A 115,343-nucleotide genomic window follows, 5' to 3' on the forward strand; every position below is an offset into this window, starting at 1 on the left:
TCGAAAGCAACAGGTTTCCCAATCGCGAAAGTAGCAGCGAAACTTGCGGTAGGTTACACGCTAGATGAATTAGCAAATGACATTACAGGTGGTTTAACGCCGGCCTCTTTCGAGCCGTCTATCGACTACGTAGTGACTAAGATCCCACGCTTTAACTTTGAGAAGTTTGCCGGTGCTAACGACCGACTGACTACCCAAATGAAGTCTGTAGGTGAAGTGATGGCCATTGGCCGTAACCAGCAAGAATCACTACAAAAAGCCCTTCGCGGTCTTGAAGTAGGTGCGACAGGCCTTAATCCAATGGTTGACCTTGAAGACCCTGAATCACGCAATAAAGTGGTTTATGAACTTCGTCAACCTGGTGCAGAGCGTATTTGGTACATCGGTGATGCATTCCGTATGGGCATGACGGTTGAAGAGGTGTTTAACCTTACTAATATCGACCGCTGGTACCTTGTACAGCTTGAGGACCTTATTCTTCTTGAAGCAAAAGTAGCTGAGCTTGGTTTACCAGGTATTGATGCTGACTTCATGCGCGCACTTAAGCGTAAAGGTTTCTCTGATGCGCGTCTTGCTGAGCTAACCAAAGTGGCAGAAAGCGATATTCGTGAGACTCGTCGCGGTTTTGGTATTTCTCCTGTCTACAAGCGTGTAGACACTTGTGCAGCAGAATTCTCTACTAGCACAGCTTACATGTACTCAACGTATGACGAAGAGTGCGAAGCAGCGCCAACTGACAAAGACAAGATCATGGTATTGGGCGGCGGTCCAAACCGCATTGGTCAAGGTATTGAGTTCGACTACTGCTGTGTTCACGCGGCGCTTTCAATGCGTGAAGACGGTTACGAGACTATAATGGTTAACTGTAACCCTGAGACAGTATCTACCGATTACGACACGTCAGACCGTCTGTACTTCGAGCCAGTAACGTTGGAAGATGTACTTGAAATCGTTGCTAAAGAGCAGCCAAAAGGCGTTATCGTGCAATATGGTGGCCAAACGCCACTTAAACTTGCCCGTGCACTAGAGGCAGCCGGTGTACCGGTTATTGGTACGTCGCCAGAAGCGATTGACCGTGCTGAAGACCGTGAGCGCTTCCAGCAAATGGTGAACAAGCTTAACCTTAAGCAGCCTGCAAATGCCACCGTAACAAACGTTGAGCAAGCGCTAACTATGGCTGAAGAGATTGGCTTCCCACTGGTTGTTCGCCCAAGCTACGTGCTAGGTGGTCGTGCGATGGAAATCGTGTATGACATCAAAGACCTTAAGCGTTACCTAAACGAAGCGGTTAAAGTGTCTAACGACGCGCCAGTATTGCTAGACCGTTTCTTAGATGATGCTATTGAAGTTGATATCGACGCTATTTGCGACGGTAAAGACGTAGTGATTGGCGGCATCATGGAACACATTGAACAAGCGGGTGTTCACTCTGGTGACTCTGCGTGTTCATTACCTCCACACTCGCTTTCAAAAGAGATTCAAGATGTCATGCGCGAGCAAGTTAAAGCCATGGCGCTTGAACTTGGCGTAGTCGGTCTGATGAACACACAGTTTGCGATTAAAGATGGTGAAGTATACCTAATCGAGGTTAACCCTCGTGCAGCTCGTACCGTTCCATTCGTATCTAAGGCTACGGGTGTCCCTCTTGCTAAAGTTGCCGCACGTGTAATGGCTGGCGTGAGCCTAGCCGAGCAGGGCGTAACAGAAGAAGTGATCCCACCTTTCTACTCTGTGAAAGAAGTGGTGCTTCCATTTGCTAAGTTCCAAGGTGTTGACCCACTGCTAGGCCCAGAGATGCGCTCTACGGGTGAAGTAATGGGCGTTGGCGATACCTTTGAAGAAGCCTATGCTAAAGCTAACTTAGGTGCCGGTGCGCCACTACCTAAGCAAGGTAAAGCGCTTATTTCAGTACGTGATACCGACAAGCCTCGTATGATTGCTCTGGCAAAAGCGTTAGTAGAAGCAGGCTTTAGCATTGAAGCTACCCGCGGTACAGCTACCGAGCTTTACGATGCAGGCATCATGAGCACTGTGGTTAATAAGATGTCTGAAGGCCGCCCTAACATTGTTGATGCAATCAAAAACGGCGAATACGCGTATTTGATTAATACAACAGAAGGTCGCCAAGCCATCACCGACTCAGTGTACATTCGTCGTGAAGCTTTGGTAAACAAGGTGACCTACACCACGACAATGAACGCTGCGTTTGCAACTATTCGTGCTAAGTCTGCTGATGACCGCAATAAAGTGGCGTCAGTTCAAGAACTACACGCTAGGCTGAAACACTAATGACATACGCTAGGATACGAGGTATCCTAGCAATATTACATTTGTGTGAACGAATAAAAAGTGCGCCTTCGCGGCGCACTTTTCTGTTTAAATTACTAGCTAAGCGAGACGGTATTCATGAGTCAGTATCCAATGACAGCGCGCGGCGCTCAAATGCTGCGTGACGAATTAAATGAACTAAAAACAAAAACACGCCCACGTATTATCGAGTCAATTGCCGAAGCACGTGAGCATGGTGACTTAAAAGAAAATGCTGAATATCACGCAGCCCGTGAGCAGCAAAGCTTCTGTGAAGGCCGCATTCAAGATATTGAAGGCAAGCTTTCAAATGCACAGATTATCGACGTTACCAAAATGGAAAATACGGGTAAGGTTATTTTCGGTACTACCGTAACCATTCTAAACGTCGATACCGATGAAGAAACCACCTACCGTATTGTTGGTGATGACGAAGCTGATATTAAGAACAACTTGATTTCGGTAAATTCACCTATCGCTCGTGGCCTAATAGGCAAAGAGCTTGATGACATGGTAACTATTCAAACGCCAGCCGGCGCAGTTGAAGTTGAAATCATCGAAGTCGAGTACATTTAATCTCGAGGGGCTAGCGGTGCAATACCGCTGGCCTTTATTGAATCTAAACATTCCTCTCAGTTGATCCTATATAACTAACCTTTACTCCTTTGATTTTCACCTTGTTTTGTATTTTTTAGTTTTGGTAATAGTGGTCCTAAATTAGACTAATTTATTAGAACAAAAAGCCTCAATTTCCTCGTTACTGCCTATACTTCAAAAGTGTTTTGAATTTTATTGACAGAATACTTCGACAATTCACGCTTCGCTAAAGCAATTTCCAAGTATTAGGTTCGGTATTTAAGCGCCCGGAATGGAGGCCAAAACCTTGACTATTTTTAGTAGACTATCCGTTGTACAACTTACGTTGATTGGAACAGGGACACTTTTTCTTTCCATTGCATTTTTAGCATATAAAGACATCAGTCAACTCGTAAAGGATATGTCATCCGCTGAACAAGATAAGCGTTTGGTGATGTTAGTCAGCGCAGTAGAAAGAGTTGCCCATCACCATGCGGTTGAGCGTGGGCTAACAGCCGGATATTTAGGAAACCCGAATTCAGATTCTAAGCAAAAGGTTGTTAATCAGCGCGAAAATGCAGATCAAGCCTTTCAAAGCCTTAAATCAATTTACAACGAAAGCTGGTCTGAAGATCTTGGTATAGACGTTATATTACAGCCCCTTTTTAAGGTGGAGGCAAACAAAGGGGAAATAAGGAGAGCCGTCGATTCGTTAAGTGGTACTGAAGCGTTTGGCTATTATAGTGAATTAAACAAGCGCGCTCTGAATGCGGCTAATGCGTTTACTATTTTGCTTAGTGATCAAAAATCTAAACAGCATTTGCTGCAGGGGCTTAATCTTGCTCGCTTGAAAGAAAGGCTTGGACAGCGCAGGGGGAAAATAAACGCTGTGTTAGCAAAGCAAAGTATTAACCCCAATACAAAAACTGAAATTAACAGTTATACCGACGATATCAGTTACCTAGCGGAAAAGCTGACACTCGGATTAACCGGTGAGTTCAAATCCGAATTTGCTAGTTCAATATCTTCGTCTACATCAACGCAGGTTGAATCAATTGCTGCCAATGTTGTAGCAAGTGATGTAAATTTCGCTTCCTTGCCAAACAATAATGAGTGGTTTACGTTGGCAACGGCTCAGATTGGCCAAATTGCAAAGATCCTTGGCGGCGTTTTAGAAACAGCAAAACAAGATTCTAATAGTAATGTCGCTGCCGCAACGTCATCGCTAACCGCGATTGCTGTAATTATTGTTGTAGTGACACTATTCATCGCACTTATCTACCGCGTATTGATAGGTATTATCACCCAGCAACTCAGCATCTTGGTTTCAAACCTCGACAAAATCGCTCAAAAAGGCGACCTGACTATCGATGTATCAATGAGTACAAGTAATGAGTTGGGAGAAATTTCACGCTCGGTAAATACTACTATTCTAGCGCTACGTGACCTTATCAGAGGGCTAGGGCAATCAATTGGTACTAGCACAAGACTTTCTGGAAAATTAGAGTCGGCATGTGCAGAAATGTTGAGTGATGCTGGAAATACACAGCAACTCACTGCGAACATCGCTTCCGCGATAGAAGAAGTCGCCGTAACAAGTCGTGAAATCGCCAGTTCTTCCCTAGATACGTAAAACGCAAGTAAGAGGCTAGATAAGCTAGCCGATCAATCGCTAGCAGCCAACGACAATATCCGAAATAGTATGACAGTGTTGTCAGAGGATATTCGTGGGGTTCAAACCAACGCGGCACAGATGGAATTAAAAGTAACGGAAATAAGCACTATTCTAGAGACTATTAACACGCTTTCTGATCAGACTAACCTGTTGGCACTGAACGCTGCCATTGAGGCTGCGAGAGCGGGTGATCACGGTAGAGGGTTTGCTGTAGTAGCTGACGAAGTAAGAAAATTAGCACAAAGCAGCCGGGAGTCGTCGGACAAAATTTCCACACTACTTGTTAGTTTAAAAGAGGCAAGCGTTATCGTTGTCAATGACATCAATAAGAATGTCAGTTCAATCTCTACGTCTATGGACACCACGTTAGAAGGGCGGTCCACCGCTGAGAAAGTAAAGGAAGCTGCAAGTGAGCTAGAAAACATGGCGAACAACATGTCTTCTGCTGCTGAACAGCAATCTGTCACCACCGAAGAGGTGGCTAAAGATGTTGTTTCTGTAGAAGAAGCTGCCCGACATGAGCTCTATATTGCTGAGCAGTTGTCAGAACTCTCAAATGAAATGCAGCAAAATAATGACTTACTACAGCGCACCATTGATGGGTTTAAAGCAGATTAAGTTGTCACGCCTATTCTGAACTTGCAAAGGACTGTTTTCTATTGAGTGAGAGACAATACGAATTTATTGCTCAATCTTCTTACAGTAAGTATGCTTTTTCCTTTTGTTTTTGAAAGGATGCATCATGGCTTATGATTTTGGTTCTCAGACGTTAGGAATAAAGAACCCATTTAAGACAGAGGGGACGCTTAGAACATTGGGTGGTGTTTTAACGCTGCTATTAGCGGTTTACGTTGTTTTCTCGGTGCCAGCCATATTTGAAGCTAACAAGGTAAAAGGGTATACCCTGTTAGCGGTAAGCTTTATTTTAGTCGTATCGGGAATACGACATACGGCAGTTGGTATCCTTCAACTGATGCGCTTTTTTGTTGGAAGAACAGTTCCTACATCTCTGGCGTATAATTTCTCAAAATCTGAACAAGACGCTGCCCAGGCAGAGAAAAAATCCCTGCTTTATTCAAAAGAGTCGCTGCACTCTATGCTTATGGGTAGAAGAAACACTACCTTTGAGGAGCCAAAGGGCTGGCTCGCTCGTTTAGTCCACAGCATTTTTCCCAAACTTGTTTTCTTACCCTACCCGTTACGCCATCTTGCCCAAGAAATTCTCGCTATGGGCGCGACACTTATCGTAGGCTTGGTCACCTACGCAATCGTTTATTTTCTTGTTAGTAATGGCTTTGCTGGGGAAGTAGCAAAAATTGTCGTTATGCCCATTCTTTCATTGCTACTGCTTATCTATTTTGTCGCCAATTGGACATCCACTGCGAAAGGGATCCACAACGAAGGAAACTCCCAACTTGCTAAAGCTGGTGGGTTATCGATTGGCGTAATCATTGGTCTAGCTCTGGTTGTTCCTCTAGGAGCGGGTGTGTTCCTTGACGGTGTAGTGGGGAGCAACATCGATGAGCTTAAAACTTGGTCAGAAGAACATGCCTTTTTTAGCGCTTGGCTAAATTTCATCTATCTGTTCATCAGTATTGGGGTCGTAATAGGTTTGGTCTTTCCATTACTTAAAAAGCGCATGGATTTAGTAACACCTCAAACCGAAGTCAGTGAATTTAGAGCAAACATGCAAGAGTCTGTTCATCCCAATGAGATTTTTATCAATATAGAAAACATCGTGCTTGCCAACCGTCGTTACAAGGAAGTCCCGAACAGAATATACGCCGATTTTGTTCCTAAGCTTAAAGAGCAGGCTGAAGGGAAGGGTAGTTTCGAAGGGGAATTACTGATAGAAACTCAGCCAACCCTAAGTGAAGGGTTGGCGTTGCCCAAAAGTGCGAAAGTCGCGTTAAGTGCTATAGCGCAAGTTGCCGTTGTTGCTGCCGCGGTATTGTTTTATGCATCGGGAGTGCAGCTAGCCGAGCTACTTCATTTAATTATCAATATTGGTGTAGATAACAGTGCACTACTTAATAATGCTTTTAGTATGGTGAACACCTTGCTCATGCTGATTTTTGCGTGGCTTACTTTCAGAGCGGCAGGCAGTATTTTGAATAACGCCTCTCACATGTTTTGGGGCGAGCTGAACTTTAACTCTTTGCTTATGTACATGAAAACTGAAGGGACTTATACGGAATCGAGAGTTTCAACAGGGATGGCTATCCATGATTCTACTCGTTCTGAAAACGTTGTAGTAAGAAGCAGTATTACACCTTGGATCATAACTAGCCGAATCAACACATCGATATTTGCCACTAGCGGTATGAATAATTTGGAGGCTCCGCGTTTTGTTATGGGAATGAACAAAAACGACGGCGAACTGACCGAAATTGTTGATGAAATAAAAGCGTTCTTGCGCGGTAGAGAAACCATCGCTTCAATCACGAACGAATCGGACTTAGCGAATGCGAGTACTATCCACCAAGTTAATCAACAAACCAGGGCGTTCAATAAAAACTCTGACGAGCGCTTATCGCTTAAAGAAAACGAAGAAAGTGCAGGTTTTCTTAGAAACGAAAAAGACGGCGAATGAGGACAAGAGTATGCCTGAAATTACAACGCTAGACTCAAAAGTGGTGTACCAAAACAAATGGCTTCGCGTTAGAGAAGATAAAATTCGTCGAAGCAGTGGAAACGAAGGTATTTATGGCGTAGTAGAAAAGCCTGACTTTGCCATTATTTTGCCTATTGAGGGTGATACTGTGTACATGGTCGAGCAATATCGCTATACCATTAAAGAGCGACAGCTAGAGCTCCCTCAGGGAGCATGGGAGAGTAACCCCGATGCAGACCCAGTTCAACTCGCAAAAGGTGAGCTTAAAGAAGAAACGGGTTTAACCGCTAGTTCTATGGAATATGTGGGCTTTCAATATTTAGCATACGGCTTTTGTAATCAGGGATACCACATTTATGTGGCTAAAGGTCTTACCCAAGGTACACAAAAGCTAGATGCTGAAGAGGAAGACCTACGCGTAGTTTCACTTTCTTTGAACGAATTAAAAGAGAAAATTAAAACAGGCGAAATTAAGGACGCGAGTACCTGTAATGCTGTGGGTTTAGCCATGCTTAAAGGGTTTATTTAAACGCGCTGTTACATTTCTCAGGCTGTCTTTTTCTGCACAAGAGGTTAGTGTAGGTAAAATGACTATAACGCTAATAATATAAAAGGGATATTCATGACAATCGAAGGAAGCTTCTCCATTACACAATGGGATGAAGACACACTTAGTGAAAAAGCTGAAGGGATCAAGCTGTCACACGCAAGCATCAAGCAGGTGTACTCCGGTGAAATGAGCGGAGAGTCGAGTGTTGAGTTTTTGATGTCGTATCAATCTTTGATGTCAGCTAAATTTACCGGGTTCGAAACCTTTGTTGGTGTGATAAACGGTGCACGCGGTACGGTGACTTTCCAACATAATGGTAAGTTCGAAAATGGTGTTGCCACTAGTGATTTCGTATCTATTGAAGGTACCGCAACGGGAGAACTAGCAGGGAAAAGTTTTCAAGGCAGCTTCAAGTCCGGTGAGTCAGGTAAAGCAGACTACATCATTGAATCAGAAAGTTAATGTGTATGCAGCAAGCATTCTGTATTTTCGATAGTTGTGCAAAATAAAAAAACGGCGCCGTGAGGCGCCGCTAAAAGTTGGGAAACAAACCAAGAAACTAATTGTTAATTTTCTAATAGGCGAGAACCTATTTCTATTTGACGAGGCTTCTTGGCTTCAGGAATGACTCGCTCCATATCGATATGTAGTAGGCCATTTTCCATATCTGCAGCTAACACTTTTACGTGGTCGCCAAGTTGGAATTTACGCTCAAAGTTACGTTCTGAAATGCCTTTATGTAAGAACTTACGCTCTTTACTTTCTTTGCTTTCCGCTTCCGTTTTCTTCGTGCCAGTAATTGTTAACGTATTTTCTTCTACTTGAATAGAAACGTCATCTTTACTAAAGCCTGCAATAGCCATGGTTACACGATACTTGTCGTCGCCAAGTAACTCGATGTTGTATGGCGGATAGGTGCTTTGCTTCTCTGCACGAGATGCGGCATCAATTAAAGACGCTAGATGGTCAGAACCAATGAATGAACGGTAAAGTGGAGATAGATCGATAGTACGCATAGTCATATCCTCAAAATTAAGCAATATGTTTAAAAATAAAGTGCCCCGATTTTTCGGCGGCGGTTTTGTCGACCTGACTGTTCAGCGCCGACAAATCATATATAGGAATGGCCCAAATGCTTTTCAAGAAAGAAAGTTGATTTTTTTTCAAAAAAATAGCGGCAATCACTTAAATGCATGAAATTAAAAAGATATTTTTTAAGTAAAATTTTAAAAATATGTCTTTGTTGTCGTGAATTCACGAAAGCTTGCTATAAAACCCTATATAAAATAGGTGTATGCGATAATTTTTATAAAACATTTAGCATTTGTTTAACCCCTCTAATTGTTTAGAAATGCTACAATTGGTTAAACAGAATGTCTTACCACTTTAATTGAAATTAAAAAAATGAAAAAAGAAGTTATTGTTTTAAACTGTGGCAGCTCTTCAGTAAAGTTTGCCATTATCGACGCAGATACTGGTGAAGCAGGTCTTTCTGGTATAGCAGAAGCATTAGGCAATAGTGATGCGAGTTTATCGTTTAAACTAAACGGCAAAAAAGAGAAGCAGGCATTGCCGGAAAAAGCAGGGCATACCGAAGCGTTAAACGCCATCTCTGAAATTATCGCAAACACAGGTGTTCAGCCTATTGCAATCGGACACCGTGTTGTACATGGTGGCGAAAAGTTTAAAGGCGCAGCCTTAGTTGATGATAGCGTACTAGAAGCAATCGAAGATTATGCGAGCATGGCGCCGTTGCATAACATGGCTAATCTAAAAGGCATCGTTACTGCTCAAGCTGCATATCCAGACCTACCTCATGTTGTAGTGTTCGACACTTCTTTTTTCCAAACCCTTCCCCAAAAAGCTTTCATTTATGCGCTGCCTATGGCGCTTTACCGTGAGCATGGCATTAGACGTTATGGTTTCCACGGAACCAGCCACAAGTTCATCCTTGATAGCATGGCAAAAATTCTTGAAAAGCCAGTTTCAGATACCAGCATTATTAGCGCGCACTTAGGCAATGGCTGCAGTGTGTCGGCTATAGAAAAGGGTGTGGCGGTAGATACAAGCCTTGGCTTTATTCCTCTTGAAGGCTTAGTTATGGGCACCCGCTGCGGTGATTTGGATCCAAGTCTGCCAGGCACATTGCAGAAAAAACTGGGTAAAACCGCAGACGAAATTAGCGATTTATTAAACAAGCAGTCTGGTTTACTCGGTATTTCAGAGCTAAGCAACGACTGTAGAACCCTCGAAGATGCAGCACTTGAAGGTCATGAAGGCGCTTTGCTTGCAATCGAAATCTTCTGTTATCGTCTAGCCAAATACATTGCCGGTTATATGGTTGCAGTGCCAACCTTGGATGCTATCGTCTTCACTGGTGGTATCGGAGAAAACTCATCGCTTATTCGGGAAACCACGATGGGATATTTTGCTCATTTCGGAATTAGCCTTGATGAGCAAAGAAATACCGACGCGCGATTTGGTCAAGGTGGCAAGATAACGACCGATTCAGCATCAACCGCCGTTTATGTCGTCCCGACTAACGAAGAATGGGTTATTGCAGCAGAAGCAGCAACCTTCGCGTAAATTCAATTAGCAATGCCAATGCGTAGGTGTTGGCAATAGCAGGAGTAACTATGTCTCGCAAAATTATGTTGATCCCCGTGGGTACCAGTGTGGGCCTAACTACGGTCAGCATGGGTCTTGTTCGTGCTATCGAAGAACAAGGCATAAAGCTCAACTTCTTTAAACCAGTGGCGCAACCGCGCAAAGGTGATAATGGCGAAGAGCGTTCTACAGCAATAATCGCCCACCATGCCAGCGTTTCACCAATCGAACCATTCGAGCTTGAATACGTTGAGCGGATGATAAGTAGCGACAACACCGATGAGCTTCTAGAAGAGATCATTGAACGTTTTGAAGAAAAAAGTGTTCAAGACGCGGTGACTGTCATTGAAGGGCTTGTAACAACCCGCCATCATCCTTACGCTGAGCGCTTGAACTTAGAGATTAGCCGAGCACTTGATGCCGATATCGTTTTCGTGACTGTGCCTGGTAATGAGTCGACCACTGATATAAATCACCGTCTTGAAATTGTGGTAGACACCTATGGCGGTCATAAAAGTCAGAAAGTGGTAGGCTGCATATTTAATAAGGTTAATGCGCCGTTTGACGAGCATGGTCGACTTCGCGCTGATATTGGTGCGATTGAGGCACCTGAGCACGATGAAGAGCGAACCCAAGCACTGCGAGACTTACCTATTTTCAAAAAAGGGTTGAGCCTGCTTGGCACCATCGATTGGAGTGCTGACTTAGTATCTCCTCGCGCTACAGATGTAGCAAAGCACCTGAACGCTAGCTTGTTAAATGAAGGTGAATTGGCAGAACGACGTTTAAGCAGCGTCACGTTTTGTGCCCGAGAAATTCACAACATGACGCATACCCTAAAGCCGGGTGCGCTACTTGTAATGTCGGGCGATCGGGGTGATGTGTTTGTATCGTGCTGTTTGGCAGCGTTAAACGGTACTAAGCTAGGCGCGCTCTTGCTTACAGGTGGCTACCAGCCAGATGAAAATATTATGGCGTTGTGCAGCCAGGCCATGGAAACAGGTCTGCCTGTTATGCTTGTAAATTCTAATACATGGCAAACTGCCCAAGCACTTCACGCATTCAACCAAGAAGTACCGGTTGATGACAGCCAGCGTATTGAGAAAGTGATGGTGCATACGGCGGAAAGTTTAGATGCGAGTTGGGTGAATTCACTAACGCAAAAAGTCTCCCGCCAGAAGAAGCTTTCCCCGTCAGCGTTCCGCTTCTATCTCACGAACAGAGCAAGACAAGTAAACAAACGCATTGTGCTACCTGAAGGTAACGAACCAAGAACCGTAGTAGCGGCATCTATCTGCGCAAAGCGCGGCCTTGCTCGACCCGTATTGTTAGGTGATGAAACCGAAATTAGACGGGTAGCAGAACAGCAGGGCGTTGTGCTCAGTGAAGGCGTCGAAATTCTATCTCCTTCAGCTATTAAAAAAGACTATGTTGAAGGCTTAGTTGCACTGCGCGGCCATAAAGGTGTGACTGAAGTAGTTGCTCAGGAGTTACTGGAAGATAATGTGACTCTAGGTACGATGATGCTTCAGCAGGATGACGTAGACGGGTTAGTATCCGGTGCAGTAAATACCACTGCGAACACTATTCGCCCAGCGCTTCAGTTAATTAAAACAGCTGAAAACGCCTCGTTAGTATCGTCAGTATTTTTCATGCTACTACCTGACCAAGTTTTGGTTTACGGTGATTGCGCGATTAACCCTGATCCTAACGCACAGCAGCTAGCCGATATCGCAATTCAGTCTGCTGAATCGGCGCAGATGTTTGGGATTGAACCAAGGGTTGCAATGATAAGCTACAGTACTGGCTCTTCAGGTGCAGGTAGCGATGTAGAGAAAGTGCGTGAGGCAACTAAAATTGCGCAAGAGCTGCGCCCCGATTTACTTATCGACGGCCCGCTTCAGTATGACGCTGCGGCCATTGAAAGTGTGGGTAAGAGCAAAGCGCCCAATAGCCCGGTAGCGGGTAAAGCAAACGTATTTGTTTTCCCAGACCTAAACACAGGTAACACCACTTATAAAGCGGTACAGCGTAGCTTTGACCTAGTGTGTATTGGCCCTATGCTGCAAGGCATGAGAAAGCCAGTCAACGATTTAAGCCGCGGTGCGCTGGTTGATGATATTGTATTTACCATTGCACTTACTGCTATTCAGGCGGCAGGTAACGTTTAACGTTCTATTTAACAACTACCTATCTGTTGTAAGGTAGTTGCTGCTAACAAAAACGGTGCTACTTCAAATGAAGTTAGCGCCGTTTTTTGCGCTTTTGGTTGTATTTTACTCACCCATCAGCTTGTCATTTTTGAGGGGGATACTGTTATTATTTGTATCTCTGGCATTTATGATTACAAAAGCCTCATTGATAAAATCTAAAGTAATCTTGATCCTTCCGTTTTGATTTCCATTTTTTAGTGCTTCTGGAGATGTGTAAAAGATTGCGTTTAAGTCCAGGTCTAAATCTTTACCATTTGGTAATTCAACGGCTTGTAGAGATGAGTCCAAAATCGCTAAAACATCCTTTTTCGCTCCACCAATAAACCAGTCATATACATCGTTTCGTTGGTAGCTAGCTGACAAAAATTCGTAGGGAGAACCTTTGACCAAAATGACGCCCTTAGAGACATAGCCAGATTTATTGTCGAAAGTATTAAGAGAATATTGCGGGTGAGTCGGAGATATTATGTGTGTTTTACTATCTAAAGATGAGTCGTATAGCTGGTAAGAAAAGTTAGCGATATAGGCACCGAGTGCATCTCTGAAGCGAAAGTAGAGATCTATGTCGCGTTGTTCATTAGTTGAAAAATTAACAGGGGTGGAGTTTGTAACTGGTTCTCCATCGCCATCAATTTCTAAACTAGTGCGAAATTTATGTGCGGTCGCATTCCTGAAGTTTACAACGGCTATATTGCTTGAGCCGACTCTTTTCTGGCTCAGTTCTGCTGTCCGTTTCATATCGTCATAGGTACACCCATTACATGGGGTAAGTTTAATAGTAGCACTGGCTTCATAGCTGACGAGTGTAGCCGCAATAACTACAATTACTGTAAATAATATAGCCTTAAGATTCATAGCGTCTCCTTCAATTCCTTGGATAGACGAATTCTTTGAGGTTAAAACGATTCTTTCGCGAAATTAGTATCGCAAGCTCGCTCCTACTGGTTTTTTAAGTAATACAAGTTGGATAGTTCCTACATTGGCATAGCACAAACATTGTTACAACCCGCTGCTATTGAGCAATCAGCGCTGCCTGCGTTTAATTAAGACCGCGCAAACAAACAGCAGACTAACAATAAACCAAACGCCTAGCTCTTGAAGATGGTAATACGGTGTAAACCCTCTGGTTGCGACAACTGGCGCCGAAATATTACCTGCCATGAATTGAGGTAGCCGAGCAGTTATTTCGCCTCTGTGGTCTATAAAAGCCGTAATACCGTTATTTGTTGCCCTAACCACAGGGCGCCCCAACTCAAGAGCACGCATTTGCGCTATTTGCAGATGCTGAGCAGGGCCGTGAGAATGTCCAAACCACGCATCGTTGCTCACGGTAATGATCATGTCTGTATCTTCATATACATTTGCCATCACTTGATGAGGAAACGCAATTTCAAAACATATAGCGGGGGCTAGGTGAATGCCGTTAGCTTCAAGGTTTGCCTGTTGATAGTCACCTCGAGAGAATGATGACATAGGTAAATCGAATAGGGGGGCGAGGGGGCGAAGCCAGTCTTCAAAAGGTACAAATTCGCCTACAGGCAAAAGATGATGTTTCGAAAATCGGTTGTTGTGGAAATATTGATAGTCGGGATAAGCGGCATCTGGCGTGCGTTTACCTAGCACAATGAGGTTATTCCACGCTTCATCAGTTTCCCAGTTATAATTAACAATACCCGTAATAAGTGCCGTGTTCTCTTGAAAGGCTCTTTCATTAACCTTAGCAAGATAAGGTTGTGCCAAAGGCTCAAGCTTAGGGACAGCCGCTTCAGGCCAAATAATGAGGTCGTTATCCCACAAGCTCTCGGTTAATTTCCAATACGTGTCCATGGTTGGGCCATCTTGCTCTGGCACCCATCGCAAGCTTTGCGCAATATTGCCCTGGGCCATGCCTACCGAATAGGTTTTGTTTGGGGTGACCCAAGTATGTTGTTTAAGCAGGTAGCCACTGGTAAATAAGCACAGCGCCACTAGCACTGCGTTGGCAAAGGTTCGTTTATTATGAATTAACGCAAATAGGGTAGCGCTAATAACGATAAGCGCGCTTATTCCTGTTTCACCAATAACCGGGGCAAAGCCAGACAGCGGACTTTCCAGCTGACTATAACCCAAAGATAACCATGGAAAGCCACTTAACATCCAGCTTCGCAGCCACTCTGTTATTACCCAGAAAAAGGGCAGTGTCATAGGCCATAACTGTGGCGAAAAATATTTAGCTGTAAATTTTGTGGCAAGCGCTGGGTACAATGCTAAATAACCGCAAAGTAACGCCATGAGTGCGATAGAGGCAATAAGCGGGAGGCCGCCAAAATCGGCAATGCTCACATGAACCCAGCTTATCCCAGCCCCAAACCAGCCTGCGCCAAATAACCATCCGGCTAAAAACGGGCGATGATTAAGCTTTATGACTTGACGTATAGCCAGTGCCAGCGCAGGAATAGTTAAAAGCCACATGTTAAAAGGAGCGAAAGCAAGAGTTAAGCTTGCGCCACTCAACAAAAGAAGAAGGTGGGGAGTGAACCGTTTCAGCATAGGAGTCATCTGATCGTGGTTGATAGGGTTGTTATATCAACATAGGGTAAGCATGCATAAAATCACGCTGCCCTATGCTGAAACAGAAGTTGTTTGAATTACTTTGCTATTCTAGCGAAGGCACTGAAACCTTAAGTTGTATAAGTCGGCGCTTGTCTGAGTTTGTCACCTTAAACTGAATATCGCCAATGGTGATTTCATCATTGGTTTCAGGCATATGACCAAACGCCTTCAGCACAATACCGCCTATAGTGTCGGCTTCTTCTTCGCTAAACTTGGTTTCAAAAAACTCGTTAAAATCGTCAACCGGCGTTAACGCTTTTACAGAGTAAGTCGATTTATTTAACGGACGAATATCATCGGTACCATCTTCTTCTGTATCGTATTCGTCTTCAATTTCACCCACAATAATTTCAAGGATATCTTCAATTGTGACTAGACCAGACACACCGCCGTATTCATCTACAACAATGGCCATGTGGTAGCGTTGCTGACGGAACTCTTTAAGCAGCACGTCCACGCGTTTACTTTCTGGAACAATAACCGCAGGGCGAAGAATATCGCGAAGGTTGAACTCTTTTTCCGTGTTAAACGCAAATGCTAAGAGGTCTTTTGCTAATAAAATACCTTCAATGTGGTCTTTATCTTCGCTAATAACGGGAAAACGGGAGTGGGCAGATTCAAGCATTACAGGTAAAAACTCTTCTACCTTTTGCTCTACATCAATGGTGGTCATTTGAGCGCGAGGGATCATGATATCCCTTACTCGCATTTCATTTACGCCAATAACCCCTTCAATCATTTCACGGGTTTGTGGGTCTATGATTTCGTTCTGTTCAGCATCGGTAATAACCGATACCAACTCTTCTTTACTTCTCGGCTCGCCAGAAATTGAATTTTTTAGTTTATCTAACCAACTCTTGCCTGATGAGCCGTTGGTAGAGTGAGGATTATCGTCGCTCATAATGTCCGTTTAATTGTTAGTTCAACGCCAACGTTAAAATGGTTCTTGCTGGTCGTCAATGTTTTATTGTTATTAAGTGTTAAAGTGCTTAAATAACAATTGTTTATGTTGATTTGTTATTCAGTGGCTTCGTAAGGGTTAGCAATGCCAAGGCGCGCAAGAATATCTATTTCCTTGCTTTCCATTTCTTCAGCTTCCGCATCATCAATATGGTCGTAACCCATCAAATGCAATAGCCCGTGAACCGTCATGTGGGCATAGTGATCGCCAACTTTTTTCTGCTGTTCGTAGGCTTCGCGGCTTATCACCGGCGCACAGATAACGAGATCGCCTAATAAGTTTATTTCAATACCGGGGGGGGCCTCAAACGGAAAAGACAGCACATTGGTTGGCTTATCTTTCCCTCTGTATTCATGGTTAAGGCTTTGGCTTTCAGCTTCATCAGTAAAGCGAATGGTCACTTCTTGCTCTGATAACCCTTCGTACTCAAGTACGGCATTAGCCCAAAGCTCAAGCTCTGAAGGTGAGGGTATAGCTGATAAAATAGCCTCGTCACCTTCAAATGCTTGCTGTACATCGATAATGGCGGTCACGATGCGTTGTCGTCTTTCGTTTGCGTGGTGCTGTCGTCTTGAGAAGCCTGTTCACGCTGAAGGCGCAATGCTTCTTCTTTACGTGCTTTGCGCAGTCGCTCTTGTTCAGCGTCGTGCGCTTCGTAGGCTCTTACAATACGTGCCACTACAGGGTGACGAACCACGTCTTCAGCGTTAAAGAAGTTGAAAGAAATGTCATCTACTTCGCTTAACACTTCAATAGCGTGGCGTAGACCTGATTTTGCACCGCGAGGTAAGTCTACCTGCGTGATGTCACCCGTTATCACCGCTTTCGAATTGAAGCCAATACGGGTTAAGAACATTTTCATTTGCTCTACCGTCGTGTTTTGGCTCTCATCTAAAATGATAAAGGCGTCGTTCAGTGTTCGACCACGCATATAGGCAAGCGGCGCAACCTCAATCACGTTGCGCTCCATAAGCTTTTCTACTTTTTCAAAGCCCAACATTTCAAACAGGGCGTCGTAAAGCGGACGAAGGTATGGGTCAACTTTCTGTGAAAGGTCGCCGGGCAAGAAGCCGAGTTTTTCACCAGCTTCTACCGCAGGGCGGGTAAGCAAGATACGGCGAATTTCTTGTCGCTCTAGTGCATCCACAGCAGCGGCAACGGCTAGGTAAGTTTTACCCGTTCCGGCAGGTCCAATACCAAAAGTAATATCGTGGTTTACTATGTTCGCCACATATTGCGCTTGGTTAGGATTGCGCGGCTTAATAACACCGCGCTTGGTTTTAATATTCACTTCTTTGCCGTAGCCGCCGGTTGCGTCTTTTTCAATAACGCGGGCTTCTTGAATGGCAAGGTGAACTTGTTCTGCTTCTAGCTCGGGAATACGGCCCTTAATAGGCTGAGTTTCTATATAAAGAAGCTTAAGTAATTCGCTAGCACTTTTTATTTGCTGCGGTTCACCCAACACCTTGAATGCGTTATTGCGGTAGGTAATCTCTACGCCTAACCTGCGCTCAATTTGTTTAATGTTGTCATCAAAGGGGCCACATAAACTCGACAAACGTTTGCTATCTGCCGGTTCTAATTCAAATTCGTTACTAACCAATGTACTCAAGCTACTTTTTTCCTCGCTATAAAATGTGTTTAGGCTGGGTTAAATTGTCCCACGCCAAGCTCATCGGGCAAATCTGCCTGATGCTTTGCCATGATAGATTGGGGCGAAACGGCAACACGCAAGCCCATTTCGCTCTCTCTGCGCACAACTTCACCACGTAGTGAGTTGGTGAACACATCTGTAATGTTCACATCAACGAATTCGCCAATCATGTCAGGCGTACCTTCAAAGTTCACGACACGGTTATTTTCAGTACGTCCAGAAAGCTCCATTGGGTTCTTCTTAGACGGACCTTCAACCAAAATTCGCTGCTCTGTGCCAACCATGTGACGAGCAATACGTAGGGCTTGCTGCGTAATACGCTGCTGAAGAAGGTGAAGGCGTTGCTTCTTAGTTTCTTCACTTACATCATCTACTGCGTCGGCAGCAGGCGTACCCGGGCGAGCACTGTAAATAAAGCTGAAGCTAAGGTCGTAATCGACTGCCTGAATCAAATCCATGGTGGCTTCAAAGTCTGCATCAGTTTCACCTGGGAAACCAATAATGAAGTCGCTCGACAAGCTAATGTTCGGGCGAATTTTCTTCAGCTTACGCATTTTAGACTTGTATTCGATTGCTGTATGGCCACGCTTCATCAAGTTCAATATACGGTCAGAGCCGCTTTGGACAGGCAAATGTAAGTGGTCTACTAATTCAGGAATAGACGCGTATGCTTCTATAATGTCATCAGTAAATTCAACCGGGTGTGAGGTGGTGTAACGAATTCTGTCAATACCGTCTATGGCCGCTACTAATTCAAGCAACTCAGAGAAACGACAAATTGTACCGTCGTAATTTTCACCGCGATACGCGTTAACGTTTTGACCTAGAAGATTGACTTCACGCACGCCTTGACCTGCAAGCTGAGCGATTTCAAGCAATACGTCGTCAACAGGGCGACTTACTTCTTCACCACGGGTGTAAGGCACAACACAGAACGTGCAGTATTTTGAACAGCCTTCCATAATTGAAACGAACGCCGTTGGACCTTCAGCACGTGGTTCAGGTAAACGGTCAAATTTTTCAATTTCCGGGAAGCTAACGTCAATGACTGACTTTGCGCCGCCCTGAAGCTGATTGATCATTTCAGGCAAGCGGTGCAGTGTTTGTGGACCAAAAACTAAGTCTACGAACGGCGCGCGCTGACGAATAGTATCGCCTTCTTGAGAGGCTACACAGCCGCCCACACCGATAATAAGTTCAGGTTTATCTTGCTTAAGTGTTTTCCAACGTCCCAGCTGGTGGAACACCTTTTCCTGTGCTTTTTCACGAATAGAGCAGGTGTTAAGCAAGATAACATCGGCTTCTTCAGCACTTTCAGCAGCACTGTAGCCATGCGTTGAGTCTAGTAAGTCTGCCATTTTCTCCGAGTCGTACTCGTTCATTTGGCAGCCCCAGGTTTTGATATACAGCTTTTTAGTCATAACAACTATTCGATAACCTGTTAGTGTTCCTGTAAGTGAAAGCAGTTTCACCCTTTTTAAGCAAAGGTCGCTGCCAGAATGTTGTTTTACGAGCGGCGCTTAAATCGCTACGCAAAAAACAGTGATAGTGTCAGTTACAGGAAGATGTTCAAAATAGCCGCATATTTTACCTGTTATGTAAGCATATTCCCAGTATCTTGAGACGATTCGTTAAGAATTGATCTAGGGCAAGCCAGTTCTACGTTTTACTTCACAGCGCTTTGTGTTTTAAGACATAATGCAAGTGCGTGTTTTAAGGAGAGTAAATGGTCGATTTTTGTATAAATGGCGGCGGTATGGTCGGCGCTGCGCTCGCGTTGGGACTTGCTAAGCAGCAGTTTAAGGTAGCAGTGATAGAGCCGTATCTACCGGCACCTTTTAACCCCGAGGATGGGCCAGATTTAAGGGTTTCAGCTATCAGCGAAGCATCGGTGACTCTACTAAAAGCCCTTGGCGCTTGGGAGCACATAGCCGCCATGCGCGTAAAACCATACACTGGTCTTAGCGTATGGGACGACCCAGCCCATCGAACAGACTTTACCGCGCAAAGTATCGACATGCCCCAATTGGGCTTTTTTGTGGAAAACCGATTGTTGCAGCTAGGATGCCACCAAGCATTAAAGCAGTGTGACAATGTTGAGCTTATCACTGGTCAAATGGTTCAAGATATTCAGTTAGCGAATACGGCAAAGGTCAACCTCTCAAACGGCGAAACCATTGAAGCCAAGTGGCTTGTTGGCGCAGATGGCGCAAACTCACAGGTAAGAAAGGCGGCCGGCATAGGCACCACAGGTTGGCAATATGCGCAGCAGGCAATGGGGATCACCGTTAAGATGGAGAACGCCGTTGAACCTGTAACCTGGCAGCAGTTTACATCAAGCGGCCCCAAAGCCTTTTTGCCCATGTTTGATAACTACGCCTCGCTAGTTTGGTATGACTCGCCTGACGAACTCAAACGGATTAAAAGTTTAAAAGCGAGCCAGCTTGAAAGTGAAATTCTTAAAACGTTTCCCGATGAATTGACCGAAAATGGCAATCGCTTTTCGGTTATTGATAAAGCGATTTTTCCGCTTACCCGTTCCCATGCTAATCAATACGTTAAAGGCAGATGTGTGTTAGTTGGTGATGCAGCACACACCATTAATCCACTTGCGGGGCAGGGCGTTAATTTGGGCTTTAAAGACGTAGAAACGTTTCTATCTGTAAGTTCAGAGTTTAAACCTAATAACAACGAAAGCTCATTATCGATAGACGCTCAGGCATTTTCGCAAAGGCTTATCAGCAACTATGAAAGGCCACGTAAACGAGATAACTTGGTGATGATGACGGCAATGGATGGGTTTTATACCTTGTTTAGCAATGACGTTGCCCCCATAAAATGGATAAGAAATCAGCTTCTTTCTGTGGCGCAGCGTATAGAGCCTGCTAAACAAGAAGTACTCAAGTATGCGATAGGGTTGCGATAATGGAAGTGTTAATTTTACTGGCGGTATTGTTTGGTGCACTGGCATTGATTATACCGCTTATAGAGCGTTCTAAAATGCGAATCAGTAACGAGGATGCAGCAAAATGGGCTAAGTGGATTTGGCCTTTAATGGGAATTTTGCTGATTGCTCAGTTATTGCGGTTGCTGTTCTCTTAGTCGCTTATGCTTGCGTTTAGAAAGCCATAAAGTCTAGGCACTTGCTAAAGTTAATTCGCTTGATTTTTAAAAAGGTTCAAAGGAATGACCGTACAATTCTCGCAAGGGTTCTCTAATCAATGTCCACAAGTCAATTTAAAGGGTTATAGCCTTTATTATATTTGGCAAGGGCATCCAGCAGACAAAGGTGAAAAACACTTTTATCAGTTGAAAAGTAAACCTGATCCCGAAAAGGTAGAGGTGATGTCTGCATGCTGGGATGGCTACGCAGGCAGTTACCAGCTAACTGCAGAAGGAAGGCTCATTCTCACTCGGTTTCATTACTTCCTTCCCGACGGTTTGGGCGAGTCTGATGACTTACTTGAGGAACTGCACGGCGACTTTTACTTAGAGTTTAGAACCCACTTTGAGGGTGATCAGCTGTACGTACCTTTCGCTGAGGGTAAAGTGGCTATTGACCAGAAACAGTGGGTGGAGATAAAGCGAACCTATATCAATCCGAAATCGAACAACACTGTTTTTTTCGCTTGGTTTAAACGGCTCATACCGAACCGCTTATTTAAATAAACCATTGCCTAATCAATTGATTTCATAGCACTTGTTGTGAAATGTGCTGCTTCATTTTTTGTAAGCCTTCATCTACATTAATGGGTTTGTTGCGGCCATTGCCCTTTTAAATCGACCATAACCTTGTCGATCATCTGGGTGGTTGCTAGATTTTCATCTTGCATAAGCGCAAACGCGCGTAAGCCCACAAATTGATTTTGAAGCCACTCCGCAGCCAGTTTTGCTGGTGTCTGTTCAGGCAGTTCACCTTTTTCGATACAGGCTTCAATAATATCTCTAAAACCAGCCTTGAGGGTTTGCATGCTCTCAAGTACTGCTTTTTTGGCTATATCACCGATGATATCTAATTCAGCAATAGACTTTACCAGTAAGCATTGGCGCATGTAGCGTTGTTCGTCGGGGCCAGTTAACGCTGTTTCAAAAAAATGATAAAGCGCGCCAAGCGGCGACTCAGCTTCTGCTACCTGCTTCAAGCGTTTTTCGCTGTTCTGTGCGTATTGTTCTATGACAAGCTTAAACAAGCCTTCTTTGCTTTGAAAGCGAGCATAGATACTACCCGGGCGCATATCCAATGCCTGCTGAATATCACGCATACCTGCCGCCTGAAAGCCTCGCTGCCAAAAAAGCGTAGTGGCTTTTTCTATAATTTCATCGTGGTCATATTTCATCGCTGCATACCTTATACGTGAATATTTTGAACATGTGTTCAATTATCGCTTGAACGATCGTTCAAGTAAACCTATTATTATCACCATAACGAATTGTGAGGAGCGTAACGCGCCACTCACGTTTTTGTTCACATCAATAGGAGAGTGACATGAGCGATTTTACTTTACACACAAAAGAAACTGCACCAGAAGCAGCAAAGCCACTAATCGATAATTCTGTAAGCGCATTTGGTATGCTGCCGAACCTTCACGCGGTAATGGCAGAAGCGCCAACGCTACTTGAAGGTTATCAGGTGCTACATAAGCTGGCGCAAGAGACTTCGTTCAACGCAGAAGAGCTAACAGTGGTTTGGCAGGCAATTAACGTTGAACATGCTTGCCATTACTGTGTTCCAGCGCACACAGGCATTGCTAAGAGCATGAAAGTACGCGATGACTTAATTGAAGAGTTACGTAACGACGAAGCTCTGTCTGACAGCAAACTGAATACGCTGAAAGACACTGTGCTTGCCGTTACTCGTGGTCGAGGCAATGTTGACAGCGCGCAGCTAGATGCATTCTATACTGCTGGCTACAAACATCAGCAGCTACTAGAAATTATTCTTATTTTGGCTCAAAAAGTAATGAGTAACTATACAAACCACTTGGCCGAAACACCGGTTGATGAGCCGTTCAAACAATTTGAATGGTCACCTAAGTAAAATTCGGTAAAGCTTATAAAAACGGAAGCACAGCTTCCGTTTTTTGTTTTAGCCTATCTTACTTACAAAGTGAGAAACGCTGGATAAAAGTGCACGTACTGGCGCAGCTATAATAAGCACAGTTAGTGTGTTTTGAACTGTCGAAGGTAATATTTAGGAAGCCAAAGGTAGTTGAGGACTCAGCTCTTCTACGGTTTCAATTGCAACTAGCTCTTCATAACCTTTCTGCTGCAGTAAGGTTTTCAAATCATCGCAGCTACTACATTTGTTTCTTTTGGCGATAGCCACCGCTTCAATAAAGCACGAGAGATGAGTTATAGATTGTGCCTGTGTCATGGTCTACTTTACTTCTTTTTTACTTAAATTCGTAATTGATACTTTCAAAACAAGACTATGGCTCAACCTGAAGTCAGTCATGTGACAACGCTATGACGCTTTTATGAAAAAAATAGGAGATAAAATAAATTCTTCTTGAAGTGTATATACGTATGCTATACATTTTTAGCTCGAATGAAGTAGGCTGATCTTATTAAAGAGTTAAAATGTCTGAGAAAAACAATAAAAAGAAGAAAAAGAATAGTCAGATGATTATTCGCATTAACGACGAAGAGCGAGCGCAATTTATAGCCTTGTGTGAAGAGTTGGATACATCTGCCGCTCGTGAGGTAAGACGCTTTATTCGAGAATATATCGCTAAACATGGCGACCAATAATCGCGTTGCTAAATCATTCTTAGTAAAAGCGACACTACAAACAATGATAAGGACTTAAATCATGGCTAAGAAAAAAGAGCTTAAAAAAGAAATAAAAGTTACAAAAGCTAAAATTGCTAAGCAAGAAGGGAAGCTTAAAAAGCTTAAGAAGAAGCTAAAAAAAGCGTAAGTGGTAAGTAGAACGAAATAGTGTAAAAGGCGTTCCTAATAGAGCGCTTTTTTTATGTCTACTGTCCCAACTATATTCATTATCGAGAGTTATAGTCTCTAGCAAATAGCTCTGTTAACTCTGCAATAGATAATTCCGTCACTTCATCTTTAAAATTCTACCCGTCGTCGATATTAAGGAATTATTACAACTTTAGTATTGTGCGAGCGAATCTATTTGTGATTTACTCAGCCCGAAAGCACACGGTGCTTTTCATCTCTAATAATAATAAGTCTGATCAGACAATCTGGCGTTTAGCAGTACCCCACAACAGAATGAAGAATTTGTATTTGAACGTGTACTCATGTTTTCAAGTACAAGCAGTCTCACTTCAATAAATAGAAATTTATAAGAATTCAGGAACAACACAATGCAACAGGCAAAATTTAACGCTTCTGCTTTTAAGCTTTCCCTTATTGCTTCTGCGATAGCTGGAATGCCTTTTTCAACGTCAGTTCTTGCACAAGACCAAGCAACTATTGATGAACAAGATGTTGAGCAAATTCAAATTGTAGGTTCACGACGGGTTGGTCGCACCGTCAATGATTCTCCAGTGCCTATTGATATTATTGATGCATCTTCTATTGAGGCGACGGGCCTAACTGAAACCAACATGATTTTAAATCAGTTACTGCCTAGCTTTAACTTTCCTCAACCCTCTATTACCGACGGCACGGACCATGTGCGTCCAGCACAGCTTCGAGGCTTAGCGCCAGATCACACCTTGGTATTGGTAAATGGTAAGCGTCGTCATACATCGGCACTACTAAACCTAAACGGCTCTGTGGGACGTGGTTCTTCAGCTGTGGATTTAAATGCCATTCCAGCAAATGCGATTAAACGTATTGAGGTGTTACGAGACGGTGCTGCGGCACAATACGGTTCAGACGCTATCGCAGGTGTGATCAATATTGTATTAAAAGACGCGGCCGAAGGCGGTGAAGTATCGGCCACTTACGGTGCTAATGTAACAACGATGGACGGTGTACCAAACCTTGAAGGGGTAAGTATTGGTGCTGATGGTAACTTAGCATTTGAAGAAGGCAGTGATCGTGAAGTAACCGACGGTCAAACCTTCACTCTTCGAGGTAATGTGGGCTTCGAATGGGGTGACGATGGCTTTGTTAATGTGTCTGGTGAGTACCGCGACCGAGGCCAAGCGAATCGCTCAGACTACGATCAGCGAGAAAACTATGCACGGGATGCTGACGGTAATTTAGATCCCCGTGAACTTACTGTTAATCGCTACAATCATGTTTACGGAAATGGTGAAGTTGAAGACTACGCGTTGTTTGTCAATGCGGGCAAAGCGTTAACTGACAGCGTTGAGTTTTATACCACAGCTGGATACAGCACCCGTGACTCGGTAGGCGGTGGGTTTTATCGCCGTGCACAAGATTCTCGAAATATAGTCGAGATTTATGAAGACGGTTTTCTACCTTCTATTCAAACAGACATTACGGATATGTCACTACTAGCAGGTATTAAAGGCTACGGCGATGTATGGAATTACGACTTATCTGTCACTCACGGTGGTAATGAACTTGAGTACGGCGTAATCAACACATTAAATACGTCTTTAGGTCCAACTAGCCCAACTGAGTTTGACGCAGGAACGCTTGAGTACAACACCACAATTATTAACGCAGATGCGTCACGATTGGTTGATACCGGGTTATTTTTCAGTGAAATGAATTTTGCGATGGGTGCAGAGTACCGTCACGAAAGCTATGAAATTACGGCGGGTGAAGAAGGGTCTTATATTCAAGGCACATTTGGTCCTGGCGGTGTTGTAACTGATCCTGTTGAAGGCCCGTTTGGTGCCGCAGGCTCGCAAGTATTCCCTGGCTTTACGCCAGAATCTGCCGGTGAGAATAGCCGTCATAACTATAGCTTTTATGTAGATGTAGAAGCTGATGTTGTAGAAAATTGGAACGTGGCGGTAGCAGGGCGCTATGAAGATTATTCTGATTTTGGCAGCACGTTTAACTGGAAAATGTCGCACCGTGTAACACTCAGCGAGGCATTTGCCCTTCGCGCGTCGGTATCAACAGGCTTCAGAGCACCATCATTGCAGCAGCAGTTCTTCACGTCTATCGCAACCGTATTTGTTGATGGTGAGCCCACCGAAACAGGCACGTTTGCACCATCGAGCGATGTTGCACAAGCGCTGGGTAGCCCTGGTCTTGATGCGGAAGAGTCGAATAACTACAGTGCAGGCTTTACTTACTCGCCAACCGCTGATTTCAACTTAACCGTAGACTTCTATCGCATAGACATTGACGATCGTATTGTGTTGTCGAACAACTTATCTGGCGAAGGAATTGAAGCACTACTTGAGGGTACTGGCGCTAATCAGGCTCGTTTCTTCTTAAATGCGATAGATTCGCGCACGCAGGGTGTGGATATAGTTTCTACGTACACACTAAATACGGCCGACTATGGTGCATTTAATTTTAACGCAGGCGCTAACTTTAATGACAACGAAGTAACCAGTGTTATCGATGCGCCGGAAGTATTGCAAAACGCAGGTTTTGACCAAGACAACCTGTTTGATGACGTGGAGCTTCGTCGTTTTGAAACGGCTTCACCTGACAGCAAATTGAATTTGGGTGTTACGTGGAACTACGACCGCTATTCAACTACATTACGCACTACTCGTTACGGTGAGGTGGAAGACCCATCGTCGGTTGAAGCGCGCAATGAAATCATTCCATCAGAATGGATCACAGACTTAGACGTTCGCGTTGCGCTTACAGAGGGACTTACTGTTTCTGTTGGTGCCAACAATATTTTTGATGTGTACCCAGAAACCACCCGTGAATTGGTAGATGAAGTTACTACATTCTCGCGCTTGTTCCCGTATTCAGGCTTCTCGCCTTATGGTTTTACAGGCCGCTTTGTTTACGGAAAAGTGTCGTATAGCTTCTAATTATGCGCTTACTGCATAAGTAAGAGTAATTAATTAGCGGTTTCAAAAGCCCCCAATGCTTGGTTATTCCAAATGTTGGGGGCTTTTTTGTTTACTGGATAACACTTAATAATGCCCAGAGCAGGGCGCTGTCAAAGCTTAATACTCTAGGCGACACCGTTTTAAGTGCTTTCTCTTTAATCTTCTACATTTCGCTTAGCTGGCACTTCATCTCGTTCAAAGGTAACTGTGCACCTATGCGCATCGAGAAGGGCAAAGTCTTCCTTTGGAATAAATGCGTCGTAGTCACGTTGAAGTTTAACTTGTGCTTCTTTTCGGATTTTACTGCGGCGGATAGCCGTTACAAAATTACGCATTTCATAATGCGTAGACAACTCAAGCTCTGGAACGGCAACGGGTTTACCGTTGTCATCTTTCGCCACCATGGTGAAAAAGCTGTTGTTAGTATGCTTAACTTCGTTCGTTTTAATGTTTTCGGTGGTGACTTTTATTCCCACAACTAAGGACGTGTTTCCCACATAATGGACGGTAGCATCAAGGTGAAGCAAATCACCCACTTCAACGGGCTGTAAAAACTCAACGCCATCAACGGTAACGGTTACACAATAAGCCCCAGCGTGTTTGCTTGCGCAGGCATAGGCAACCTTATCCATTAACGATAAGATTACGCCCCCATGTACTTTTCCGCCAAAATTAGCAAAAGATGGCACCATTAATTCAGTGAGTCTTGTTCGTGAAAAAGCAACACTACGTGCAGTCATAAACACCCTTATTTTTATTAGTCTTGAAAACGGTAGGTAGCGTAGCTATATCAACGCTAGATTTTACATTAACACACTTTTAAGGAATGGCTTTGTCACAAACGCATTTTTACCAGCCAAAAGAAGGTCATGGCCTTGCTCACGACCCATTTAACGCGATTATCGCGCCACGTCCTATCGGATGGATTTCTACAAGGTCTAAAGCGGGAGTGTTAAACCTTGCCCCGTATAGCTTTTTCAATGCCTTAAACTATACGCCACCTATTATTGGTTTCTCTGTAGTAGGCAGCAAAAAAGATTCTTTGATAAATGTGCAGGAGACCGGGGAGTTCTGTTGGAATCTGGTATCGGAAGATTTGGTTGATGCAATGAACACAACAAGCAAACCTCTAGCACCCGAAGAAAGCGAGTTCGACCATGCAGGGCTGCAAACTATCGACAGTGAAATAGTGCAGGTTCCCCGTGTAAAAGCGAGTAAAGTCAGCATGGAGTGCAAGCTTACCGATGTGGTACAGCTAAAGTCAGCCTCAGGTGATGAAGTAAATAGCTGGTTTATCATGGGCGAAGTGGTGGGCGTACACATTGATAAGTCGCTTATAGAAAACGGTGTTTACAGCACGCTTAAAAGCGCGCCAGTGAGTCGTGGCGGCGGACGAGGCGACTATTACACGCTATCTGAAGACAACTTTTTCGAGCTGCTAAGGCCTGAGTAATGGTCGTTCAAAAACCTCGACATCGCTTCAATATCGAACGGTGATATATATGTTAAATATGAACTTTGATGAACGCCTAGCGATTAATACGCAATTGCAAGAGTGGCAGGCGTCACCGTCGTCCACGGTATGGCGTAAACCCTTAGAGCGTGAAGCAAAAGAGTCGGGTCATACAACCAGCGTGGTGAAATATGAACCCAGCGCAAGTTTTAAGCAGCATAGTCATCCGTATGGTGAAGAAATGTTGGTGCTTGAAGGCGTGTTTTCCGATGAGCATGGAGATTACCCTGCAGGTACTTACCTTCGTAATCCTCCTGGTAGCAAACATAGCCCGTTTAGCAACGAAGGCTGCGTGATTTTAGTGAAGCTGAATCAGTTTGATAAACGGGATCTGGCTAAGGTTAGAGTGAACACTAATACGGCAGAGTGGCTACAAGGGCAGGGCGGTTTACAAGTGATGCCTCTCCACAATTTTGAGCATGAACACGTGGCGCTGGTTAAGTGGCCTGTGGGCGAGGTATTTAAGCCTCATAAGCACTTTGGCGGTGAAGAAATTTTCGTACTGTCGGGTACATTCAAAGACGAACACGGCGAATACCCCAAAGGTACATGGATAAGAAGCCCGCACATGAGTCAGCATCATCCTTACGTTGATGAGGAAACAGTTATTTGGGTGAAGACAGGGCACTTGCCAGTAGCCTTGTAGGCTGCCATTTCATTTGTCGCAGGTAAATCAAAACCAGTGTTTTACATGCGGTCAATTGCTACAAACGAAAAAGGCTAACCCGAGGTTAGCCTTTCTTTTGTTTAATCTCACTAGGTCAAAGTTAGCCTGGTAACATCTAACTCTAAAACACTAACCTAGTAAAAGCCGGACTTAATCCCAAATACCCTCTTCTGACTTACCCTGTATTTCACAGTCGCCCGCTTTGTATTCCATGTTTGCGCCACTATCTTTTTTCTTAAAGTAGTCTTTGCTGATAGACACAATGGTAGGGGTCATCCATACAATAGCGATGATGTTAATCACCGTCATTAGGCCCAACGCCATATCGGCCATGGCCCATACCTGAGGTAGTGCCGCCTGTGCGCCCCAGTAAATCATGCCTAAATAACCAATGGTGTACACTGCACGGCCTATTTTGTTATCTAGCTTGAACATATGCAGATTACTCTCGCCATAGGCATAGTTTGCCACTACAGACGTGAATGCAAATAAGCTGATGGCAGCTGCCACAAAGTCAGTACCGCCTTCGCCTAAATGACTGCTCATGGCGTCTTGCGTTAAGCGTATGCCTTCCATTTGATCAGAGCTTGAACCGCCAGCAAGCAGAATGATAAAAGCAGTAGACGTACACAGAACCAGTGTATCTAAGAAAACACCTAGCATCTGAATATAGCCTTGCGATACAGGATGATTAGGGTTTGGCACGGCACTCGCCGCGGCGTGCGGTACAGAGCCGCTACCTGCTTCGTTTGAATAAAGGCCACGTTGAATACCATTTTTAATAGCCGCACCGAGTGCGCCAGCGCCTGCTTCCTGCAAACCAAATGCTGATTTAACGATATCAAGCAGCATGGCTGGCAGTTCGGAAATATTAAGAAAGGTAATGACAAGTGCCACAAGCACATAGCCTATTCCCATAAATGGCACCACAAACTCGGCAAAGCGGGCAATGCTTTTAAGGCCTCCTACTACAATTAAGGCTGCCAGAGCAATAATGGCTAGGCCAACATATTCAGTAGGGAAAGAGTACGCATTGTTTAATGCATCGGTAATAGTATTGGCTTGAACGGCACTGAAAACAAAACCGTAGCCAAAGAATAAACACAGCGAGAAAGCGACAGCTAGCCAGGTTTTATTCAAACCTTGCTTGATATAGTACGCAGGGCCGCCACGGAACTCGCCGTTTTCGTCGCGCACCTTGTATAGCTGCCCTAATACACTTTCAGCAAAGCCGGTAGCCATACCTAGAAGGGCAATCATCCACATCCAAAAAATAGCACCCGCGCCACCTAGTGATATAGCAACCGCTACGCCAGCTAAGTTACCCGTGCCTACACGAGCCGATAAGCTGGTACACAAAGCTTGGAATGAACTGATCCCGTCTTTAGTCGAGGTGTTACTGCCTTTAAGCAGGCTGAACATATGGCCGAAGTGCCTAAGCTGTACACCACCAAGTTTTACGGTAAACCAAATACCACATGCAAGCAGCATAATGATAAGTACCTGGCCGTCTCCCCAAAGAATATTGTTAACTAATGAAACGAATTCGTTTATCACGCACTTTCCTTCGTTATTGTTTTAATTGCTGCTCGGCGTGTAAAGATGAACTGAACATGACAGGAGCGTTGTCAGAACAAACGCTTCGGCATAAGCAAACACATATTTGCTAAACCTTGGAATAAGCCGAGCTATATCGATAAAGAACCAATACTAGCACGACAGTTAAATGATTGGACAATGAAAACGTACTGAAATTATGACGTTTTATGCTCGCATATAGCAAATTTATTCATTTAGAAGGGAAGGGCGTAGGTTTTTTAACTAGAATCTACCAGCACTTTTTAGAAAGGGTAAACACAAACAAAAAAGCCACTCAAAAGAGCGGCTTTTTCAAGAATATGGCTGGGGTAACAGGACTCGAACCTATGAATGGCGGGATCAAAACCCGCTGCCTTACCAACTTGGCTATACCCCAATATTGGTGCGGAAGGAGAGACTTGAACTCTCACGCCGTGAAGCACTGGAACCTAAATCCAGCGTGTCTACCAATTCCACCACTTCCGCAATGTAGACTTCCAATTAAGGAATGTAAAAGTTGGTGGCTACGGCGAGATTCGAACTTGCGACCCCATCATTATGAGTGATGTGCTCTAACCAACTGAGCTACGTAGCCTAAACTTTTATCTTCAATAAAAAGCCGCTCGATGAGCGGCTTCTCAAGAATTTGGCTGGGGTAACAGGACTCGAACCTATGAATGGCGGGATCAAAACCCGCTGCCTTACCAACTTGGCTATACCCCAAATGGTGCGGAAGGAGAGACTTGAACTCTCACGCCGTGAAGCACTGGAACCTAAATCCAGCGTGTCTACCAATTCCACCACTTCCGCGTAGACGCTAGCTATAATAGTCATTCAAAAAAGAATGGCTGGGGTAACAGGACTCGAACCTATGAATGGCGGGATCAAAACCCGCTGCCTTACCAACTTGGCTATACCCCAGTCGTGGTGCGGAAGGAGAGACTTGAACTCTCACGCCGTGAAGCACTGGAACCTAAATCCAGCGTGTCTACCAATTCCACCACTTCCGCGCAGCTAGACTTTCCTAAAAGAGATAAATGAGAATTGGTGGCTACGGCGAGATTCGAACTTGCGACCCCATCATTATGAGTGATGTGCTCTAACCAACTGAGCTACGTAGCCTTGCTATTCTCTTCCCTCTCAGGAAGTGGCGCGTATTATGCGTATATGACTGGCAACCGTCAACCCCTTTTTTACTAACTTTTTTTAAATGCTCATTAAGTGTGCGCATTAGGGCGAAATACGCGCAAAAAGCCGTGAAATTGAACAACTTGCACGAAAAAAGTTAGCTATTTACCACGCTTTGTTACTGGTTTTTGTTTGGTAATAACATACGTCAATAGGGCGCGGGCCATACGTAATGTCATGAAAAAACGGGTTATCTAAGGTTTTTCCTGTATTCACTCGTTTTTTGTATTCTTCATGGTGCGGCGTTTGTAAGAAATAGGGTGTAGCATTGCTTGTATGTATAAAAGCCTGCTTAATTTTGCTTTCTTGCGTTAGATCATCTAAAACGCCACCTCTGTCCAAGTTCCCTCGCGGTAATTTTTGAAGTATATCCATACCTTGGACTACACGACCCACGACCGACATATTTCTGTCTAAGTGTCGTGGTGCTTGGCCAATCACAATATAAAACTCCGTACTGGCCGTATCTTTCTCGCTATTACGAGCAAAAGCCACAACACCTGGGCAGTGAAGCCCCCACATTTCTTTACGGCTTTTATCAATGCCTATTGGAAAGCCATCTAAAAATCCGGTGTTAGGCGCAAACATATCTTTGCTCTCAACTACGTTGACATTGCTATTGAGCGGTTGGGTAAATTCAGCGTTGATTGGCTTAAGCAGTTTCGGCGGAAATTTTGAGGCATCGTGAGTATCGTTACTGCCTGCTTGTGCCACAAACCCGTCTACTACACGATAAAATGCTTGTTCGTTATAAAAGCCTGCGTCTATTAAACTTTTAAATCTGGCCACATGTTTCGGCGCAAGGGCAGGGTGAAGCGCAATCACCACATCACCATATGCAGTTTTAAACGTCACAGTATTACTCTGAGGAACTTGATACCAACTGGCGGTGTTACTCGCTATTGCGGGTGTCTTTTCAACAGTGTCGCTACTGATTTGTGAATTCACAGGGTTAGTTTGAGGTTCACTGGCAAAAGAAAAATTAGCCAGGCTTAACAAGCATAACGCTTTAATTGAGGTTTTTATTACTGAAAATCGTTTGGCGTGCTGTGATTTGCTGCAAGCTAAAGGGTTCGAAGCGCTAAGCTGATTAATAGTCATTACAAAAGCCGTTAGTTTTTTATTAGTTATATCAGGCTCATGTACGCTTCACAAATATTCGCTAGAAATAAAAAAGCCACCTTGCGGCGGCTTTAGTAAACAGTGCTAATTTCTACGTTAGAAATTACACGTTAAAGCGGAAGTGAATTACGTCACCATCTTTAACAATATAGTCCTTACCTTCTAAACGCCATTTACCAGCGTCTTTCGCACCTTGCTCGCCGTTGAACTCAACAAAGTGTTCGTAGCCTACGATTTCAGCGCGAATAAAGCCTTTTTCGAAGTCGGTGTGAATTTTACCTGCCGCTTGTGGTGCAGTTGAGCCTTCAGGGAAGGTCCACGCACGCACTTCTTTTACGCCTGCAGTAAAGTAGGTTTGTAGCGTAAGAAGGCTGTAACCCGCACGAATTACGCGGTTAAGACCTGGTTCTTCTAAACCCATGTCTTGCATAAACTCTTCGCGTTCGTCGTCTTCAAGCTCAGCAATATCAGACTCGATTGCCGCGCACACTGCAACTACAGTGGCATTTTCGCCTGCTGCAATTTCTTTAACCTGATCAAGATACGGGTTGTTTTCAAAACCGTCTTCATTCACGTTTGCAATGTACATGGTTGGCTTAAGGGTAAGCATGTTCATGTAGCTGATTGCCGCAAGCTCTTCTTTAGTCAGCTCAAGTGAACGTAGTAACAAGCCTTCGTCTAGGTGCGGCTTAATCTTCTCAAGCACTTTCATTTCGTACTTGGCATCAGCATCGCCACCTTTTGCGCGCTTAGCAACACGGTGAAGTGCTTTTTCTGTTGTTTCTAAGTCAGCAAGTGCAAGCTCGGTGTTGATAACATCGATATCGTCTTTAGGGCTAACGCGACCTGCAACGTGAACAATGTTCTCATCATCAAAACAGCGTACTACGTGACCAATAGCGTCAGTCTCACGGATGTTAGCAAGGAATTTGTTTCCTAAACCTTCACCTTTAGAAGCACCTTCAACCAAGCCAGCAATATCTACGAATTCCATGGTAGTAGGAATAACGCGCTGAGGTTTTACGATTTCAGCCAACTTGTCCAAACGAAGATCTGGCACAGGAACAACACCTGTGTTTGGCTCGATAGTACAAAACGGGAAGTTTGCCGCTTCAATACCTGCTTTAGTTAATGCATTGAAAAGTGTTGATTTACCTACGTTTGGTAGGCCAACAATACCGCATTTAAAACCCATGGTATGGATCCTTAGTTTGGAAAAGTGATAACTGGCTAGGTTTACCCTTTGTGCGAGTGTAACCTGTTTTGTGCTTGCTTAAGGTCTTCTTTCAGCAAAATTTCTGTACAGCGTACCGCTTCATCGATGGCACTTTCAATGGCTGCTTTTTCTTCTGCTGGTGGTTTTCCAAGAACATGGCCGGTAACGCGGCTTTTATGACCTGGATGACCAATACCTATGCGCAAACGCAAAAAATTCTTGTTGTTACCCATTTTAGCCACAATGTCACGTACGCCATTTTGACTAGAGCTTCCGCCCACTTTGTATTTTGCAACACCTGGGGGTAAATCTAATTCGTCAAACGCTACTAATATTTGTTCTGGTTCTATGCGGTAAAAGTTAGCCAGTGCTGCTACGGCTTGTCCACTTTTATTCATAAAGGTAGTGGGGTAGAGCAAACGGATATCTTTGCCTGCAATGGTAATGCGAGCAGTTTTACCGAAGAATTTGGTTTCTGGTTTTAGCGGGGCGTTGTAGGTGTCGGCTAGTTGGTTGAGAAACCATTCACCGGCATTGTGTCGGGTATTTTCATATTCGGGGCCTGGATTACCCAGACCCACGATAAGGCGGATATCAGCCAAGAGGATTATTCCTCAGAAGCTGCTTCTTCGCCGTCTTCTTCTGCGTCAGCCGCTTTAGGAGCAGGCTTAACAGTTACAACCGCTAGGTCGTGAGCTTCGTCGTTCTTCGCAAGTTCAACTGAAGAAACGCCAGCTGGAAGAGTTAGGTCAGAAAGGTGTAGCGTTTGACCCATTTCAACACCAGCCATGTCTACTTCGATGAACTCAGGAAGGTTCTTAGGTAGACAAGTAACTTCGATTTCAGTTACGTGGTGCTCAGCAATACCGCCAGCTTTAACAGCAGCAGATTTCTCTTCATTTACGAAGTGAAGTGGTACGTTAGTGTGAACGTCTTGACCAGCGATTACACGTTGGAAGTCAATGTGCGTGATCTTTGGCTTGAACGGGTGACGTTGCATATCTTTAACTAGAACTTCAACAACTTTACCGTCAAGGTTAATCTCAAGAACGTGAGAATAAAACGCTTCAAAGTCAGCAGAGTTGTTTACTTTGTTATGATCTAGTGTGATAGAAACTGGTGCTTCTTCACCACCGTAGATGATACCAGGAAGCTTATCTTCGCGACGTAGGCGGCGGCTCGCACCTTTCCCTAGGTCTGTACGAACAGAAGCGTCTAGTTTGAAATTTGCTTCAGACATTGTCTGTCTCCAAAAATATAAGTCTAATAATGTGGATTTTTGCGACCAAAACCCACGGTAAAATGATGTGAATTACGTTAAAAAGTAATTTTCTATGCGCAATAAAACACCAGCCCAAAATTCAAGGGCGGCGAATTCTAACACCACCTACCAAAACATACAATTACAAAGGCAGATAAAATATCCAACTAAGCAAATGTAAGTATTCGCGTTGCTCACAATAAAAGAAGCGCACCTTGGCGCGCTTCTATCATATTTATAGAAAAAAGCATTTTGTGAAGACTAACTTGACCGCTAATTGTCTTTTTCCCAAGGCTTGATAAGGTCAACAAGCCTTAGGAACATATCAACTTTTTACACAAGCGTTTACTTCGTCAGCACCACTCTGTAATGGGCTTTACCTTCTCTTAATCGCGCAATAGCCTCATTTACGTCATCAAACTTGAAGGTTTCGGTCACAGGTTCAATATTGTGGTGTGCAGCGAAATCTAGCATGGTTTTAATGGTCGCGGGGCTTCCCACTGGCGAACCTGACACACTTTTCTGACCACCAATTAAGTTAAACGCACCAATATCTAGAGGTTCAAGGGTGGCACCTACAAAGTGAAGTCGGCCTTTCGGTGCCAATGTAGATAGGTACAAATTCCAGTCTAGCTTCACATTTACGGTTGAAATAATTAAGTCAAACCGACCGCGTGCTTTTTTAATCTCATCTTCATCACGGCTATTAATTGTATCTGACGCGCCTAGCTCTAATGCTTCTTTCTTTTTAGATTCACTTGAAGTGAAAGCGACCACTTTGCATCCCCATGCATTTAAAAACTGCAGGGCAAGATGACCCAGGCCGCCAATACCAACTACACCCACTTCACTGGTAGGACTAATACCAAACTGGACTAATGGATTGAAGACGGTAATACCTCCGCAAAAAAGAGGGCCTGCCTTTGTACTATCGATAGCATCGGGAAGGGGAATAACGGCACGTGCTTGGGCGCGCACTTTATCTGCAAATCCACCGTGACGACCACCTATGGTCATCGTAGCATCGGCACACAGGTTATGATCGCCTTCTTCGCAGGTCCTACAACTATTGCAGTAGCCTGAATGCCAGCCTAATCCGACACGCTGTCCCACCTTAAGTGACGTTACATGTTCACCTATTTGGCTAATTGTGCCGACAACCTCGTGACCAGGCACAAAGGGATATTCTGTCATGCCCCATTCATTATCGAGCATGCTTAGGTCGCTGTGGCATATACCACAGCTTTCAACGTCTATTTCAACGTCATGTGAGCCAAGCTTACCGGGGTCGTATTGAAACTTTTCTAGTTTTCCACCCGCTTCTTTAGCGGCATATGCATTTATCATCAATAACCGTCCTTTTAATTGTTGCAGTGCAACATTCACGCGTAAGCAAAAATTCTATAATTGCTAAATCGCTAGCTTAATTACCTTTATAAGTAATTTGCTACACGCAAAGCTATATTCACGATCATTGTGTTTGCAGGTTATCAATGACTTTACTGGTATCGAGTACTTTAACGCTTGATACTTGAAGTACAGTACCGAATTGCGTAAAGGTCATCATGTCGGGTTTAGGCGTACCTTTAACTTCAACAATAAGGCCGTTCTTTTGATAGGTTTCATCTAAGCCATGTAGCGTATAACGATCGCCGTTTTCAGCAATAAAAGCATAAAAACCGCCTTCGAGATCTTTATAAATAATACTGCCTTTCATGGTGACTTCACCTTTTGCATTATCTTCTACGGCTTCAGCCTGAGTAACTGGTTCGGTTACCAGTTCCTTGGGCATAGACGCCTTATCGTTAGCTTGAACTGTGGAAGATTTGTCTTTCATTTCAGTTCCTTGTTTCTCAAGATCTGCTTGTTTCACTGAGTCGTCATCTCCAGAGCAGCCCGCTGTATTTAAAAAGGCAGCAATTACTGCAACAAGGCATAGTGTTTTTGTTTTCATTTTATGTCCTTAATATTAGTTTTAACGCACAACAATTCTTAACGTTAAACCTAAAATTGATGAAAAGAAAGTCACATTAACGAGTCGGAAAACGGCAATAAAGTATATTTAAGGCGTAAACGGGATGTGTTTGGCTTGATGTACTGTTCTTATTTTTAAGGTGATGTTCGCTTTCAAAGAAAAAAGAAAGGTAAAAAAAGAGCCGGCGCCACTTACATGGGCCAGCTCTTTTGTAGGAGTAACAATATTTAAATTTTAGTATTCAAACATTGCTGAAATAGACTCTTCGTTGCTGATACGACGAATAGTTTCTGCAAGCATCTCAGATAAAGTAAGCTGTTTTACTTTTCCAATTTGCTTCATCTCTGCACTTAATGGGATAGAGTCGGTAACGATAATTTCGTCAATAACAGACTCTTTAAGATTATTTGCAGCATTGCCTGAAAAGATTGCGTGAGTCGCGTAAGCATAAACACGGCGCGCGCCATGTGCTTTAAGTGCTTCGGCTGCTTTTGCAAGCGTACCGCCTGTATCAATCATGTCATCGACAATGATGCAGTCTCTGTCTTTTACGTCACCAATGATGTTCATTACCTGAGCCACGTTCGCTTTAGGGCGACGCTTATCGATAATGGCAAGGTCGGTGTCGTTAAGTAGTTTCGCAGTAGCACGTGCACGTACAACACCGCCAATGTCAGGAGAAACGACTACAGGGTCGGCAAAATCACGTCTTACCATGTCAGCAAGAAGGATAGGAGTACCGAATGCGTTATCCACCGGAACATCAAAGAAACCTTGAATCTGTTCGGCGTGTAGGTCGATAGTAAGTACGCGGTCAACACCAACGTTAGACAGGAAGTCAGCCACTACTTTCGCAGTAATTGGCACCCTAGCTGAACGAACACGACGGTCTTGGCGTGCATAACCAAAGTAAGGAATTACTGCTGTAATACGACCAGCTGATGCGCGACGTAGTGCGTCGATCATCACAATAAGTTCCATAAGGTTATCGTTAGTAGGCGCACACGTAGACTGGATAATAAAAACGTCCGAGCCACGGACGTTTTCATGAATTTCTACGCTGATTTCACCGTCACTGAAACGGCCAACTTTGGCATTTCCAAGTTTGGTGTAGAGGCGATCGGCAACTTTCTGGGCAAGTTCTGGTACGGCATTACCTGCAAAGAGCTTCATATCTGGCACAAGTGGTTCCTCAGTGCGTTGATAAAAGAGGTTTGGCTGGGGTAGCAGGACTCGAACCTACGAATGGCGGGATCAAAACCCGCTGCCTTACCAACTTGGCTATACCCCAATTTTTAAGTTCTTGTCCGATGTGGCGTACACACTATTTTTGTTGTTCTAATTTGTCTAATAGTGGTGAGCGATTCACACCTTTTGCGACAAAACTCTGCCAAGCTTCAGGCATTTGAGCCCTAACTTGTTCGGCTAAAGTGTAGTCAGAAAAAGTGGCAAATACGCATGCACCTGTGCCCGTCATTCGCGACGGTGCGTAGTGTACCAACCACTGTAATAATTTTGCAACTTCAGGATAGCGATTCGCGACTAATTGCTGACAATCATTCCAAGTTTTTTCAAATTTATAGTCTTCCCAACGCATCGCTGGTGTATTTCTGGGCAAATCCGGCGAGGTAAAAACTTCGGCTGTGCTGACATGCACGTTAGGATTAGCCACTAAAAAATACTGTTCTTGTTGCGGAGCTGGCGTTATCTCTTCTCCTACGCCTCCTGCAAATGCCGTTAGACCTCGCACAAAAATAGGTACATCAGCGCCTAAAGCTAACCCAAGCTCAGCCAGTTCATCTTCACTTAGCCCTGTGTTCCAAAGGTAATTAAGCGCCACTAACGTGGTTGCGGCATTCGATGAACCCCCGCCAATACCGCCCCCCATAGGAAGGCGCTTGTTTAACGAAATAACGGCACCTTTATCACATTTTGTTTTTGTTGCCAGCAGTCGCGCTGCTTTTACAATTAAATTGTCATCGTCTGGCACACCATCAAGAGGTGTTTCCATGCGAATGGTTGTGTCGTCTGTACTTATGTCAAAGGCGAGCGCATCGCCGTAATCCAACATTTGAAATAGGCTTTGAAGCTGGTGGTAGCCGTTGTCGTAGCGGCCAAGAATATGTAAAAAAAGATTTAGTTTGGCGGGAGAAGGCCACCAATCTTTTTGTTCTGAAACAGGTTCGTTCACTAAAGAGTCCACTGATAAATTTTAATCTTAAGCTGAGTTTTAGGCATGTCCGACGTTTCGTTTTGGGTAAGCGTTATGCTGTGAGGCAACCATACAGATGTTCCATCATCTAGCTCAACACTTCCATAATTGCCGTAAGCAACTTGCCAATTGCGGCAACCTTGGCAATAGCTTTCCAAGGTATTAACCAATCCTAATTCGGTAAGGGTGAATTTATCACCGTCTAGCGGTAACCCTTTTACCCAAGACAACAGTGATTCCACCGGAATTACCATTCCTGTGATTTGGTAAATAAGTGGTTCTGGCAGGGCATCTACATACGTCTCGCCATCCGCTTCTAATACTGACTGTTGCTGCGTCACATTAAGGTTAACCAGACTTACCCCTAAAAAATTAGTTAATCGAAAATCAAAATCGCCGGAATCGTTTTTCCAAACTAAATTGAGGCTGGCCGCTTCCTTTCCTTGGCGAAAAGCAATTTTTCCGCGCATTTGCCACTGGTGGACTTCACCAACTTTTTCAAGTTGAGCCGTAAGGTTTACCGCATTTTCAGGGCCTTTGGGAGCGGTTGTACATGCACTTAATAGAAAGCAAACGGTAAACAAAAAGAAAAATAAGCGAATCATTAAGGCCATATACCCGTATAAAAATAGAACACATTTAGTTGAGTCATTATGGGAACACAGTTTCACCAACACTTTCAATCATTTTGGGTTTTTCGTACAATGCCGCTCCGACGTTGCCAGCACAGATTTTAATGACTTTACTCGCCCTCGGTATTAACCACAAAACAGCACCAGTAGCACTTCGCGAAAAAGTGGCCTTCACACCAGATTCTCTGGTGGAAGCGCTTGCGAGTTTAAAAAAGCTGGAAGGCGTAGATGAGTCTGTCATTGTGTCGACCTGTAACCGCACAGAGCTTTACGTGAATACTCAAGACGATACAGGTCAAAAGCTTTTACAATGGTTAAGTGACTTTCATCATCTAGACGTAGAAGAGATTGCCAATAACAGCTATGTGCTCGCCCAGGATGAAGCGGTAAAGCACATTATGCGTGTAGCCAGCGGACTTGATTCACTGATATTAGGTGAACCTCAAATCTTAGGTCAGGTAAAGCAGGCGTTTGGTGATGCGAAGCACTCAGGCATGGTGAGCAGCGAATTTGATAAGCTGTTTCAACATACTTTTTCGGTGGCGAAGCGAGTTCGCAGCGAAACAGATATAGGTGCAAACGCGGTAAGCGTGGCTTATGCAGCCGTTCAGTTGGCCAAGCATATATTCGCTGAACTACCAAAACGTTCAGTGTTATTAGTGGGAGCTGGCGAAACCATTGAACTTGTGGCTCAGCATTTGAAAGAGCAGGGCGTGAGCTGTTTGGCGGTGGCGAATAGAACCGTAGCGCGAGCAGAAGCCTTAGCCGAAACACTAGATGCGAGTGTGTTTACCTTATCGCAGGTGCCAGAACACTTAAAAGACTTCGATATCGTGATAAGCTCTACTGCTAGCCAACTGCCTTTGATTGGTAAAGGTATGGTGGAGAAAGCCCTTAAGCAGCGCAAAAACATGCCGATGTTTTTGGTAGACCTTGCGGTACCGCGAGATATCGAGTCAGAGGTTAACGAGTTAGGCGATGCCTACCTTTATACTGTTGATGATCTGCAGCATATTGTTCAGAAGAATTTAGAAAACCGCGAGCAAGCAGCAAAAGAAGCGGAAAAGCTCATCGACAAGCAAGCTGGCGACTACATGACGTGGAAGCAGTCGCAGCAATCGATAGATTTAGTAAGACAGTATCGCCAAAAAGGCATGGCACAGCGTGACGATATTGTGGAAAAAGCCAAAGCGCAATTAGCAGAAGGTAAAAATGCCGAAACGGTATTAGAAGAAATGGCGTATAAATTAACCAATACGCTATTGCACCCAACTACCTTAGCGTTACGCGAGGCTGCCATGCACGATGACCCGGCGTTAAGCCGATGGATGGGACAGGCATTAGATTTATCTGACTTTTCGTCAGACGATAATAAATAAGGTAATAAAAAGCATATGAAAGAGTCGGTAGTTAGGAAACTCGAACACTTAGTCGAGCGTTTCGAAGAAGTTCAGGCGTTGTTAGGCGACCCTGGAGTTATCGGCGATCAAGATAAGTTTCGCAACTTGTCAAAAGAGTTTAGTCAGCTAGAAGATGTAGTGGCAGGCTTTAATGCTTATCAGCAAGCACAAGAAAACTTGGCTTCAGCGCAGGAAATGTTGAACGAAGATGACGCTGAAATGCGCGAGATGGCACAGGAAGAGATGAAAGAAGCCAAGGCGGAAATTGAACGCCTTGAAACTGAACTTCAGGTGCTACTTCTGCCTAAAGATCCTAACGATGACAACAACTGTTTCTTGGAAATTCGCGCAGGTGCAGGTGGTGACGAAGCGGCAATATTCGCAGGTGACTTGTTCCGCATGTACAGCCGTTATGCCGAAAGTCGTGGCTGGCGTGTAGAGTTGGTTAACGCCAATGAAGGTGAGCACGGCGGTTATAAAGAAGTCATTGCGAATGTTAGCGGCGATGGCGTGTACGGCGTGTTGAAATTCGAGTCGGGCGGTCACCGCGTACAGCGTGTACCAGAAACCGAATCACAAGGCCGTATCCATACCTCGGCATGTACCGTGGCGGTATTGCCAGAAATTCCAGAGTCGCAGGCAATTGAAATTAACCCTGCAGAGCTTCGCATCGATACCTTCCGTGCATCAGGTGCGGGTGGTCAGCACGTTAACAAAACTGACTCGGCTATTCGTATTACTCACTTGCCAACAGGCTTGGTAGTGGAATGTCAGGACGAGCGTTCACAGCACAAAAACCGTGCGAAAGCGATGTCGGTACTTCAAGCGCGCTTAAACCAGATTGAAGAAGAAAAGCGTGCAGCAGAAGAGGCTTCTACCCGTAAGAGCCTAGTCGGTAGCGGCGACCGCTCTGAGCGAATTCGTACTTATAACTTCCCGCAGGGACGTGTAACCGATCACCGAATCAACCTAACTATTTATCGTTTAGATGAAGTGGTGGAAGGTGACCTTAAGCAGCTTATCGACCCAATTTTGCAAGAACATCAGGCCGACCTGCTGGCCTCTCTTTCTGACGAATAACGCTGTCTTGTTACTCAAACTGTTTATAGAAAAACAATGCGCATAGACAACGCCTTAGCATGGGCGGCTGAGCAACTAGAGGGTGGGGAGTCACCCTCTATTGATGCCAAAGTCATGTTGGCGAACATTCTAGGTAAGTCACAAACTTACCTATTCACATGGCCTGATAAAACCTTGGATGCCACCCAAAAAGCGCAATTTGAAGCAGATGTCGCTAAGCGTAAACGGGGTGAGCCCGTGGCGTATATTATCGGCAAGCGTGATTTCTGGACCCTGTCACTGTTTACCTCGCCTGATACATTAATTCCACGACCGGATACAGAAATATTGGTTGAGCAAGTGCTTAATTGGGCAAATCAACAATCCTCTGCATCCTTATCAATCTGTGATTTGGGAACAGGTACGGGCGCCATTGCGCTGGCATTAGCGAGCGAACTGCCACAAGCATCTGTTACTGGCGTAGACTACCAAGAGGGTGCGGTGAAGCTTGCTACCCGCAATGCCCACGCTAATAGCATAGCCAATGCGCATTTTGTACAAAGTGACTGGTTTAGTGCTCTGGCAGATCAAACCTTCGACATTATTGTTTCAAACCCACCTTACATAGAAGAATCCAGTCCATACCTTAATGAGGGCGATGTGCGTTTTGAGCCTAAAACAGCATTAACTTCGGGTAGTGATGGTCTAGACGACATTAAACACATAATCAATAACGCACCTCAATACCTCAATAAAGGCGCGCTGCTCGCATTCGAACACGGTTTTGACCAAGGCACTGCGGTCAATGTATTGCTTACAAAAGCGGGTTTTATTAACGTTAAAACCATTAAAGACTTTGGCGGTAACGACCGCGTTACGGTAGGACAGTGGCAGTAAACGGCTTTTACTGTTGGTTTCAATAGGAGTATAAGAAGTATAAGTATCGGCTTAATTGCAAACTTGCTTATATTTTGTTTTGCATTAGTATCTGTTTAGCGGTTACGAAGCCTTAAAAAGCACTAAGTTAAACAATCTCTTACACTACAGGACGTACCAGATGAATGATGACTTTCTTTTCGCAGAAGACGAAGATGAAAATGAAGTGGATGATCTGGGTAGCTGGAAAGTACTAATCGTTGATGATGAACCTGAAGTACACGCCGTTACCAAGCTGGCACTCAATGACTTTAGTTTAAATGGTAAAACGTTAGAATTTGTTAGTGCTTATAGCGGTGAGGAAGCCAAATCAATTTTCAAAACCCATGATGACATTGCCGTTGTGTTACTCGACGTTGTTATGGAGACTGACGACGCCGGTCTTAAAGTAGCCGAATACGTTCGTAACGAATTAGACAATCATTTCACGCGTATTATTTTGCGTACTGGACAACCTGGCCAAGCCCCTGAAAAAGATGTCATCATTAATTACGACATCAACGACTACAAGTCGAAAACCGAACTGACCGCGCAAAAACTTTTTACCGTCATCATTGCAGCACTACGTTCCTATCGAGACATTATCGTAATTGAAGAAAATAGACGTGGCCTCGAAAAAATCATAGATGCCTCTGTAGATTTATTTTCTTCACGCTCCCTCGAAAAATTCATGCAGGGCATTATTCAACAACTGGCATCTATATTGGGTTGTTCGAAAGACGCAGCTTATATTACGACAGCGGTAGCTACTACATCACGCACGATAAATACGAAAAACGCCAATTTTGGTGACGACGAGTTATACGTATTCGCGGGAAATGGAGAGTATGCCAACAAAGAAGGTGTACCGCTTAAAGATGCTATCAGTGCACAAGAATATGCACTTTGTGCCCAAGCAATGCGCGACAAGCAAATAGTATACGCTGAAGACCACGTTGTGGCGTACTGTAATAGCAAAAGCCACAATGGCGCACTTTTATACTTGTCAGGGCTTCCCAGACGAATAGGGGATAATGATCGTCATTTAGTAAAACGTTTTTCAGATAGCGTACAACTGGCGTTTGATAATGTACTCAAAACCGTTGATGTTGAAGCAACGCAAAAAGAAATCATTGAGCGTTTAGGTCGCGCGTTAGAGCATGAGTCAAATGCGTCAAATAACCTCACAAGAATGGTTGAAATGGCGCTGCTTTTAGCAGAGAAAATGGGGCTTAATGAACAAGATATGCACGCACTGCGCCTAGCCGTGCCGCTTCATGATATTGGGACGTCGATAGTACCTAAATCTATTTTGCACAAAACGACGCCGTTAACCGACGATGAGATGTTTAAAATACGTCAGCATGCCGAATTTGGCTATCAAATATTACAAGATTCTAGTCGTCCCACTATTCAGTTAGCTGCAATGCTAGCGAAACAGCATCACGAGCGATGGGATGGGAAAGGGTATCCCGATGGCCTCAAAGGCAAGGAAATTGATATTAAAAGCCGTATAGCAACACTGGTTGATGTATTTGACGCGCTGTTAAATGCACGGCCGTATAAGCCAGCGTGGACAATTGACAAGGTTGAAGCCGTACTAAAAGAAGAAAGTGGCAAGCACTTTGACCCCGATTTAGTTCAGTGTATGTTAAAAGATTTACCAGCCTTCATGGCAATTCAGGCTCAATTTCCTGATGCAGAATGATTTATTTCCCCGTTATTTACGTACTGTTATACGTTACAATAAAAGCCTGTAAACAGGCGTCATAAATAAAAGGAAGACAGGTGCGAAACGCACCTGTTTTTTTAGTCTGCTACTCGTATTCTGAATCTATTGAGTTTTGCTATTAAGTAAAACTCAATAGGTCTAATAACACATGTGTTAAAGTAGCTAGCGGCAGTTTCACTATCTAATAAGAACAGGAACACATTATGTACATGATGGCAAAACATCTACATTTAACGGCGGTAGGCTTAAGTATTTTATTTTTTGTCTTTCGTTTTATATGGAGCCAATTCGACGCTACAGCACTCAGCAAAAAGTGGGTTAAAATTCTCCCTCACATCATTGATACCGTGCTTTTAGCCAGTGCAATCTGGCTATGCGTCATATTATCTCAATATCCTCTTGTTAACGCATGGCTTACATTCAAAGTTATCGGTGTGGTGTTGTACATCGTGTTTGGATTATTTGCGTTGAAAAAAGCCAAGACGACAATGAGCAAGTGGGCCTTCTTCGTTGCGGCATTGTTGGTGTTAATGGCAACGGCGATGGTTGCGGTAACCAAACAACCTCTTTTTTAAGTTTTAACTGGAAGTAGATAATGTCTGAATCTAAACAGATTATTAATGTAGGTAACGTAGACGTTGCCAATCACTTACCTTTCGTGTTGTTCGGCGGCATGAACGTACTAGAGTCTCGTGATCTTGCTATGCGTATTGCTGAACACTACGTTGAAGTAACGCAAAAGCTCAATATTCCATATGTTTTCAAAGCTTCCTTTGATAAAGCGAATCGTTCATCGGTGACTTCTTACCGTGGGCCTGGCATGGAAGAGGGGCTGCGTATTTTTGAAGAAATTAAGTCGACCTTTAACGTTCCACTTATCACCGATGTACACGAACCCTATCAAGCAGCGCCTGTTGCAGAAGTGGTTGATGTTATTCAGTTACCTGCCTTTTTAGCGCGTCAGACCGACCTTGTTGTTGCCATGGCTAAAACAGGTAGCGTAATAAACGTTAAGAAACCTCAGTTTTTAGCGCCCCACGAAATGCGCCATATTATTGGAAAGTTAGGTGAAGCCGGTAATGACAAGGTAATTCTTTGTGAGCGTGGTAGCTGCTTTGGCTACAACAACTTAGTGGTAGATATGCTGGGTATGGACGCGATGAAAGAATACGCCCCGGTAATATTTGATGCAACGCACGCTCTTCAGATGCCTGGTGGTCGTGCTACATCTGCAGATGGTCGTCGAGCGCAAGCGGCGCAGCTAGCAAGAAGTGGTATGGCGTTAGGTTTAGCGGGCTTGTTCATTGAAGCACACCCTAATCCTGATGAGGCACTATGTGACGGGCCTTGTGCACTGCCGTTGGCGAAATTAGAGCCTTATTTGCGACAAATGAAAGCGTTAGACGAGTTAGTGAAAGGTTTTGACCCGTTAGATACTAGTAATACCTAAGCCGGTGTTGATGGCGTATGCCGGTGCAAGCACCGGCATGCGTATCAGGTGTGTGAGTAGCTTATTCCGCTTCAGAAACGTTTACGCGCTCTTCACCTTTTGCCATTGCTAATAAATTTTTGTGAAGCTGAACTTGGATCTCTTCAGCTAAAATCGCCTTTGATTGCTTCTTAACAACAATGTGAGCATCGTTTTCTGGCAATACTTCAGCCATTTTTACGCTTGTCATTGCAGTATTGATTAACGATTGTAGATTGATCTTTTCTGGTTGTGCGTTAGCATTTGCAGCGGCGCTTGCGAAAGCCATTACAGAAACGCTAGCTAAAAGTAATTTTTTCATTTTCACACCTAATAAAAATAATTAAATAATTGTTGATGAATGTTAAAATGTTTAACAAATGTTCATCATAAAGCGCTGAAATTAAATGTTCTTTTTTAATTTCGGGTAAATTATAGTCAGCGGGTGGTGAAAAATAAAACGAGTAAAAGTATGGGTTATCATTAGAAAAACTAATGAATTTGTCATGCTTCGGTCACACTGGATTTAAAACAAACTATGCACCGACGTTTACCCCCTCTTAATGCCCTCAAATCGTTTGAAGCGGCTGCACGTCATTTAAGCTTCACTAAGGCTGCTGATGAGCTGTTTGTCACCCAAGCAGCAGTAAGTCATCAAATAAAAGCGCTTGAAGATTTCTTATCGATGAAGTTGTTTCTTCGTAGAAATAGAACCTTGCTTCTCACTGAAGAAGGGCAGGCGTATTTCTTAGAGTTAAAAGATATCTTCAAAAACTTACAAGACGCCACAGAAAGGCTACTTGCGAAGGGCAGTAAAGGCGCGATTACGGTGGCCATGCCACCAAGCTTTGCAAGCCAATGGTTAGTGCCCCGTATTCATAAATTTAGTTTGGCGCACCCAGATATTGACGTACGCATAAAAGCAGTTGATTTCGACGAAGGCTTTTTAGAAGACGATGTAGACGTAGCAATATATTACGGCAAAGGTCGTTGGGCTGGTCTTCAGGCTGACCAGCTTCACAGAGAGTTTTTAACCCCGCTGTGTTCTCCAATGCTTTTTCAAGGCCCTAAGCCTTTATCCAGCCTTTCTGATTTACGTCACCATGTGCTGCTTCACGACTTAAGCCGTACCGCATGGAAAAACTGGTTGAAGCACGTAGGGGTGGTTGGTGTAAACGTTAATCAAGGGCCGGTTTTCAGTCACTCCATGCTAGTTTTACAGGCAGCGGCACTCGGACAAGGTATTGCATTAGGTAACACGGTACTTGCAAGGCCAGAAATTGAGGCGGGTAGGCTAGTCATGCCGTTTGAAGAACGCGTAGAGAGTCGCGATGCGTTTTATCTCGTGTGTGAAGAATCACAGGCTGAATTAGGTAAAATAGCTGCATTTAGAGACTGGATCTTAGCGCTGGTTGAAGCAGAACAAGAGGACTTACTGTAATATGAGTACATCGAATGCCACCGCTGAACAGCCTGGTTTTGACATTGAATTGCATGAAGCCGATAAGCCTACAGCGTGCTTGATATTGGGCCACGGAGCCGGTGCGGGAAAGGAACATGAGTTCATGCAAGCTATGGCGAAAGCCCTTGTCGCTAAAGGCATATCAACCGTACTTTTTAACTTTCCCTATATGCAAACCATAAAAGCTACCGGTAAGCGTCGCCCTCCCGATAAAGCCGATAAACTTATGTCACATTTTACTGCGGTGATTGAAACCTGCAGTAAAGACAACAAAGCCTTGCATAACTTGCCTGTGTTCATCGGTGGAAAGTCGATGGGCGGGCGAATGGCGACTATGGTGTATGAAGCGGTGAGCAATGTAAAAGGCGCGATAGCGCTGGGCTATCCGTTCCACCCTCCTGGTAAGCCAGAAAAAACACGAACCGAACATCTGCAAACGACGTCTAAGCCTTTGCTTATTATTCAGGGTGAACGAGATACCTTTGGTACAAAAAGCGAAGTAGAAGATTACAAAAAGCGCAGCGTACTATCTACAGGCATTGAGTGCGCTTATTTAGACGACGGCGATCACAGTTTTAAGCCTCGCAGAGCAAGTGGCAAAACGCAGGAAGAACATATTGCTACCGCAGCCACGCTTACCGCTTCTTTTATTGAAACCCATTTAAATAATTAATGATTAAATAGAAATCAGAGCGAACGACTAATTTAATGAAAACTGAAAAACTTAGGTTTGCCAGCGTTGCTAAACCTTATCTTATTGTTGGGGCATTGCTAGCGGGCCTTTCAGTGGTACTAGGTGCGTTTGGCGCACATGGTTTAAAAAGCGTGTTAACTGCACAGCAGCTCAACACGTTTGAAATCGGCGTGCGTTATCAAATGTATCACGCATTAGCCTTACTGCTTTTACCTGCATTGTCAGGGGTTGTTTCATCGACGTGGGCTAATCGTGTAGCGTTTTGTTTTGTTACCGGTACGGTATTGTTTAGTGGAAGCTTATACGCGCTAGCAATAAGCGGCATAAAATGGTTTGGCCCGATAACCCCTCTGGGAGGCATGTTCTTTATTATCGGTTGGGTGTTGTTAGTAGTTGGACTGATAAAAGGTCATGATTTAAACAAGCAACAAAAAGAAGAGCAGAAGACAACTCACCACACGCCGGGGGCAGGTAATGTCTAACATCAGTATTTTGGGTTATTGCCGACCCGGTTATGAAAACGATACAGCTAACGAACTTACATCTCGATACGGTGAAGCTCAGTGTTATGGCTACCCAGTGTCGAAGAAGAACAGTGGCTTTGTACTTTATCATTTATACGATGGCTCGCAGTTAGAGCAAACCATTACTCAGTTTGCTGTTCACGACAGTATCTTCCCTCGTCAGCTGGTGGCTGTCTTTGCCACTCTTACCGATATAGAAAAAGAAGACAGAGTAGGGCAAGTGCTTGAGGCCCTAAAAGAGGTAGAAAAACCGTTTTCTATTTTCGGAGCTATTGATGTTGAATACCCAGATACAGAAGAAGGTAAAACCCTCGCAAAGTTTTGCCGAAAGTTTACGGTTCCTCTTCGCCAAGCGCTAAGGAAAGCGGGGTGGCTTACGTCCAAGGAAAATCTGGGGAAACCTAAACTGCATATTTTCTTTGAGTCATTTGAAATTTGTCATATTGGCTATACATTACCCAGTCATGCCAGTAGCGATCACTTAGGCATTTGCAGATTAAAGTTCCCAAGTGACGCGCCCAGTCGCTCTACGCTTAAACTTGAAGATGCCTTAGTAAATATGCTGAGCGATAAACAGCAAGCTCAAGTACTTCGAAGCGGTGGACGTGCCGTGGATCTAGGTGCATGCCCGGGCGGTTGGACATATCAGCTGGTGAAGCGCGGAATGTATGTTGAAGCTATCGACAATGGACTTGTAGCCGATAGTTTAATGAGCACGGGGTTGGTTGAACATCACGCGGCAGACGGGTTTACATATAGACCACAATTTGGTCGTGTAGATTTGCTGGTATGTGATATGATAGAACAACCCGATAGGGTAGCTAAATTGATGGGTGATTGGTTAGTTAAGCACTGGGCAACGCACGCAATATTCAATTTAAAGTTACCTATGAAACAACGTTATGAAACTGTAGTTGAAGCCATGACGTTGCTAAGAAGCCGATTAAATGCCTTGGAAGATGCATTTGCGGTGAAGGTTAGGCATCTCTACCACGACAGAGATGAAGTTACAGTAACAATTGTTCGCACTTCAAAAGATGAGGTGTGATTTTGTTATTTTTCAAAAAAGTGTCATTAATTAATAAGTTATTGATACTTAAAGAAAAGAATTAATGGTGGCGCGGATTTTAGCAAACGAATTTAAGGTTTATGCTAAAAAAGGTGTAAATCTGGTATAGAAATCCTTTATAATCCGGCCGTTTTTTTACTCTGAACCAATGAAAGTGAACTAATGTCAGACTTATCTCATTACAGAAACATTGGTATTTTCGCCCACGTAGACGCGGGTAAAACTACCACAACAGAACGTATCTTGAAGCTTACTGGTAAAATCCATAAAACTGGTGAGGTTCACGATGGTGAATCAACAACTGACTTCATGGAGCAGGAAGCTGAGCGTGGTATTACCATCCAGTCAGCGGCAACAACCTGTTTCTGGAAAGATCATCGCATGAACATCATCGATACTCCGGGACACGTTGACTTTACAGTTGAAGTATATCGTTCACTTAAAGTACTAGACGGCGGTATCGGTGTATTCTGTGGTTCTGGCGGTGTTGAGCCTCAGTCAGAAACTAACTGGCGTTATGCTAACGAATCAGAAGTTGCGCGTGTAATCTTCGTAAACAAACTAGACCGTATGGGTGCAGACTTTTACCGTGTAGTTGGCCAAGTTAAGAAGGTACTTGCTGCTAACCCACTAGTAATGACGCTTCCAATCGGTATCGAAGACGAGTTTAAAGGTGTTGTTAACCTTCTAGACATGAAAGCGTACATCTGGGACGATTCAGGTCTTCCTGAAAACTACGAAGTTGTAGATATCCCAGCAGATATGGTTGATAAGGCTAACGAGTACCGTGAGCAACTAATCGAAACTGCTGTTGAGCAAGATGACGACCTAATGATGGCTTATATGGATGGTGAAGAGCCGTCTCTAGAAGACATCAAGCGTTGTATCCGTAAAGGTACTCGTGACCTAGCGTTCTTCCCAACATACTGTGGTTCTGCATTTAAGAACAAAGGTATTCAGCTAGTTCTTGACGCGGTTGTAGACTTCCTTCCTTCTCCAACAGAAGTTGATCCACAAGATCTAACTGACGAAGAAACGGGTGAGCCTACTGGTGAAGTTGCAACAGTATCTGTTGACGAGCCGTTCCGTGCACTTGCGTTCAAAATCATGGACGACCGTTTCGGTGCCCTTACGTTTATCCGTATCTACTCTGGTAAGCTAAACAAAGGCGACACTATTCTTAACAGCGCAACGGGTAAAACTGAGCGTATCGGCCGTATGGTTGAGATGCACGCTGATGAACGTACTGAACTTACTTCAGCACAAGCAGGTGACATCCTAGCTGTTGTTGGTATGAAGAACGTTCAAACTGGTCACACGCTATGTGATCCTAAGCACCCTTGTACACTAGAGCCAATGATCTTCCCTGAGCCAGTAATCTCGATTGCTGTTAAGCCAAAAGACAAAGGCGCTAACGAAAAGATGTCTATCGCTATCGGTAAACTAGTAGCAGAAGACCCATCTTTCCAAGTTGAAACTGACGAAGATTCAGGCGAAACCATCCTTAAAGGTATGGGTGAGCTTCACCTAGATATCAAAGTAGACATCTTGAAGCGTACTTACGGCGTTGAGCTAGAAGTTGGCCAGCCTCAGGTTGCATACCGTGAAACTATCACGCTACCAGTTGAAGACAGCTACACGCATAAGAAGCAGTCTGGTGGTTCTGGTCAGTTCGGTAAGATCGATTACCGCATCAAGCCAGGCGAAACTAACTCTGGCTTCAAGTTCACATCTACTGTTGTGGGCGGTAACGTACCTAAAGAATTCTTCCCTGCAATCGAAAAAGGTTTCGCAGGTATGATGGAAGTAGGTCCTCTAGCGGGCTACCCAGTACTAGACGTTGAAGTTGAGCTATTCGACGGTGGTTTCCACGCAGTTGACTCATCAGCAATCGCGTTCGAAATTGCAGCTAAAGGTGCATTCCGTCAGTCAATGCCAAAAGCAGGTCCTCAAATTCTTGAGCCTGTGATGAAAGTTGACGTATTCAGCCCAGAAGACAACGTTGGTGACGTAATCGGTGACCTTAACCGTCGTCGTGGTATGATCAAAGACCAAGAAGCTGGCGCTACTGGCGTTCGTATCAAGGCTGACGTACCTCTATCTGAGATGTTTGGTTACATCGGTCACCTACGTACTATTACATCTGGTCGTGGTCAGTTCTCTATGGAATTCAGCCACTACTCAGCATGTCCTCAGAACGTAGCTGACAAAGTAATTGAAGAAGCGAAAGCGCGTAAAGCTGCTAAGTAATTAGCCTTTGCGAACGTAAGCTGACCCTGGGTTAGCTTACGCTTCAAGAAATACTAAAAAGCCGGTCGCATGACCGGCTTTTTTTATATCTATAGCACTGCGATTTAATACATTTTGTACGGCAGAAACTTCCCTGACATCACTACGCTGACACGGTCGCCTTTAGGGTCGTTCTCGCGCTGTAAATCCATCGAAAAATCGATGGCACTCATTATGCCGTCGCCAAACTCTTCGTGAATTAACTCCTTTAATGTAGTGCCATACACATTCACCAATTCATACCAGCGATAAATAAGCGGGTCGGTAGGGACTTCTGTGGGTAATGAGCCTTTGTAAGGCACGATTTGAAGCCAAGCAATGGCTTCGTCGGAAAGCTCAAGTAACTCACCTACAGATTCAGCTTGCTGCTTTGTCATGGCCATTTGTCCTAAACAAGCTGCTGTACTCCATTCTTTAGACTGACCAACAACTTCGGCAATCTGGCTCCACTTTATGCCTTTTAAAATTTTGGCTGATTGGATCATGTCGGTAACTTGGGTTCTCGATGTAATCATTTGTATTTCCTTAAAGGGTTAGTTAAACAAAATGAGCGTAGCTAGATTGCTAAGAATAAGTGCCAGTATCAGCACCTTGTAAACAAAAAGAGGGTGGCGTTTTACTAAAGGCTCATAGGCCCTGTGTTGAGTTGGATTTGGATAGCGAAGCGAATAGAGGAATTCGGATAATGTTGAATAGCGTTTATCAGGGTTAACATGTAAAGCGCGTTTCAGGGCACTATCAACCCAGGTTGGTATTGGGCGTTTTGGATCTAACGCCGTTTCATATTTTAGTTTTTTCTGTTCGGCAAAAGTGCGACAGTGAGCGAGTTTTGAATGATACGGATAACGCCCGCAAAGAAGGTAGTAGGTGAGTACGGCTAGAGAGAATAGATCTGAGCGCTCTGTGCCTATATTCCCTAAAAAGTATTCAGGAGCGGCAAAAAGGGCCGCGCCGGGAATTGGCGCACTGCTATAAAGGCTAGGCGCATCGGCTAAGGCCGCCGAACCAAGGTCAATAATAGTACAGTGCCCCTGTTCATTAATCATTATATTCTCGGGGCGTATATCTCTGTGAAGAATGCCTTGACGGTGCATTGCTTGTAAGCCTTTCCCAACCTGCTCAATGATATCCCTAATTTGCTCCAATGATGGTGTGGGGTTATCAAAAGACCACTGTGCCAATGTTTGACCTTTTACATAGTCACTAATGCTGTAAAACGCTGTAGGCCTGTGTTTGAGCCCTAAATTCAAATGCGTGGGGCTTTTAATAACATGCGTTGAGTTAACTCGCCTTGCAAACCAACTTTCTATCAAAAAACCGTTGAGCATTTCTGGTGACTGACTAAAGTCGGTTGAGGGGGTTTTAACCACCACAGGGTGTTGTTCATGTGTACCTTTGTGAGCTTGAAGCGAGGCAATAAAAACATGACTACGTGCAGAGCTATAGAGCTGTCGCTCTAGTGTGATGCCGTCAATTTCATCGCCGGTCTCTAGTTCTTTGAAAGCAGGCTTACAAAGATGAACGTTGGTTTCACTATCATTACTCCCACTTTCATTACCGATTTGGTACTTAATAAGCAGTAGAGTGAGGTTGTCATCACTTCCCTGGTTAAACGCCTCATGCACCACCAAAGCAGATTGGTTTTCTGAGAGTGTTTCTGCGCCATTGATTTTGTTAAGTATGCCAGGCAGCGAAACAAATTCATGAACACCATCAGTACTTATCGCAATAGTACTTGAAGCGCTTAAGGTGTGTGATGTGTGGTCAATATCGATATTCGCTTTTACGCCTAATGCGTTGGAAAGATACGTTTGCGAAGGTTCACTATCAGAGACGTGACGATGGGGACGTGTAAGTAAAGCAGGGCTTGTTGCGTTGTCAGAAACAAGCTGGACTTGGCAATCTCCCACGTGAAACACGTCTAGGTGATTACCCGTTAAAATAGCGACTGAAAGCGTACAGACATACCCTTTCTCTGGGGTGTAGCAAAAAGCGCTTCTCTGCGTCCGGGTATAAAGCCTTGCATTCAACTCTTTAATAATGGCTTCGGCCCGGGTTTTTATCGACCACTGTTCAGGCGCTATATTAAAAAGCTTAACAAATTCACTGGTAGCAAAATCACTAGCAACCTGACTTACAGTACTACTACTGACACCGTCGGCAATAACAAAAACATGACTTGGATTTAGGTCGTTGGAAGCAATATGGTAAGCATAGGCATCTTGATTTATCTCTTTAACCCCGCGAGTGGAAAAAGCACTTGTCCACACTTTGCAAGGTAGCGGATCGATTGGCGTATTTAGCGCTGCTTGCTGGTTCATATTTCGTTGCTTCTATCTACTTATACAACATCGACTCAAACATTTGCTTTTATGCGAAGGGAAGGACAGTGCCACCACAACGTACCTTTATGGTTTGCGTCGTGATGGCACTATATTAGAAGCCCTGATTAGATGGGGAGCGTTTGAGATGCCGCTGCTTTATCGACAGGGATAGTGCGTTTAGGTAGCGTCTTCACGTGAGTGGTATAAAGGGTAAGCCCAGTAAATGCTAAACCGCCTACCAGATTCCCTAATGCTGTTGGAATTTCATTCCAGATGAAATAATCCATAACAGAGAAGTCACCGCCCATAATCAGACCAAATGGGAAAAGGAACATGTTTACTACTGAGTGTTCAAAGCCCATGAAGAAGAACAGCATAATGGGCATCCACATAGCGAGTACTTTGCCGCTTACGTGAGTTGAGATCATTGCGCCCACTACGCCCAATGACACCATCCAGTTACATAGCATGCCGCGAATAAATATGGTAATCCAACCGGCAGCACCGTGTTCTGCATAGCCTAATGTGCGCGCTTCACCAATGCTGGCGACCTTCGTAGCAATCGCGCCGCCATCTACGTTATAGCCCATAGTAAAGATAAACGACATCATGAAGGCTACGGTTAATGCGCCGCCAAAGTTACCTAAGAATACCAGGCCCCAGTTTCGCAGAATTTGTTTGGGTGTAACCCCAGGGCGTTGTGCAAGCCATGCTAACGGTGTAAGCACAAATACACCGGTTAACAGGTCAAATCCCATAAGGTAAAGCATACAAAAACCTACAGGGAATAACACTGCGCCGAGTAAAAACACGCCGGTTTGAACGGCAATGGTCACCGCAAATACGGCAGCTAACGCCAAGATTGCACCCGCCATGTAAGCGCGGATTAGGGTATCTCGAGTTGACATATAAATCTTTGCTTCGCCTGCGTCTACCATTTTGGTTGCAAACTCAGCGGGGAGAAGATAAGCCATGGTTTCACCTCACGTTGTCGTTATTAATAAGTTGCCAGTTTTATATCGGGAGTTAGCTATTTACATGTGTTCTGTTAGATCAAAAAAAGGCGTCCGCAGCGCTCTCGTTAGAAAGAACTGGGGACGCCTTTGTCCGAAACTTATGTATTGTTAATAGCTAACAGATTTACCTCTGATAACGTGTGCGTCTTTGCACACTGTCCGCAAGTACCGAGTATTTAAACCCGTGCCCCGAACTTTAACTATCAACCGATATAAAGCCAGAACAGTGCCAATGGCTAAAAAACGTAAATAAATATATAAATCGCTTTATAAAACAATGCCTTAGTAAGTATCTTGGGGTGGGGTGAAAAGTTGAATTCGAGTGCCACCTCATTTGTTTGCACTATAACGGGGGGAGAATGAATGTTTAAGGTGCAACTAAAAATGCCCGTTCAGTCGCAGTGTATTTCGTTTTTAAATGCTTTTCATTTTACCGCTTGTTTAAGCGTTTTGAGCTGACGCTTCATCACCGCCGTGTTACCAGGAGTTTGCTGCTGACCGTAAGTTTCATGTTCAAATTGCTTACATAGTTGTTCGAATGCCTTGGCGGCATGAGGGGTTAATAAGGTGCTAACTTCCTGAAAATAAGTGGATAAAGTTTTATTTTTTCTTTTTATTCCTGTTTTGGTTTCAACGTGCGTAACCGCCTTCAGCAAAATGCGATGAGAAGGGGAAAGGCGCGCTTTTTCTTTTTTAGGTAAGAAGTACATTGCTAATATGAGCGCAATAAGCCCGATGGCAGACAAGAATACAATGCGCATTTTCTGTGGTGTTAGCGCACCTAGTAGTTCTTCAAGCATGTTGGTTTGCGCCGCATTGTCAAAACCCAGTACCCATTTGCTCCAAGAATAGTCAAGTTGCTGTAACCAACCTTGCAAGGTAGCAAATAAAGCAGAATTACCAATATCGCGCAAAATGGTAGTTTGACGTGACTCCCCTAGCTCTTCTAATGCCCGTTCAAGTCCAAAGGTTAAGCGGGAAGGAGCCACCATACTTGTAGGGTCGAAACGTACCCACACGCCGTCAATCAACGCCTCTACCCATGCGTGGGCATCGTATTGTCTTATTTGAAGCACATTATCGTTAAGTGCACTCCCGCCTTGGTAGCCGGTTACCATTCTTGCCGGCACGCCTGCAGCACGAAGCACGTATACCATAGCACCGGCATAATGCGCGCAAAACCCTGCCCGTTGCTCGAATAAGAAGCTATCTATAGGGTTTACAGGCATAGCGTTAGGAGACAAGGTATAACGAAACCCACCTTGACGGAATTCACGCATAACTGCTTGTACTCGCTCATTAGGGTTAGCATATTGGTTAGCTAGTGACTGTCCCCACGCCCTCGCTTCAGCGTTACCGTTTGTTGAAACTTGTAGATTGAGTTGCGTTTCAAAGTTCCCTATTCCATTGGTGATTTGTGCGTTTGGAACATAGCTCAAATAAAACGCTTTTTTGCTAGAGATAGGGGTATTTGCACGTAAGGTATAATCAAACAGGCTTCTCACAAAAATGCTGTTTTCGCGGTTGTTTGGGAAAGAGGGGGCTAAAGCAAATAGCCATGTTTGCTGTGTGGGCTCAACAATCAGTTCGTAATTCGTTACTGCGGGCGAGTCTTTTTCCGCTATTACTGACAAAGGCGCAGGCTTTCCCATGAATGCCAACTGTTGTTCAGCCTGCTTGCGCTTCTCGCTTATAGACCAGGTTTTTCCGTCGAAATGTTCAAGGGTCATGGCCCGCCAGTATCTATTCTGTGCTTCAGGGACTTCATCGGTGCTTTTAAATGTAGCGCTAAAGGCCAAATCAGAAGAACTGGCAAGCGACGCAATATCACCTGGTGTTACTGTATCGGAAAGCCCCGTTTCTGTTGATTTCGATGTAGGCATTTGCCATAGCGGTGGGAGTTGGGGTAACAATAAAAATAACAGCAGAGCAATAGGAATTGCTTGACCAATAAGTACGGCAACGAACTTGACGCTGTTCGCAATGGGCACTTTTGCTCCATGGTAAAGAGCCGTAGCGATTAAAAGTAGCGCTAATATTCCGGTATACCCAACCCATGCAAATACGCTAAGCGAGGAAATAAAGCCACAGCCAATCAAAAATAAACACGTACATATAAGCAGATGAAAATCTCGTTTCTTTTCCACTAGCATAATTTTAAGTGCGCAGGCTACCGTCAACAAATTGATCATGCTATCAAGAAGGCCGATGGATAAGCCGAACCAAGACAAGGCAAACACCGCAAGTACAGCAAGCAAGTTAACCGTGCGTAATGTGGGTAAGTTATGCAGAGTGCTAAGGCCTGCAATTCTGACAATAACGGCACATCCACCTAACATCAGTACCCATATCATTAATGGTGCGGTCAACGTAAAGAGAATAAGCGAAAATGCAGCGCATAGTATCATCACTGCCACAGAGTTTGGTTGGCCTAAAACGCTTCTGAAAATAGTGAATTGTGAAGCGCGACTGAGTAAGACACTGTTCATGTTATTAGGCCCCAGTCTTCTTCTGTACTGACGATATTGATACTGGCTTGCTGGAGGGGGCAGAAGTGAGCGTGGGGGAGTCGTTAAAACAAGCCAGAGCACTAAGACATTCACCCATATGCTTGGCGCCCTGAGCAGGCGCAATATTCAACCCCTTGTATTGTATTCCAAACACCCGGTTTGTACTTGTCCAAGATATTGTGGCCTGGGTTAGCGCTGAAACCGCGGTTTCCACGTCCTCGCTTGAAGGTACTGAAAGCACGACGCTGTCGCTCTGTAACGACGTGAAAGATTTCGAGACCCAGTTTCCATTTTTAGCCACATGCTTCCAGGAAACGCGATTAAGTGGCTGTCCAATTTCGTAATCGTTTAACGCGTAAAAATCTTCATTACTGGTTGGGTCTGTTATTTCACTTAAATTATCAGGTTCGTCTGCGTTGGGAAGTTTATCAATAGTAATAGGTCCTTCCTGAGGCTTGGCATAGACAACTACTTGCTGGTCGAAGTCTAGGTGTGTCCAGCATTTGTAAAGCCCTAGCGGAAAATCACAGGCAATGGTCATTCTGCCTAAGGTAAATTGACCTCTTCGAGATATTTGAAGTGGGACGTTGAGTGTTTGGCTTTGTTCTCTTTTTGAATTGCCGATTAATGAAAAGCAATAGCTTTGCTGTGGTGCACTAGCGTGACGCCTATTGCGTAAATACTCAAGTTGAGTATCTGTGTGGCGTACAACAGTTAGCCATTTTATGAATAGGGTCCCGTTGCAGCATTTCCTCTGTGCGTTCAAATGGGGAATAACCTGAAGTTGAATTTCACCATTTTGGTTACAGTGAAACGAAGTAGGGGGGAGGGCTTTAAGTGCTAAGCGCGCAAAATTTTGATGCGTATAAAAAAGTGTTAGCAGCATAATGCTTAAACACAAATAGCTTAGCAGTAACATCAAGTTGTTTTGATAGTTAGTGCCAAGTAAGAATAAGCACAGCGACAAAATGATGAAAGACCAGCCAAACCCACTTGGTAATATAAAAATACTGTTTAAATTAAGATGGTGCTCTTGCGACGCCGGTACACGTTTATCTAACCATGTGGATAGTCTACGCTGAAAGTATTTCGTAAATAACGTTGGCACTTTACGCACGTTTAGCACTCCAGAAGCCCGTTAATATTAAGCCGCCAGAGGGTCAATGCTATCGAGTAATTTTTGGCTTAGTTTTTCCCCATCAAAGGCGTTACTAGACTGCCCTAGAGACATCTGATGGGAAGATAATGTTAGCCTGTGAGCGGTAATCGCTACGAAGACGGCCTGCACGTCTTCAGGCGTAACATAATCTCTGCCAGAAACGTAGGCCCATGCTTTTGCGCCCTGAAGTAAAGCGCGACTGGCGCGTGGGGAAAGCGGATTGGGAAACTCATTGCTCTGTCTGCTTTCACTCACTAATCGCAATATATAATGAAGAATGGCGTCGCTAGTGTGGATGGCAGCCACCTCATTTTGCATTTTGTTTAGACTAGCAGCATCTAAAATCTGAGTAAGAGGCGCTGACGCATCCTGTTGCATGAGCATCGCCTTTTCTGCTTCCCACGCCGGATACCCCAGTGAAATACGCATGAAGAAACGATCTAACTGCGATTCTGGTAACGGATAAGTGCCCGATTGATAGCTAGGGTTTTGCGTTGCAATGACGAAAAACGGCGAGGGCAGCGCATGAGTAACACCGTCAATACTTACCTGACGTTCCTCCATAGCTTCTAACAGAGCGCTCTGTGTTTTAGGGCTTGCTCTATTTAACTCGTCAGCTAATACGACTTGGCTAAAAATCGGCCCGTGCCTAAACGTAAAACGCTTTTCTTCGTCGCGCTCGTGAGTATGGAAAATGTTAACGCCTAACATGTCGGAAGGAAGCAGGTCTGAGGTAAATTGAATACGCGCATATTGAAGACCAAAAACTTGTGAAAGCGCATGAGAAAGCGTGGTTTTACCCATTCCTGGTAAATCTTCAATCAATAAGTGACCGTTGGCCAGCAAACAGGTAATGGCAAGTTTCAGCTGGTGCTCCTTACCAATGATCTTTTTGCTTAGGGCTTGCTGGACTTGATTAATATCTTGGCGCATAGGTGTGTCACTTTTCTTTAAAAATACTCTGTCACACTCGTCGTTTAAATAACGAATGTTGCTTTCATAATAGTAGCAACGATAGCGTAAAGCTTTCTATTCTTATACCTTTTAAAATTTATACCTTGGTATGTAATAGGTTAGTTCACAACTTAATATTCACGAATCCTTAAAACATCTGTTATTAAGTGCTGCGTAGTTTAACTGTGTTGTCTATAATGGTGCCTCTTAAAAAGGAAGTAGTTATGAAAAGCATTGAAATAGATGACGATTTATATGCCTTCATCGCCAGCCAGACTAAGCATATTGGTGAGAGTGCATCACAAATTTTAAGACGTTTACTTTTACCTGAAGACGGTGCTGTGTCACAAGGTATTGCGCCTATTGCTAGCTCATCAACGCCTGCAAAAACAAGTGAATCAAAAACTGCAGACGTTAGCGAAGCTGCAAATAAGCCAGCCTCAACGGTAAAAGCAGAAACCGCACCTAAAACGCCAGTAAAAGCGCCTGCATCACGCACGGCATCAAAAGCTGCAAGTGCGCCAGTTAAAACTGCGTCGAAGAAAACGCCGGCCAAGGCAGCCGCTAAAGCTACTGGAGCAAGTGAACCGGGCAGCGTAAAGACAGCGAATAATACATCAGCGGTATCTAGTGAAACGCATACTAGACGAGACATTCTAGATGCGGTATCGAAAGATGCGTTAAGTACTTTTACTAAACGCGTTGATCAATTTTTGTTTGTTTTGAGTGCAGCGCACAAGCTTAATGCAGAAAACTTTGCTCAGGTTGAAAGTATCAAAGGTAAAAACCGTACGTATTTTGCGACAAGTAAAGCAGCATTGCTTGAAAACGGCAGTAGTACTAACCCTAAAGCTATTCCAGATAGCCCGTTCTGGGTGGTGACAAACAATAACACTGCCAAGAAAACCAATATGCTGGAACAAGTTTTGCGTAACCTGGGTTATCAACCCGATGTAATTGAAACTGTGATCGCGCGTTTCTCTGCAGAAGGTAAATAGCAAAACAAGCAATAAGATAACTAAACTTCTAAATAAGGATTTTTTCATGGCATTACATCCGCAGGCTGGAGAGCATGCAGCGAAAGAGCAGCTCATTAACGTAGCACAGTTAGTGAGCCAGTATTACAGCTATAAACCGGATATGAATGATCCGGGTCAAGCAGTCTCTTTCGGTACGTCAGGACACAGAGGAACAGCGTCAAACGCAACGTTTACCGACACTCACATCAGTGCAATTTGCCAAGCACTGGTGGAATATCGTAAACAAGAAGGGATCGATGGTCCTTTGTATGTAGGTAAAGATACCCACGCGTTATCAGAACCGGCCATGATCACTGCCATAGAAGTTTTGTGTGCCAATGGTGTAGATGTTGTCGTGCAGCGTGCAGACAATGAAAGTATGGGCTATACGCCAACACCTGTTATTTCTCGAACTATCATTCGTCACAACCGCGCCGGGAACGCTGAAAAGGCCGATGGTATCGTCATTACCCCTTCTCATAACCCGCCTTCTGACGGTGGATTTAAATACAATCCGCCACATGGTGGCCCTGCTGACAGCGATGTAACTAAGCAAATTCAAGAACGTGCAAATGAACTAATCGCAGATGGCAACAAAGATGTTAAGCGCGTTGATATCCGCCAAGCCACTGAACGCAAATTGGTTCGTGAAGAAGACTTTATGGAACCTTATATCGAAGACCTAGCTAAAGTCATTGATATGAATGCGATTGCCAAAGCGAATTTGAAATTAGGCACAGATCCACTCGGCGGCGCTGGGGTAGGGTACTGGTCGCGTATTGCTGAAAAATACGGGTTGGACATCACCGTAGTAAACGACGCGGTTGACCCACAGTTTGGTTTTATGCGCCGCGACAAAGACGGCAAACTTCGCATGGATTGTTCGTCAGCCTATGCAATGGCGGGGCTTATAGAGTTAAAAGATAACTTCGACCTAGCATGGGGTAATGACCCGGATTTCGATCGTCACGGTATTGTGTGCAAAAGTGCAGGCTTAATGAACCCTAACCATTATTTGGCTGTGGCGATAAACTATCTTTACACTCACCGCCCTAATTGGCCTAGTGATTTAAATATTGGCAAAACACTGGTCTCTAGCAGCATGATTGACCGTGTAGCCAACAGCCTTGGTAAACCTTTGGCTGAAATGCCGGTAGGCTTTAAATGGTTTGTTGACGGTTTATCAAACAGCACTATTGGCTTTGCGGGTGAAGAAAGCGCGGGTGGCATTTTCTTAGAACGCGACGGAAGTACTTGGGCAACAGATAAAGACGGCTTCATTCTTTGTTTGCTAGCAGCGGAAATCTTGGCAGTGACTGGCAAAGATCCCGGCGAGCACTACAAAGCGCTGACGGAGAAGTTCGCGGCACCGGTATACAGTCGTGTAGACGTAGCTGCAACCCTTGAACAAAAGCAGAAACTTTCTGCGATGGATGCATCTGTAGTTACCAGCGATACCTTGGCGGGCGAGCCCATCACAGCTGTCCAAACTCACGCGCCAGGAAATAACGCGGCTATTGGTGGCGTTAAAGTATCGACCGAAAATGGCTGGTTCGCAGCCCGTCCTTCTGGTACCGAGCAAATTTACAAAATCTATGCGGAAAGCTTTAATGGTGAAAGCCACTTACAGGATTTAATTGCTGAAGCTGAAGCTTTAGTAAGCAAAATCATTAAGTAAGTACAAAAACAAACCGTTTCAAAACGTGTTTTGTAATAAAGGTGTTAAAAACCGCATGAATGCATACGAATTCATGCGGTTTTTTGTTATTTTAACAAAATAATTACAACATAAACGTTTAAGCGCTGCTATATTGCTGTCATATTCTGAAGTTATTCTGTAATTAAATTACGTTTTTGGTGTGTGAACACCGCTTCTACTTAAGAGTGAGACGCAAAATGAACGCAAAAGCGACCAAGACGCAACCCTCTCCTGTGATCGATAAAGCTGCATTCAAAGCAGCAGTTATCAAACACTTACACTGCACGCTAGGCACTGACGAAAACAAAGCAAACAATCACGCTTGGTGGAAAGCAACCTGTGCAGCAATTCAAGAGCAAGTGCTTGAAGGACTGCGCAAAACCCAGAAAAGTCATTACTTGAACGACACACGCGCCGTTCATTATTTCTCTGCTGAATTCTTAATGGGCCGTTTACTTTCAAACAATCTGCAAAACTTTGGCTTGTTCGATGTTGCTGGCGGTGCATTGAAAGAGCTTGGCGTTGAGATTTCAGATATTCTTGAAGAAGAGCCTGACATGGCGCTAGGAAACGGCGGCCTTGGCCGACTAGCTGCTTGCTTTATCGACTCATTAGCCACCATGGAATTGCCTGCGATAGGTTATGGTATTCACTACGAGCATGGCTTGTTCCGCCAAGAAATTAAAAGCGGTGCGCAAATAGAGAGACCAGACAGCTGGCGCGACTACGGCAACCCTTGGGAAATTTGCCGTCCAGAATCTATTCAGGAAGTATCTCTTTACGGTTACGTAGAAACGAAATACGGCGAAAATGGCCGAGTGCTTAAAGAATGGCACCCTGGCTCAATAGTAAAAGGTGTGCCGTGGGATATCCCAGTTGTGGGTTATGAAGGTAAAACCGTAAACGTATTGCGTTTGTGGCAGTCAGAAGCGTCTGATTACTTTAACTGGGACGTATTTAATGCAGGTGGTTATGTTGATGCACAGCGCGAGAACGTTCAAGCAGAAACCATTTCAAAAGTCCTTTATCCAAACGACGAAACTGAAGCGGGTAAAGAGCTACGTCTGATTCAGCAGTACTTCTTCTGCTCGTGCTCCCTTAAAGACATTATACGTCGTTACAAGCGCGCGCATGGCGATGATTGGAGCCGTTTTGCAGATCAGGTTGTAATTCAGCTAAACGACACCCACCCAGCGATTTCTATACCAGAGCTAATGCGCATTCTTGTTGACCGTGCAGAGCTTGGCTGGGATGAAGCCTGGGGTATTTGCACAAAGGTATTTGCCTATACCAACCACACCTTGCTACCAGAGGCACTTGAAAAGTGGCCTGCGCGCATGATTGAGAAGATCCTTCCTCGCCACCTGGAAATCATTTATGAAATTAACCACCGCTTTATGGCAGAGGTTGATAAGAAGTGGCCTGGCGACAATGCCATGAAAGCCAAGCTTTCCATTATTGAAGAAGGCAACGAGAAGATGGTGCGTATGGGCCACCTGTCGGTAATCGGTTCATTCGCGGTGAACGGCGTGGCAGAAATGCATTCTCGCCTTGTTAAGTCGTCTCTGTTCCCAGAGTTCGATGAACTATATCCAGGTAAGCTGACTAACGTGACCAACGGTATTACCCCACGTCGCTGGTTGAAGGCGTGTAACCCTGGGTTATCGAAGCTTATTGATAAGAAAATTGGAGAAGACTGGCCGCGCGACTTAGACAAGCTGCAGGGGCTGGCCAAATTTGCAAGCAACAAAACGTTCCAGAAGCAGTTCATGAAAGTGAAACTTGAGAATAAAGAGTTGCTGGCAGAGGAAATTCGCAAGTCACTTGACATTGAAGTAGACGTTAATGCGATTTTTGACGTGCAGATTAAGCGTTTGCATGAGTACAAGCGTCAACACTTAGCGCTTCTGAATATTATGGCATTGTACCGTCGTATTCTAGAAAACCCTGATTACGATATGCACCCCCGTGTATTTGTATTCGGTGCTAAAGCGGCGCCGGGCTACAAGCTTGCGAAAGATATTATCTTCGCTATTAACAAGGTAGCGGATAAGATTAATAACGATCCTCGCGTAAACAACAAGATTAAGGTAGCGTTTTTGCCAAACTACCGCGTGTCACTGGCTGAAAAAATGATTCCAGCGGCTGACGTATCTGAGCAAATCAGTACAGCAGGTAAAGAAGCATCAGGTACGGGTAACATGAAGCTTGCGCTAAACGGCGCGGTTACTATAGGTACACTAGATGGCGCAAACGTAGAGATCGCTGAAGAAGTGGGCGACGACAACATCTTTATCTTTGGTCTTACTGTAGAAGAAGTGAATGAGCTTAAAGCGAATGGCTATAACCCACACGACTACTACTACAAAGATCCTGAAATTAAAGCGGTGCTGGATTGGCTAGAAACGGATTACTTCACGCCAGGTAAACCAGGCGCACTGGTATCAATTAAGCAAAGCTTACTAGATAACGGCGACCCGTACATGGTGCTTGCAGATTTCCGTGCTTATTCTGACGCACAAATTGCGGTAGATGCAGCTTATCGTGACAAAGAGCGCTGGGCAGAAATGGCCATCATCAATACAGCGAAGATGGGCAAATTTACTTCAGATCGTTCAATTCGTGACTATGTAGAGCGCGTTTGGAAACTTTCACCGTGTAAGATTGAAAGCTAATCGCAGAAACGTAACGAATAAACCCGGCAGTGTTACACTAGTCGGGTTTTTTTATTTTCTTTTAAAAGCGTCTATAGTTTTACTTAAGTGTTGCACTGCGAAGCTTTTTTGACTGAAACGGTGCTTCCAATTTTTTTACAGCGCGTAAAAAAAGGTGAGATGCAATTATAGGCATACTCTGAAATATGTTGTACAAAAGTATAAGACGGTATGCAAAATAATACGTTACTGTCGTTGCGCCTTACGTAGCGTCATGGTTTTATATAAGTAGTTGTTTTTAGTACCTAGAAGCGTAATGCTGAAGGAAAACATCATGAGCCAACACACATCACTGGCAACCATTCCCAATCGCTTTGCGTTTATAGATAGTATTTCAAAGCAAGCGTCTCGAACCACGTCTATTTCCTTGATGTTGGTTGATGTGGTGCGTTTTTCTGATGTAACAACCAGCCTAGGCATTCACGTTGGCGACCGATTTCTGCTAGAAATCGCTAACCGAATTCAACGTCTTTTTGGTCATTATGTACTTATTGGCCGGATAAGCGGTGATGTCTTCGGCATCGTATTCCCCGATGAAAGTAATGAAGCCGTTATGCGACAAATGTTCGAACGCTTAGTCGAGCATTTCAAAACACCTATGCATTATGATGGTACGGCCTTCATAGCCGACTTTAATGTGGGCGTGGTATGTAGCGGGAAAGGTGAGTTTGATATCACTGATTTTGTGTCTCGTGCAGAATCAGCGCTGAAGCAGGCCAAAGAAAACAAGTATGAAAACTACTTCGCGCTAACTAATTCAGATAAAACAGATACAGGCCGAAGCCTAGCTTTAAAAGCTGACTTAAAGCGGGCATTGGCCCACAACGAACTTGAACTGTATTACCAGCCGAAGGTGGACCTTAACACGCTAGAAATTGTAGGTGCTGAGTGTTTGTTACGCTGGAATCATCCTCTTGATGGCGTGCTGTTTCCTGGCCCACTAATTGAGGCCGCAGAGTCCTATAATATGATGAACGAACTGGGCTACTGGACGTTGGAACAAGCGTTTAGAGCACTCGCTGAATTAGATGGACTTAGAATGCCCATCGTACTGTCGGTGAATATTTCTCCTACTCAGTTATATGACAATCAGTTAGTTCCAACCCTTACTATGCTAAGCAACACTTATACGCTACCGCTTTCGCTCATTGAACTAGAGCTAACTGAAGATGTTGCTTTATCGAATTCACTGATGGTGAAAAAGCAGTTAGATGAGTTACGAAGTTTAGGTGTTTCAATATCTGTCGATGATTTTGGTAAGGGGTATTCGAACCTCGCCTATATTCGTGACCTGGACCTGGATGCACTTAAAATAGACAAATCCTTTGTGATGGAACTAGAGGCGCACCCGGTTAACAGAGCTATCATCGAAGCAGCTAAAGTTATCGGGCATGCAAAAGGCTGTAGTGTTGTCGCCGAGGGTATTGAAACCGTAGAGCAGCTTCATATATTGAGAGAGGTAGGCGTGGCTCAAGGGCAGGGGTATCTGTTTTCTCGCGCTATTCCTTTCAACGAATTTATCGCACTAACTCAGCAAGATATCATTATTGGAAATTCGCCAAGACGAGCTCAAGCATAGCTACGTAAAATCCACGTAAGCGTTGTTATTCCAATCCCGTTCGCCGTCGCTTTAGCCACTCTTTTAAGCTTCCGAGTGAAATTGGAACCTTCATACTTTCCGTACTCTCATTGCCTAACTCCCTGAGCTAGGGTGTCACGTCGCGTTATTTAATGCTTACAGGTGAGCATAATTAAACATGCAGATTAGATGATTTTGGCCGCCTCTGTCGGTACACTTGGGCTATTCGAGATCAGATAAAGTCAACAAAGCTCACACTTATGCAAGAACTTATCGAAAGCGGCCAATTTTTAACACTTTCTCGCCGCGACCCCTCATTATTTGAACGCTCTCATCAATTTACGTTAGCTAATGGTACGCTCGTTAGTATTACCGCACCTGGTATTATAAGCTTCTCAGTGCAGAGGGCATCTAAGCCCAATAAACGCATTGTTTTGTCCTGCGGTGTGCACGGTAATGAAACCGCGCCTATCGAAATCTGTGATGACTTGGTTAAGGGAATCTTAACAGGCAGTATTACATTAACTCATGATGTGCTGTTTTTATTTGGCAACCTGCCAGCAATGGACATTGCAGAACGTTTTGTTGAAGAAAATATGAATCGCTTATTCAGCGGTGCACACTCAAAAGGTGAAGGTTTAGTTAACGCAGAGCGCGTTCGAGCTAAACAGTTAGAGGATGCGGTGGCATCGTTCTTTGAAGCGGGTGAAGGCACTCGATATCACTACGACCTACACACTGCAATTCGGGCCTCTAAAAACGAAAAATTTGCGGTATATCCGTATCTTCATGACAGAGTACACAGCAAAGGGCAGCTTGCATTCCTTGCCGCTTGCGGGGTGAAAACCATTCTGCTGTCGGAAAGTTCGACAACCACCTTTAGCTATTTCTCGTCATATCAATACAACGCACACGCGTTTACGGTTGAACTTGGCAAAGTGCGTCCATTTGGGCAAAACGATATGCGTCGCTTTGAAGATGCCAAACAAGCGATAACGAAGCTAATTACTCAAACCGAGTATGCGCCAACGGTTGATATGGATGACCTTGATATTTATCGCGTGAACCAGGTTATAAACCGAAACGAAGAACAGTTTACGCTTCATTTCGATGACGATACGCCAAACTTCACCGACTACCCTAAAGGCACGGTATTGGCTTCCGAGCCTGGCAAAGAATACGTAGCAGAGCAAGACGGCGAAGCCATTGTTTTCCCGAATGCAAAAGTAGCCATTGGGCAACGTGCCTTGTTAACCGTTGTGCCTAGCACGTTGGATAAGCTAGATGTTTAAACTTGATAGCCGTTTACACAATGATACATTTTTTGTCTGTGATCTTTCGCTGTGTCGTGTACTGTTGATGAATGATAGTCAGTTTCCGTGGCTCATTTTAGTGCCTATGAAAAATGATATTGCGGAAATTATCGACTTGTCAGAAGAAGAGCAGATTACTTTACTTAAAGAGTCTGCATTGGCATCAAAAGCAATGCAGGCCTTGTTTTCGCCGCTTAAACTTAACGTGGCAGCACTAGGCAACGTGGTAAGACAGCTCCACGTTCATCACGTTGCACGTTTTGAAAACGATTGCGCATGGCCAAAACCTGTTTGGGGCAATCAGCCCGCTGTGGCTTACGATTCCAATAAAGCACAGGCGCTTGTTAAGTCTATTCAGCAGTGGTTTAAAGATAACAGCTAAAGGACTTTTGTCCTAAATAGCGCAAAATAAACAGTTCACATTAAAAGGAGTTATGCATGATAGTTTCAACTACCCCAACGCTTGAAGGGCATAAAATTGAAGCTTATTACGGTATTGTTGTGGGCGAGGCCGTAATGGGCGCAAACGTATTTAAAGATCTTTTCGCCTCTATTCGCGATATCGTTGGCGGCCGTTCTGGGTCGTATGAAGAAGAGTTAACCACCGCACGTAAGTTAGCGTTTACTGAGCTTGAGCATGAAGCCAGAAGCATGGGCGCAAATGCTGTGGTTGGCATCGACTTAGACTATCAAGTGATTGGCGATAAAGGCAGTATGCTTATGGTGAGCATTAGCGGTACTGCGGTTAAAACGACCCCTTTATAAAATCAAAAAGCTCGCACACCTTAAGGTATGCAATTATCTAATCAATCGAAGCGGGGTTTTTCGCCAGTTATTTACAACTACGGCGAAACCTCGCTTTCCTGTTTCTATATACCCTCAAAAATCTAACTAAGGATATTAAATGCTAAGAAAATGGATGTGTTTCCTACTCGTTGCATGCTCCTGTCAGCTATTTGCGCAAGACGCACTGCAATACCAAAAGCCGTCAAAAGAAATACTCGATTTAGTAGACGTTACGCTAGCTCCTTCCACACTAGTAGACGATGCACAGCAGAATATGCTGCTGTTGTTTCGCGACAACTATAAATCTATAGAAGACTTATCGAAAGAAGAGCTTCGTCTAGCAGGGCTAAGAATTGACCCTACTACTAACATTGGAAGCCGCGTAACGTATTACAACGACCTTCAGGTACAGCGGGTAGGTAGTAAAGATAGCCTGACTATTAAAGGTATGCCAGAAGCGCCTCGGTTAACCAATTTTACTTGGTCACCTAATCAACGCTATATGGCATTTACCCATACGGCAAAAATGGGCGTAGAGCTTTGGGTGCTTGATATCGAAGCGGCTGAAGCTAGAAAGCTCTTCGATAAACCCGTAAACGCGAATATGGGCGATACCTTAAATTGGAATGCAGATAGCGGTTCCCTTTTGGTAAAAGTCGTACCCAAAGATAGAAAAAACTTAATCGACACCAGCGTGGCGGTGCCTACCGGACCCACGATTTCAGTGAGTGATGGTAAAAAAGCACAAAATCGCACGTATCAAGATTTGCTTAAAAATAAAAATGATGAGTTTAATTTTGAGCAATTAGCCCGTTCAGAGATTTATAAAGTGCCGTTAAAAGGCAAGGCATCTCCTTGGCTTGCATCAGGTATGTATGGCGATGTAAGCGTTTCTCCCGCAGGCGACTACGTGATGGTAGAGGAATACAAGCCGCCGTTTTCTTATTTAGTGACCTACCGTCGCTTCCCTCACACTATTAGCTTGTATAATAAAAATGGAACGTTAGCTAAAACACTTGTTGACGTCCCACTTATCGAAGACTTGCCACAAGGCTTTATGGCTGTTCGCACGGGGCCACGTGATGTTCAATGGCGCAACGACAAACCTAATACAATTGTGTATGCTGAAGCGCTGGACGGCGGAGATCCTGACGTTGAGGTGACGCATCGAGATAAGCTTATGCAGCTAGCAGCGCCGTTTAGCGGCGAAGCCGAGCAAATTCTTAAAACAGAAGACAGGTTCTACCGCTTTATTTGGAATAGCGATAGCGTAGCTATTGCCATGGATTATTGGTGGAATACACGCAATATTAAAACGTACCTGTTTAGCCCAGACCAAAGTCAGTCTGCGCAAATTATTTCAAACAGAAGCTACCAAGATAAATACAGCGACCCTGGCAACTTTGTTACCCGTAAAAATGGCTATTTTAAAGATGTGCTAGCAGTAGAAGGAAATAATGCGTTTTTGTTAGGGGATGGGTTTACGCCTGAAGGACAGTTCCCATTCTTGGATAAGTTAGATTTAGAAACCTTGGAAACATCGCGCGTATATAAAAGCGCCTACACAGACAAATTTGAAGACTTGCGTGATTTCAATATTAAAAACGATCGCTTGTTAGTAAGAATTGAGTCTAAGCGTGACTACCCTAATTACTATTTCCGCAATTTAAAAAACAATACGTTGACCCAACTAACACACTTTGAAAATCCGTTTGAAAGCATTCAAAACGTTAAGAAAGAAGTGATTACGTACAAGCGTAACGATGGATTGGACTTAACAGGTACTTTGTATTTGCCAACAGACTATGAGCAAGGCAAGCGCTATCCAATGATCCTATGGGCTTATCCAGAAGAATTTAAGGACAAGTCAAGCGCGGGTCAAAACACGCAAAACCCAAATCGATTCATCTACCCGTGGTACGGTTCACCTATCTACTGGGTTACAAAAGGCTATGTTGTATTAGACGATGCATCATTTCCTATCGTTGGTGAGGGTGATGAAGAGCCAAACGATACCTTTAGGCCGCAGCTTGTTGCTAACGCAAAAGCGGCGATAGATGCGCTTGATCAAAAAGGAATTATTGACCCAGCGCGTGTTGCAGTGGGCGGGCATAGCTATGGTGCGTTTATGGTGGCTAACCTGTTGTCGCACTCTGACTTATTTGCTGCAGGCATTGCGCGTTCTGGCGCTTATAATAGAACACTTACGCCATTTGGTTTTCAGTCTGAGGAACGCCATTACTGGGATGCACCAGAAGTGTATTACACCATGTCGCCATTTATGCATGCTGAAAAAATGAAAACCCCGCTTTTACTTATTCATGGTGAGGCTGATAATAATTCCGGTACATACCCAATGCAAAGTGAGCGTTATTTTAACGCGCTCAAAGGCTTAGGGGCGGTGACACGTTTAGTTATGTTGCCTAAAGAGAGTCATGGATATCGCGCCAAAGAAAGTGTATTGCACACGCTTTGGGAACAAGATCAGTGGCTGGAAAAGTATGTAAAAAATAAAGGTGCTACGCAATCACAGTAGCGTGTTGTTCGCGTTGCTAACAAGACTAAAAAAGGTGGCAAAGGCCACCTTTTTTATTTTGTTATAAAGCGAAGCTTTATTTGGCCGTATTTTCTATTGGTTGCTCTTCAACAGCATCAGCATCAATGGCAATCGTATCTACAATCACTGCGCATGCTGCATCACCGGTAATATTTAGCGCTGTACGGATCATGTCGAAAATTCTGTCCAAGGCAAATAGCAGGGGTAAACCTTCAATGGGAATACCGGCAGCAAGTAACACTGCAACGACTAAGAATGATGGCCCAGGTATACCCGCTTGACCAACCGCGCCGAGGGTAGACGTTAGGATGATGGCAACATAAGCGCCCATTGATAAATCTACATTGAAAAGCTGCGCAAAAAACACCGCTACCAAGCCATAATAAATGGCATTTCCACTCATATTGATAGTGGCGCCTAACGGCAGTACAAAAGATGCCGTTGCATTTCTTACACCTAGCTCATTCTCTACAGTATTCATTGTAACTGGTAGCGTAGCCATTGAGGACGCGGTCGAAAGGGCAACCGCTTGAGGCTTTTTCATAGCCACGAGAAATGACTTAGCCGACGTTTTAGTAAAAAGCTGGACCAAAAGGGGGTAAACCACAAAACCAAATACTAAAATTGCCGCTGTAAACACCAAGAAGAGTTTGAATACCACCATGAGCGCGGCAAAACCAAATGTTCCTACTGCCTCTGCCATTAAACCAAATACGCCGATAGGCGCGATTTTCATCACACAGTTGATCATCCACACCATGGCATCAACGATAGTGTTCACGCCATTTAAAATAGGCTCGCGATTCTTTTTAGGTTGTTTAGAAAGGGCGAGGCCAAAGAACAAGCAAAACACCAGAATTTGAAGAATATTCGCGTTGGTTAACGAGGCAAATACATTGGTAGGGATCATACCTGTCACGGTAGCCCAAAACGAAGGCAGCTCACCTTTAGATGCGTATTCACCAGAGAACATCCCTTCCACTGCTGACACGTCGATGCCAAGCCCGGGCTTAAACACTTCACCCATTACGAGAGCCAGTGTTACAGCAAGTGCCGACGTTAACGCAAAATAAGCAAGGGTAGATAGCCCCACTTTTCCTGCATTGGTGCTGTTGCCAAGCCCTGCAGCGCCAGAGATAAGCGCTACAGCCACCAGTGGAATGACCAGCATTTTTATTAGGTTGATAAAAATGGCACCTAGTGGAGCGAACATTGCTGCGCTTTCACCCATAAAGGCACCAACCGCGGTACCAATAATCATAGCAATGACGACTTGTATGCCGATATTACCCAGTAAAGATTGTTTTGTAGACACGTCTAGAACCTCATAGAGTGTGTATTAATGTGAGAAGTGAGTAGTGATTGATTTGTTGAAAGCACTAGCTTGCAGCGCATGTGTCGATAACAATTATTGGCATAAGCCTCTTATTGTGAGGCTTAACTCAATACTTCAAATAACATGCCGTGACCGACTATATGAAAACAGCATTATTTTATGGTGTATCGCTGTCACTTTTACCTGCGCTCTGTTCTTTGTGATTCAAATTGGCGCCATGGTTGTGTTGAGCTTTATTTTGCGCCGAAGCAGATGAATGCGAGCTTTCTCCGTCTTCTTCTAATTCATCGTTCCCGTCATCATAAGGTTTAGAAGGTGTTGGAAATTTAAACCTAGCGCTGTATTTAAGCAGCGTGATATTCCCAATCACAACGCCCAATACTAGAACAATAATGATAATGACCCAGCTAATATTCATAAAAATTCCGTAGGCTACAGCCCTTTGTTCAACACGTAGCGATTATACAAGCTAGACAGCTGCGGCAAAATACAGGCTTTACCTTCTATATCGCTTTGTTCTATGGCTTTTGTAAAGCCATCTAAATATCTGGCTCGTTCAAAAGCGCACGCTGTGTCTCGAAAGCTCAAATGCCATGGTTCAACTGCCACGCCACCCGTATTAACCGAAAAAGGGCGATAAAAGCCAAACTGCTCCATATTGTCAGCCAACCAACAGGAAAGAGCATGACACGGTCCGTCAGTAAGATATTCGCTTTCGACAAGATTGAACTTGCCCCCCCAGCTATGCACGGCAGCTTTATCGTACACGTCAATATCGGTTCCCCAATGGTGGCGACTGCCGCCGGGAAGTGCTGACCATGTCAAAATAGCGTGAAGCTTTTCGTTATCGCTAAGTGCCTCGAAAGGCAGCTCATCACCGTTGGTATCAAGAAGCTGTGCTTGACCTGTCCACTTACGGTTGAAGATGGCTGTTTGCCTGTCGAAATCTCGAAAGCTACTGACCAGTTGTAAGTCTATACCGTCGTTTTGCGCAGCGTCTTGCATTGCTAAAAATGGCGATATCACATCGCGATGTAGCCTATGGCCATTGCCAGCATCAACGAGGTAGTCGTTGTGCTGGCCTAACCACGCTTTTTCTGGCACTTGATTCATAACCATCAATAGCGGCTACTTAGCCAACAAGCGTTCTAAAATACCGAAGTACATATCAGCAAGCTGTTCAAGGTCAGACATTTTCACGCACTCGTCAATTTTGTGAATAGTGGCATTTACCGGGCCTAGCTCTATGACTTGTGCGCCTGTTGGCGCGATAAAGCGACCATCTGATGTGCCGCCAGCAGTAGACAGCACGGTAGGCGTTCCTTTAACCGCCGCTATTGCACCTTGAGTGGCTTCTAACAGGGCACCCGTATCGGTCAAAAAGGGTTGACCGTTAAACGTCCATTTAATCTCGTACTCCAGTTCGTGGGCTTCCAAAATTGCCGTGACTCTCTCAATGAGAATTTGGTCGGTTACTTCCGTTGAAAAACGGAAGTTGAAGCAAACGTGCATCTCGCCCGGGATCACATTACCTGCACCGGTACCCGCGTGAATGTTTGAAATCTGGAAGCTGGTGGGAGGGAAAAAGTCGTTGCCGTTATCCCAATGAGATTTAGCGAGTTCGTCAAGGGCTGCCATTGCACTGTGTACAGGATTTTTAGCTAAGTGAGGGTAGGCCACGTGCCCTTGGACGCCTTTTACGATCAAATCACCCGTTAATGAACCTCTACGGCCATTTTTAACAATATCGCCCACTTCGTCAGTTGAAGAGGGCTCGCCAACAATACACCAATCAATTTTTTCATTGCGGGCTTCAAGGGTATCAATAACGCGAGTGGTACCGTTTATAAACGGGCCTTCTTCGTCGCTAGTAATAAGATAGGCAATGCTTCCCTTATGATCAGGGTATTTGTTCACAAACTCGCGGGTAGCTACTAGCATAGCGGCAAGACTGCCTTTCATGTCAGCTGCGCCCCGTCCGTGCAAATATCCGTCAACTTCTGTCGCGGTAAATGGTGGTGTTTTCCACGCTGACTCTGGGCCACTAGGTACGACATCAGTATGGCCTGCGAAACAAAATACTGGGCCTTCTTTACCTCGGCGAGACCAAAGGTTCGTCGTGTCTTCAAATACCATGGTTTCGTTATCAAACCCTAATGCACCTAAAAACTCGCCCATGGCCTCTTGGCAACCCGCATCTTCTGGTGTAACAGAACGGCGGTTTATTAATTGTTTAGCAATTTCAATAACAGAATCGTTTAACAAAATATTTCCTCATACTGTGCCGGTTTAAAGCCAACGTAAAACGCATTGTTGTGAAAAAGGATTGGGCGTTTAACCATGGCAGGGTGAAGCTCTAGTAAGGCAAGTGCTTTGCTTTTATCAAGATTTGCTTTTTCTTGCTCTTCTAGCTGGCGAAAAGTTGTGCCGCGTTTGTTAAGCATTGCTTCCCAGCCAAGTTCTGACTCGGCACGTTCAAGAAAGTCGTTATCAATTCCGTCCTTGCGGTAATCGTGAAATGTGAAAGCGATATCGTTGTCTGTTAACCATTTTTTTGCTTTTTTAATGGTGTCACAGTTCGGGATCCCATAAAGGATTGTGCTCATGGTAATTTATTCCGTACTACATAGTTGTTTGTAAATGAACGACGCTGTTTAACTCAGTGTCATTAAGAGCGCTAATATGCCGGACTAATGAAAGTTGAAAAATGTCATAGCCCTAAAAGACAGTGCGCTTCTACAATCTGTTTTCTAATGTGCTACATCATACAAGCAGTTGATACGTTGATAAACTCACTTACGATGATTTTTGATAGCAAACCTTCCAACGCAGAAAGCTTGATAAACGAAAAGGACTTGTAGGCCTGTGTAATAGATTTTTTGCCGTGACCTGTGTGCTATTTCAACCCACATTCGACCATTTAAAGGCTAGAAGTTACTACTAGAAGGCACTAAAGATACAGCGTGAGCAACGTATCTTCACCGGCTTCCACATACTTCTGATGCGTTGGTAGCACACCTGTCAGCGCTTTAGCATTGAGCAAAGTCATTAAACAGGTATTGCTCACACCGCGCTGTTTAAGCCATGCGGCATTTACGGTAAAAAGTACTTGTTTTAAAGTAATTTTATCGCCGCGTTTCAGTGAGCAGACGAATTGTGCGCCGTGTAGGTGGCTAGTGTCACCACCATATTTAATTTTACACTTAAGGCCTGCAGTAGACTGTATGTCGATAGCGTAATCTAGCGGTGAAACGCTAAGCACGGTGCCCGCAAAGGGTGAAACTACAGTATTCGATGTAGAGCTTACGGCGGCACCTGGCCCCATGTGGCCCCCTTTGAAAAAAGGTTCATCAACGTGTGAAAGGGGGATAACTTGCCCAGAAAAAGGGCTTAAGGTAACAAACTGCTTGGTAAAATTGTCTGGCGCGTACTGTAGCTGTTTATTGTTCACTGATTAAACGTCCTCGTTTACCGAATAGCCTGCTTTTTTGAGTGCGCTTACTGCATCTTTTAACTTGTTATCTTTAACTAAGAAGAAATCGGTATCGAAGGTTGATACCACGAATATGGCCACCTTCGCTGACGCTAACACTTCTCCAATTTGCGCCATGATCCCTACCATAGATAAATGTAAAGGCCCTAACAGTTCAAGTGCTCTCCATCCCTCATCGCTATCTAATGAAGGTACGTCTACCGAGTCTGGCACAACAATAGATAATTCATCCTCTGTTTTGCCTAAGAAAAAAAGAGGGCTGTTAAGCACAGAAGAGGGGATATTGGTTTCAGGATCCAAGCTGTGAATTGTAAACAAAGATTCTCTGACTAAAAGTGTTTGTTTGGGCATGAGAAACCGAAAAAAAGATAACTTCGAAGATATTCACATTAAACCACTAACTGTGATTAAGTGCTACGTGTTATCCACTTAATCTGTGGATAAGTTTGTTGAGTAGTTTGGGGCTTTGTTGTAAGTTGTTGTAAATAAAGAAATAAATAAACTGTACAAACAATGTTCAGTGGATAACATTCTCAAATTCACAAGCATTTTCCACAGGCCATGTCTACAACTAAAATAAAAAATGTTTAGTTATTTTGCAATTTCTTAGCTTGACAACCATGCCTTTTTTCAGAAATTTGCGCATTTCTAAAACCTTAGATTCAAATGATCGAACACACTTCGCTTATTGCTTTTACACCATGAGTAAATTGAAATGATCTATTAGTTAACAAAAACTTTGTAAGGTATTACTGTTAAATGTAAACGCTTTTGCTATCACGTTTTGTTTATTATGGTGATGGGTCATTGCGCCTATCGTGTGTTTACCTTACTGGGTATGTGAGCATTAACCAGCACTTAACGTGCGCAAATGTCCCAACCAACAACAGAGGGAAAGACAATGTCAGATTCTTCATGGTGCGATATTACGGTAGAAAATGCAGACGAACTTGTCAGCTTTTATGAAGCGGTGATGAACTGGAAGAAAGAGCCCATTGATATGGGCGGCTACAATGATTATGTGATGATGAAAACCGATGGTACGCCTGTGGGCGGGATTTGTCATAAGCAGGGAGTAAATGCGCAGTACCCAAGTGGATGGATAAATTACTTTACTGTAGAAAACCTAGATGCAGCGTTGAAAGAAGTTACCGCAAGAGGTGGAAAACAGGCGGGTGATATACGTCATCACGGGAAAGACAGCTTCTGCGTGATTGTTGATCCAAGTGGTGCAGCTTGCGCGCTTTATGAAAAAGGTCAAGGCTAAGTCGGTAATTCAAATTTTCAGGGCATTCAATAAAAAAGGCAGCGTGTCGTTCATACTCACTGCCTTTTGTTATCATTTAAATTAAGATGGCGTATGTAGTATGCCGCGGTTACTTATTCAATACGCCGCGATTAACCTGATCCCGTTCAATCGACTCAAACAGTGCCTTGAAGTTACCCTCGCCAAAACCTTCGTCTTGTTTGCGCTGAATAAATTCAAAGAACACCGGGCCAAACACGGTTTCAGAGAAAATTTGAAGCAATAGGCGAGGCTCACCATTTTCCGTTGTGCCGTCCAATAGAATGCCGCGCTTTTGCAGCTCATCCACGTTTTCGCCGTGCCCTGGAAGACGCTCTTCAAGCATGTCGTAGTAGGTGTTTGGTGGAGGTGTCATAAACTTCATGCCTTTTGCTTTAAGCTTATCTAAACACGCCACTAGGTCGTCGCAGGCAAAGGCGATATGCTGGATCCCTTCACCATTGTATTTCATTAAGAACTCTTCAATTTGGCCACCACCGCCAACCGCCTCTTCATTTAACGGTATGCGAATTTTACCGTCTGGCGCCGTCATCGCTTTTGATAATAGGCCGGTGTATTCACCTTTAATATCGAAGTAGCGAATTTCTTTGAAGTTAAATAGCTTCTCGTAGAATCCTGCCCAAAAATTCATGCGGCCTCGGTATACATTGTGGGTAAGATGATCAAGCGTGTGAAAACCACATCCTTCAGGATGGCGATCAACGCCTTCAATCCAATTGAAGTCAATATCGTAAATGGTGTTTTCACCTTCATAGCGGTCGATTAGGTACAACATTGCGCCACCAATACCTTTAATGGCAGGAAGCTTTAGCTCCATTGGACCTGTGTAGGTATCCATAGGCTGAGCACCGCGAGCCAGTACTTCTTTATATGCATGTTGTGAATCTTTAACTCGAAACGCCATACCGCATGCAGATGGGCCGTGTTCTTCGGCGTAATAGGCTGCATGGCATTTCTTTTCGTAGTTACTTAATAAATTAATGTCGCCTTGACGCCATAATTCCACGTCTTTTGATTTATGGCGAGCAACAAGGGTAAAACCCATAGCTTCAAAAATGGGTTCCAACATGCCTTTTTTCGGCGCAGTGAACTCTAAAAATTCAAACCCGTCTAATCCGATAGGGTTTTCAAACAAATCAGCCATAGCGTTACATCCTCAACGTAAATCACATTTTATAATTGTTATCTGATTGTAATTGTGTAGTGAAAAATCAGGCAATAGGGGGCGAGTTCACGCGTTTGTGGAATGGAAAGCAAAGCTGTAACGTTATGTTTTCACCAGTGGCTATGTAAGTTAAATAGGGGAATGTATATTCCCCTAAATGTTTGAAAGTAAAAGCTATTAATCAAATATTTAAAGTGCGATTAGTGTTCAGAATTTAGTACAAGCGTTGGTCCTTGTATCATTGTGACTATTTCATTTGTACTTAAACGTTCATATTTCACCATCGTAATTCTTTTTGAGGCCTTTCCAGCAGGCAAGGTAGTCTCGTTGGCGAATATCACTGTTTAATGCAAACTCAGTGGGCGCAATGGCATAGCGCGACTCAAACATAAATGCTAGCGTGTTTTCGTAACGCTGGGGTGAGAGTTCGGCATTTGATGCTTTTTCAAATACTTCAGCTTCTGGGCCATGGGGAGTCATGCAGTTGTGAAGGCTCATACCGCCTGGTACAAATCCGTGTTCTTTGGCGTCGTACATTCCTTCAATCAGTCCCATAAACTCGCTCATAACATTTCTATGGTAATACGGTGGGCGAAAAGTCTTTTCCGCCACCATCCACCTTGGTGGAAAAATAACGAAGTCGACATTTGCCGTCCCTTCCAGTTCAGATGGTGAGGTAAGTACGGTAAATATTGACGGGTCAGGGTGGTCAAAACTTACGGTGTTCATAACGTTGAAACGGGATAAGACATACTTATACGGGGCAGAGTTGCCTACCCAAGCCACTACATCAAAAGGGGAATGATCAAGCTTTGCTTCAAACAAATTTCCACAAAACTTGTTTACCACGGTGTGAGGCGTTTCATTATCTTCGAACCATGCCTTGGGGTAGCAAAAGTCGCGTTGGTTAGCATAGCCGTTAGCGCCTACAGGGCCGCGCTCTGGTAACACAAAGGGATGACCATAGTTTTCGCAGATATATCCGCGAATTGGCCCATCAGTAGGGTTAACCGCAAAACGAACGCCACGAGGAATAACCGCAATTTCACCCACAGACAGGTTGAGTCTGCCAAATTCAGTGGTGATCAGCATGTCACCAAGCTGGGGGACAATAAGCATTTCTCCGTCTGACGAGTAGAAAACGCGGTTTTGCATATTAGCATTGGCACTGTAGCAGTGAATGCCCATACCCACTTGAGTTTTAGCATCACCATTAGTGGCAATGGTGACAAGCGAATCTACAAAATCGACGTCTTTTTCTGGTAAGGGAACAGGGTCCCACCTAAGCACATTCGGAGGGCAATGCACATCAGACTCAGGGGCCGTTCTTATTAGGCCGTTATCAATTTTTTCAAAGTCGCCCATGGCAATGGACGGACGTAAACGGTAGGTCCAGCTTCGACGGTTATCAGCTCGTGGAGCAGTAAACGCGGTACTGCTAAATTGTTCAGCGTAAAGCTTATAATTTACTTTCTGCGGGCTGAACTGTCCTTCAGGTAAAGCACCTGGCAGCGCCTCTGTTTCGTGCTCGTTATTAAAACCCGTTAAATACGACAAATTATCCATAAACCCTCCAAAAGCGGCATTGTTAAGCGCTAGCCCCTCTGAGACTAATAAAGTAGTTACAAATGAAACTATGTGGTTTAGGCTAGAGGTAAATGAAATGTAAATCAATTTCCAGCATCGGTTAGGAGAAATGGAGCCCACGGTTATTTGGTACGCTAGCTTTACACCTTTCAAAGTAAGGCCTAAAAAAGGTTACGCTTAGCTTGGGTTTTAAAACACAGCTATAGGCGCTGAAAATTTACGTGAAGTTAATATTGAACGCGTTTGAAGCCTCGTATTATCTGTCAGGACCATATGGGTAATAGCATGTCAAAACCAACCGAAGCAAAAAGCGAATTTGAGAGCGATAACAGAAGTAGAAACTGCAAGAGTAGTAGCAGTAAAAAGGGCTTAGAACATGCAACTAGAAGATATGCTTGCCTACAAGGTAGCCATGCTTGCCAGCGATTTAAGCGAGTCGCTTTCAAAGGAATATGCAGAATATGAACTTACCAAACCAGAATGGCGCATCTTAGCCACATTAGGTGGCCGAAGTGAAAGCTCGCCAACCTCACCGCTCACCGCAAAAGACATTGCTATCGCAACACGACTAGATAAAGTACAAGTTTCGCGAGCCTTAGAGCGTTTAGTTGAACGAGATGCGATTTACAAACGTGTGAGTAGGCGTGATAAACGAGCAACACTCATTTCATTGTCAGAAGAAGGACAGCGAATCTATCGGGATTTGCTGCCTAAAATTGTGGATTGGCAAAATAAGCGTTTGCAAAATATCACTGAAGATGAGTATCTAATATTCCTAAAAGTGATAGATGCACTAAGGCCTTAAAATTCGGGTGAAGTCGTTGTTCAGTCTGGTCTGAGCAGATGTAAGGACATTGTCAAAAAGGTTACTTTCGCGTCTTCAACTGTTAAATTCCCACGAACTAATCAAATGGGGACGTTATTGTCTTAATTAGTCATAACGTGTTCCCCTTAAATATCGAAAAGGCGCTTTTATCTAGTACTTCTATTAAGCGCTTAGCGAGGACATTGAGTGGCACCCTTAGACATATACGCAGGTATAAAAGCACGTGAAACCATAGTGAAGAACGGGTTTTCGCCCGAGTTGTTTAGTTATTTCTTGGGAGCGTCCGGCGGCCCCAAATGGTTTTCACTGGCTGGTTTAGACCGCGTACTATTTCCAGAATGGTTTGCCAATGTTGAGCATCAAATACACGTAATCGGCTCATCAGCGGGAGCGTTTCGTACCATTTGCGCAGTTCAAAACGACCCACTTGCAGCTATAAATCGTTTAGCTACCTCTTATTCACAAACAACTTATAGTAGTGATAAGCCTACGCCTAGAGAAATTACTGCTAAAGCTGAAGATTTGCTGAAAGAAATGGTGGATGACGCAGGCAAAGAAGAAGTGCTGTCGAATTCGCGCTTTAAAGCGCACCTGATTGTTGCTAAATGTTTGGGCGCTACTCGGTTCGAAAGTAAATTCAGGCAACTTTCCGGCTTGGCTATGAGTGCAGCGGCCAATACAGTAAACAGAAAACACCTTTCTCGTTTATATACGCGCTATGTGTTTTCAACGCCTAATACGGAGTTCGCGATAAAAGATCCGTATCAACTGCCTACTCAGTACCACACGTTAACCCACGGAAATATTCATACCGCGCTGCTAGCGTCTGGTTCTATTCCTGTGGTTATAGAGGGTGTACAGCAAATTGAAGGCGCGCCAGCCGGTATGTATCGAGATGGTGGTATTATTGACTATCACTTTGATTTGTCCTTTGGGCCAGATGATGGCTTAGTGTTGTACCCCCATTTTTACGATAAGCCCATACCAGGCTGGTTTGATAAGGGCCTGAAGGGCAGGGTGCCCCATCGCTCAAGTTACGATAACGTTGTAATGCTGGTGCCTTCCGCATCCTTTGTGGCGAACTTGCCTTACAGCAAAATTCCCGACAGGAAAGACTTTGAGGTGCTCGATGCAGATACGCGCATCAAATACTGGCAAACGGTATTGAAAGAAACCGACCGGCTGGGCGAATATTTTATGCGCGCTGTTAGCGATGGAACCTTAGTGGACGCTATCAAGCCGCTTCCATTTAAAATGATGTAAGCTAATCGATATTGATGAAGAAAGGGCCTAACTGCTGTCAAATTAGTCACTTGAATCGTAATTTGATAAGTTTTTCTTGCAGCTAGCGCCCGCGCTAAGTATTATACGCGCCGTTGTGTGGCATTCGCCTACCTTTCAGGTGCAACATAAAATAATATGCGTCTATAGCTCAGTTGGTTAGAGCGCTACCTTGACATGGTAGAGGTCCCCTGTTCGAATCAGGGTAGACGCACCATCTACATCCAATCAGATTTCACCTTTTGTAGAATCCTATTTCCGTTATTTGCGCGGTATGGTGTACGTACGCTGCCTAAATTTTCAACCGGTATCGAGTATAGCCTCTTATTAGACCATCCAACTGCCGGTTTTAGACTACACTGAAATAGTGTTGATAATTTTTATCGAGCGCTAAGTACTTAAATAGAAGTTACGGGAGTACAATGAGCCTAAAGAGATACCAAGAGCCCCTGTTGTTTGCACAACATGGTGCTGCCGAAAGGCGGTTCCTAGAGCTTATTAGTGCGTTACCAAAAGTATCGGTTCAAGGATACGATAAGCACCGAAACGTGATCTATTGGAATAAATCAAGTACAGATATTTATGGCTATAGCGAGAGCGAGGCACTTGGCCGAAAGCTTGAAGACCTCATAATTCCTAACTTTATGAGAGATGACGTCGTTAAATTCCATCAGCGCTGGATTGAATTTGACGAACCTATCCCTTCAGATGAACTAGTGTTGAAGAAAAAAGGGGGGCAACCTGTTCACGTTTTTTCTTCTCATGTGATGTTAAAACAAGGTACTGATTCGCCAGAGATGTACTGCGTTGATATTGACTTAACCGAACAGCACGAGATACGCCAAGAACTGGAGCGAATGGCGTCAACTGACCTACTCACAAATCTACCGAATAGGCGCGCATTAGAACAATGCTTAACCTCTGTCATCGACAATGCGAAATCATCTAACACAGGTTTTGGGCTATTTTTTATCGACCTCGACATGTTTAAAGAGGTTAACGATACCTTAGGGCATACTTGGGGTGATGAACTACTTAAATCGGTTGCTAAGCGCTTGTCAGGCTGTATTGATAGCACTAATGGCGTACTTGCTCGGTTTGGTGGCGATGAGTTCGTTTATTTAGCGAATGAAGTCACCTGCGAAAATAGATGTGAGGAAATCGCAAAAACCTTGTCTGCCTGCTTTATAGATAGCTTTGCGTTAAGTACAGAAAATGTTCACATTACCTCTAGTATCGGGATCAGTATGTATCCTCGTGACGGTGATGTTATTGACGACCTTTTAAAGCATGCTGACGCTGCAATGTACCAGGCGAAAGCCGAAGGCCGTAATCGATACCACTTTTTCACTAATACGTTAAGTCATCGACTTCGCGAACAAAGACGTATTGCTGCTAATTTGCGTGAATCGCTGAGAAATGATGAATTCGAACTTTTATTCCAACCCCAGATCGATGTAAAAACTGGCAAATTTGCTTCCTGTGAAGCTTTGCTTAGATGGTGTCCTGAAGATAAAACAAAGGCAGTGACGCCCGATATTTTCATACCTATCGCTGAACGCGGTGAGCTTATTGGCGATTTAGGAAATTGGGTATTAAAAAAAGCATGTCAGCAGGCCCAGGCATGGAAGGAAAAAGGTATTGAAATTCGAATCGATATAAATGTGTCGGGTAAAGAGTTAGAGAAAAGCTCATATTTTGATAGCCTGACTGCATATCGAGCGGAATATGCTTTATCACCGGAAGATATAGGGTTAGAGCTTACCGAGAACGTGCTTATTAAATCAGACAGCACTATTCTAGACGGCCTGAAAGCACAACGAGATCTTGGAGTGGAAATCTCCATTGACGATTTTGGTACAGGCTACTCTTCGCTCAGCTATTTGAAACATTTTCCGGTAACGCATTTAAAAATCGACCGTTCTTTTCTTGATGGCGCACCAGAAAATGATTTTGATAGTGCATTAATGGAGGCCATTGTTAACGTAGGCCATAAATTAAATTTGAAGATTGTTGTGGAAGGGGTGGAAACCGAGAGTCAGTCTGACTATTGCAAATCACTAAACGTAGAGTTTGTACAAGGCTATCTATTCTCGAGGCCAATAAGCGCAGACGCCATAGAGGCCTTGTACATAGAACAAAGCAAGTAAGTGTAAAAGCCACTTAGTATGTACTCTGACATTTAGCTTAGGTAGTCGATATTAATGCGTGATAAACGTTTACCAACTACCCAACAAATGACCTGTTAATACACGTTCCAAAGCGCTGGTTTGGCAAAGTAGTAGCCCTGCTGATGGTCAACTCCTAACTTAATTAACGCTACTGATTCAGCTTCGTTTTCTACCATTTCCGCAATAACTTTTATGTTCAAACCTTTCGCTATACTGACAAGGCTTGAAACAAATAGCTGGTTGTCTTTGTTGGTATGAATACCCTGAGTCAAACGACCAGAAAGTTTGACGAACTGTGGCTGTATTGCGCGCAGGCCCGCCAGTGAGGCGAAATTATCACCAAAGCGCTCAATGGTAATGCGGCTGCCAAGGCTGATTAACTGCCGACAAAGCGACTCTGTGACTTCTCGGTGTTGTATCAAGGCCGCATCTTCAATCTCAAAAAGAAGTCTATGGCTTAACGCTTTGCGTTTAGCAATTTCTTTTACTAACCAGTCTCTAAATTCAGCATTAGCGACTGATGCTATGCTCAAATTTACCGCAACTTGTTGCGAGGTAACTTCTAGCTTTTTCAGCACGATGTGGGTAACTAACTTGTCTACCTGCGGGATGAGGTCGAGTCGTTCGGAAGCAGGGATCAGCTGCGCCATAGGAATAACATCATTGGTATCCTTGTCTTTAAATCGACCTGATGTTTCATAGTAGGCGGGTACGTTTTGCTCTGTGTCCATTACGGGCTGAATAACGATGTCTGCATACTGTTGAGAGACAATGAAATTAAGACGTTCACGCCATTGTGAATTGCTGTGTACTTTTGATATTTCAGACGCCAACTGCCAGCCGTTTGAGGTTTTCATTGCGGCAATAAGTGCACTATCCACATTTTCCATAATTTGCTGCATAGACATCGAACTAATAAACCGAGTTATTCCCATAAAGACGGCCTTTGTACCATCTCTCAACGGTGAAACAGTTGCGCATTGCTTGGCGATGTTAGTGAGCATGATTTCCCGGATAGGGTTTTCCATTGGTTCACTGAGCAGCGCAAAATCTCCACCCGATAATCTAAACACAAATCGAACGTTGTTGTTGTTTTTGGCTTCTTCAAGCAGAACGTTTGCCACTGCTTTTATGTAACTGTCGCCAGGCACCATGCCTAGTTTGGCATTGATGCTACCAAGGTGGGCAAGCCGAACAATAACAAGCTCTTTCTCTTGAGAGGGGGCGTTTTTATCTAATAGGGCACGCATGTGGCGTTCGAACGCTCCTCTATTGGCTAGCGTCGTAAGCGCATCTTTACTTGCTTCTTTTTTAAATAACTCTGACTGTCGCTTTAGCTCATCAAATTTAGAGGATAGTGTGTTCGACAGAGAGTTAGCTGCGTCGATTAATGGCCCAAAATCCTTACTTGATACAGTAATATCAGGAGAGGTGAAATTATGACTAGCAATCTCATTGAGTTTTTTAACGGTTTCGTAAATCGGCCGTTTAATCTTCCGATTCATTAATATCACGAAAAGTGAAAGAAGCACTGCCAGCACTAAAAATGCCGCAGCATTTTTAACTAGCGTAGCGAAGAATCGTGCTGCAGTTTCTTGCTTGTTTGAAGTGAGGACAAGCTTACTACCGCCGGTACCTAAAGATACCCGTTTATCAAAGTCAGGGCTGGGGTCGATAAGTGAAAACCATGATGGCACACGGCTATTGGACGTCATGCCCTTTTGCACAATGCTTTTGCCGTTTTCGTCAATAATAGCAGCGGCTGAAATATAAGGCTGTGCAACGGCACTTTCTAGCAAAGAATCAAAGACTAGTTGCTCAGTTTGTGAAGACGGAGAACTCAACTGACTAATAGTGTTTTTATAAATTACGGCGCTTTTCTCAGCCTGTAGCGTTACTGCTTCAGACACGTGCGCTTGTAGTTCACGTAATTCGGCGACAGATAATGCAGTAAATGCTAAAAACAAGAGGGTGACAATACCCAAATTGGTTCGACTAGATAGCTTCATTACTAGCAGTTATCTCCTTTAACTGAGAAATTTATGTTTGTTTTAACGATTGCATGCAATAACGCGCAACCACTGAATCGCTGCATGATACAAAAGCGGCGGTACGTGATATTTACTTAAAGTAAATGTCACGCACCGTAATTGTAGCCTATAGATTGTGTGAGTGCTATTTACACAATGTAATCACAAATGTATAGCAAAACAAAGTGTTAAGCGAGCAGTAATAAAGTCTTTATGGAGGCTTTACATTTTATCTTTCATCTAGCCACCACGTTTTATTCGGAGCTTCGCCCGCACTCTTAATGGGAACAATTTCGCCAAAGATCGGGATGCTGGTGGGAACACCCTTGGCATTGGCAAGGTCTGTAATTTTTATTAAAGGTTCATTCCAGTTATGCAGCGCCAAATCAAAGGTACTGTTGTGTACAGGCATCATGACACTGGCTTGAACATCAATATGTGCTTGCAGGCTCTCTTCAGGCAGCATGTGAATATCAGACCATAATTCGTTGTACGCGCCGGTTTCAATCATAGACAAATTGAACGGACCGTACTTTTCACCAACGGTCTTAAACCCATCGAAATAGCCCGAGTCACCGCTGTAAAAGATGTTGGTGTTCGACGATTTCATAACCCAACTTGCCCAAAGGGTTTCGTCTCTGTCAAATAAACCTCGCCCCGAGAAATGCTGAGACGGTGTGGCCACTATTTCAATGCCGTTCACTTTTGTGCTTTGCCACCAATTTAACTCAACAATTTTACTTGCATCCACACCCCAGTCGCGCAAATGATTGCCCACTTTTAACGGTGTGATAAAAACGTCGACCTTGTTTTTTAGTATTTCAATACTGCCCTTATCTAAATGGTCGTAATGATCGTGACTTATAATAACGGCATCTAATTTAGGCAAGTCTTCTAGTGAAATTGGCGCTTGGTGGAAACGCTTGGGCCCCATCCATTGAACAGGAGAGGCACGCTCACTGAAGACCGGATCGATCAATATATAGCGCTCAGAAAGTTTCAGTAGGGTAGTAGAGTGGCCAAGCTTTATCACGCTATCTTCTGCAACTGCGTCAAGCATTTGAGGGGTAAGTGTCGACACGGGTATATCAAACGTTGGTGTTGCGGCATCTCTGTTGTCGCGAAAGTACGCCTTGGTGACTTTCCACATGTCTCGCCACGTCGTTTTATATTCAATATGGGTATTAGTGAATTTTTCAGGTTGTGACGCGCTCGCAGCAAGGCTGTTTGAAGAACCACAAAAAGATGTCATAAATAAAACTCCAACAAGAAAGCGTGTGCGATTAAAAACGGGCATGCTCTCACCTTAAATTAAAAGTATACTGCACAGTGTAGTTTACACATGGTAAACTAATTTTTTAAAAAGTAAACTAGTGGGTGTAGTTTTTGTTGGGAAGGAAAGATTACGGCTAATTGGAAATATACAGCCAGCAGTAGAAAGGTTTTCAAATGCTGGCTGTTAAAAATATTAGGTTCGACAGTGTAGTCATTTATACTGCGAACAAGTGCCTAACTTATCGCGTTAGTTGGACGTGCCTTGCTGCTCTGACTTAATACCGTGGAACGTACAGTGAAGTACCGGCAAAATGAGCAGTGTAAGCACGGTGGCAACGGTCAGGCCAAATACAATGACTACCGCCATTGATGCGAAAAACGCGTCAGAAAACAGCGGGATCATGCCCAGTATGGTTGTGATTGCTGCCATGGAAACGGGGCGTACACGAGACACCGATGCGGTTACAACGGCATCAAAAGCGCCACTGTTACTCTTTGCCTGAACGTTTATTTCTTCCATTAGTACTATCCCGTTTTTAAGTACCATACCAATAAGGCTTAGGCTGCCCAGCAACGCCATAAAAGTAAAGGGTGCACCAACCAGCACCAAGCCGCCAATAATACCGATAGTGGTAAGCGGTATTACGCCCCATATGGCTAACGCTTGGCGTAGCTTGCCAAACAGCAATACGGTGATAATAAACATTCCCAAAATACCAATGGGCATACTCGCGAATAGGGCGCTTTGCGCGTCTGTTGACGTTTCGTATTCGCCGCCCCATTCGATGCGGTAGCCATCAGGCAGTTTAAGCTCTTCTACAAGAGGGCGAACTTTAGCTTGTACACTCGCTGCCGTTTCACCGGATAAAGGCATTGGCTCAGCGTAAACCGCCAGCATACGCACCCGATTGCGGCGTTTGATGATAGGGTTATCAAGCGATACATCTACATTACTAATAACGTCAGCCATACTAATGTATTTACCTTGTTCTTGGCTCCATACATTAAGTGAGGCAAGGTTATCTATGTCATAGCGCTGGTTTGGATCGTTGCGCATAACAATAGGTATTAAATCGCTACCTTCGCGGTAAAGACCCACAGTTTCACCTTCATTATTAAGTAAAAATGCAGTGTGAACTGCGTCTCGTGTAACGCCTATGCGCCTGGCTTGTTCTTCCAAAAACACCGGCTCAACAAATGGGACTTTATTGCTCCACGATAGCCGCACGCTGTCCATGGTTTTCTCAGCTTGAAATATGGCTTCAATGTCGCTACTTATCTCACGCAAAACTTCAGGTTCTGGCCCGTAGATCCTCGCTTCAATAGCTGCTTTTGCAGAAGGGCCTACTTGCAGTGCTTTAACCTTGTATTGCACATTAGGGAAGTCTTCCCGCACCAGTTCAATAATTTCTCGCATACGAGCATCACGAGATTCTACCGTATTGGTTTCAACAATAAGTTGGCCATAGCTGGCATACATGTCTTCTGGCGCATAAGTAAGGGTAAGGCGCTGTGCACCGCCACCAATAACACTGGTTACGTTGGCAATATCTTCCATGTTCAGCACGTTGCTTTCCAAGCGGCGTATAGACTGCTCAGTGGTTAAAATGTCGCTACCTTCAGGCAGCCACAAATCTACAAAAAACAACGGAGTGGATGAATCTGGGAAAAATGCGTTTTTGACAAACTTACCTGACGCCATGCTGCCTACCAGAGCAACAAGTACCAGAACTATTGTCACGTAGCGGTGATTGATAGCAGCAGTAAGTACACGCTTGTATACGGTAAAAATAATGCCTTTGTACGGGTCGTCGTCCTCATCGCTGTTGCCCCGTTCTTTTTCAGTTTTAAACAACAAATCGAAAAAGAAAGGCGTTATGGTGAGCGCGGTGATCCAACTTAAAAATAGCGAGAAGCACAGCACCCAAAATAGCGAGCCGACGAATTCACCTGTGGCATCTGGCGACAGACCAATTGGCGCAAAAGCAGTGATGGCAATCACGGTAGCACCAAGTAGCGGTAAACCGTTTTGAGACACTACGTCTTTTGCCGCCTGAAGCTTGGTTTGCCCTTTTCTCACACCAATTAGCATGCTTTCGGTGACCACTATGGCGTTGTCGACCAACATGCCAAGGGCAATAATAAGCGCGCCCAAAGAGATTTTTTGCAATTCAATGCCTTTTACCGACATCAATATAAAGGTGCCGAGAATGGTAAGCACAAGAATGAGCCCCATCAAAACGCCACTGCGCCAGCCCATAAAAAGAAGCAGTACGAAAATAACGATGGCTACGGCTTCAACAAGATTAATCAGAAAGCCAGTCACAGAATCGTCGACCACTGTGGGCTGGTTGTAAACGGTATTTAGCGACATACCCAGAGGCATTCGCTGCTCTAACTCGGCAATTTTGCTATCAAGCCGTTTACCTACGTCAACTACGTTGACTGCCGACGCGAACGACACACCAATCGACAGGGCCGGCGTACCAGAACTGTGATAAAGAATTGAAGGGGTATCGTTAAGCTTGCGCTCAATGGTCGCGATATCCGTTAAGCGAATTAGGCCGCTGGCCGGTGAGCCAATTACCACTTGGCCTAACGCCTCTAAATTATCAAATTCACCAGTGGGCTGAATAGACAGGCGTTTGCCCTGAACCTTGATCGACCCCGCATTGCCCACCACATTTTGCGCGGTTAAAAGGCCAGCAATGGATTCGGCAGAAACATTCAGGGTTTTCATTTTATCGTAATCTAAAGACACAATAATTTGTTCGCTCACCGTACCGGCAATAGATACTTTTTTTACGCCCTCAACAAGCTGTATTTCTCGCTGCATTAAGTCAGCAAAGTCTTCCATTTGCTTAAGGGAATAGTCTTCACTTTTGAGGGTAAGCAATAAACCAAATACGTCTCCAAAGTCATCGTTGACAATAGAGGTGCTGGTGCCAGGTGGCAGTGATGCTTGTGCATCGCCCACTTTACGTCGCAAGTTGTCCCAGTATTGTTCTAGGTCCTTGGCCTGAACACTGCTTTTAAGTTCAACGGTAATTTGCGACAGCCCTACCATGTTTACCGAACTGATACGCTTTACGTTGGGTATACGCTGAATAGCCTTTTCAAGCTGCAACGTAACCTCTTCTTCAACTTGCTCAGGCGTAGCCCCAGGGTACTGGGTCATAACCAGTGCGTTTCTTATGGTAAATTCGGGAAATTCAAGCTGACCTAAGCCAAGAAAAGTGACTATGCCGCCAACACCTAAAATGATGGCGACCATCCAGCTTATGACTTTTTGACGAAAGAAATATTCGACCATAATTTACAGGCCTCCTTCTTTCGTCCACTCAGTAACGGATTGGCCTTCTTTTACAAGGTGAGCACCAGCAGCAACAATTTTATCATCGTCGTTTAGCGGGCCTTCAACTAACAAGCCGTTAGAAATACCACGGGCGATCATCACTTCTACCGCTTCGACCGTGCCTTTCTTTTTATCGTCTTCATTTGGTTTAAAACGCCATACTATGGCCTTGTCCGGTTCTGCGTTGTCTGTAACTACTGCGCCAAAAGGAACCAACCAAAGCTTCGCGTCAGATTCAATTAACTTCGACATATCAAGTAATACGGTAGCGCTCATGCCTGAAAGCACGTTGATATCGTCTGGTTCTGGCAGAGTAATAGTGACTTCGTAGCTAAGCTCACCTTGTCGCGTAGTGCTTTCGTGGTCTTTGTACATAGCGGCGTACCGCTTTTCTGGCATGCCAGAGAAAGTGACCCACGCCATTTCCGACGTGCGATTCTCACGGGCTCGAGAGCGGTCAATCATACGCATTTTTTGCTCTGGTAACTGAAACGTTACGTCGATAGCGCCCGGCATATGAAGCTCGGCAATGGTTTGTTGAGGCACTATAACTTGATAATTTTCAACAGGCACAGAGGCGATAAGCCCCGCAAACGGTGCGCGAAGCTCAGTGTAACTTAGCTGGTCCTGCGCATTAGTCAGGCTGGCTTTAGCAGCTAAAAAATTGGCTTTCGCTTCATCAAAGGTAGAGCGGCTTACAGCGCCTTTTTCCACCGAAGCTTCCATACGTTCAAACATCGCTGAAGACACATCGAACTGAGATTGGGCGGTGGCGAGCTGCGCTTTTGCGTCTCTGTCGTCAAGTCGTGCAATAAGCTGGTTCTCTGTAACTTCCTCGCCCGCTTTTACATTAAGTTCTTGTAGTTTGCCGCCAATGCGAAACGAAAGGTTAGAATACTCTGCAGCTTCTACTTGCCCTGGGAATTTAGCAATGGTCTCGTCCGAATGCTGAACTTTATAAAGTGTTACCGGTGTTGAAGATACAGCTTTAGGTGGAGTAGGGGTGTCTTCACACGCACTTAAGCCAGCAAGTGCAGTAAATGCAACTACAGCGCGCATGGCTACACGGTGAAAGAGACTTTTTTTAAGCAACATGGTAACTCTCCATTTAAATAGACCACTTTTTTATTCCCATTTAGACAATGGGTTATCATTAATTGCGTGCATGCTCATCATTGTTGACGAGGATTTTATACAAACCAATATACGCTTTATTTAATGCACTTAAGGGTTATAGTGTTATTTATCGTTTTCGATCAGATCTTTGTTCACAAACACAAGCGTTAACCAGTGTGTCTAAATCTACACTTTCGCGGCGTGTTGCGAATGCGAAACGAGGTATCGCAAAATTACACGCCAGTTACTTCTTTGCGTTATCTGGTTTTTCATCGGGCGCTAGTTTTTCAGCATATCCTTTAGGCGGCGGAGTCCAGCCACGCATCTTTGAATGTTTGTCGTGCAAATCGGCTTTCAAGGCATCTTCAATAAGCGACTCGAGTTCGCTGAACAGTTTTAGGTAATTGTTGTCTACCCGTTCGCCACTCGCGTCATCTACCCATGCGTGATACAGCACATCGTTTTGTTGAGACTCAATATTTTTGTAGGCCATTTTTTGTCGCTCAACTTGGAAAGGGTGTATATTGAGTGAGCGTAATGCCTCCGCTCCCATTTCCAATGCACTATGATAGGTTTCTGATACTACAAAATCTGCGCCCAACTGGCGCAAGCGGTAGCCATGACCACGGTCAAAGGCACGGGCAAGCACTTTGACATTAGGAAAGGCGTGTTTGGCGTACTTCACCATTTCTGCAGCTGTTTCTCTATCGTCAATGGCAATAACTAATAAAGACGCTTCGTGCGCCCCTGCGGTATGTAATATGTCAGGTTTAGATGCATCGCCAAAGTACGCTTTGTTGCCGAAGCGCCTGAAAAGATCTATCTGCTCTGAACGAATATCAAGCACAACGGTTTTAACGTCATTGGCTGCTAACAGCCGATTAATAATTTGCCCAAAACGACCTATACCAGCAATGACCACAGTGCCTTTTTCGTCGATAACATCATCATCACGCTGTGATTTTGCATTTTTGTAGCGCGGAATTATGGCTTTGTCGAAAAGAATGAAAAGCCCAGGCGTTAAAAACATGGATATAGCCACAACAAGAGAAAGTACAGAAATAATGTCGTTGGGCAGCACGTAGTTCTGCGAGGCAAAACTTAACAGCACAAAGCCAAATTCACCCGCCTGGGCAAGGCTTAGTGTGAACAGCCATTTGTTAGTGCCTTTTATTTTGAAAATCAAGGCGATGATAAACAGCACAATGGCTTTCATAAGCATAACTGCGACAGTTAGCCCTGCTATCAACATAGGGTTCTCACTAAGCACTGAAAAGTTAATGCCAGCGCCTACCGTTATAAAAAAGAGACCTAACAATAAGCCTTTAAACGGCTCGATATTGGCTTCAAGTTCATGCCTGAATTCACTATTGGCTAGAACTACGCCCGCTAAAAATGCGCCAAGGGCGGGAGAAAGCCCCACAAGCCCCATTAACGCAGCAATGCCGATAATTAGCATGAGTGCTGTGGCTGTGAATATCTCTCGTAAACCAGAAGAGGCAACAAACTTAAATAATGGGCGGCTTAAGTAGTGTCCGCCAATAGTAAGAAAGGCAATTGAGCTAATGATCACCAACCCAGAAGCCCATGGAGCAAGCCCTTCTACTAAATTAAAGCTATCGTGTGATTCTGCTGCGCCATGTTCGCCGCCAGCGGCAACAAGTTCGGGTATGGCAAGTAAGGGAATAAGCGCAAGCATGGGAATAACCGCGATGTCCTGAAACAGCAACACGGAAAAAGCACTTTTGCCTCCTTCCGTTTTTTGAAGCCCTTTTTCTTGTAATGTTTGTAAAACGATGGCGGTTGAAGAAAGGGCGAAAATAAGGCCTATCGTAAGTGCAATGCTAAAAGGCTGTTCAAGTAACAAGGCGACGCCAGTGATAAGTGCTGTGGTTAGTGCTAACTGCAGGCCGCCTAAGCCCATAAGTTTAGATTTCATGGCCCAAAGTGAACGGGGCTCTAGCTCTAGCCCAACTAAAAACAGCATCATGACTACACCAAATTCAGCAAAATGCTGAATAGCGACAGTTTCGTCACCAACAAGGCCAAATATGGGGCCAATCACTAGCCCTGCTATTAAATAGCCTAGTACAGACCCTAAACCAAGGCGCTTTGCAATGGGTACGGCTATTACAGCGGCTACAAGGTAAATAAATGCATATAGAAAATAGCCAGTCACATTAATCTCCTTGAGGTGTACAAAGGTCTGCCAGGTTCTCGATGCACTTTGCTTTTTCTAAATCGAGGGTGTTGGACGTTAATTTATTAAGCAGGGTTGTCCACTTCCCCCTATGTTGAGCTACCCGATGTTCTTCCTGAGCGGTACGCGAGCCAAATATTGCAAATGGAGCGATGTAGGTCATATGGGTGATTTGTGCCATTTGCTCTAAAGGCTGAAGTAGTTGCCTAATGGTGTAGTGATTGAAACCGTCAGTTTGATAGGCCTCTTCTTTACCGCCTGCACTTAACGCACAAAGAAACAATTTACCTTTAAGCGCAGTACCTTCGTGGCCGTAGGCGAACCCATATTCCAACACCAAATCTTGCCACTCTTTTAAAATAGAAGGCGTTGAGTACCAGTAAAGAGGAAACAAAAAAATAATGACATCGTGGTCGACTAAACGCTGCTGTTCCCGCTCAATATCAATATTAAAATCTGGGTATTCTGCGTACAGGTCTACGGCGGTAACGTGCTTATTCATTTTTGCTTCGTGAAAAAGAGGCACGTTCACTTCCGAGCGGGTTTGCGCAGGGTGAGCAAAAAGAACCAGTACTTTTTTACTTTCCTTGGCGCGCTCTACAGTGCTTTCAATGATGTTCTCGTCAGTCATGCATTTCTACTCATTGTTACAGCCAGCTCTCATTGAGCTATAAGGAGCCGTTGATTTTTGATGTGCCAAACACAGCTATGGTCAAAAAACCTAAATTTATTCATTAATTCAATATGTACGTTTAGAGCAAATAAGAATGTGTTTTTCCTCAAAGTTATAAGGTAGTCAATATATACTAGGTTGAAAAAAGTTACCTGATTACTATTATATACTTTTAAACGAAATAGCTTTGAAAATGACGCAAAAAAAGCGTCAGAAAAAGCGCAACTTTCAAACTTTGCTTAGAACAGTATAAACATGAAAACATCAGTAAAAACACTCGCACTTGCATTATCGTTACTTTCACCTTTTGCATCGCTTTCCACCCATGCTCTGCCTCAAGGTAGTGAACTCAAAGCTGGAGCTGCGGTTTGGAATCTGTTTGATGATGCAGACCGATACGCATTGCATGTGGCTTATGTTCACAAACCGCTCGAATCATTTTACGGAATTAGACCAACAGTTCTCTTGGTAAACGCAGATCAAGGCCAACACTATTTCGCTGCGGGGTTGGCAAAAGACGTATACAAATACAATGACTTTTCAGTACGCGTTGCCTTTCACGCGGGCATTGTTGATGAATCTGAAAATTTAGGCGACACCATTGAATTCTATTCATCACTTTCCGGACTCTACAATTTTTCTGAATCATTTTCGCTAGAAGCTGAAATTGGCCACATTTCTAACGGCGGGCTAGGGGACACAAACCCTGGTTCAGAATCGTTTGTATTGAGTGCTCACTACCATTTCTAATCTCGCCTAAACAAGTTGTGCCTACTTCTTTCGTTAAACAGCCCGCTTAAAACGCGGGCTGTTCAATTTCGGGCAAAGACTTTTTTAACTTAACTTTCTGTCGGGCAAGGCGCGCCGCCGTTAATCCAAACCGACATTGCCTTAGCGAACTGTGCATGTGTCCCTGGTGCAGGTGTTCTGCCTGGGCCGGGGTTCCATGCCCATCTCACTAATGGATCATCACTGACATGGTGTTCAAATTCTTTTTTGAACGTTTTCATGTCATCTCTACCCCCACGTTGAGCAAGAAAAGAGTTCAAACGCGGGTTTAACCAATTGTTGCATAACTTTGAGGGGGTCATGTCGTTACCAATAATCATGGTAGGAGGCGGCATGTGCCACACGAAACCTGGCATAAGGTCGTTTGCTGCGCCAGGTGGCCTGCCGGGTTCACGCGCATTCTCATCTTGGTGACACCCACGGCAGTTTACGGGATGCGTTTCGCCAACCTGAACAAACTTTCCGTCTTGAACAGCCATTTTTAAGTTGTTCAAAGAGGTAATGTTCATCGGATGAGGAGTTTTGTTGTCGCCCACCGTTGGGCGGTGAGCACCGTCCTCGATAACACCGTGACAATTCACACACCGTGGATGTGTTGCTACATCGAACAAGTAGTTGAATGCAGTCGTTGGGTTAGGATCCTGCTGATAAGCTTCAAAAGCAGGTGTTGAGTTAGCCACTTGTGAAGCGTTAGCAGTTAAACTTTCATGATTGCTATCGTCATTTTCATGTAAGCTACACCCGATAAGCATAAGTGCGAATAGGGCGCTTACCCCTAAAGCAGATATCATTCTCATCATACTGCCCTCATGCTTTTAATGCTGCGGTAACGTGTTGAGCAAGCATGGGCAAATGACGTAGCCGTACACCAATGGCTTGGTACACTGCATTGCCGATAGCCGGCGCGACACCAATAACGCCTGGTTCACCCAGTCCTACTGGAAACTCCTCACTTTCAACAAGCTCAATATCCATTTCTGGAACATCGTTCATACGTAGAGGAAGGTAGGTATGTAAGTTTGTTTTTGAAACCTGACCGTTTTTCACTTCGTTATGTTCAAACAGTGCCAAGCTCAACCCCCACAGTAATGAACCCTCAAGTTGCGCTATTGCGCCATCTGGATGAATAACAATACCAGCATCAGAAACAACCCATAGCTTCTTAACCGTTATCTTTCCTGTGCGCTTGTTAACGTGAACATGAGCTGCAGTCGCGAGCCAAGCTGGCATAGTGCGTTCTTGACCTGCACTTACGCTATAGCCAATGCCTTCATCAGCACCAAGTTTAACATTCGCCGTCTTTTTCTTAAGAATATCAAGAGTATTGGCAAGTCGAGTGGCACCGCCGACACTTTCTGGCGCTTTGCCCCCTTGTTTTCCTTTTCCGTCTAACATAGCAAGTCTGAAGTCGACGGGGTCTTTGTTCGCTTTCATTGCCACTTCGTCAATAAATGATTCTAAGCCCCATACAATCCAACCTTGACCTACCGAACGCAGCCAACCTGGCGTAAATGTATCTTGTGCTACCTTATTATTAACAGCACGGGCGCGATGGTGAGACATGGTGTACCAATGGTCGGCGCCAGATGCCGAGAACATATCGACTTTTCCTTCGCCGCTTACTCCTGGTGCTAGAAATCCCGGTGCCATTTTTAGTGTTGGCCAGCCTGCCGCAAGCGCATGCTCCATACCTAAAAACTGATTATTTTCATCGAACGACGCATTAAACAGCGAGGTAGATGCAGAGCGGGGTTGATCAAATAATGTATCATCCGGGCGCATGAATACCAGTTTGACTGGCTGGCCAGCAGCTTTAGCTGTAAGCAAAGCTGGAACAATCCAATCTCCATAAAGGCGTCGACCAAAACCACCGCCAAGATAATATTGGTGAAGGATCACATCACTTTCTGGCACTTCTGCGGCCTTAGCTACAGTAGGGAGTGTTAGGCTCTGCCACTGGTTACCCGTATGAATATGCCATTTGCCACCTTTAAATTCAGCAATAGCGTTAAGTGGTTCTAGCTGGAAATGATTGGCAGTTGCGGTGGTGTATAAAGCCTCAATAGTTTGTGCCGCTTTTGATTGCGCCAGCTCTATATTTCCTTCATCTACAAAAACGGTGCCTTCCTTGCGATCACGTACAATTCTTTCGCCTTCTTTTTGTATATCAGCTTCAGAAACATTAGCGGTTTTACCGGCGTTATAGCTGACTTTCACCATATCAACGGCTTTAATCGCTGTGGGGTAGTCTGTAGCCAATACAGTAACCCAACCTTCAATGGTACCGCTCGGATCGGTAAGCACTTTATAACCTTTGTATCCCGGTAAGCTCTTAGCTTTACTGTCGTCCACATTCGTTACTGCACTGCCATAACGAGTCGGAGGCAGAATGGGGCGTGCGTAAAGCATATTTTCCACTTCCACATCAATGCCGTATACCGCAGTACCATTAGTTTTAGGCGGGATGTCGAGTGCTTTGTAGTCTGCGTTAACACCAATTAGGTGGCGTTTTTTACCCGGTTTAATTGGCAGTTCCGCGAGCTCATCTGCACTGAATGTTTTGTCGACGTTGCCGTTCGCTACAATATCGCCGTAGCTAATTTTCTTGTTACCCGAGATAACAAAACCTTTTTCTGCCTTGCAACTATTGGCAGGCACGCCAAGTAGTTTCGCACCTGCATCAATTAACACCATGCGGCCAGCGGCGCCCGCCTGAGACATAGGCTTGTAGGTATGGAAAATTGACCAAGAGCCGCCTGTTACCATGTAGCCCCACTTTGGGTCTGTATCGACGTGCACTATAGACACTTTATCCCAGTCGCACTCAAGCTCATCAGCTAAAATTCTAGCGATTGGCGTACCAATATGCTGACCCATTTCCGCTTTGGCTATGTTGACGATGACGTTGCCATCTGTATCCATTTCAAACCAGATATTTGGTGAAAACTGTTTAGTTTCAATACTTTCTTTCGCTGATAACAGAGATGGAATAGCGGCAGCACCAAATGCCATGAATAAAGACGTTTTCATTGACCCCACCATGAAAGAACGGCGAGATAAGTTGATCATGTCTTTCTTTTCTTGAGAGATGTTTTTCATGCTCATGCGTTTTCACCTTCTGATGAAGCGTTTGGGTCAAAGTATTGAACTGAAGACGTTGCGGCGCGCTTGATCGCTTTTTTTATGCGCGCATAAGCCATACAGCGGCAATAATTTGCGCTCATGTGGTTAACGATATCTTGGTCGCTCGGATTTGGGTTTCTGTCTAGTAAGGTCGCTGCTTGCATGATTTGACCAGACTGGCAATAGCCACACTGAGGAACCTGCTCTTCTACCCAAGCAGATTGCAGCGGATGCTCATTGTTGAGGCTTTCGATAGTGTTTACGTTCTTGCCTTTAGCTAACGAAACAGGATATGAGCAAGAGCGAATAGCGTTACCGTCAATATGTACCGTGCATGCGCCACACATGGCAACACCGCACCCAAACTTGGTGCCTTTTAATCCAAACTCATCGCGTATCACCCAAACGAGAGGCGTATCTGATGCAGCATCTGTCTGCACTTTTTTTCCATTTAATGTAAATTCAATCATGGTTTGTGTCACCGTGAAGTTAATGTTTAATATGCTCTCGCCAAGGCGCTTTACTTGGTTTGAACGGTCTGTTTTGCCTGTTTTGATTAGTATTATTAAAATCTGTCAGCGTTAGCTTTCTCTTGCTTAGCTTGTTGTTCCGAATCCCCTCTGCCAAAGAAAGCCTCAAAAGGTTCCGGAATAGTTAGTGCGCGCTGAGTTGCTTTGCGCTGATCAATGCGCTTAAACCATGCTTTAAGGTTTTCTAGACCCGAAACATCTACTTTTGCCCAATGATAGGCTCTGGCCCAAGGGTAGGTTGCCATGTCAGCAATAGTGAACTCGTCGTTCACCAAATAACTTCGACCTTCAAGCCTAGTGTTTAGCACTTCTAAAAGGCGCCGACTTTCTGAAACGTATCTATCAATGGCGTAGGAGTTGTGCTCACCCTGTTTGGGCGCAATCCGCTGAAAGAACATGGCCTGTCCCATCATTGGCCCGATCCCTCCCATTTGAAACATTAGCCACTGCAGAACTTCTGATTCTTTATCGTTGTTTTGCGGAATGAACTTTTGATACTTTTTCGCTAGATACCAAAGTATGGCGCCGGACTCGAAAACCACGAAGTTGTTGTTAGATTTATCGATGATAGTTGGGATGCGGCCATTGGGATTGATGGCTATATATTCAGGCGACTTTTGCTGCCGAGAGGCGAAGTCAATGTGAGTTAAGTCGTAATCTACACCTGCCTCTTCTAAAAAGATAACGGGCTTCCATCCATTCATTGTGCTTGCGGTGTATAAATGAATATCTTTCATGGCTTACACTCCAAAGAGGCCTACAGTGAACCTTTTACATTGATATTAGACTAATTAGCTAAGGGTGAACTTAAAGGTAAACTTGCTTATGTGGTCTATTTTAGTTACCTTGTTCAAACAAACAATTAGTATACTTTTAGTAACTAGGTGGTTTTTTTAGGGAATTTGATGGAAAGTGAAATAAAAACAGACGCTAAGGGTAGAAAAACCGTTTTAAATACTTGCACCGAGCCTTGCGCGATTGAGCGTGGCATGCGCTTGATAGGTGGTAAGTGGACAGGCTCTATTATTTATCATTTGAAAGACGAACCTGTTAGGTTTAATGATTTATGCAGAATGCTTGGTGGTGCCAGCCGGAAGATGGTTGATCAGCGTCTTAAAGAGCTAGAAAACAACGGCATGGTAATTCGCAACGTTATCGACTCTCGTCCAATTGCCGTTGCCTATAGTCTCACCGAGTTTGGGCGCTCAGCGCTAGATATTCTTGAACAGCTAAGAGTCTGGTCTGAAAACCACACAAACGACTAAGACGTTACGTGCAAATTGCGAAATAATTAAGAGATTACGAAAACGGTGAGCATTGCTGCTCACCGTTTTAAAAACTACCGCTTAATCATAGTTATCCTATTTTTACTAGCGGCAATCTCACAACCTTCTCAACAAGCGCTCCTGCTTTATCTTGAAAGCCTTTAAAATGCGGTGTCGCTTCATGAGCATCAAGCGCTGCTTGAGATTCCCATTTCTCGGTTATAACAAATACGCCGTCTTCGCATGAATGAAGGTCATACATTATTGCGCCTTGCTCAATACGACTTGCTTTGACTAAAGGAGTGAGTGCATCTAAGAGCGCCTCCTCTTGATGAGGTTTAGCAAAGATAACGACTGAAAATTCGATCACAACTGTCTCCAAATGACAAAGCGTTTAACATAAATCAATTAGCAAACTTGTGTTAGCGTTTAACGCTAATTTGCCCTTTTTCTCGGGTAAGGTGCACATCGTTCCATTCAATGTGTTAAGCCTTGTTTATGCTAGCGTTGCAGAAGATTATCTAAGCCTTTTTCTTAGCTATATTCATTAGCTAATAAATAATTCTAATCTATACTTGCTTATACCAAAGTATATATTGAGCTTGTTGTGGGTTAAGCACCACTTTTTTTGAGGCGACGGAATGCAATTATTTAACGGGGCGGTGCCCTATGTTTGAAAAAACCTTTGATTTTTGTCCAGTGGGGCTGGCTCACGTCAGCGTGGATGGCAGCTTCATACGCGTGAATAAACGCCTGTGTGATTTTTTAGGGTACTCAAATGAAGAGCTTACAAAACTCACGTTTCAAGAATTAACCGCGCCAGATTACCTTGATGAAGACCTCGACTATTTAGCACGTCTATTAAAAGGTGACATTGATGATTATTCAATAGAGAAGCGTTACCTAAGGCGTGATGGTGAACAGGTGTGGGCTAAACTCACGGTTTCATTGGTTAGGGACAAACGGGAAAATCCAGACTACTTTATTTCTGTTGTAGAAGATATTGACGAGAAAAAGCGTATACAGTCAGAGTTATTTCAGGTTGATGCACTGTTCAGTAAAATAGTGAGCGCATTCTCTGATAGAACCTTTATTTGGGTGGCGACCCCAGACTTAACTAAGCTGAAATATGTTAACGACGGATATGAGAACATTTTTGGGCGCAATGAATATGAGCTCTACTGTAACCCCATTGGGTTTATTGACCATGTTCATGAAGATGATAAGGCGCGAGTATTAAAACTGTTCAGTCAGCGCCCTTTACAAAATTGGGATATTCAATATCGTATTTATGATGCCAAAGGTGAGGTGAAATACGTTCACGACCGAGGTAGTTTGATTTTTGACGACCGTGAAATGCAGTCGCTTATCTTAGGGACCGCCGACGATATAACAAGAGAAAAAACACAGCAGCAAGCTTTGATGAGCGCTGTTACCAAACTCGAGCATCTCTCTAAAACCGACTCGCTTACTGGGCTTGCTAATAGAAGAGAAATCTTCAGTCAATTAAATGATGAAATCTCCCGCATGGGCAGAGGTCAGCAGATTTCCACTCTTGTCTACATTGACCTAAACAAATTCAAAGAAATTAACGACAAATATGGCCACAAAATAGGTGATAAAGCATTAGTCGAGTTTTCCAATAGCATGAGCGGGCTTTTACGTGAAAGCGATAGGTTTGGCCGTATAGGTGGTGATGAGTTTGTTATTATGCTCTACGGCACAGATGAAAATGAAACGGCAGCGTTTTTTGACAGAATTCAAAGTAATAAATTTGAAGTAGAAATCGATGGTAGCAATATCGTTTCTATCAGCTTCAGTGTTGGTTGGGTTCAGTGGAGCGAGGGAATCAATACAGTGCAAGAGTGGCTGGATAGAGCTGACGAGGTAATGTACGAAAAAAAGCAACAAGGGCAAGTTTTGGCTTCGATGAATAAGGCGGTATAGCTGGTTAGTTTATATCACTAACCGAGCTACACCTCTTAGAGATAGTTACTGATTCCTCTGAGCAAACCAGCGAGCTATTGCTTGCCTTTCTTCCTCGGTCATCTTTGTTTTATTCAAAAATGGCATGTCTTTAGTCACAGTGGTTCTTCTCACCACTTGTGGCGCAAATCTTTCTATATCTGTCCACGAATCTAACACTACGCCCAACGGCGCCACTTTGAATATCTCGTCGGTCGGTGTGCGCGAGTGACAGCTTACACAGTGAGTGGTAATCAAACTCGCGACAAGTTCGTTACTAATCTCTGACGATAGTTCGTTTACCATTTTGTTAGTAGCTCCATTCGATGCATTTAATTCAGATTGTTCCGCTGACTGTGCGCTCATGGTTGAAGAAGATAGGGCATCATCATGACTCAACGGTTGAATTGAAGATGCTTGTGGCCAAGACACCCAAAGAGCGATGGCGAGCATGGCGATGGCGCCCGACACTAAAATACTTGGTTTGGTGGTTCCCACATGACGAAGATTAAAGAAATGTCGTATCCAGGCAGCAGCGGCCATAATAGCAATCAACACAAGCCAATTCTGCGGATGTTGGTATGTCATGGGATAGTGGTTTGAAATCATGATAAACAGCAAGGGCAGCGTGAAGTAGTTATTGTGTACTGAACGCAGTTTAGCGCTTGCACCCCAACTAGGGTCGATATCTTTTTTGTCAGCTACCGCAGCCACCATTTTGCGCTGGTTTGGCATAATATTGAAAAAAACATTTCCTGCCATAATAGTACCGATAAGCGCACCTACATGAATATAAGCGCCGCGACCACTAAACCATTGAGTAGACAGATAGCTAACAACACAAACAAGAGCAACTAACCCAATACCGAAAGTGAGAGGGTATTTTGCCAATGGGCTACGACAAGCAAACTCATAAACAGCTAGCCCACCAAAGATTAACCCAAGCCCTAAAGATATTGCCGTAGCAGGTGACATGGCATTGACTGACGGGTCGATGAGATAAGCGCTAGCGCCAAAGTAGTAAACAATGATGAGCAGTGCAAAGCCTGATAACCAAGTAGTGTAGGCTTCCCACTTAAACCAATGCAGTGTTTCAGGCATTTTTTCTGGACCATAGGCGTATTTAGCCACTTCATAGAAGCCACCACCGTGGATAGCCCACAAATCGCCCTTAATGCCTTTGTCTTGTTTCCATTTAGGCGGCGTTCGCAAGTTGTTGTCTAACCAAATAAAGTAAAACGACGCGCCAATCCACGCTACACCGGCCACAACGTGAAACCAACGTACAAATAAACTTATCCAATCGAGCCACGGCATTATTGTTCTCCTTATTTAGGACTCAAAGGCCCTTCAGCAGCTTGTTATTAATTATGTTCTTTCTTATAGCGGCAAGTACCGCTTATCCACGTTTGGTCGATAGCGCGGTCATCACCTAAAATGCTCAAGGCAAAAAACATATCGTCGAAGTCAGCATCTTCTTTTATTCTCAACCGTGTTAATTCATCAAACCTTGGCTCAACAACGATAAAATCAGCGGTAGAGCCTGGGTTTAAATTGCCAATTTCATGGTCAAGAGCATGGGCCACAGCCGCGCCCTGGGTCATAAGATAAAATCCTTCCAGCGGGCTGATGGGCTCATTGCGCAATTGACTTACCTTGTAAGCATCGCCGTAAGTTTTGAACATGTTGAATGTAGTCCCAGCGCCTACGTCAGTAGCCATAGCAACATGCACTTTATTAGCGCGCGCTGCGGTCATATCAAAAAGGCCACTACCTAAAAACAAATTCGACGTAGGACAAAACGCAACCGTAGCGCCGCTATCCCCCAATCGCGCCCATTCATTAGGCGTAAGGTGAATACCATGGCCAAATACCGCGCGTTCGCGCACAAGGTTGTAGGTGTCGTATACATCTAAATAGCCGTCAGCTTTAGGAAATAAACTTTTTACCCATGCAATTTCGTCTAAATTTTCAGACAAATGCGTCTGAATAAAAACATCGGGATATTGCTTGGCAAGCTCACCTAATGCAGCAAGTTGAGCCTCTGTGCTAGTTGGCGCAAAACGGGGTGTCAGGGCGTAGCGGTTGCGGCCTTTGTTATGCCAAGTTTCAATTAACTGTGCGCTGTCAGTTTGCGCAGTATCCGGGCAGTCATTAAGCGCGCTAGGGCAGTTTCTGTCCATGCACACCTTGCCTGCCACTATGGCCATATCAATCTCGCTGGCGGCACTAAATAGTGCTTGGCTACTGCTTTTGTGAACGGTTGTAAAAACAAACCCTGTTGTGGTGCCGTTCTTTAGCAGCTGATTCAAGAATACTTTCGCAATCGTTTCACCATGTTCACTATCTGCAAACTGCATTTCCGTAGGAAATGTATAGTTCTCGAGCCAGCTAAGCAGTTGCTCGCCGTAGTGGGCTATGCTCTGCGTTTGCGGGTAATGTAAGTGGCTGTCGATCAAGCCTGGTAAAATCCACTTGCCTGAAAAATCGGTGACAGTGGCGGCAGGGTAGCGCTCAGCTATATCTTTAAACGCGCCAACGTCTTTTATTTCTTTATTATCTACTAACAAACCACCGTCTTTAAAAATAGCGATGTCACTATCGAACTGTGTGGTTTGTTTAGGAAAGTGCGCAATGCTTGCACGAAAAAGCTGCATGTTTGTTAGCTGCCTCTGTAGCTGCTGAAACCAAATGGAGAAATAAGCAGTGGCACATGATAATGGCCGCCATTCTCTTCAAGTTCAAACGTAATATCAATGTGAGGATAGAAACTACTACCGTGGGTTTCTACAAGGTAAGGCTTGCAGTGAAAACGCAAGGTGTAAACGCCTGCGGCAAAACCATCTTCAATACCCCAGTTTTTAAAACGGCCGTCACTGTCCGTTTCGCCAGAGAGGGTATTACCATCAGGTAACGTTAGCGTAAGCGCAATACCTTGTGCGGGTTTACCCAGTGTGGTGTCGAGTACGTGGCTTGAGAGCGTATTCATACTGTATTCCTTAATTTCTGTTCAATTCGTATAGCTGTTGCATTTGGTATAAACATGTCTGCTAACCAAGAACGCCACACTAATTTAATGCTTTATTAATACGTAATAGGGTTATCTTTATTTGCTGGGCGGCAGCATTTGAAATCTCTTGCTGCGTCGTATTCGGCAGCCTTGCTTGCAATGCTTCTAGCATGGTTTGCGCAGAAAGCCCGGTGGCGCAGATAATAAAAATAAACCCGTGCTTATCTAAATATGCCTGATTGGCTTCTTTTAACTGGTGAAGGGTAGCCTCAGACGCGGTAGCCGTACCCGATTGTTCCCCTGCTGCAATGGCTTTAGTATTAGCAAACTTCTTACGTAAAGAATCTACGTCGCCAATCATGGGGTGTGCCGTGAAAGCTTCAAGGTAGTCATCACTGCTACATTTAGCCCATGCGTTTTTAGCTTGGCTAACAAGCGCATCAATATCGCTATACGGGCGAGCTTCTACCATTTGGTAAATCCAGGTTTTCGCTGCGCAGCACTGTTCAAACCAAGTAGTCGCTTCTTCAGCGCTTAGCGTATTTAGTTCATTAAGTGTCACTGATGGTGTCCTTTTCTCTGAGAAACGCTGTTGCAGGCTTCTCACTGTTTCTTTTGCTATTGCCTGTCTTCGTTTCACTTAAATGCAGGCGTTCGATAATTTGCGCAGATATAGAAACGGCAACTTCAATAGGTTGCTTGCCAGGAATGTCTCGATTACCTATAGGCGTAAATAGCCTTGCCAGCGCGTTGTCGTCAAACCCGCGCTGAGTCAGCTTGGTAATAAAGCGCTTTGCCTTTGTCTCTGACCCTATCAACCCAACAAAGGGTAGGGAAGGTTGCTTTAATGCCTGCTCTGTAATGCGATAATCCAGTTGATGATCGTGGGTGAGTATAATTAGCCAACTGTTCTCATCAAGGTGTCTAACCTCGCTCTCTGGCGCCTCTTCCACCACTTTTTGCACGTTGGTAGGCAGTGTCGATGGAAACAAATCCTCGCGACTGTCTATCCACGAAATTCGCACGGGTAGCTGAGCCAAAATAGGCACCAGTGCTTTTGCAACATGACCAGCGCCAAAAATGGCGATGTGCTGTTGATGAACATTACACACGTCAAACAGTACCTTTACCGCTCCGCCACAGCACTGCCCTAAAGAACTGCTTAGCGGGTAGCTGTGAAGCTCGGTATGCACTTCGCCTTTAGCTAGAAATTCACGGGCGCGGGCAATAGCGTCAAACTCAAGATGACCGCCGCCAATGGTATCGATGCTTTGTGAAGCGGTAACTACCATTTTACTGCCCGGTTCACGAGGCGTAGAGCCTGCAGTGCCTACCACAGTCACCAGCACATAGCCTTCATTACGCGCTTGGCATTCGGCTATTGCCTCATGCCAGTTCGTTGCGCGAAATGATTGGGGGGCGCGAAATGACGTTGCTGACCCGGGTGTCATAGCGCACCGCCTCGGCAATCAGATTGCTGTATAGCAGCTACCGCGTTTAACACTCGTTCTGGCGTAGCTGGCGTGTCTAACTGCGGGTCAACGGTATAGCCAGAAAGACTAGAAATGGCATCTTTGAGCGCACACCACACTGAAATGGCTAGCATAAAAGGTGGCTCACCCACGGCTTTTGAGTGATAAATGCTGTCTTCAGCATTCTTTCTACCGAACAGCTTCACATTAAATTCCTTAGGCGTGTCACCTATTGCAGGAATTTTATAAGTCGCCATATTTTCACTTATCAGTTTGCCTGAATCGTTCCATTTTAAATCTTCCGTTGTCAGCCAACCCATACCTTGAATAAACGCGCCTTCAATCTGGCCAATATCAATGGCGGGGTTAAGGCTGTTGCCCACATCGTGAATGACGTTCACTTTATCTACGGTGTATTCACCGGTCAGTGTATCGACAGAGACTTCGCTCATTGACACACCGTAGGCAAAATAGAAAAACGGACGGCCTTCGCCTGTGTCACGGTTGTACTGTAATTTAGGTGTTTTGTAAAAACCGCTTGAAGATAAGGACACTCGGGCAAAATACGCTTGCTGAACAAGTTCAGTGAAGGCAATGCTGTGTTCATCTAACACAACGTGCTCATTAATAAACTGCACGTCATTAGCGCGGTCCTCTAAACCTAAGCTGTTGGCGAAGCACTCAGCTAAACGGGTTTTCAAAGTAATACACGCATTTTGTACAGCTTTCCCGTTTAAGTCAGTGCCACTTGATGCCGCTGTTGGTGAAGTGTTAGGTACTTTATCGGTGCGTGTTGCGGTGACCTCTATCATATCCAGGTCTAGGCCAAATTCATTGGCTGCAATTTGGCCTATTTTGGTATGTAGCCCTTGGCCCATTTCAGTACCACCATGATTCACCTGAATACTGCCGTCGGTGTATATGTGTACCAGCGCACCCGCTTGATTTAAGTGTTTTGCGGTGAATGAAATCCCAAATTTAACCGGTGTCAGTGCCAGCCCTTTTTTAACTACCGGACTTTGGCGGTTAAAGGCCGTGATCGCTTCCCTGCGCTGCCAATACTGAGCGCTTTCTTCTAACTCGGCAATCATATCCGGTAAAAGGTTGTGCTCTACCTTCATGCCATAGGGTGTAAGGCTACCGGTAGTCGGACCATACAAGTTACGTTTTCTGACTGAAAGGGGGTCGCTGCCAATAGCGCGGGCAATTTTATCAATCATGGCTTCTGCCATGATCATACCTTGCGGGCCGCCGAAACCTCGATAAGCGGTGTGCGATACCATATTGGTTTGTAGTCTGTGACCTACAATGTCGCTATCACCCAAGAAATAACCATTGTCAGCATGGAACATGGCTCTATCTACTATGGCGTCAGATAAATCAGGCGAGTGCCCACAAATACCATTAATGGTCATGCGGGTAGCTTCAATTTTACCCGTCTCGTCAAAGGCCACATCAAACTCGTTTTCAAACGGGTGGCGTTTACCCGTAACGTGCATATCGGTGAAGCGTGGTAAGCGAAGTTTAACTGCACATTGATTGCGCGATGCCAGTAGAGCTGCGATACAAGCCCATTGTGCTGCTTGAGTTTCTTTTCCGCCAAAGCCGCCGCCCATACGTCGCATGTCTACCATTACACGGTGCAATTTTACATCAAGTACCTCGGCAACGAGTTTTTGCACCTCACTGGGGTGCTGGCTAGATGTGTAGATTTTCATGCGATCTTCTTCATCAGGGATCGCAAGGCTCACTTGCCCTTCTAGGTACATGTGCTCTTGGCCACCAATACTTAGCGTACCATGTACTTGGTGGGCCGCATTTTCAATCGTATTGTCAACGCGGTCAGCATGTTGTCCAAATCGGTGTAGGGGACGCACAAACGTTTGCTGCTGGTGGGCAGCTTCTGCGGTAAGGATCGGTTTGGCTTCACTTACTTCAATGATTCCTTTTAGTGCAGCTTGTCGGGCAAGCGTTACTGACGTGGCAAGTACTGCGAATACGGGCTGGCCGAAGAATTTGATTTCGCCATTAGCGAGTAATGGGTCGCCTTCAAACACAGGGCCAATATCTTTATGACCTGGTACGTCGTTAATTGTCACTACATCTACAACGCCTTCGCTTTGGCGAACAGCGTCAAGGTTAATCGAGTCAATTGTTCCTTTTGCACATTGGCTTACACCAACCGCGGCGTAAAGCGTACCCTGCGGTTCAATGACATCGTCAACATAGTTCGCACAGCCTTGTACTTGGCGTGTCGCACTCTCATGCTTTTTGGATACGTGAACAACACTCTGGTTGTCGTTTTGTTGCAATGGATTTGGGGCATCAATTAACTTACGCATGCTGCACCACTCGTGTTTCAATTTGGTTTACTGTTTGATTCTCTAACCAGAAGCGATGCCACAGGTTAGCTAAAACGGTTTTGCGGTATTGGGCCGTAGCGCGCACATCATCAATGGGTGAAAATGCATCAAACAACACTTGTTTGCCCAACGTTAAACACTCTTTGCTGGCGAACTGCTTACCCTTTAACGCACTTTCAAGAGCGTCACAGGTTGAAGGCACGGCAGCAACACCGCCGAACCCACTACTAATCGATTCAACCTTGCCGTTTTCTAGCGTGACATTGAAAACGGCACATACCGCTGATATGTCATCCTCAAAACGCTTCGATATTTTATATGCGGCTAGCGTTTGATTGGGCTGTTTTAGGGGGATTTCGATTGCGCTTATCCATTCGCCTTTAGCTAATGTTGTTTCGCGATAGCCAATAAAAAATGTAGTGATTGGTACTTTGCGAACACTATCGCCATTATCCAGATGTAATATGGCATTTAGCGCGAGTAATAGTGGGGGCATATCACCGATAGGTGATGCGTTAGCCACATTACCGCCAATCGTCGCCTGATTGCGAATAGGTAACGACGCAAACCGAGTAATTAGCTCAGCCACTTGCGGAAATGCACCTAAGAGCAAGGGAGCTGCATCATTAAGCGGAACGGCTGCACCAATAGTGAGAGAATGTTCACTTTTGGTGCATTGTTTTAGTGCGTCAATATGAGTGACACTAATTAGCGTTTGCACGTTCTTTAACTGTTGGGTGAATTGCAGGCTTAAATCGGTACTGCCTGCCACCAGCTGTGCGGTAGGGTTTGCCTTTATTAGCGCTTTTAGCTCTTCACGGGATGTAGGCGTAAATATATTTCCTGTACCCGACGGTTTCTCACCAGATAGCGATAATAAGGTTGCTAGGGTAGCTTCTTGGCGTGCCGTGAACTGATCATCTGGTGTTTGTTCGCACACTGCCAGCGTAGCGTCGATAATTGGGCGGTAGCCTGTGCAGCGGCACAAGTTGCCAGATAGAGCATGAAGCACGTCGTCGCGGTTTGGTGTTGTATTACTGTGATACAACGCAAACATCGACATAATAAACCCGGGTGTACAAAAGCCGCACTGTGAACCGTGATGGTCAACTAAGGCCTGTTGTACAGGGTGTAAATTTTTACCGTTACTTAGATGTTCGACAAACAACAACTGCTTGCCGTGAACAGCGCTCATAAGCGTAATACAGCTGTTTACCGTACGATAGTTAAGCGTTGTGCCGTTATCTTCTGAGGCAGGCTCGGCAAGTACAACAGTACATGCACCGCAATCGCCTGCTGCACAGCCTTCTTTAGTACCTGTTTTCTTACGATGCTCGCGTATGAACTGCAGAAGGGTGAGGTCGGCTCGCGCTTCATTTATTTCAACAACATCGTTATTTATTAGAAAGCGAATCATACTCACACCTTCTTGTTATATTCATTCTTGTATTCATTAATATAGCTGTATTTTTCTAAGAAAAGTAGACCATTTGGTCAATTTATTGCTTATAAAAAATGGCCGAGTTATAAAAGGCCATGATTTTGTGCAAGTTTAATTGGAAAAATAAGACAGAGTGTTTCCAATTTTTACTGTGCTAAACATTGATTCATTTTGTTGGAAAGAATAAGGCAAGATTCGTGCTAGGTTTTCAATTAACGCATAATTTGTGCTTTCGAGTCAGTCACCTCACCTGTTAGGGCCGTCGTTGGCTGACAACTATGATCTCAAAGAGCATAGCAACAGGTTGGCAATAAATGCTAACCTATCGAAAAGGCATGGGCGCTGATCCCGTCTGTGCGCTTGCAAATCAGATTGCAAAGGAATTTAAATAATAATGATGAAGGTAAAAAGTGCTGACGCAGGTGTCGGCGCTATGAACAGAAGAAAAATACTCCAAGCCGCTGAGAAATGTTTTGCCCAGTTTGGTTTCAAAGGCACAGCCGTTCAAAAAATTGCTGATGAAGCGGGGCTTCCTAAAACCAACGTTTTGTATTATTTCAAAACTAAACAAGAACTTTACGTGGCGGTATTAGAAGAAACCCTTTCATTGTGGAACTCTCGTTTTGACAAAGCAACGGTAGAGGATGATCCAGCAGAAGTACTTGCCAATTACATCGCTGAGAAAATGGAAGTGTCTAGAACGCACCCAATGGCGTCGAAGATCTTTGCTATGGAAATTATTAACGGCGCCCAAAACCTTAGTGGTTACTTTGATGAAGAACATGCTCTTTGGATGAAAGGGCGTCTTGCGGTTATCGAAGCGTGGGTACAAGCCGGTAAGTTACCACCCATTGAAGGGGAATACTTGCTTTATACAATATGGGCAAGTACCCAGCATTACGCAGACTTTTCGGCACAAATTACTCGGCTTCGCGGCAAAAAAATGACAAAAGCAGATTTCGAAGACGCTACCAAACAAGTAGTTAAGCTTGTACTTGGCGGCTGTGGTCTGGCTGTTCCTGAAAGTTTCGAGGTGTAGTATGAGTGAGTCTGTTTATCCTCGTGATCTCATTGGCTATGGCCAACACGTGCCTCACGCGAACTGGCCTGGTGATGCAAAGATAGCCGTTCAATTTGTATTGAATTACGAAGAAGGTGGAGAAAACTGTGTGCTTCATGGTGATGAGGCGTCTGAAATATTTTTATCGGAAATTATAGGCGCACAAGCCTATAAAGATCGTCACCTAAGCATGGAATCTATTTACGAATACGGCAGTCGTGCAGGCTTTTGGCGTTTGCACCGCTTGCTAAATAAGTACGACATTCCTGTTACTGTATTCGGTGTCACTATGGCAATGCAACGCCACCCTGATGCTGTAAAAGCCATGATGGAATCGGGCTGGGAAATTGCCAGTCACGCTATGCGCTGGGTACACTATCAAGACATGAGCGAAGAAGATGAGCGTAAACAAATAGACGATGCAATTATTCTTCATGAGCAGCTTACGGGGACTAAACCCGTTGGCTGGTATACAGGCAGAACCAGCCCTAATACACTAAAGTTAATTGCGGAGCGCGACGACATTTTATATTGCGCAGACTCTTACGCTGACGACTTGCCTTATTATGACTGCCATTACAGTAAGCCATTACTAATGGTGCCTTATACGCTAGATACAAACGATATGCGCTTTGCTACGCCCCAAGGCTTCAATAGTGGCGAACAGTTTTTTACCTATTTGAAAGATGCGTTTGATGTGTTGTACGAAGAAGGCGCTGACGCGCCTAAAATGCTATCTATTGGTCTTCACAATCGGATTATAGGAAGGCCGGCTAGACTTGCAGCGCTTAAGCGTTTTATCGAGTATGTAAAATCTCATGATAAAGTATGGCTTGCTACGCGAGAACAAATTGCTCGCCACTGGCTGGAAACTCATCCTAAAGAAGGTAGTGACAAGGCGCGCACATAGCGTTTACAGTACCCGCATTACATTTTAGGTAAAGCAAGGTGAAAGGATACCGAGTAGGTTGCTTTTACTTTCACTTAGATAAAGGACAAAACCATGAAAACAAAACTAGCCATTGTAGCTTTCGGAGCACTAGCGCTGACAGCATGTTCAAAACTAACTAAAGAAAATTACGATAAGTTAGAGATGGGTATGACTCAGAGCGAAGTTGAAGCAATCATTGGTTCAGCCGACAACTGCGGTAAAACAATGGGCGCTATGGCGTGCACATGGGGCAACGAAGACAGCAAGCATGTGAAAATTGTATTTATGGGTGATAAAGCCGTTACCTTCACATATGACGGATTAAAATAAACGATTAGCGTGTTTACATTACTGAGCAATAAAAAAGGTGGCTTTAAAGCCACCTTTTTTGTATCTAAACCGAGATATGGCGCGCAATATCGCCCATAGCCACCGCTAAATTATTTTAAATCTAGTAAGTATCTTAGTAAGAACACAACGGCCAGCGCGTAAGTGAGGGGCGTGACTTCCTTGAACTTTCCTGTACCTACCTTGATGCCCACATAAGTTATGAAACCAAGGGCAATACCTTCGCTAATACTGAAGGTTAGAGGCATAGCGATAAGTGCAACCGACGCGGTGGCTAAAGCCCCTAAGTCGTCGAAATCAACCTGTCGAATCGACTCCATCATTAAAATGCCCACCATTAATAACGCTGGGGTAGTTGCCATTAGCGGAATAACTTTCATTAATGGCGTAAGGAAAAGCGACAACAGGAAGCATATAGAAACCACCACTGCGGTAAGCCCAGTTCGACCGCCAGCCGAAACGCCAGTGGCAGATTCAACGTAGCTTGTTACCGGCGATGTACCTACGAACGCACCAGCGATGCTAGCAGACGCGTCGGCTGTCATGGCTGGGCCAATTTTCGGAAGCTTGCCTTCTGAGTCCAGTAAGTTAGCTTTGCGAGAAACACCAATTAAAGTACCTATGGTATCGAACATATTCACAAACATAAGCGCGAAAATCAGATCCCAGGTCTCGGCAAGATGGTCGATAGGGTACCAAAAGTCCATTGCCATAAATGTATTTGAAATAGACTCTGGCATGCCAACAACGGCAGAAGGGGTAGGCGTTAACGTTCCGCTTTCAGTAGGGATAAAAGCACCGATTAAGGTAAGTGTTACGATGGAAATTAAAATAGCGCCTGTAACGCGCTTAACCATAAGGACAATAGTAAAAATAATACCAATAAGAGCAAGCATTACTGCTGGCTCTGAAAGGTCGCCAAGCTGCACAAACGTTGCAGGGTTATCAACAATTAGCCCAGCATT

Annotated in this window: 101 protein-coding genes and 10 tRNA genes (2 of these 111 cut by a window edge); 47 read left to right on the forward strand and 64 right to left on the reverse strand. The window is 44.4% G+C overall.

Annotated features, from left to right (window positions below; genetic code table 11):
• From carB to E5672_RS04365, 7 genes are all read left to right on the forward strand, one after another.
• On the forward strand, positions 1–2,289 hold the 3' portion of the coding sequence (gene carB, locus E5672_RS04335) for a carbamoyl-phosphate synthase large subunit (RefSeq protein WP_136781094.1). It extends 933 nt beyond the left edge of the window; the window shows 2,289 of its 3,222 coding nt (coding positions 934–3,222); its start codon lies off the left edge, out of view; its stop codon occupies positions 2,287–2,289.
• 117 nt (positions 2,290–2,406) lie between these two features.
• On the forward strand, positions 2,407–2,883 hold the full coding sequence (gene greA / locus E5672_RS04340) for a transcription elongation factor GreA (RefSeq protein ID WP_014948981.1): 477 nt from the start codon (positions 2,407–2,409) through the stop codon (positions 2,881–2,883).
• A gap of 307 nt (positions 2,884–3,190) precedes the next feature.
• Positions 3,191–4,516: a methyl-accepting chemotaxis protein gene (locus tag E5672_RS04345; RefSeq protein ID WP_240692160.1), complete on the forward strand. Its 1,326-nt coding sequence runs from the start codon at positions 3,191–3,193 to the stop codon at positions 4,514–4,516.
• A 69-nt stretch (positions 4,517–4,585) separates the two neighbouring features.
• Complete coding sequence (locus E5672_RS04350; RefSeq protein WP_240692161.1) at positions 4,586–5,176, forward strand: methyl-accepting chemotaxis protein; 591 nt, start codon at positions 4,586–4,588, stop codon at positions 5,174–5,176.
• 124 nt (positions 5,177–5,300) lie between these two features.
• The gene (locus E5672_RS04355) at positions 5,301–7,151 is read left to right on the forward strand and encodes a hypothetical protein (RefSeq protein ID WP_136781095.1); all 1,851 of its coding nucleotides are present in this window, start codon (positions 5,301–5,303) and stop codon (positions 7,149–7,151) included.
• A 10-nt stretch (positions 7,152–7,161) separates the two neighbouring features.
• A complete protein-coding gene (locus E5672_RS04360) occupies positions 7,162–7,701 on the forward strand; it encodes an NUDIX domain-containing protein (protein ID WP_136781096.1) in 540 nt (179 codons plus the stop codon).
• Between the two features lie 93 nt (positions 7,702–7,794).
• Positions 7,795–8,184 carry a DUF3224 domain-containing protein gene (locus tag E5672_RS04365; RefSeq protein WP_136781097.1) on the forward strand — a complete coding sequence of 130 codons (390 nt, stop codon included), beginning with the start codon at positions 7,795–7,797 and terminating at the stop codon, positions 8,182–8,184.
• 104 nt (positions 8,185–8,288) lie between these two features.
• On the opposite strand, the gene E5672_RS04370 is transcribed toward E5672_RS04365, so the two are convergent.
• Positions 8,289–8,738, reverse strand: a complete 450-nt coding sequence (locus tag E5672_RS04370) for an Hsp20 family protein (protein WP_118489684.1) — start codon at positions 8,736–8,738, stop codon at positions 8,289–8,291.
• A 388-nt stretch (positions 8,739–9,126) separates the two neighbouring features.
• Here E5672_RS04370 and E5672_RS04375 point away from each other — a divergent pair, with 388 nt between their 5' ends.
• Both E5672_RS04375 and pta read left to right on the forward strand, forming a co-directional pair.
• Entirely contained in the window at positions 9,127–10,308 is a 1,182-nt protein-coding gene (locus E5672_RS04375; protein WP_136781098.1) for an acetate kinase, read from the forward strand.
• Between the two features lie 50 nt (positions 10,309–10,358).
• Positions 10,359–12,500 (forward strand): phosphate acetyltransferase, encoded by a 2,142-nt coding sequence (pta, locus tag E5672_RS04380; protein ID WP_136781099.1) that lies wholly within the window; start codon positions 10,359–10,361, stop codon positions 12,498–12,500.
• Positions 12,501–12,605: 105 nt separating this feature from the next.
• Here the strand turns inward: pta and E5672_RS04385 are convergent, their stop codons facing one another.
• The 6 genes from E5672_RS04385 to miaB all read right to left on the reverse strand — a co-directional run bounded on the left by E5672_RS04385 (position 12,606) and on the right by miaB (position 19,170).
• Complete coding sequence (locus tag E5672_RS04385) at positions 12,606–13,397, reverse strand: hypothetical protein (protein ID WP_136781100.1); 792 nt, start codon at positions 13,395–13,397, stop codon at positions 12,606–12,608.
• 168 nt (positions 13,398–13,565) lie between these two features.
• Positions 13,566–15,071, reverse strand: coding sequence for an apolipoprotein N-acyltransferase (gene lnt, locus E5672_RS04390; RefSeq protein WP_136781101.1), 1,506 nt, complete (start codon positions 15,069–15,071; stop codon positions 13,566–13,568).
• Between the two features lie 106 nt (positions 15,072–15,177).
• Positions 15,178–16,035 carry a CNNM family magnesium/cobalt transport protein CorC gene (corC, locus tag E5672_RS04395; RefSeq protein ID WP_136781102.1) on the reverse strand — a complete coding sequence of 286 codons (858 nt, stop codon included), beginning with the start codon at positions 16,033–16,035 and terminating at the stop codon, positions 15,178–15,180.
• A 116-nt stretch (positions 16,036–16,151) separates the two neighbouring features.
• Complete coding sequence (gene ybeY, locus E5672_RS04400) at positions 16,152–16,628, reverse strand: rRNA maturation RNase YbeY (protein WP_136781103.1); 477 nt, start codon at positions 16,626–16,628, stop codon at positions 16,152–16,154.
• Positions 16,625–17,707: a PhoH family protein gene (locus tag E5672_RS04405; RefSeq protein ID WP_136781104.1), complete on the reverse strand. Its 1,083-nt coding sequence runs from the start codon at positions 17,705–17,707 to the stop codon at positions 16,625–16,627. Before E5672_RS04405 ends, ybeY begins: the two co-directional genes overlap by 4 nt.
• Before the next feature lie 29 nt (positions 17,708–17,736).
• Positions 17,737–19,170, reverse strand: a complete 1,434-nt coding sequence (miaB, locus tag E5672_RS04410) for a tRNA (N6-isopentenyl adenosine(37)-C2)-methylthiotransferase MiaB (RefSeq protein ID WP_014948994.1) — start codon at positions 19,168–19,170, stop codon at positions 17,737–17,739.
• Between the two features lie 305 nt (positions 19,171–19,475).
• Between miaB and E5672_RS04415 the strand changes: the two genes are divergently transcribed.
• From E5672_RS04415 to E5672_RS04420, 3 genes are all read left to right on the forward strand, one after another.
• Complete coding sequence (locus tag E5672_RS04415; protein ID WP_136781105.1) at positions 19,476–20,675, forward strand: FAD-dependent monooxygenase; 1,200 nt, start codon at positions 19,476–19,478, stop codon at positions 20,673–20,675.
• Positions 20,675–20,851: a hypothetical protein gene (locus E5672_RS19855; protein ID WP_014948996.1), complete on the forward strand. Its 177-nt coding sequence runs from the start codon at positions 20,675–20,677 to the stop codon at positions 20,849–20,851. Before E5672_RS04415 ends, E5672_RS19855 begins: the two co-directional genes overlap by 1 nt.
• 84 nt (positions 20,852–20,935) lie before the next feature.
• Positions 20,936–21,418 (forward strand): hypothetical protein, encoded by a 483-nt coding sequence (locus E5672_RS04420; protein WP_136781106.1) that lies wholly within the window; start codon positions 20,936–20,938, stop codon positions 21,416–21,418.
• A gap of 77 nt (positions 21,419–21,495) precedes the next feature.
• Here E5672_RS04420 and E5672_RS04425 read toward each other — a convergent pair whose 3' ends face one another.
• Complete coding sequence (locus E5672_RS04425) at positions 21,496–22,086, reverse strand: TetR/AcrR family transcriptional regulator (RefSeq protein WP_136781107.1); 591 nt, start codon at positions 22,084–22,086, stop codon at positions 21,496–21,498.
• Positions 22,087–22,235: 149 nt separating this feature from the next.
• Between E5672_RS04425 and E5672_RS04430 the strand changes: the two genes are divergently transcribed.
• Positions 22,236–22,787 (forward strand): carboxymuconolactone decarboxylase family protein, encoded by a 552-nt coding sequence (locus E5672_RS04430; RefSeq protein ID WP_136781108.1) that lies wholly within the window; start codon positions 22,236–22,238, stop codon positions 22,785–22,787.
• Between the two features lie 153 nt (positions 22,788–22,940).
• Here the strand turns inward: E5672_RS04430 and E5672_RS04435 are convergent, their stop codons facing one another.
• Positions 22,941–23,123, reverse strand: coding sequence for a hypothetical protein (locus tag E5672_RS04435; RefSeq protein WP_136781109.1), 183 nt, complete (start codon positions 23,121–23,123; stop codon positions 22,941–22,943).
• Between the two features lie 206 nt (positions 23,124–23,329).
• On the opposite strand from E5672_RS04435, the gene E5672_RS19860 reads away from it, so the two are divergent.
• Both E5672_RS19860 and E5672_RS04445 read left to right on the forward strand, forming a co-directional pair.
• Positions 23,330–23,500: a hypothetical protein gene (locus E5672_RS19860; protein ID WP_167483132.1), complete on the forward strand. Its 171-nt coding sequence runs from the start codon at positions 23,330–23,332 to the stop codon at positions 23,498–23,500.
• A 578-nt stretch (positions 23,501–24,078) separates the two neighbouring features.
• Complete coding sequence (locus E5672_RS04445) at positions 24,079–26,640, forward strand: TonB-dependent receptor plug domain-containing protein (RefSeq protein WP_136781110.1); 2,562 nt, start codon at positions 24,079–24,081, stop codon at positions 26,638–26,640.
• A 176-nt stretch (positions 26,641–26,816) separates the two neighbouring features.
• On the opposite strand, the gene E5672_RS04450 is transcribed toward E5672_RS04445, so the two are convergent.
• A complete protein-coding gene (locus tag E5672_RS04450; RefSeq protein ID WP_136781111.1) occupies positions 26,817–27,401 on the reverse strand; it encodes an acyl-CoA thioesterase in 585 nt (194 codons plus the stop codon).
• Between the two features lie 92 nt (positions 27,402–27,493).
• Between E5672_RS04450 and E5672_RS04455 the strand changes: the two genes are divergently transcribed.
• Positions 27,494–28,114 carry a flavin reductase family protein gene (locus E5672_RS04455; RefSeq protein WP_136781112.1) on the forward strand — a complete coding sequence of 207 codons (621 nt, stop codon included), beginning with the start codon at positions 27,494–27,496 and terminating at the stop codon, positions 28,112–28,114.
• Between the two features lie 49 nt (positions 28,115–28,163).
• Positions 28,164–28,820: a cupin domain-containing protein gene (locus tag E5672_RS04460; RefSeq protein WP_136781113.1), complete on the forward strand. Its 657-nt coding sequence runs from the start codon at positions 28,164–28,166 to the stop codon at positions 28,818–28,820.
• Positions 28,821–28,991: 171 nt separating this feature from the next.
• On the opposite strand, the gene E5672_RS04465 is transcribed toward E5672_RS04460, so the two are convergent.
• The 19 genes from E5672_RS04465 to lolB form a co-directional block, all read right to left on the reverse strand.
• Positions 28,992–30,398, reverse strand: coding sequence for an alanine/glycine:cation symporter family protein (locus E5672_RS04465; RefSeq protein WP_136781114.1), 1,407 nt, complete (start codon positions 30,396–30,398; stop codon positions 28,992–28,994).
• Positions 30,399–30,740: 342 nt separating this feature from the next.
• Positions 30,741–30,816 (reverse strand) — tRNA-Gln (locus tag E5672_RS04470).
• Positions 30,817–30,820: 4 nt separating this feature from the next.
• Positions 30,821–30,905 (reverse strand) — tRNA-Leu (locus tag E5672_RS04475).
• A 32-nt stretch (positions 30,906–30,937) separates the two neighbouring features.
• Positions 30,938–31,014, reverse strand: a tRNA-Met gene (locus E5672_RS04480).
• A gap of 52 nt (positions 31,015–31,066) precedes the next feature.
• Positions 31,067–31,142 (reverse strand) — tRNA-Gln (locus tag E5672_RS04485).
• A gap of 2 nt (positions 31,143–31,144) precedes the next feature.
• Positions 31,145–31,229: transfer RNA gene (locus E5672_RS04490), tRNA-Leu, on the reverse strand.
• A 35-nt stretch (positions 31,230–31,264) separates the two neighbouring features.
• Positions 31,265–31,340 (reverse strand) — tRNA-Gln (locus tag E5672_RS04495).
• Positions 31,341–31,344: 4 nt separating this feature from the next.
• Positions 31,345–31,429, reverse strand: a tRNA-Leu gene (locus E5672_RS04500).
• 35 nt (positions 31,430–31,464) lie between these two features.
• Positions 31,465–31,541, reverse strand: a tRNA-Met gene (locus E5672_RS04505).
• 171 nt (positions 31,542–31,712) lie between these two features.
• Complete coding sequence (locus E5672_RS04510; protein ID WP_136781115.1) at positions 31,713–32,708, reverse strand: peptidylprolyl isomerase; 996 nt, start codon at positions 32,706–32,708, stop codon at positions 31,713–31,715.
• A gap of 124 nt (positions 32,709–32,832) precedes the next feature.
• On the reverse strand, positions 32,833–33,924 hold the full coding sequence (gene ychF, locus E5672_RS04515; protein WP_075176301.1) for a redox-regulated ATPase YchF: 1,092 nt from the start codon (positions 33,922–33,924) through the stop codon (positions 32,833–32,835).
• A gap of 41 nt (positions 33,925–33,965) precedes the next feature.
• Entirely contained in the window at positions 33,966–34,547 is a 582-nt protein-coding gene (pth, locus tag E5672_RS04520; protein ID WP_039225631.1) for an aminoacyl-tRNA hydrolase, read from the reverse strand.
• A 5-nt stretch (positions 34,548–34,552) separates the two neighbouring features.
• The gene (locus E5672_RS04525) at positions 34,553–35,185 is read right to left on the reverse strand and encodes a 50S ribosomal protein L25/general stress protein Ctc (protein ID WP_014976150.1); all 633 of its coding nucleotides are present in this window, start codon (positions 35,183–35,185) and stop codon (positions 34,553–34,555) included.
• A gap of 366 nt (positions 35,186–35,551) precedes the next feature.
• A complete protein-coding gene (gene ahr / locus E5672_RS04530) occupies positions 35,552–36,553 on the reverse strand; it encodes an NADPH-dependent aldehyde reductase Ahr (RefSeq protein WP_014978887.1) in 1,002 nt (333 codons plus the stop codon).
• A 124-nt stretch (positions 36,554–36,677) separates the two neighbouring features.
• On the reverse strand, positions 36,678–37,160 hold the full coding sequence (locus E5672_RS04535; RefSeq protein ID WP_136781116.1) for a ribose-phosphate pyrophosphokinase: 483 nt from the start codon (positions 37,158–37,160) through the stop codon (positions 36,678–36,680).
• 255 nt (positions 37,161–37,415) lie between these two features.
• Entirely contained in the window at positions 37,416–38,363 is a 948-nt protein-coding gene (locus E5672_RS04540; protein ID WP_014949014.1) for a ribose-phosphate pyrophosphokinase, read from the reverse strand.
• Positions 38,364–38,396: 33 nt separating this feature from the next.
• Positions 38,397–38,472, reverse strand: a tRNA-Gln gene (locus E5672_RS04545).
• Positions 38,473–38,505: 33 nt separating this feature from the next.
• On the reverse strand, positions 38,506–39,372 hold the full coding sequence (gene ispE, locus E5672_RS04550) for a 4-(cytidine 5'-diphospho)-2-C-methyl-D-erythritol kinase (protein ID WP_136781117.1): 867 nt from the start codon (positions 39,370–39,372) through the stop codon (positions 38,506–38,508).
• On the reverse strand, positions 39,372–39,998 hold the full coding sequence (lolB, locus tag E5672_RS04555; protein WP_136781118.1) for a lipoprotein insertase outer membrane protein LolB: 627 nt from the start codon (positions 39,996–39,998) through the stop codon (positions 39,372–39,374). Before lolB ends, ispE begins: the two co-directional genes overlap by 1 nt.
• A gap of 131 nt (positions 39,999–40,129) precedes the next feature.
• On the opposite strand from lolB, the gene hemA reads away from it, so the two are divergent.
• The 6 genes from hemA to kdsA all read left to right on the forward strand — a co-directional run bounded on the left by hemA (position 40,130) and on the right by kdsA (position 46,581).
• Positions 40,130–41,404 carry a glutamyl-tRNA reductase gene (hemA, locus tag E5672_RS04560; protein ID WP_014949017.1) on the forward strand — a complete coding sequence of 425 codons (1,275 nt, stop codon included), beginning with the start codon at positions 40,130–40,132 and terminating at the stop codon, positions 41,402–41,404.
• Positions 41,405–41,419: 15 nt separating this feature from the next.
• On the forward strand, positions 41,420–42,505 hold the full coding sequence (gene prfA, locus E5672_RS04565) for a peptide chain release factor 1 (protein ID WP_014997976.1): 1,086 nt from the start codon (positions 41,420–41,422) through the stop codon (positions 42,503–42,505).
• Between the two features lie 36 nt (positions 42,506–42,541).
• The gene (prmC, locus tag E5672_RS04570; protein ID WP_136781119.1) at positions 42,542–43,381 is read left to right on the forward strand and encodes a peptide chain release factor N(5)-glutamine methyltransferase; all 840 of its coding nucleotides are present in this window, start codon (positions 42,542–42,544) and stop codon (positions 43,379–43,381) included.
• 160 nt (positions 43,382–43,541) lie between these two features.
• Entirely contained in the window at positions 43,542–45,107 is a 1,566-nt protein-coding gene (locus E5672_RS04575; RefSeq protein WP_136781120.1) for a response regulator, read from the forward strand.
• Positions 45,108–45,334: 227 nt separating this feature from the next.
• A complete protein-coding gene (locus E5672_RS04580) occupies positions 45,335–45,706 on the forward strand; it encodes a SirB2 family protein (RefSeq protein ID WP_136781121.1) in 372 nt (123 codons plus the stop codon).
• Between the two features lie 20 nt (positions 45,707–45,726).
• The gene (kdsA, locus tag E5672_RS04585; protein ID WP_136781122.1) at positions 45,727–46,581 is read left to right on the forward strand and encodes a 3-deoxy-8-phosphooctulonate synthase; all 855 of its coding nucleotides are present in this window, start codon (positions 45,727–45,729) and stop codon (positions 46,579–46,581) included.
• Between the two features lie 61 nt (positions 46,582–46,642).
• On the opposite strand, the gene E5672_RS04590 is transcribed toward kdsA, so the two are convergent.
• The gene (locus tag E5672_RS04590; RefSeq protein WP_136781123.1) at positions 46,643–46,921 is read right to left on the reverse strand and encodes a hypothetical protein; all 279 of its coding nucleotides are present in this window, start codon (positions 46,919–46,921) and stop codon (positions 46,643–46,645) included.
• Positions 46,922–47,137: 216 nt separating this feature from the next.
• Between E5672_RS04590 and E5672_RS04595 the strand changes: the two genes are divergently transcribed.
• From E5672_RS04595 to fusA, 5 genes are all read left to right on the forward strand, one after another.
• Positions 47,138–48,040 (forward strand): transcriptional regulator GcvA, encoded by a 903-nt coding sequence (locus E5672_RS04595; protein WP_014949024.1) that lies wholly within the window; start codon positions 47,138–47,140, stop codon positions 48,038–48,040.
• A gap of 1 nt (position 48,041) precedes the next feature.
• Positions 48,042–48,734: an alpha/beta family hydrolase gene (locus E5672_RS04600; protein WP_136781124.1), complete on the forward strand. Its 693-nt coding sequence runs from the start codon at positions 48,042–48,044 to the stop codon at positions 48,732–48,734.
• A gap of 35 nt (positions 48,735–48,769) precedes the next feature.
• A complete protein-coding gene (locus E5672_RS04605) occupies positions 48,770–49,237 on the forward strand; it encodes a DUF423 domain-containing protein (RefSeq protein ID WP_136781125.1) in 468 nt (155 codons plus the stop codon).
• Positions 49,230–50,327, forward strand: coding sequence for a 23S rRNA (cytidine(2498)-2'-O)-methyltransferase RlmM (gene rlmM, locus E5672_RS04610; protein ID WP_136781126.1), 1,098 nt, complete (start codon positions 49,230–49,232; stop codon positions 50,325–50,327). The genes E5672_RS04605 and rlmM overlap by 8 nt, the downstream gene beginning before the upstream one ends.
• 183 nt (positions 50,328–50,510) lie before the next feature.
• Entirely contained in the window at positions 50,511–52,598 is a 2,088-nt protein-coding gene (gene fusA, locus E5672_RS04615) for an elongation factor G (protein WP_136781127.1), read from the forward strand.
• Positions 52,599–52,702: 104 nt separating this feature from the next.
• Here the strand turns inward: fusA and cynS are convergent, their stop codons facing one another.
• From cynS to E5672_RS04645, 6 genes are all read right to left on the reverse strand, one after another.
• Entirely contained in the window at positions 52,703–53,152 is a 450-nt protein-coding gene (cynS, locus tag E5672_RS04620; protein WP_136781128.1) for a cyanase, read from the reverse strand.
• Positions 53,153–53,170: 18 nt separating this feature from the next.
• Positions 53,171–54,958 (reverse strand): bifunctional protein-serine/threonine kinase/phosphatase, encoded by a 1,788-nt coding sequence (locus E5672_RS04625; RefSeq protein WP_136781129.1) that lies wholly within the window; start codon positions 54,956–54,958, stop codon positions 53,171–53,173.
• 128 nt (positions 54,959–55,086) lie between these two features.
• Positions 55,087–55,935, reverse strand: coding sequence for a formate/nitrite transporter family protein (locus E5672_RS04630; RefSeq protein WP_136781130.1), 849 nt, complete (start codon positions 55,933–55,935; stop codon positions 55,087–55,089).
• Positions 55,936–56,402: 467 nt separating this feature from the next.
• A complete protein-coding gene (locus tag E5672_RS04635; protein ID WP_136781131.1) occupies positions 56,403–58,466 on the reverse strand; it encodes a transglutaminase TgpA family protein in 2,064 nt (687 codons plus the stop codon).
• A gap of 4 nt (positions 58,467–58,470) precedes the next feature.
• Positions 58,471–59,595: a DUF58 domain-containing protein gene (locus E5672_RS04640; RefSeq protein ID WP_136781132.1), complete on the reverse strand. Its 1,125-nt coding sequence runs from the start codon at positions 59,593–59,595 to the stop codon at positions 58,471–58,473.
• 36 nt (positions 59,596–59,631) lie between these two features.
• Positions 59,632–60,579, reverse strand: coding sequence for an AAA family ATPase (locus E5672_RS04645; RefSeq protein WP_136781133.1), 948 nt, complete (start codon positions 60,577–60,579; stop codon positions 59,632–59,634).
• 245 nt (positions 60,580–60,824) lie between these two features.
• On the opposite strand from E5672_RS04645, the gene seqA reads away from it, so the two are divergent.
• The 8 genes from seqA (at position 60,825) to E5672_RS04685 (ending at position 72,246) form a co-directional block, all read left to right on the forward strand.
• On the forward strand, positions 60,825–61,598 hold the full coding sequence (gene seqA, locus E5672_RS04650; RefSeq protein ID WP_136781134.1) for a replication initiation negative regulator SeqA: 774 nt from the start codon (positions 60,825–60,827) through the stop codon (positions 61,596–61,598).
• A gap of 46 nt (positions 61,599–61,644) precedes the next feature.
• Positions 61,645–63,297, forward strand: coding sequence for a phosphoglucomutase (alpha-D-glucose-1,6-bisphosphate-dependent) (pgm, locus tag E5672_RS04655; protein WP_136781135.1), 1,653 nt, complete (start codon positions 61,645–61,647; stop codon positions 63,295–63,297).
• A 218-nt stretch (positions 63,298–63,515) separates the two neighbouring features.
• Positions 63,516–65,993, forward strand: coding sequence for a glycogen/starch/alpha-glucan phosphorylase (locus tag E5672_RS04660; protein WP_136781136.1), 2,478 nt, complete (start codon positions 63,516–63,518; stop codon positions 65,991–65,993).
• A gap of 313 nt (positions 65,994–66,306) precedes the next feature.
• Positions 66,307–67,611: a putative bifunctional diguanylate cyclase/phosphodiesterase gene (locus tag E5672_RS04665; protein WP_136781137.1), complete on the forward strand. Its 1,305-nt coding sequence runs from the start codon at positions 66,307–66,309 to the stop codon at positions 67,609–67,611.
• A 260-nt stretch (positions 67,612–67,871) separates the two neighbouring features.
• A complete protein-coding gene (astE, locus tag E5672_RS04670; protein ID WP_136781138.1) occupies positions 67,872–68,903 on the forward strand; it encodes a succinylglutamate desuccinylase in 1,032 nt (343 codons plus the stop codon).
• Positions 68,896–69,306 (forward strand): HIT domain-containing protein, encoded by a 411-nt coding sequence (locus E5672_RS04675; protein WP_136781139.1) that lies wholly within the window; start codon positions 68,896–68,898, stop codon positions 69,304–69,306. Before astE ends, E5672_RS04675 begins: the two co-directional genes overlap by 8 nt.
• Before the next feature lie 56 nt (positions 69,307–69,362).
• The gene (locus E5672_RS04680) at positions 69,363–69,689 is read left to right on the forward strand and encodes a heavy metal-binding domain-containing protein (RefSeq protein WP_014949040.1); all 327 of its coding nucleotides are present in this window, start codon (positions 69,363–69,365) and stop codon (positions 69,687–69,689) included.
• Positions 69,690–69,828: 139 nt separating this feature from the next.
• Positions 69,829–72,246, forward strand: coding sequence for an alpha/beta hydrolase family protein (locus E5672_RS04685; RefSeq protein WP_136781140.1), 2,418 nt, complete (start codon positions 69,829–69,831; stop codon positions 72,244–72,246).
• Positions 72,247–72,322: 76 nt separating this feature from the next.
• Here E5672_RS04685 and E5672_RS04690 read toward each other — a convergent pair whose 3' ends face one another.
• The 7 genes from E5672_RS04690 to E5672_RS04720 all read right to left on the reverse strand — a co-directional run bounded on the left by E5672_RS04690 (position 72,323) and on the right by E5672_RS04720 (position 77,447).
• The gene (locus tag E5672_RS04690; protein WP_136781141.1) at positions 72,323–73,582 is read right to left on the reverse strand and encodes a dicarboxylate/amino acid:cation symporter; all 1,260 of its coding nucleotides are present in this window, start codon (positions 73,580–73,582) and stop codon (positions 72,323–72,325) included.
• A gap of 178 nt (positions 73,583–73,760) precedes the next feature.
• Positions 73,761–74,021, reverse strand: coding sequence for a DUF2897 family protein (locus tag E5672_RS04695; RefSeq protein WP_136781142.1), 261 nt, complete (start codon positions 74,019–74,021; stop codon positions 73,761–73,763).
• Between the two features lie 14 nt (positions 74,022–74,035).
• A complete protein-coding gene (locus E5672_RS04700; RefSeq protein ID WP_136781143.1) occupies positions 74,036–74,722 on the reverse strand; it encodes a M15 family metallopeptidase in 687 nt (228 codons plus the stop codon).
• A 9-nt stretch (positions 74,723–74,731) separates the two neighbouring features.
• Positions 74,732–75,868 carry a succinyl-diaminopimelate desuccinylase gene (dapE, locus tag E5672_RS04705; RefSeq protein WP_136781144.1) on the reverse strand — a complete coding sequence of 379 codons (1,137 nt, stop codon included), beginning with the start codon at positions 75,866–75,868 and terminating at the stop codon, positions 74,732–74,734.
• Complete coding sequence (locus E5672_RS04710) at positions 75,862–76,209, reverse strand: ArsC family reductase (RefSeq protein ID WP_136781145.1); 348 nt, start codon at positions 76,207–76,209, stop codon at positions 75,862–75,864. Before E5672_RS04710 ends, dapE begins: the two co-directional genes overlap by 7 nt.
• A gap of 344 nt (positions 76,210–76,553) precedes the next feature.
• Positions 76,554–77,054 (reverse strand): PTS sugar transporter subunit IIA, encoded by a 501-nt coding sequence (locus E5672_RS04715; protein ID WP_136781146.1) that lies wholly within the window; start codon positions 77,052–77,054, stop codon positions 76,554–76,556.
• Between the two features lie 3 nt (positions 77,055–77,057).
• Positions 77,058–77,447: an ACT domain-containing protein gene (locus E5672_RS04720; RefSeq protein WP_136781147.1), complete on the reverse strand. Its 390-nt coding sequence runs from the start codon at positions 77,445–77,447 to the stop codon at positions 77,058–77,060.
• A 550-nt stretch (positions 77,448–77,997) separates the two neighbouring features.
• Here E5672_RS04720 and E5672_RS04725 point away from each other — a divergent pair.
• Positions 77,998–78,363, forward strand: a complete 366-nt coding sequence (locus E5672_RS04725; RefSeq protein WP_136781148.1) for a VOC family protein — start codon at positions 77,998–78,000, stop codon at positions 78,361–78,363.
• Positions 78,364–78,472: 109 nt separating this feature from the next.
• Here E5672_RS04725 and hppD read toward each other — a convergent pair whose 3' ends face one another.
• Positions 78,473–79,546, reverse strand: coding sequence for a 4-hydroxyphenylpyruvate dioxygenase (gene hppD, locus E5672_RS04730; protein ID WP_136781149.1), 1,074 nt, complete (start codon positions 79,544–79,546; stop codon positions 78,473–78,475).
• A gap of 291 nt (positions 79,547–79,837) precedes the next feature.
• A complete protein-coding gene (hmgA, locus tag E5672_RS04735) occupies positions 79,838–81,133 on the reverse strand; it encodes a homogentisate 1,2-dioxygenase (RefSeq protein ID WP_136781150.1) in 1,296 nt (431 codons plus the stop codon).
• A gap of 397 nt (positions 81,134–81,530) precedes the next feature.
• Between hmgA and E5672_RS04740 the strand changes: the two genes are divergently transcribed.
• The 4 genes from E5672_RS04740 (at position 81,531) to E5672_RS04755 (ending at position 85,411) form a co-directional block, all read left to right on the forward strand.
• The gene (locus E5672_RS04740; protein WP_136781151.1) at positions 81,531–81,959 is read left to right on the forward strand and encodes a MarR family winged helix-turn-helix transcriptional regulator; all 429 of its coding nucleotides are present in this window, start codon (positions 81,531–81,533) and stop codon (positions 81,957–81,959) included.
• 207 nt (positions 81,960–82,166) lie between these two features.
• Positions 82,167–83,243, forward strand: a complete 1,077-nt coding sequence (locus E5672_RS04745; protein ID WP_136781152.1) for a patatin-like phospholipase family protein — start codon at positions 82,167–82,169, stop codon at positions 83,241–83,243.
• Between the two features lie 158 nt (positions 83,244–83,401).
• A tRNA-Val gene (locus E5672_RS04750) sits at positions 83,402–83,478 on the forward strand.
• Between the two features lie 205 nt (positions 83,479–83,683).
• Positions 83,684–85,411 (forward strand): sensor domain-containing protein, encoded by a 1,728-nt coding sequence (locus tag E5672_RS04755; RefSeq protein ID WP_136781153.1) that lies wholly within the window; start codon positions 83,684–83,686, stop codon positions 85,409–85,411.
• A 95-nt stretch (positions 85,412–85,506) separates the two neighbouring features.
• Here the strand turns inward: E5672_RS04755 and E5672_RS04760 are convergent, their stop codons facing one another.
• From E5672_RS04760 to E5672_RS04785, 6 genes are all read right to left on the reverse strand, one after another.
• The gene (locus E5672_RS04760; protein ID WP_136781154.1) at positions 85,507–87,441 is read right to left on the reverse strand and encodes an EAL domain-containing protein; all 1,935 of its coding nucleotides are present in this window, start codon (positions 87,439–87,441) and stop codon (positions 85,507–85,509) included.
• Between the two features lie 250 nt (positions 87,442–87,691).
• Positions 87,692–88,714 (reverse strand): MBL fold metallo-hydrolase, encoded by a 1,023-nt coding sequence (locus tag E5672_RS04765; RefSeq protein ID WP_240692162.1) that lies wholly within the window; start codon positions 88,712–88,714, stop codon positions 87,692–87,694.
• A 270-nt stretch (positions 88,715–88,984) separates the two neighbouring features.
• Positions 88,985–92,050, reverse strand: coding sequence for an efflux RND transporter permease subunit (locus E5672_RS04770; RefSeq protein ID WP_136781156.1), 3,066 nt, complete (start codon positions 92,048–92,050; stop codon positions 88,985–88,987).
• Between the two features lie 3 nt (positions 92,051–92,053).
• Positions 92,054–93,187, reverse strand: a complete 1,134-nt coding sequence (locus E5672_RS04775) for an efflux RND transporter periplasmic adaptor subunit (RefSeq protein ID WP_136781157.1) — start codon at positions 93,185–93,187, stop codon at positions 92,054–92,056.
• Positions 93,188–93,452: 265 nt separating this feature from the next.
• Positions 93,453–95,387: a monovalent cation:proton antiporter-2 (CPA2) family protein gene (locus E5672_RS04780; protein WP_136781158.1), complete on the reverse strand. Its 1,935-nt coding sequence runs from the start codon at positions 95,385–95,387 to the stop codon at positions 93,453–93,455.
• 1 nt (position 95,388) lies between these two features.
• Positions 95,389–96,039 (reverse strand): NAD(P)H-dependent oxidoreductase, encoded by a 651-nt coding sequence (locus E5672_RS04785; RefSeq protein ID WP_136781159.1) that lies wholly within the window; start codon positions 96,037–96,039, stop codon positions 95,389–95,391.
• Between the two features lie 297 nt (positions 96,040–96,336).
• On the opposite strand from E5672_RS04785, the gene E5672_RS04790 reads away from it, so the two are divergent.
• A complete protein-coding gene (locus E5672_RS04790; protein WP_136781160.1) occupies positions 96,337–96,831 on the forward strand; it encodes an acyloxyacyl hydrolase in 495 nt (164 codons plus the stop codon).
• 89 nt (positions 96,832–96,920) lie between these two features.
• Here E5672_RS04790 and E5672_RS04795 read toward each other — a convergent pair whose 3' ends face one another.
• The 4 genes from E5672_RS04795 to E5672_RS04810 all read right to left on the reverse strand — a co-directional run bounded on the left by E5672_RS04795 (position 96,921) and on the right by E5672_RS04810 (position 101,260).
• Complete coding sequence (locus E5672_RS04795; RefSeq protein WP_136781161.1) at positions 96,921–97,670, reverse strand: hypothetical protein; 750 nt, start codon at positions 97,668–97,670, stop codon at positions 96,921–96,923.
• A gap of 7 nt (positions 97,671–97,677) precedes the next feature.
• Positions 97,678–99,975 carry a xanthine dehydrogenase family protein molybdopterin-binding subunit gene (locus E5672_RS04800; RefSeq protein WP_136781162.1) on the reverse strand — a complete coding sequence of 766 codons (2,298 nt, stop codon included), beginning with the start codon at positions 99,973–99,975 and terminating at the stop codon, positions 97,678–97,680.
• On the reverse strand, positions 99,972–100,463 hold the full coding sequence (locus E5672_RS04805; RefSeq protein WP_061485514.1) for a (2Fe-2S)-binding protein: 492 nt from the start codon (positions 100,461–100,463) through the stop codon (positions 99,972–99,974). The genes E5672_RS04800 and E5672_RS04805 overlap by 4 nt, the downstream gene beginning before the upstream one ends.
• 95 nt (positions 100,464–100,558) lie before the next feature.
• The gene (locus tag E5672_RS04810; RefSeq protein WP_136781163.1) at positions 100,559–101,260 is read right to left on the reverse strand and encodes a glutathione S-transferase family protein; all 702 of its coding nucleotides are present in this window, start codon (positions 101,258–101,260) and stop codon (positions 100,559–100,561) included.
• A gap of 168 nt (positions 101,261–101,428) precedes the next feature.
• On the opposite strand from E5672_RS04810, the gene E5672_RS04815 reads away from it, so the two are divergent.
• Complete coding sequence (locus tag E5672_RS04815) at positions 101,429–101,788, forward strand: winged helix-turn-helix transcriptional regulator (RefSeq protein ID WP_014949063.1); 360 nt, start codon at positions 101,429–101,431, stop codon at positions 101,786–101,788.
• Positions 101,789–101,879: 91 nt separating this feature from the next.
• Here the strand turns inward: E5672_RS04815 and E5672_RS04820 are convergent, their stop codons facing one another.
• The gene (locus E5672_RS04820) at positions 101,880–102,158 is read right to left on the reverse strand and encodes a putative quinol monooxygenase (RefSeq protein WP_136781164.1); all 279 of its coding nucleotides are present in this window, start codon (positions 102,156–102,158) and stop codon (positions 101,880–101,882) included.
• Positions 102,159–102,457: 299 nt separating this feature from the next.
• On the opposite strand from E5672_RS04820, the gene E5672_RS04825 reads away from it, so the two are divergent.
• A complete protein-coding gene (locus E5672_RS04825; RefSeq protein ID WP_136781165.1) occupies positions 102,458–103,735 on the forward strand; it encodes a diguanylate cyclase in 1,278 nt (425 codons plus the stop codon).
• A 45-nt stretch (positions 103,736–103,780) separates the two neighbouring features.
• On the opposite strand, the gene E5672_RS04830 is transcribed toward E5672_RS04825, so the two are convergent.
• From E5672_RS04830 to xdhA, 7 genes are all read right to left on the reverse strand, one after another.
• Complete coding sequence (locus E5672_RS04830) at positions 103,781–105,070, reverse strand: urate hydroxylase PuuD (protein WP_136781166.1); 1,290 nt, start codon at positions 105,068–105,070, stop codon at positions 103,781–103,783.
• Positions 105,071–105,117: 47 nt separating this feature from the next.
• On the reverse strand, positions 105,118–106,410 hold the full coding sequence (gene guaD, locus E5672_RS04835) for a guanine deaminase (RefSeq protein ID WP_136781167.1): 1,293 nt from the start codon (positions 106,408–106,410) through the stop codon (positions 105,118–105,120).
• A 5-nt stretch (positions 106,411–106,415) separates the two neighbouring features.
• The gene (gene uraH, locus E5672_RS04840; protein WP_136781168.1) at positions 106,416–106,742 is read right to left on the reverse strand and encodes a hydroxyisourate hydrolase; all 327 of its coding nucleotides are present in this window, start codon (positions 106,740–106,742) and stop codon (positions 106,416–106,418) included.
• Between the two features lie 79 nt (positions 106,743–106,821).
• Complete coding sequence (gene uraD, locus E5672_RS04845) at positions 106,822–107,325, reverse strand: 2-oxo-4-hydroxy-4-carboxy-5-ureidoimidazoline decarboxylase (protein WP_136781169.1); 504 nt, start codon at positions 107,323–107,325, stop codon at positions 106,822–106,824.
• On the reverse strand, positions 107,315–108,214 hold the full coding sequence (gene xdhC, locus E5672_RS04850) for a xanthine dehydrogenase accessory protein XdhC (RefSeq protein WP_136781170.1): 900 nt from the start codon (positions 108,212–108,214) through the stop codon (positions 107,315–107,317). The genes uraD and xdhC overlap by 11 nt, the downstream gene beginning before the upstream one ends.
• A complete protein-coding gene (gene xdhB, locus E5672_RS04855) occupies positions 108,211–110,577 on the reverse strand; it encodes a xanthine dehydrogenase molybdopterin binding subunit (RefSeq protein WP_136781171.1) in 2,367 nt (788 codons plus the stop codon). The genes xdhC and xdhB overlap by 4 nt, the downstream gene beginning before the upstream one ends.
• The gene (gene xdhA / locus E5672_RS04860) at positions 110,570–112,015 is read right to left on the reverse strand and encodes a xanthine dehydrogenase small subunit (RefSeq protein WP_136781172.1); all 1,446 of its coding nucleotides are present in this window, start codon (positions 112,013–112,015) and stop codon (positions 110,570–110,572) included. The genes xdhB and xdhA overlap by 8 nt, the downstream gene beginning before the upstream one ends.
• Before the next feature lie 418 nt (positions 112,016–112,433).
• Between xdhA and E5672_RS04865 the strand changes: the two genes are divergently transcribed.
• The 3 genes from E5672_RS04865 (at position 112,434) to E5672_RS04875 (ending at position 114,360) form a co-directional block, all read left to right on the forward strand.
• On the forward strand, positions 112,434–113,078 hold the full coding sequence (locus tag E5672_RS04865; protein ID WP_136781173.1) for a TetR/AcrR family transcriptional regulator: 645 nt from the start codon (positions 112,434–112,436) through the stop codon (positions 113,076–113,078).
• 1 nt (position 113,079) lies between these two features.
• Positions 113,080–114,009, forward strand: coding sequence for an allantoinase PuuE (gene puuE / locus E5672_RS04870; RefSeq protein WP_136781174.1), 930 nt, complete (start codon positions 113,080–113,082; stop codon positions 114,007–114,009).
• A 93-nt stretch (positions 114,010–114,102) separates the two neighbouring features.
• The gene (locus tag E5672_RS04875; protein WP_136781175.1) at positions 114,103–114,360 is read left to right on the forward strand and encodes an outer membrane protein assembly factor BamE; all 258 of its coding nucleotides are present in this window, start codon (positions 114,103–114,105) and stop codon (positions 114,358–114,360) included.
• Between the two features lie 110 nt (positions 114,361–114,470).
• Here the strand turns inward: E5672_RS04875 and E5672_RS04880 are convergent, their stop codons facing one another.
• Positions 114,471–115,343, reverse strand: partial view of an NCS2 family permease gene (locus E5672_RS04880; RefSeq protein ID WP_136781176.1) — the 3' portion only. 459 nt of this gene lie beyond the right edge of the window; 873 of the gene's 1,332 nt are visible here — the last part of the coding sequence; its start codon lies beyond the right edge, outside the window — the gene reads right to left on this strand; it ends in the stop codon at positions 114,471–114,473.

This window comes from Alteromonas portus, from assembly GCF_005117025.1.
Lineage (GTDB): Bacteria > Pseudomonadota > Gammaproteobacteria > Enterobacterales > Alteromonadaceae > Alteromonas > Alteromonas portus.

Excerpts from the sequence above, each read along its gene's own strand:
- E5672_RS04445 (WP_136781110.1), top strand. The coding sequence starts at position 24,079 with ATGCAACAGGCAAAATTTAACGCTTCTGCTTTTAAGCTTTCCCTTATT.
- E5672_RS04775 (WP_136781157.1), bottom strand. The coding sequence starts at position 93,187 with ATGTTGCTTAAAAAAAGTCTCTTTCACCGTGTAGCCATGCGCGCTGTA.
- kdsA (WP_136781122.1), top strand. The coding sequence starts at position 45,727 with ATGTCTGAATCTAAACAGATTATTAATGTAGGTAACGTAGACGTTGCC.
- E5672_RS04360 (WP_136781096.1), top strand. The coding sequence starts at position 7,162 with ATGCCTGAAATTACAACGCTAGACTCAAAAGTGGTGTACCAAAACAAA.
- E5672_RS04355 (WP_136781095.1), top strand. The coding sequence starts at position 5,301 with ATGGCTTATGATTTTGGTTCTCAGACGTTAGGAATAAAGAACCCATTT.
- E5672_RS04760 (WP_136781154.1), bottom strand. The coding sequence starts at position 87,441 with ATGAAGCTATCTAGTCGAACCAATTTGGGTATTGTCACCCTCTTGTTT.
- E5672_RS04865 (WP_136781173.1), top strand. The coding sequence starts at position 112,434 with ATGATGAAGGTAAAAAGTGCTGACGCAGGTGTCGGCGCTATGAACAGA.
- E5672_RS04800 (WP_136781162.1), bottom strand. The coding sequence starts at position 99,975 with ATGAGCATGAAAAACATCTCTCAAGAAAAGAAAGACATGATCAACTTA.
- E5672_RS04375 (WP_136781098.1), top strand. The coding sequence starts at position 9,127 with ATGAAAAAAGAAGTTATTGTTTTAAACTGTGGCAGCTCTTCAGTAAAG.
- E5672_RS04580 (WP_136781121.1), top strand. The coding sequence starts at position 45,335 with ATGTACATGATGGCAAAACATCTACATTTAACGGCGGTAGGCTTAAGT.
- E5672_RS04625 (WP_136781129.1), bottom strand. The coding sequence starts at position 54,958 with ATGAACCAGCAAGCAGCGCTAAATACGCCAATCGATCCGCTACCTTGC.
- E5672_RS04700 (WP_136781143.1), bottom strand. The coding sequence starts at position 74,722 with ATGGTTATGAATCAAGTGCCAGAAAAAGCGTGGTTAGGCCAGCACAAC.
- E5672_RS04600 (WP_136781124.1), top strand. The coding sequence starts at position 48,042 with ATGAGTACATCGAATGCCACCGCTGAACAGCCTGGTTTTGACATTGAA.
- E5672_RS04675 (WP_136781139.1), top strand. The coding sequence starts at position 68,896 with ATGTTTAAACTTGATAGCCGTTTACACAATGATACATTTTTTGTCTGT.
- E5672_RS04695 (WP_136781142.1), bottom strand. The coding sequence starts at position 74,021 with ATGAATATTAGCTGGGTCATTATCATTATTGTTCTAGTATTGGGCGTT.
- lnt (WP_136781101.1), bottom strand. The coding sequence starts at position 15,071 with ATGCTGAAACGGTTCACTCCCCACCTTCTTCTTTTGTTGAGTGGCGCA.
- E5672_RS04605 (WP_136781125.1), top strand. The coding sequence starts at position 48,770 with ATGAAAACTGAAAAACTTAGGTTTGCCAGCGTTGCTAAACCTTATCTT.
- E5672_RS04645 (WP_136781133.1), bottom strand. The coding sequence starts at position 60,579 with ATGCGCCAAGATATTAATCAAGTCCAGCAAGCCCTAAGCAAAAAGATC.
- E5672_RS04795 (WP_136781161.1), bottom strand. The coding sequence starts at position 97,670 with ATGATGAGAATGATATCTGCTTTAGGGGTAAGCGCCCTATTCGCACTT.
- xdhA (WP_136781172.1), bottom strand. The coding sequence starts at position 112,015 with ATGATTCGCTTTCTAATAAATAACGATGTTGTTGAAATAAATGAAGCG.
- E5672_RS04425 (WP_136781107.1), bottom strand. The coding sequence starts at position 22,086 with ATGAAATATGACCACGATGAAATTATAGAAAAAGCCACTACGCTTTTT.
- greA (WP_014948981.1), top strand. The coding sequence starts at position 2,407 with ATGAGTCAGTATCCAATGACAGCGCGCGGCGCTCAAATGCTGCGTGAC.
- E5672_RS04370 (WP_118489684.1), bottom strand. The coding sequence starts at position 8,738 with ATGCGTACTATCGATCTATCTCCACTTTACCGTTCATTCATTGGTTCT.
- E5672_RS04510 (WP_136781115.1), bottom strand. The coding sequence starts at position 32,708 with ATGACTATTAATCAGCTTAGCGCTTCGAACCCTTTAGCTTGCAGCAAA.
- xdhC (WP_136781170.1), bottom strand. The coding sequence starts at position 108,214 with ATGACACCCGGGTCAGCAACGTCATTTCGCGCCCCCCAATCATTTCGC.
- pgm (WP_136781135.1), top strand. The coding sequence starts at position 61,645 with ATGGCATTACATCCGCAGGCTGGAGAGCATGCAGCGAAAGAGCAGCTC.
- E5672_RS04720 (WP_136781147.1), bottom strand. The coding sequence starts at position 77,447 with ATGCCCAAACAAACACTTTTAGTCAGAGAATCTTTGTTTACAATTCAC.
- xdhB (WP_136781171.1), bottom strand. The coding sequence starts at position 110,577 with ATGCGTAAGTTAATTGATGCCCCAAATCCATTGCAACAAAACGACAAC.
- ychF (WP_075176301.1), bottom strand. The coding sequence starts at position 33,924 with ATGGGTTTTAAATGCGGTATTGTTGGCCTACCAAACGTAGGTAAATCA.
- E5672_RS04770 (WP_136781156.1), bottom strand. The coding sequence starts at position 92,050 with ATGGTCGAATATTTCTTTCGTCAAAAAGTCATAAGCTGGATGGTCGCC.
- E5672_RS04350 (WP_240692161.1), top strand. The coding sequence starts at position 4,586 with ATGACAGTGTTGTCAGAGGATATTCGTGGGGTTCAAACCAACGCGGCA.
- rlmM (WP_136781126.1), top strand. The coding sequence starts at position 49,230 with ATGTCTAACATCAGTATTTTGGGTTATTGCCGACCCGGTTATGAAAAC.
- E5672_RS04435 (WP_136781109.1), bottom strand. The coding sequence starts at position 23,123 with ATGACACAGGCACAATCTATAACTCATCTCTCGTGCTTTATTGAAGCG.
- E5672_RS04525 (WP_014976150.1), bottom strand. The coding sequence starts at position 35,185 with ATGTCTGAAGCAAATTTCAAACTAGACGCTTCTGTTCGTACAGACCTA.
- E5672_RS04710 (WP_136781145.1), bottom strand. The coding sequence starts at position 76,209 with ATGAGCACAATCCTTTATGGGATCCCGAACTGTGACACCATTAAAAAA.
- E5672_RS04725 (WP_136781148.1), top strand. The coding sequence starts at position 77,998 with ATGTCAGATTCTTCATGGTGCGATATTACGGTAGAAAATGCAGACGAA.
- E5672_RS04635 (WP_136781131.1), bottom strand. The coding sequence starts at position 58,466 with ATGAACAGTGTCTTACTCAGTCGCGCTTCACAATTCACTATTTTCAGA.
- corC (WP_136781102.1), bottom strand. The coding sequence starts at position 16,035 with ATGAGCGACGATAATCCTCACTCTACCAACGGCTCATCAGGCAAGAGT.
- E5672_RS04665 (WP_136781137.1), top strand. The coding sequence starts at position 66,307 with ATGAGCCAACACACATCACTGGCAACCATTCCCAATCGCTTTGCGTTT.
- E5672_RS04805 (WP_061485514.1), bottom strand. The coding sequence starts at position 100,463 with ATGATTGAATTTACATTAAATGGAAAAAAAGTGCAGACAGATGCTGCA.
- prmC (WP_136781119.1), top strand. The coding sequence starts at position 42,542 with ATGCGCATAGACAACGCCTTAGCATGGGCGGCTGAGCAACTAGAGGGT.
- pta (WP_136781099.1), top strand. The coding sequence starts at position 10,359 with ATGTCTCGCAAAATTATGTTGATCCCCGTGGGTACCAGTGTGGGCCTA.
- hemA (WP_014949017.1), top strand. The coding sequence starts at position 40,130 with ATGACTTTACTCGCCCTCGGTATTAACCACAAAACAGCACCAGTAGCA.
- E5672_RS04590 (WP_136781123.1), bottom strand. The coding sequence starts at position 46,921 with ATGAAAAAATTACTTTTAGCTAGCGTTTCTGTAATGGCTTTCGCAAGC.
- E5672_RS04830 (WP_136781166.1), bottom strand. The coding sequence starts at position 105,070 with ATGCCGTGGCTCGATTGGATAAGTTTATTTGTACGTTGGTTTCACGTT.
- E5672_RS04660 (WP_136781136.1), top strand. The coding sequence starts at position 63,516 with ATGAACGCAAAAGCGACCAAGACGCAACCCTCTCCTGTGATCGATAAA.
- E5672_RS04575 (WP_136781120.1), top strand. The coding sequence starts at position 43,542 with ATGAATGATGACTTTCTTTTCGCAGAAGACGAAGATGAAAATGAAGTG.
- fusA (WP_136781127.1), top strand. The coding sequence starts at position 50,511 with ATGTCAGACTTATCTCATTACAGAAACATTGGTATTTTCGCCCACGTA.
- E5672_RS04825 (WP_136781165.1), top strand. The coding sequence starts at position 102,458 with ATGTTTGAAAAAACCTTTGATTTTTGTCCAGTGGGGCTGGCTCACGTC.
- uraH (WP_136781168.1), bottom strand. The coding sequence starts at position 106,742 with ATGAATACGCTCTCAAGCCACGTACTCGACACCACACTGGGTAAACCC.
- E5672_RS19860 (WP_167483132.1), top strand. The coding sequence starts at position 23,330 with ATGTCTGAGAAAAACAATAAAAAGAAGAAAAAGAATAGTCAGATGATT.
- prfA (WP_014997976.1), top strand. The coding sequence starts at position 41,420 with ATGAAAGAGTCGGTAGTTAGGAAACTCGAACACTTAGTCGAGCGTTTC.
- ahr (WP_014978887.1), bottom strand. The coding sequence starts at position 36,553 with ATGATAAATGCATATGCCGCTAAAGAAGCGGGTGGAAAACTAGAAAAG.
- E5672_RS04755 (WP_136781153.1), top strand. The coding sequence starts at position 83,684 with ATGAGCCTAAAGAGATACCAAGAGCCCCTGTTGTTTGCACAACATGGT.
- E5672_RS04365 (WP_136781097.1), top strand. The coding sequence starts at position 7,795 with ATGACAATCGAAGGAAGCTTCTCCATTACACAATGGGATGAAGACACA.
- seqA (WP_136781134.1), top strand. The coding sequence starts at position 60,825 with ATGAAAAGCATTGAAATAGATGACGATTTATATGCCTTCATCGCCAGC.
- E5672_RS04680 (WP_014949040.1), top strand. The coding sequence starts at position 69,363 with ATGATAGTTTCAACTACCCCAACGCTTGAAGGGCATAAAATTGAAGCT.
- hmgA (WP_136781150.1), bottom strand. The coding sequence starts at position 81,133 with ATGGATAATTTGTCGTATTTAACGGGTTTTAATAACGAGCACGAAACA.
- E5672_RS04810 (WP_136781163.1), bottom strand. The coding sequence starts at position 101,260 with ATGAAAGATATTCATTTATACACCGCAAGCACAATGAATGGATGGAAG.
- E5672_RS04450 (WP_136781111.1), bottom strand. The coding sequence starts at position 27,401 with ATGACTGCACGTAGTGTTGCTTTTTCACGAACAAGACTCACTGAATTA.
- E5672_RS04460 (WP_136781113.1), top strand. The coding sequence starts at position 28,164 with ATGTTAAATATGAACTTTGATGAACGCCTAGCGATTAATACGCAATTG.
- E5672_RS04785 (WP_136781159.1), bottom strand. The coding sequence starts at position 96,039 with ATGACTGACGAGAACATCATTGAAAGCACTGTAGAGCGCGCCAAGGAA.
- miaB (WP_014948994.1), bottom strand. The coding sequence starts at position 19,170 with ATGACTAAAAAGCTGTATATCAAAACCTGGGGCTGCCAAATGAACGAG.
- E5672_RS04740 (WP_136781151.1), top strand. The coding sequence starts at position 81,531 with ATGCAACTAGAAGATATGCTTGCCTACAAGGTAGCCATGCTTGCCAGC.
- E5672_RS04415 (WP_136781105.1), top strand. The coding sequence starts at position 19,476 with ATGGTCGATTTTTGTATAAATGGCGGCGGTATGGTCGGCGCTGCGCTC.
- hppD (WP_136781149.1), bottom strand. The coding sequence starts at position 79,546 with ATGGCTGATTTGTTTGAAAACCCTATCGGATTAGACGGGTTTGAATTT.
- puuE (WP_136781174.1), top strand. The coding sequence starts at position 113,080 with ATGAGTGAGTCTGTTTATCCTCGTGATCTCATTGGCTATGGCCAACAC.
- E5672_RS04420 (WP_136781106.1), top strand. The coding sequence starts at position 20,936 with ATGACCGTACAATTCTCGCAAGGGTTCTCTAATCAATGTCCACAAGTC.
- E5672_RS19855 (WP_014948996.1), top strand. The coding sequence starts at position 20,675 with ATGGAAGTGTTAATTTTACTGGCGGTATTGTTTGGTGCACTGGCATTG.
- E5672_RS04430 (WP_136781108.1), top strand. The coding sequence starts at position 22,236 with ATGAGCGATTTTACTTTACACACAAAAGAAACTGCACCAGAAGCAGCA.
- E5672_RS04385 (WP_136781100.1), bottom strand. The coding sequence starts at position 13,397 with ATGAATCTTAAGGCTATATTATTTACAGTAATTGTAGTTATTGCGGCT.
- lolB (WP_136781118.1), bottom strand. The coding sequence starts at position 39,998 with ATGATTCGCTTATTTTTCTTTTTGTTTACCGTTTGCTTTCTATTAAGT.
- E5672_RS04535 (WP_136781116.1), bottom strand. The coding sequence starts at position 37,160 with ATGAAAACAAAAACACTATGCCTTGTTGCAGTAATTGCTGCCTTTTTA.
- E5672_RS04790 (WP_136781160.1), top strand. The coding sequence starts at position 96,337 with ATGAAAACATCAGTAAAAACACTCGCACTTGCATTATCGTTACTTTCA.
- guaD (WP_136781167.1), bottom strand. The coding sequence starts at position 106,410 with ATGCAGCTTTTTCGTGCAAGCATTGCGCACTTTCCTAAACAAACCACA.
- E5672_RS04595 (WP_014949024.1), top strand. The coding sequence starts at position 47,138 with ATGCACCGACGTTTACCCCCTCTTAATGCCCTCAAATCGTTTGAAGCG.
- cynS (WP_136781128.1), bottom strand. The coding sequence starts at position 53,152 with ATGATTACATCGAGAACCCAAGTTACCGACATGATCCAATCAGCCAAA.
- astE (WP_136781138.1), top strand. The coding sequence starts at position 67,872 with ATGCAAGAACTTATCGAAAGCGGCCAATTTTTAACACTTTCTCGCCGC.
- E5672_RS04685 (WP_136781140.1), top strand. The coding sequence starts at position 69,829 with ATGCTAAGAAAATGGATGTGTTTCCTACTCGTTGCATGCTCCTGTCAG.
- E5672_RS04630 (WP_136781130.1), bottom strand. The coding sequence starts at position 55,935 with ATGGCTTATCTTCTCCCCGCTGAGTTTGCAACCAAAATGGTAGACGCA.
- E5672_RS04815 (WP_014949063.1), top strand. The coding sequence starts at position 101,429 with ATGGAAAGTGAAATAAAAACAGACGCTAAGGGTAGAAAAACCGTTTTA.
- E5672_RS04875 (WP_136781175.1), top strand. The coding sequence starts at position 114,103 with ATGAAAACAAAACTAGCCATTGTAGCTTTCGGAGCACTAGCGCTGACA.
- E5672_RS04765 (WP_240692162.1), bottom strand. The coding sequence starts at position 88,714 with ATGACATCTTTTTGTGGTTCTTCAAACAGCCTTGCTGCGAGCGCGTCA.